Raw genomic sequence first — 114,043 nt, 5'->3', positions numbered from 1 at the left:
CCGGCGACGGTTACCGCCGCCACGGCCGACCTCATTTCTGCAGGGCTGATCAAAGAGATCGAAACCGAACAACAATCCAAGTCTGCCAAAAGGGGGCGGCCCAGAGTCCTGCTTCAGTTGGATGGCGGCTCATACCTTGTTGCGGGCCTTAAGGTGGCGCGCCACATGATCTCGGTCATTCTTGTGGATTTCGAAGGCAATGAGGTTACGTCATACAAACATCCGCTGGACGACGCCCGAATGACACCAACCGCTTTTGTGGCGACCATTCGCAAAGCCATGGATCAGGCTTGCGCTCAGATTAACGAAACCATCGACACCCTGTCCGGCGTGTCAATTGGGATTGCCGGTCTGGTGGATGCAGAAAGGAGCTTTGTCCACTGGTCCTCTTCCCTGACCGAAAGAAACGTCGATTTCAGTCAATTTCTGGAAACTGAATTGCCCTGCCCCGCCTTCATTGAAAACGACGCCAATCTGGTGGCAAAGGCGGAACAACTTTTTGGATTAGGTAAGGGGTTAAAGAACTTTCTTGTCGTCACGATCGAACACGGCGTTGGGCTTGGTATTGTGCTGGACGGCAAGCTGTATCGCGGGGAACGTGGCTGCGGAGCAGAGTTTGGCCATACAAAAGTTCAACTGGACGGCGCGCTTTGCCAATGCGGCCAGCGGGGCTGCCTTGAGGCGTATGTCGGTGACTATGCGCTCATCCGGGAAGCAACCGTTGCCGATCAAAGCACTGGAACGGAAACCGTAACGGAAATCCACAAAAACGCGCGTTCCGGAGACCAAAGGGCCAAGTCCGTTCTGGCCCGCGCGGGACAGATGTTTGGTCTGGGGATATCCAACCTGATTAACCTGTTTGACCCGGAACGCATTATATTGTCAGGCGCTCAGATGGACTTGGAACACCTGTATTCCGACGAGGTGATGACCCGAATTCGAAGTGGCGTAGTGAATGTCGATACTCCCTTGCCGGAAATCAAAGTCCATCACTGGGGCGACCTGATGTGGGCCAAGGGTGCTGCGGCTTACGGGATTGAGCAGGTCTCGATCTTGAAGGTGAAGGAACTGGCGACACATGCGTCCTGAGCTTTGTATCCTGTTCGCTTTTGCATCTGCGTCCACGGCTGAAGCCCAAGCTCCGCAATTCCAGAAGATTGACATAGGCGCCCATACCTATGATGGCGGATGGGAGCACTTTGTGGGCGGTGGGGTCGCCGTTTTCGATTGCGACGGGGACGGGCTGCCCGAGCTTTTCGCCGCGGGTGGGACCAATCCTGCCCAACTGTTCAGGAACACATCGCTCGACAGCGTTTCATTTCGTGCTGATACGCCCAAGCAATTGTCACTGACCAGCGTAACCGGGGCTTACCCAGTGGACGTCGACAATGATGGTGTTTTGGATCTGGCCGTTTTACGCGTTGGCCCTGATCTGCTTTTGAAGGGCGAATCTGATTGCAATTTCCGCCCTTTCGACACCCTTGGTTTCCAATCAGAGGACCATTGGACAACCGGGTTCTCTGCCACCTGGGAAGTTGATCAGACCCTGCCAACACTGGCCTTTGGCACCTATGTTGATCGCCGGAATCCCGATGGCCCGTTTGAGGCCTGCGGACCCACGGTCCTATACCGCCCTAACGGCCGCAGCTATCAGCCGCCGGAATATCTCGAGCCGGGTTTTTGCGCGCTGTCGGTCCTGTTTTCGGACTGGTCCCGCTCCGGACAAGCGGATTTGCGGGTCAGTAACGATCGCCATTACTATGTGCGCGGTGGGCAAGAGCAGTTATGGGCTATGGAGGCCACCCCACGCACCTATTCGCAAAAAGACGGATGGTTGCCATATTCGATCTGGGGAATGGGCATCGCTTCGCGAGATCTGACAGGCGATGGCTTTCCCGAAGTTTATCTGACTTCGATGGGCGATCAGAAATTGCAGATCTTCGACCCCAAAACTGGCGGCCCGACTTGGCGTGACGCCACCTACGACAAAGGCACAACCGCCCACAGGCCACATACTGGAGGCGACGGTCGCCCATCGACCGGATGGCATGCGCAGTTTGGCGACGTCAACAACGACGGTCTGGACGATATCTTCGTCACCAAAGGAAATGTCGAGCAGATGCCGGACGCGGCGCTGAATGACCCCAACAACCTGCTGTTGCAACAGCAGAATGGTCAATTCCACGAAGCTTCGGCCAAGGCTGGCATTGCTTCTATGGCCAAGTCGCGCGGTGCGGCATTGGCTGACTTCAACAATGACGGCTGGCTTGATCTGGTGGTGGTCAATAGGGGCTCGGAACTTGAGGTCTATCAAAACCACCCTCGCACTGGGAATTGGGTGATGATGGACATAGCGCAGGATCAGCCAAACCGTTTTGCCGTCGGCGGCTTTATCGAGATGAGGACTGCGGCGGGTATGCAGACCCGGGAAATCACCATCGGCGGAGGGCACGCCAGCGGCATCGTGGGGCTACATCATTTTGGGCTGACGGATGCGAAGACGATCGAAGTTCGGGTCATTTGGCCCGATGGCGAAGCGGGGGATTGGCAGGAATACCACCCCAATCAGATCATTCGAATTGAACGATGATCATTGGTCGACATGCAACCCACTTGGAACCTTTTCCGGAACACCAAGACGTTCTGTGGGGTCTTCCAGACTACCCAAAAAGCTCAGAAGGGCGCTGATCTCTTGATCCGTCAGACTTATCTTCGGCAGGTCGCTGCTTTTGGCAATCGCATCCATAATCTCGGGGTCGGAAAACGCCTGATGATCCTTTGCACCCGGAAAGTCAGGCAACACCGCCAGTTCCAAGGTATACGTGTGCAATGAGCCTTCCGGGTCGAGATGATGACGCACGACGTCTTCAAGCCGCGCATAGGCACCGCTATGCCCGTAGGGGGCCGTCAGCGTTACATTGCGCAACGAAGGCGTGCGAAACGCAAATGAATCCTCTGCGTCGCCAGTCACGCGCAGGCGCCCATCATCCCGGACATGGCTTTCAAACCTTGCTGCTTTGCCGGGCCCTATCTGCGGCATCGCGATAGAGTGAAACTTGTGGTCCGTTTGAAACCAGCCCGAATGACAGGTGCTGCACCCTGCCTTTCCATAGAACAGTTGCATTCCGCGCGCTGCCTCTTCCGGCAAGTCGGCTTCCCCCCGCATCGCAAGGTCAAACGGGCTGTTGTCGGCGCGCCATTCAAAGGCAATGAAATCGGCAATTACATTCGCAATAGCAGAAAAGGTGATCGCATCCCCCGGTGCGACCAAGGAAAATCGCTGTTCGTATTCCGGGATGGCCGCGACGCGAGCAGCAATCAGGTCCCACGCCCCGCCTTCCTGCGTTAGCAACCCAAGGCGCACGGCCTGGCTGACGTCATTCTCGGAGTAATGGCCTGCCATCTCATCAGGGGACAGCACCGGAAACATTGCCTGAGCGGCCAGAGCGGAATTGAAACCTGACCGCATATGCGTGCCCAGTGGCGTCCTGATACCGTTCTCGCGTGTCGGATCGGTTTCAAGGCGGCCATCGTGAAAGAAGGTTGTGAACTCGGTCGCGCCAAGATTCCAAAGACCCGGCGAATTGCGCGGGATTCGTTGCTCTGGCGGGTTTTCCGCATCGAGTTTCCGCTTCTCCCCCAAACCCGCGCCACCCTCACCGATCCCCAGCGAAAGCCCATCGGACGTGCCGAGTTTGGGGTGATGACACGTTGCGCAGCTTATGTTCTTGTTCCCCGACAAGATCGGATCGTAGAAAAGCAGCCGCCCAAGTTCGACCTTACCCAGATCAGGCTCAACAAACTCTGGTTTTGGCCCGAGGTCCTGAGCCGCTGCGGGCATAATGGACACGACCACCACGCCGAAAGCAACAATCGGTGCAACGAACCTCATGTCTCACCCTCGGAAATCTCAATTATCAATGTCTGCGCGTATGGCGCTTCAGGAGAGTATATGATCGACGGAAATTCAGGGATGTTAACCGCGTTGGGATAACCCGACGGCTCGATGCACACGCCAGCGTTTTTGTGGAAAGGTTCCGAAAGGTGAGCCCCCGAGTAAACCTGCGCCCCCGCCTGATCAGACCAAACAGATAGTTGCAAACCGTTAGGCGCGGTAAGGTCAGCGACCGGAAGCCCGTTCTCTCGTGCGGGGTCGAAAACGAAGTAGTTGTCCAAATCCGTCAAAGTAGCGCTGATCGCCTTGGGTTCGGAGAAATCCATCCCGCCTTTCCTCGCGTCGTTCAATATGCCCGAGGGAATCCCTTGATTGTCTAGTTCGAGAACGCGGTGTGAGGCCAGCCGCAGACTATGCCCGGAAATGCCCGTCGTGCTACCCAGGCAATAGTAATTGTGCTGCGCTATACTTATGGGGGTCGGTCGATCAGGCTGCGCTGAAATCGAATAGATCAGGCGCGGGTTCTCCAGCTTTACGCGTACTTCAAATCTAACTTCTCCCGGGAAACCACTGGCACCCTCTGGGGATGTGTGGCGCAACACAGCCTCGTTTGCCGCTATTTTCTCAAGGGCCCAATTCTGATGCGAGAGGCCAGCCCACCCACTATGCAAGGAATTCCGACCCTCGTTTGACTCCAGTTCATAACGAACATTTTCCATGTCAAAACGCGCGTTTCCGATCCGATTGGCGACACGACCGACGATTGCACCCATATAGCTTTTGTCGGTGACGTAGTCCTGCGGACTTTCGTATCCAAGGATCATTGGCAAGCCCTTGTACCACCACCCCTGCGTTATCGCCCCGTAGCTGAGCAACGACACCCGCATGTCACCATCACTCAGAACGGCCGTTTCGATCCGAGGAGGTATGTCCCGCCTTACGCTCATCTTTTTACGAAAGGTGCCAAGGCTGAATAGTATTGCCGGTACCGCTGGTATTCACTTTCGAACGCATCGACCAAATCTTCACGAGGTTCGATGACCCTGTCGATTTTGGGTGCCATCATCACCGTGTCCGGATCTGCGTCATTGACGGCGCATATTGCCAGACGAGCGGCACCGATAGCGGCTCCAAATTCACTGCCCTGCGGCAAGGTAAGAGGCGTATTGAGTACGGTGGCCAGTTTCTTCAACCAATAAAGGGAGCGCGCACCGCCGCCAACAGCCATAAGAGTCGTTGGTTTGGTTCCGGTTTTCTTGAGGGCCTCCAGACAATCCCGCATTGCAAAGGCGACGCCTTCCATGACGGCCCGCGTCAAGTCCGCAGTGCCTGAGGAAATATCGACACCCAGGAATGCCCCTCGGATCGCACTGTCATTATGCGGCGTCCGCTCACCTGAAAGATAGGGCAGAAACGTGATCTCTGATGGGCCATCCAGATCGTCCGGCAGCGAGGCGACCAAGTCCCCAACGGGCTGGCCAAGGTTACGGGAAAGCCAGTTCAAGCTGTTAGTCGCAGAAAGGATAACACCCATCTGAATCCACCTGTCCGGAACAGAATGACAAAAACAATGTACCGCCGTTTCCGGCGCTGGCGCGTACTCGTCCCTGGACACCAGCAGCACACCTGAAGTTCCAAGCGACAAGAAGCCAGCCCCATCGCTGATACTGCCTATCCCGCAGGCAGCAGCGGCGTTGTCCCCTGCTCCGCCCGCTACCACGACCGGCTCAGACACTCCCCACTCTCGCTGTAGTTCGGGTCGCAACTCACCGCCCGGTTCACTGCCTTCAACCAGTCGCGGCATTTGTTTGATGCTCATATGACCTTGTTCCAGAGCGATTTCCGACCATCGCCGCGCCCCAACGTCCAGCCATGACGTTCCCGCGCTGTCAGACATGTCGCTGACGTAATCCCCAGTCAGCCAAAGTCGCAAATAGTCTTTCGGCAGCAGTACCTTGGCAATCTTGGCAAACAGGTCAGGCTCATTTGCGCGGACCCATTCCAACTTGGGGGCTGTAAACCCCGGAAAAACGATGTTGCCAGAACTTGAACGCATGCCCGGCAGTTGATCAAGCCTCTGTGCTTCTTTCGAGGCCCGCGTGTCGTTCCACAGAATGCAAGGCCGCAGTACGTTGTCTTCGGCATCCAAAAGGGTCGCACCGTGCATGTGCCCGCTCAGACCAATGCCGCGTAGCGCGGAGAACGCAGTTCCGTGCGCAGTTCGAAGCTGACCGGCAACGTCCTTACACGCCTCCACCCAATCCAAAGGCGACTGTTCAGACCATCCCGGCTTTGGCGAAGACGTTGTGATATTGGATTCGGCACTGCCTGCGACGGACCCTGTGTCGTCGACAAGGATCCCTCTGAGACCGGATGTTCCCAAGTCCAATCCGAGATACATTTTTTGACCTCATCCATTTTATTTTAGCTGCTAAAATTAATATCCAAGCAGATTTTGTCAACAGAAGTTTAAGCCCAATTGGCCTCCCATAGCGACAACCCCACGCCAGATCAGCGAGTGGATAGTTTGCGGCAGGAAACGGTTTTGCCGAGTTGAACGGCCCTCATGTCCACCATCACAGACTGAAGCTTCCGTTGACTTGTCTACACGCAATAGTTGCGCTAGCCTGCATATCCCAAAACAGTTACTGGTCGAGGCCGGAGCAGGCCCATTGCACAGGGTTAAGTTGTAAACGATCACGCGGAGCAAGAGAGTGACCGATACTGAATGCAACTATCAACAAATCGCCTCAGTCGAAGAAGTCAAATCTGCCTTAGAAGAGGCGCAGTGCCAGCACTGTGGTATCACCACAAATGAGCTCATGTCACGCGGAGAGGTCCTTGAGATTTGCGGTGAGGAATATTGCTCTGACATCTCAACGGGACTGAAACTGTTCACCACATTTGCTGTGTGCCCAAGCTGTCATGAGCGGTTTCATCAGGACGCCGAAAACATGCACAACCCTTGCCAAATAAAGGCTCGGTGGAGTCGAGAGGGCCTGGCGTAGTAAGGTGCCGGGGGCGGCAGCCTCTCACTTTAACTTCTATTTCCCAGATCAGACGTTGGCATGGGGCTGATTGAATGATCGCTTCACCAATTGGAACGAGCTTGAAAACTTGCCCCGCTAGTGCGGATCAGACTAAGCTTGGGTTCCCTCACGCTGATCTGCTTTCATTTTCAACGACGGAACCAGAGTATTGACTGAATTCTTGCTTGATACCCTGCCCGCACCTCGGCAGCACATTTGAGCCAAATCTCTGATAGGGTGGAATGCAGATAAGGGAACCACTTTTCTGCACGCTTCGCCAAAGTAGGGAGTTTCATCGTGATCAAGACTTCCCCCGAATTGCTTGCCGTAACAGAGCGCTGGTTTGATGCAATCAGATACCGCAGAACGCACGTTTTGAAAGATTACCTTTCAGACTCGGCTGAGTTGCGGTTCATCGGAACCGGCGAAGATGAATTCTGGAGGGGGCAAGTCGTCCGCGATGGTGTCGGTGACTTCATCGGCGAAATGCCCGAGCCAGATGTTTGGGAAGTGCTGGAAGCCGAAGCCTTCGAGAATGGAGAAACGGGCTGGTCAGCCTTCCTCCACAAAGTCGGCTTTCCCGGTCTTGGGGATTCATTCATCGTCCGCACTGTACTTGTGTTCGTGTTGGAAGGGGCGTCCTGGAAGATCATAAATCGGCACGCGTCGCTTCCGTTTCCAAATGTGGAATTCGTAGGCAGCGAGCAGTTGGCGATCCAAAGCCTTGTAAATGCCGCGCTAAATGACGGCCCGGAATTGCTTCAGACTGAAGGTTTGGCCTCGGTGCTCTTTACCGATGTAGAAGGCAGTACGCCCCTTGCCGAAGCCATGGGCAACCAAAGCTGGTCCGCCTTGATAGACCAACATTTTCAGACTGTTGAGGGGATCGTTGCGGCACATCGCGGGCAGTTCGTAAAGTCGCTGGGGGATGGAACGCTATCCAGCTTTCAATCCGCAAACGAGGCGCTTCTCGCAGCAATCGACATGCAGGAGGCCGTTAACCTGACCGATATGGAACCGCGTCTGGGTTTGCGGGTTGGCATTCACACCGGCGAAGTCGTGTTGGCGCGCGGCGACTTTTTCGGCACTGTGGTTAACAAGGCAGCTCGTATTACGTCGTCGGCCAATGCTGGCGAAATCCTTGTTTCAGACGAAACACGAGCCATGGTCAGCGGACACCACGAGTTCAAATTTGTAGACGCCAAATCAGTAACCCTGAAAGGATTGCCAAAGGATCATACTGTTTACCGTTTGCAATGGTCGCAACAACTAGGTCTCTGAATGACCCTTTGAAAGCTGGCCTAGTAAGCGGGGTGCCTATTCAGCCACTTGTACTACTGTTCGGTATCGCCTTGCCGAACGGGCATATCATTCTCGTGATCTTCCGTCGTCTCGCCCTTCGGCAACTCTATTATCGTATCAATAACATAACTGGGACGCTGCTTGGTCTCTACGTTTATGCGGCCGATATATTCCCCGATCAGCCCCAACGCGATCAAATTACAGGCCCCTAACAGCAAAACAACTACCATCAACGATGCATAACCTGGAGCGTCAACGCCCCAGAAGACTGTTTTAGCAATGATGAATACGGCGTAGAATACGGCAAAAATCGCCGTCATTGTCCCCAAATAGGTCCACGCTCTGATCGGCAAGGTTGTCGAACCGGTGATACCATCCAAGGCAAAGTTCCAGAGCTTCCAAAAATTCCAATTAGTGTCCCCCGCCGATCGGGTTGGGCGTTCATACTCGATCGTAACAGGGTCGAAACCGACCCACGCGAATAGCCCTTTCATAAAGCGTACGCGTTCGGTCAGTTCGTTCAGACGTTCCACAACCTCGCGGTCGAGCAATCGGAAATCCCCAACGTTGGGTTCGATAGGATAGTCGGAAATGCGGTTTGTAGCCCAGTAAAATGCGTTGCTCAGTGTTCTCTTCCCGACACTGTCCCCTTTACGAGAAACGCGTTTTGCGTTGACCATTTTTGCCCCGGATTGCCACGCTTCAAGCATCTTGGGGATCAAGTCCGGCGGATCCTGCAAATCCACATCCATCGGAATGACAGCGTCGCCGCTCGCATGCCGAAGCCCAGCAGCCAAGGCGCTGTCTTTTTTGAAGTTGCGGGACAATTTAACAATGCAAATGCTAAATGGCGAATTTGCTACAGACTTTATGTAATCAACCGAACCATCCGTACTGCCGTCGTCAACGAATACGACTTCGAGCTGAGCACCCGGCCTAAGCACATCCTTAACCTGCTGGGCAACGGGTCCGATCGCGTCGAAAAACAGCGGCAGGGCATCCGCCTCGTTGAAGAATGGAACGACAAGCGAAACAGTTTTCCCACTGATCGATACGTCCTGATCGGTCTGCGATGGCAAGGTAAGAGCTGGCTCAGACATTTGTTTCACAGATTACCCAAGATCAATGTTCCGTGCATAGCATAGACCCTCAGGTGACAGGTTTGACGAGTTTCGCAACCACAGTCAGGCCCGCGAGGCGGTTTGCTTTCATTACGAAACGCTCTATTTTGCAGACACTCTTCAAGATACCGTTCAAGGCGTCAGGAAGAGGTTTCATATCCGATCTGTTCGCCTCGCGCCCACGGGTCGCCAAGCGCACCAGCGCAGCCGCCGGAAAGATTGCTCCATAATAATAATGTATTGCTTCGGGTTCAGCTTTTACGGCGCGAATAGTCTTCGTTAAGCTCTGGATCGTGTATCTGCGCCGATGCTCCAAAAATTCATCATGAGCGCTCCACAAGAATTCGAAAGCGGGTACGGTTATGATGAATACTGTGCCAGGACGGGCTTTCTGCCAATATTCACTCAGCAGAGCGACGTCGTCGTCGACGTGTTCCAGAACGTCCATCATCAGGACAAGATCTGCGCTCGAGTGGTCGAGGCTTCGAACAAACTGAATGGATGTGCCGTTCGGCAGCCGGTCTTCAGTTTCATCGTCGTATCCGGGGTCGACGCAAATTGCGCTATCCGCATAATTGTTGCTTAACAGCCACTTGCTGAACCAACCCAGCCCAGCGCCGACATCAAGTACCTCGTGAGGTCGGTTGCCAAAATGCTGTGTGATAACGTTCGCTTTGGCTGTATAGTACCAATGATCATCGGCACGATCGCCCAAGGCCTGATGTTCTTTTAAATCCAAGATTATATCTCGCAACAGTATGTTAAATATTGGAACATGCTACGGTCAGATGATATTTGTTTAAAGCGAATGATTTGATGAAATTTTTAAGTGTTGCTTGTGTATCCGTTATCGCGGTTTCAATATTTTGGGTATTTGTGGGGTTGGCCGAAAAATCGCTTTGGGTTGACGAGCTTTTTTCAGCGTATTTTTCTGATCCTGAGCTCCCCAGCTTGCGGGCATTTTTTGAAAGGGCAGCACAGGATGTGCACCCACCCGGATATTACCTGACATTGTGGTGGGTACTGAAGACATTCCCAGGTCAATTTGAATTGATAGCGCGGGGATACTCCGCTGTTCTCGGATGCATGGCACTGGCGGTAATTTACTTAGCGCCCGGTCCATCGGTCAGACCAATAGCTAAGCTTGTCGGTACGGCCGTCGCTGTAACATCTGGGGTTTGGTTCGCTTATTCTCAGGACGCCCGATCCTATTCCGCTCTATTTGTAATTACTAGTTTCGTTATGATGTCCGCGCTGCGGTGCCGAGAATGCCTAAGTGCTGGTCAACTACCCGTTCGCTGGATGGTCGCGTTGGTGGCGGCCTGCGGTGCTGCGAGCACCATCCACTATTATTCCATTTTGGTATCCGGGGCGATATTTGGACTACTGTTGTTGAGGTGCACGACGTGGCCTCACAGGATAATTGTCGCGGCCTCGGGCTTGTCCGTGTTGTTGCTTACTTTGCTACTATTGTCGTGGCATTTGCCTCAGATAGTAGTTGAAATAGACAATACCGGCTTCAAAACGACCTTTGATTTTATTGTGCGGCAGATATCGAGGGGGGTACGCATGTTGCTATCTGCGCCTGCTGCCGCAGCAATGCTGTGGGTATTTTGCGTTTCCGGTCTATTACTGTTGCGGCGACCAAAGACAGCAATAGCACACGCAACCCTCGGGCCCAATTCCACGGGCGATATGTTTTTTGTTCTATCGACAATTGTTCTAACAATTGGGCTAGGACTCATGGTTACTCTTTTTTTTGTGCCCATGTTGTCTTTCCGCTTGTTCATCGTGTTGGCACCCGTGTTTTGGATCGGTATCGCATACGTCGTCGAATACCTGTTCCGACTGACGGAGGGTTTTCCTGAGGCCGTCGATTTTCGGCCGCTTTCTACAGTATTGATTGCCCTGTCTCTGATTATGACTTTGATTGCTAGTATGATCTTCGTGAGCACAGCAAACAGCCGCTGGAAACAGACAAGCCACTTCATTGCGAATATTGATGGCTGTGCATCCAGCACTCTGCCGATAACTTGGTTCGAGATGCCTTACTTTATCGAAGACGACCCGGAAAGGTTTTATGGGTATTACCTGCCTCAGGCGGGCCATAGAAAATGGCTAAAAATGCCCAGGGATAGGTTTGAGGCTTCGGTTGCAAGCCCGCAGTTTCGATCGCATGTAATGGCGATGATGGATACACCTAACGGGTGCCCGGTCTTGTTTTGGTCAAATCACTTTCTAGTATCTGAGGACATTCAAACTGCAGCCCAATTGGTTCAGAATACCGTGGCCGAGATCGGGGGCGAAGGCTATGGCGTAGAAACTCTGCATTTTGAGCAAAATGGAGAGTTTACAATTCTATTGCTGCGCGAATTGGACCAAAGCGCGCAAAACGACTAACCACCTGTAGAAAACCCTCAGAAACTACTGTCGCGTCGTTGGTGGGTCTCAATAATAAATCCACAGCCGAGGGGTGGACCGAAATCCACACCTCGACTGCACAATTGGGTCAGGACCAGCCCGATACGACTTTCACCTCGAGAAAGTCCTCCATGCCGAATGTTCCGCCTTCGCGGCCATTGCCCGATTGCTTCATTCCGCCAAATGGGGCCCCTGCCCCACGGCGTACGCCGTTGGCCTCGACCATTCCAGAGCGCAGGCGGCGCGAGACGCGTTTCAGCTTTTCAGCATCCGAGGTCTGGACGTAATTTGCCAAACCGAACTCGGTATCATTGGCCATCTGCACCGCGTCTGCTTCGTCCGAGAACTTCATCATCGCAAGCACCGGTCCAAAGATCTCTTCCCGCGCGATCCGCATGTCAGGAGTGACATCGGCAAACACGGTCGGACGCACGAAGAACCCCCGGTTCATGCCTTCAGGACGCCCCGGGCCACCGGCAACAAGCCGCGCGCCCTCATCAATGCCAGACTGGATCAGGTCCTGAATCTTGTCGAATTGCGCCTTGTTGACCACGGGACCGATATGAGACCCGGGTTCATTCGCCGGACCGACCTTTATGGTCTCACAAACCTTCCCGGCTGTTTCAACCGCCGCATCATAAGCGCTTTCTTCGACGATCATCCGACTGGGTGCGATGCAGGACTGCCCCGAGTTGATCATCATGTAACGCACACCGCGTTCCACGGCCGCATCATCAGCATCGGCAAAAACCAAGTTGGCCCCCTTGCCACCCAATTCCAGATGCACACGCTTCAGGGTCTCGGCCGCATTGACGGACACCGCTTTGCCCGCCCGTCCTGATCCCGTCAGGCTGATCGCATCCACGTCGGGATGCGTCGCCAGCGCAGTCCCCACACTGGGGCCGTCACCATTGACAAGGTTGAACACGCCGGGCGGGAAGCCTGCCTCGTGGATCATCTCGGCCAATAGCATGGCGCTGACTGGGCTTTCTTCGGACGGCTTCAGGATCATCGTGTTGCCGGTCACAATCGCCGCCCCAACCTTGAGCGAGACCTGATTCATCGGCCAGTTCCAAGGCGTAATCAACGCGCAAACCCCAACAGGCTCGCGGATGATCCAACTGTCCGGCGCGTGATCGCCCAACGGTTCTTCGAACACGAACTCGCGAGCAACCTTGGCAAAGGTGCTCAAGTGCAAAGTGCCCATGGCTACATGCAAGTTCGTGGAAAAATCAATCGGAGCCCCCATTTCAAGGGTGATCACCTCGGCCATCTCGGCAGCGCGTCGATTGTAGATTTCGATCAATTTCTCCAGAAGAGCGACCCTGTCTTCCAGAGGTGTTTCCATCCACGCGGGAAAAGCTGCCCGAGCGGCAGCAACAGCGCGATCCACGTCCGCCTCGCTGCCAAGTGAGATCAGACTGCAAGGCTCTTCGTTTGTTGGATTGATGACGTGGTGATCTCTGGCGGTCAGTGGGGCCACCCATGTTCCGTCAATATAAAAATCACGCTTTTCGATCATGGGTCGCTCCTCCCGAGCCGCTTTGATTGCATATGATAGCTGGCTCAGATTTCGCATATTCTGTTCAACGCAGGTACGGCGGCGAAAGCATAGTTATCATTCACAAATGAATACGTCCGTCCCTACGTCAGAGTTGGTGCAGCGGCTTTGGCAGTCATTCTTTTTTGACAGGTTCCTCCCCCACCGATACGCTAATGTCATCAAAAATGAATAACTGGGCAGGTTTATGAGGATTGCTTCCGTTCCATGATCAAACGCGGTCGCGGCGGACGCATTTAGCCGGCGCATGCGCAGGGAGAACACCTCATGAATGAGCCGTTGGACTGGAACGGGGTCCGCGATTTTCTGGCAACGGTAAAAGTCGGCAGCCTGACACGCGCGGCGATCCATCTGCGCATCAGCCAGCCGACCCTCAGCAGGCGCATCGCAGCTCTGGAAGAGCAACTGGGCGTGCAATTGCTTGTCCGCGGGCCGCGTCACTTCAAAGTGACCGAAGCGGGCATACGACTTCAGACCATTGCGCAGCAAATGCAGTTGGCCTCGCGAAAGATCGAAAGCGACGCTTGGGAGAGTCGCGATCTTTTGGGTGGGACAGTGCGGGTCTCGGCGACCGAAGCGATTACCAATGCCTGGCTCATCGAACAATTGCCGGGCTTCATGGAAACTTACCCCGAAATCTCGGTCGAGATGGTCACGGACAACCGCCTGACCGATCTTCTCAACCGGAATTCGGATGTCGCCATCCGTCTTTTGCGACCGACGCAGAAAGAGTTGATTGCCAAGAAAGTCGGAGTCCTGAAGGTCGGCTATTATGCCTCGGTCACATATGTCGAAAAAAACGGCGCACCCAAAAGCGCGGACGACCTGAAAGGTCACAGAACCATTGCGATTGAAGGGTCGCGCAAGTTTGCCTCGGATGTGGATGAGGTGACGCGCAATGGAACAACCGCACTGCGATTGCGCAATGTGCTTGGGGTGATGCGGGCGATCAAAGCCGGCTTGGGCATTGGGCCTGTCTACTGCTTTCACGCCGAACGCCAACATGATCTGGTGCGCGTGCTAGAGAAGGAACCCCCAATCGAGATGGAGATTTGGTTAACGGCCCATCCGGAACTGCGGGAGAACCCCAGCATTCGGGCAGTTTACGACTTTTTGGATCAGTGTTTTGCCAAACAGAAAGGGCAATTCACCTGATCAGCCTCTGTCCAGTGATACATCTACGAATAATAAGAATTGGTTTTTGTAGGTTTGTGCATGGCAGTCTTCCAGATAGCCTTTTTACTAAGGCTCAACAGAATTGTGGCAGTGGATCGTCAGACTCGTTTGCCGAATGAGTAAAGCAAGACTGTGAGCGTATGTTTTATCGATACCTGCAAAGGGAGGTGCAGCTATCGATCAATGCGACAGGACCAAACCGTCTAGCATTGCGCGGCTTGCTATCTGCCGTGGAAGGCAAAGCATGATGGGAGCGGTTTCGTTGTCTTGATCAAGTTCCGTATCGGTTACACTGAAAGCGGGGCTTGTCGCTCACGACTTCATCAAAGCGCCCGCTTCCGAAAATTTCGGCACCAAAAAGCCTTGGAAACAGGCTGTGCAAGCAAATCAACGGAGGAGAGAAATGCTTACACGACACATGTTTGCCGCAACGGTTTGCGCGGTTACGGCATCATTTGCGACGGCCGAGGAGATCACGCTGCCCAATCAGATTGCGTGGACTGCTTACGGCACCGGTTCTGCCGGGTACAACCAGTCCATCGCGATCGGCGCGGCAATGCAAGAAAAGCTGGGTGTGAACCTCCGCGTGCTGCCGGGCAAAAATGACATTGCCCGCACAGAACCCCTGCGTCAGGGGAAGGTTCAGTTCTCTGCCAATGGGGTCGGCGGATCCTTTATGGCCCAAGAGGGTGTATTCCAGTTCGGCGCCGAGAACTGGGGGCCTCAGCCGGTTCGCATTCTGGCGGCCAATAACGGTGGAACCTTTGGCCTGTCGTTGGCTGTCGCAGAAGAAGCCTGCGAAAAAGCTGGAAAGCCGGGCTGCGAAGGATTCACCTATTCCGACCTCAAAGGCCTGCGCGTAGCCTGGATCAAGGGAGCACCGGCCCTGAACGTCAACAACGAGGCGTATCTGGCATATGGCGGATTGACTTGGGATGACGTCGAAATCGTGGAATTCGGCGGCTATGGCGATTCCTGGACAGGCATGATCGACGGCACCGTCGACGCGGCTTTCGCCGCAACCACGTCGGGCCGGGTTTACGAAGCGGCCTCGGCACCGCGCGGCGTGTTCTGGCCTCCGATTGACCCCGCGAATGCCGAAGGGCTTGCGCGGATGCAGTCGATCGCACCATTCTTTTCACCCATCACGGCGACCGTAGGCGGTAATATCGACGGCACCGACGGTATTCAGACCGCCGGCTATGCCTATCCAGTTCTGATGACATATTCCGAGCAGAACACCGACCTGACCTATAACATGACCAAGGCGCTGCACGAGCTGTATGACGAATACACCGGCAACGCCCCCAGTGTGGACGGTTGGTCCCTCGACAAGCAGAACTTCACGTGGGTTGCACCTTATCACGAAGGCGCCATTCGCTATTACCAGGAAGCAGGGTTGTGGTCCGACGAAGCACAAGCCCATAACGACAAACTTATTGAGCGTCAAAGTGCTCTGCAGAAAGCCTGGGAAGAACTGAAGGCCGAAGCGCCAGAAAACTGGCAGGAGGCCTGGGAGGCCAAACGCCGCGAAGCTCTGGCTGCTGGCGGCTTTGAGGTCGTCTTCTGAAGCTGACTGCATAAAAAATTGCGCGACGTGCAGGCCAATGGGCCTGCACGTTCTCCAACAAATAGTTCAACTGAATGTCAGAGACTCATGACGCAGCCCTCCGAAAGCTCGCGCGGCAGCGCCGCAATTGATGCAGAACGCGCCGTCGAGCGGCAGACCTTTTCCGGGCTGGCGCGATGGCTCATTATTGTTTTCACACTGACCGCAATCGGTTTGGCGGTGAACAAGCTGTTCAATCTTAGGCTGGGCGGCACATCCCTTCTGGAAGGAACGTATCTGTATACTTTGGCCGGGCTGTTTCTCAGCCTGACCTTCATCATCTTCCGCGCTGGGAAAACCCCTTCAGCCCGCGTGCCATGGTATGATTGGATTTTGGCCGCTCTTGCATTTGGCGTGTCGGGATATTTCGCGATGACCGCAAGCATCAGCCTGGACTCCGACTGGGAATATGCCGCGCCACAACAGGCAGTCTGGGCCTCGATCCTGATGTATGCACTGGTGCTGGAAGGCACGCGTCGCACCGGTGGGTTGGTGATCTTTGGTATTGTGTTGTTCTTCTCGCTCTATCCGACCTTCGCGGATCACGTGCCGGACCCGCTGAACGGGTTCTCTCAGCCCTTTAGGGACGTCATCCCCTATTTCATGATCTCGTCCGAAGCGTCCTTTGGCATTCCGATGCGCGCCTTCGGCAACCTTGTCATTGGCTTCATCCTGTTCGGCGCCGTTTTGCAATTCACCGGTGGCGGGAAATTCTTCAACAATCTCGCCCTGGCACTTGTCGGCGGCCATCGCGGCGGCGCGGCCAAAGTGTCGATCTTTGCCTCGGGTTTCATGGGGTCGATGTCCGGCTCGGTTATCTCGAACGTGCTGACCACCGGGGCAGTATCTATCCCGGCCATGAAGAAAACCGGGTTTGAACCCCGCTTTGCGGCCGCCACGGAAGCCTGCGCCTCGACCGGCGGTGTGGTAATGCCACCGATCATGGGGGCAACCGCATTTGTGATCGCCTCGTGGCTGGGTGTTCCTTACGTCGAGATCATGCTGGCCGCGGCCATCCCGTCGCTTTTGTATTTCTTCAGCCTGTTTGTTCAGATCGACGCCTATTCCGCCCGCCGCGGCCTGCGCGGGATGGATCAAAGCGAACGCCCGCGCATTGGACAAACCATGCGAGAAGGTTGGCTGTATATTTCGGTCTTCGCCCTGCTGATCTTTCTGATGGTGGCGTTCCGCTGGGAAACCACTGCGCCGTTCTTTGCCGTGGTTCTGCTGCTGGTGGTCAATCAACTGCGCAAGAACGATCGAGTGTCGATGAAGGGGTTTCTGGACATCATCATCTCGGTTGGCCGGACCCTGTCCGAACTGGTGGCGGTGCTGCTGGGGATCGGCATGATCGTCGGAGCGTTTCAGGCCACCGGCCTGACCGGTCCTTTGGCCAATGAACTAGTACACATGGCAGGCAGCTCGGTTGCGATGCTGCTGATCATGGGGGCGCTGACCAGCTTTGTATTCGGCATGGGAATGACAGTGACCGCCTGCTATATCTTTTTGGCCGTAGTGCTGGCCCCGGCGCTGGTGCAGGCTGGGCTGAACGAGCTCGCCGTGCATCTGTTCATTCTCTACTGGGGCATGGTCAGCTATATCACCCCACCTGTGGCACTGGGTGCTTTTGCGGCTGCTACGATGGCACATGCAAACGCGTTCCGCACCGGGATCGAAGCGATGAAACTGGGCGGAGTGATCTACTTTGTCCCCTTCTTCTTCGTGCTCAATCCCGCGCTTATCGGGCAGGGATCGGCAGGCGAAGTTGTAACCGTCCTGATCTGCGCCCTGATCGGGATCTGGTTTATCTCAGCCGCGCTTCAGGGGTACCTGGCTTTTGTCGGATCGCTCGGCAGTGGGACCGCCGGGATGTTGGCCCGTGTCACACTACTGATAGCGGGTTTCCTGATCGCGTCACCGACCGGGGGCATAGCCGGTGTCGGGCACCTGACATTGACGTTGATTGGCTTCGCGCTGTCCGCCCTGCCCATTCTGTTGATCGTGTCCCGGCAAAAGCAATTCGTGACCTGACGAAAAATGGCGCGCCCAGAATAGGGCGCGCCATTTGTGGATGATTTTCTGTGGTTTTACTGAACTTAGGAAATCGTCTGGCTGTCCCGCAGGGCGACGATGTCCTGCTCGCTCAACCCCAATTCAGCAAGAACGTCCAGAGTATGTTCCCCAAGCGCGGGGGCCTGTGACAACGGACCGGTGGCCGTGGCGCTGAACTTGGCAGCCGACTGCGCCTGTCTCGTTGGGCCAAGGCCCTGCTGATCAAGAACTGTAATGACGTCGTTGTGCAAGACCTGAGGATCATCAAGAACCTGCTGGCGCCGCAGAACCGGGGCACAGGGCACATCGTGACTTTCAAGCATGGTCAGCAGAGCCTCGGTCTTTCGGTCGGACACAGCGTATTCAAGTAACTCAAGCCGCTCCTGACGGTTGACCTCTCGTTGGCTTGGGGTGGCGAACCGCGGGTCATCAATCAGGTCGGGCCGCTCGATGGCTTGGCACAGGCCGATCCATTCCTTGTTCGAAATCGCCCCGATCGTGACAAACCCGTCCGCTGTGGGAAAGATCATGTCATGAGGGGTATTGCTGGGTTCTTCTTCCTGACCCACGACCGAGATCGTCGTCATTCCGTCGATCCAGTTATAGTTCAGCATCGCATCCAGCATCGAGACCTGAACATGCTGACCTTCCCCGGTCTGAGAGCGGCTGAACAGCGCGGCGGTCACCGCTTGCGCAGCATAAAGCGCCGTTGTCTTATCGGCGATAACACTGCGGATCATCTTGGGCCGTTTGGTCAACGGGTCCTGTTGAATATCAGCCAGTCCCGACAGCGATTGCACCACCGGATCGTAGACTCGCTTACCCACATAAGGCCCGCTGTCCCCGACGCCGCTGATCGACAGATAGACCAAGCGCGGGTTACGCCCAAGCGCCTCGTCCGCGCCGAAACCCAACCTGTCGGCCACACCGGGGCGGAAATTTTGCACGAAAACATCCGCGTCTTCGATCAGCTTCCAGAGGATCTCTTTCGCTTCGGGTTTCTTGAGGTCCAGAGTGACCGACCGCTTGCCGCGATTGCACGACACAAATGAGGGCGTAAAGCCTGAAACCTTACCACGGGCGCGCATGATATCGCCGCTTGGGGGTTCAACCTTAATCACCTGCGCCCCCTGATCGGCCAGCATCCCTGTTGCGCATGGGCCAGAGATCACGCTGGACACATCGACCACTTTCACACCTGAGAGCGGTCCCTTGCCATTTGCTTTTTCTGTCATGGGTAATTGGCCCTTTCTGCGACCTGAAACGCGGGCCGTTCCGCCAGCATATTGTAATAAGTGTCGAACTCTGCCGGGCGCTGCACGCCCATACGGTCGGCAAATCGCAGGCAGGTAAACAGCAGGATGTCCGGCAATGTGAACTGGTCACCCAGAAGGTAGCGTTGGCCGGAAACCAAGACGCGGGCCGGTTTCCGCACCATTCGCAAGAAATAGTCCCCGGCAGAGTCCACAGCGATAGGTGCGCTGCCATAGATATGCTCAAGATCCTGATGCTTGCGGATGGTATAAAGAGAGGCCGCATCCAGTTCGGTTGAGATGAACGACATCCATTCGAAAACCCGCGCCCTTTGTATTCTGTCTTGAGGGATCAAGCCCCGGCGCCCTGTCTGCATAAGTTTCCGCCAGGTAGATCATGATCGCGCTGCTTTCCACCAGCGTCAGGTCACCATGCTGCAGCACCGGAACTTTCTTGTCCGGATTAACGGCCAGAAAATCAGCCCTTTCCATCGTATCGGTGCGGGGTTTGACGGGCTGGGTTTCATAGTCAATGCCAAGCTCATTCAACACCCAATGCGCGCGCAGGGTGCGCACCGTGCCGACGCCCCACAAAAGCGGTTTGCTCAACATATCCCGCGCCATCGGCTCACCAGTTCTCCCCGTATGGACGCAGGTCCAACTCATGTGTCCATGCATCCTTGGGCTGCTTTACAAGTGTATGGAAAGCCTCGGCTACGCTGTCAGGTTTGACCAGAATATTCTCTTCATCCACGTGGTCGTCACCAAATTTCTTGCGACGGCGTTCGTGAATGGCAGGCATATCAACCCCTGCATCAATCACCAGATGCACCACGTGAACACCTTTGGGGCCAATCTCACGCGCTAGGCTTTGCGCAAGCGCGCGTAACCCATGCTTGGCACTGGCAAACGCACCAAACCCAGCCTTGCCACGCAAGCTGGCCGAGGCGCCGGTCACCAAAATCGTTCCTTTGCCGCGCGGCACCATGCGGGCTGCGGCTTCGCGCATGGTCAGGAAACCGCCGAAACAGGCCAACTCCCAGATTTTGCGAAAGATAACAGGGTCGGTTTCAATGAAGGGAAACGGAGAATTCGACCCTGCATTAAACAGGACCACCTCAATTTCCCCAACCTCTTGTTCAACCTTGTCAAAAAGCGCGGAAATTTGTTCTGGATCACGAGCATCAAGCGAAACCGCCTGCAGACTATGGCCCTCGGCCGCAAGTTTATTGATAAGGTCTTCGGATTTACCCGCGTCCCGACGCGCAACCACGACGCTATAACCGCTCCGGGCAAATTTTCTGGCAAAAGCCGCACCAATCCCGTCTCCGGCACCGACGGCCAAGGCTACCGGTTTGCGTTGCGTGTGTGAACTCATGATGGCCCGCCCTCCCAACGGAATGTGTCAGACCTTAGGGTATGGCAGGCAGGCTGATCATGAGAACCGCAAAGAACCAATACTTACGATGCAAAAATGCATGAATGGGGAACATTTTGCGACAGGTTGCTGAGTCAGGACCACCAACCCTATTGAACAATCTACAGAGCTGTTGACGGCGCGGACTGCATGGAAGCTGGGATCAGCCTTGTTCTTCGTCGTCCTCAAGCGTCAGCAAATAGGCCTTGGTTGCTTTGAGCATCTCAGAAGCTTTGGCATCGTCTGTCATGACCCGGGACAACGCAATCGAACCGACCATAGCCGCCACCGCCAAATTTGCCTTGCTGCGATCCCCGTCAAGATAATCGGCGACGGTGTTTATGAAACCATCAATATGAGATTGCATGATGTCCCGCGACGCCTTGGGCCTGCGTGAGACATCCGACACAAGCGCGGGGATCGCGCAGCCACTGCTTTTTAGGTCGCGATGTTTGGGGCTGACATAGCTACCAATATAGCGCGCAAAGGATGGCTTATTCGGGCTTGCATTAAGCTTTTGGGTCAAACGACCTTCTCGCAACGCGCGTTCAAGCGCCTGATCCAGCAGGTCTTCCTTGTTTTCAAAATGGCCGTAGAACCCGCCATGCGTCAATCCTACGGAATTCATCAAAGACACGACATTAATCGCTGAAAACCCACCGCTGCGCAGTTGTTCACCTGCGTTCGAAAGGATCTCCTCGCGATGACGTTCCTTTTGCGCTTGAGAGTACCCCATTGATGCTGGCCTTCGGAATCCATTGCCCCAGTTAGTGCGTCGACGACCACTAACAGGGTCAATCTGCATTGGAGTCATAATACAGAAATCCCCAGTGCGGTCCAGTTTTCACGCGATTTTCCAGCACCCATTGACTTGCATGATGTCTATCATACACAATCCGTTACAGACTAAGCGGCCCGGCGGCGATTTCAGATTGCCAAACGCCACGCGGCCTGACCCCGAGGATTCTAAAATCAGGACATGCCGTGATCACCGACACAACGACTAACGCCACACTTGACCCGTCCCTCGGGATCGAAACCCATGACGATCCGGTCTTTGGCCCCTTGACCTATTTTCCGGCAAAACCTGTCCTGCGGCGTGGTAACGACGCCATTTACCTTCGCCAAGATTACAAGCTGCCGGACTATCCAACCAGTGTCATCGACTACCTGTTTGCAGCCGCCAGCGCACACCCCGACCGCCTTTCGCTTGCTGAACGCGGGCCACAGGGGTGGGAAGGGCCAACTTTTCGGCAGCTAAAGGCGAATTGCGAGGCCATCGCGCAAGCTTTGCTCAACCGCGGTTTAAAGCAAGGAGATTGCATAGCCGTCCTGTCGCGCAACAGCATTATCCACGCTCAGATTCTGTTCGGGGCAATGATGGCCGGCATTACTGCCGCGTCGATCTCGCCTAGCTATGCAAAATTCTCAGAGGCTTTTCCCCGTCTGCAAAGCACATTTGCACAGTCCAAAGCGAAACTCTTTTTTGTTGATGACGCCCAAACGCTGTCCGCTGCATTGGACAAGCTTGATCTGAACGGATGCGAGCTGGTGTCCGAACATCCCAGACCCGGTGATACTAACGTCGCCGAGTTTCTGGGCACCAAGGTTACCGAAGCTGTTGCCGCTGCCCACGCAGCCGTGACCGAAGAAACCGTTGGCAAGATCCTTTTCACCTCTGGCTCGACAGGCAACCCCAAGGGTGTGATCAACACACAGCGCATGATGTGCGCAAATATCGCCATGTCGCAAAGGATTGGAATCCGCATTCCTCACGCCCAACGTCGACGGCTATGCTGGCTGCCGTGGCACCATACGTTCGGGGGTAATCACATCCTGCACGAAATGCTGTTTCACGCATCAGCGCTTTATATCGACTCGGGCCGTCCAGTCTCCGGGCCGGATTTTGAACGCAGCTTGACCGCTATCCGCGAGGTGAAACCAACCAATTTCTCGAACGTGCCCTTGGCATACGGCATGTTGTTGGACGCAATGGAACAGGATACCGAGCTGGCCGAAGCGTTCTTTTCGAACCTGACTTTCGTACATTACGGCGGAGCGGGATTCCCCGGCGAAACCTATGAACGGCTGCAAAAACTGGCCATGACGTATCGGGGCTGCCGAATTCCGCTATCGGGTGGATTTGCCATGACCGAAGCAGCGCCTTCTGTCACGACGGTCCATTGGCCATATGACGGGGTTGGGCGTATCGGAATGCCTGTGCCAGAAGTTGAAATCAAACTGATCTCACTCAGCGACGACCGTTACGAGCTGCGGATCAAGGGACCGAATGTCTTTCCCGGCTATGTAGATCAGCCCGAACTGAACAAACGACTTTTCGACGATGAGGGGTTCTTCATCACCGGCGACGCGATCCGCTTTGAAGACATCGACAAAATCGCAAATGACCTGCGTTATGCCGGACGGGTCAGCGAAGATTTCAAGCTCGACAGCGGTACATTTGTTCAGGTTGGCGCGATCCGAACGGGATTGAATTTAGAATGTGGTGGGCTGGTGCGCGACACGGTTGTTGTCGGCGAAGGCCGCGCGCATATCGTCGCGATGGTCTGGCTGAACGATGCGGCCCGCGCACGTGCAACACGGGTGGACGGTGCACTTATTGAACCTGCTCCTGAAGACCTTGAACAGGTGCAACAGGCCTTGGATCGGTGGAACCAGAACAATGGCGGCTCCAGCCGGCAAGTGCGCGCAATTGGCATCTTGGCCGAGCCACCGTCGCTGTCGGAAAACGAAATCAACGACAAAGGCTACGTCAACCAGCGCCAAGTTCTCAAACGCCGCGCAGACACTGTTGACGCCCTTTACAACGGAACCCGCAAGGACTTTCTGGTGGTGGCACAACAATGAAAGAGACATCTTTGGAAGTCAGCCTAGACGCCTATCGCGGCCGGGTCGGCAAAGAGCTTGGCGTGTCAGACTGGCTTACGGTGGATCAGGCGCGGATCGACAAGTTTGCAGATGCCACCGACGATCACCAATTCATTCACATAGACCCGGACCGGGCCGCAGAAACACCTTTTGGCGGCACGATTGCGCATGGGTTTCTGTCGCTGTCACTATTGGTGCCACTGGTGCAGAACGGCGTCCCAAAGATCGCTGGTCGCACGATGGGTGTGAATTACGGTTTCGATAAGATCCGATTTGTTTCGCCGGTGCCCGCAGGCGCACGTATTCGTGGACGTTTTCACCTTGCTGGGCTGACGGACAGGGACGATGGATCCATCCAAACCCGAATGAACGTCACGGTCGAAATCGAAGGTAAAGACTCGCCCGCGCTAGTCGCGGAGTGGCTAGGGCTATCCTATTTCTGATCCGCGCTTTTGCCACTTATCCCACCGGGGGCCGAAATGACGCAAATGCCTTCTCTGGCGGATATATTACAGCCAGAACAAGTTGGGCCTGACCTGTTTCGCGCGGCTGCCTTTTCCGGCGATGCCGTGCCGACGCGCCTATTTGGGGGTCAGGTCATTGCCCAATGCCTAGCCGCTGCACGCCATTCCGTGTCGGCAGAGCGTCGCTGCCATTCTATCCACTCGTATTTCCTGCGCGCGGGTGATCCGAACCAACCATTGATCTTCCGGGTTGAAAATGCGCGGGATGGTGGATCGTTCAGCACGCGACGGGTGATCGCCACGCAGGGCGACCAGCAAATCCTGAATTTCACAGGGTCTTTCCATGTGCCCGATGAGGGCTGGGACTATCAGCACGAAAAACCGGACGCTCCGGGGCCACAGGATTGCGCCCCGGACCAAAGCATCGCGACCGGCCTATCCGCAAACGGCTCGGCCGAAGCAGACAACAGGCGCATCCACCAGACACAGTTCGAGATTCGCGACGTCGATCCCAGGAATGAGGCAAATCCCGTACCTGTCAGCGATCAGCACGGGTTTTGGTTTCGGATACCCGCCGCCGAGAACAGCAATGCCAGCCTGCAGCAGCTTTATCTGACCTATGCGTCCGATATGGGTTTGATGAGCGTAGGTTTGCGCGCCCACGGGTTGAGCTGGTCGCAGAACACAGCGCAGGGCGCCAGTCTGGATCACGCGATTTGGCTTCACGCACCTGCCCGTTTACAGGATTGGCACTTTTACGCGATGGATGGCCCCTGGACGGGCAGCGGCCGTGGACTGGCCCGCGGCATGATCTTTTCCGAAGACGGCAAACTGGTCGCAAGTACAGCCCAGGAATCGCTATTGCGGCGTAAACGCAACTGAGCCGCGTCATTCTTGATCGAAGCCCCCTTTCTGCATCTTGTGCGGTTCACCGCCTTTGGCACAAGCCCGTTAACCACTGGGCTCCACTTGGGTTCTGCATGACATTGATAATCTTAAATCGCCAGTCCACATACGGCTTACCGGACAGTGGACTTGACATCTGCATGATGACCGTCATTCTAAAAAAGCTGAGACAAGGCCGATTGACAGCCTTGTTTGAACGGCAGGGGAGGATGACGAAATGCAGGATATTCAGGGCAAAGTCAGGCACGAGGTCCAAGGCCGTGTGCTAAAGATCACGATCGACAACCCGGCAAAGAAAAACGCCTTTCATCCGCAGATGATGGAACAATTGTCAGACGCCCTGACCCTGCTAGAGCAAACACCCGACCTATGGGCAGGGGTGATCTGCGCAGAAGGCGAAGATTTTACAGCAGGGCTGGATATGCCAAAGTTCTTCGGCCCCAACAGCACACCCCCAGATATTCCCGAGGGAAACGTTGATGCGTTTGGCCTGCAAAGACAGTGTAGCAAGCCGATTGTCACGGCCGTAAAAGGGATATGCTTCACAATCGGAATCGAAATGATGCTGGCCGGAGACATCGCCGTTGCCGCCGATGACACCCGGTTTTGCCAATTGGAATCAAAGCGCGGCATTGCTCCTTTCGGTGGCGCGCACTTCCGATACATCAGCCGCGCCGGTTGGGGAAACGCCATGTACCACCTGATGCTATGCGACGAGTTCAGCGCGGAAGAAGCCCATCGCATCGGGCTGGTCCAAGAGGTTGTAGCCAAGGGGCATGAAACCACGCGCGCAATGGAGATTGCGGAAACGATCTGCCGAAACGCTCCGCTTGGCATTCAGGCCATGAAAGTGGCTGGACGCAAATTTATTGAACACGGGGAACAGGCTGCGATTGCCTGCATTCCAGAGCTTCGCGACCGTATGCTTGCGACCGAGGATATGCGCGAAGGCATAGCGTCATTCGTGGAACGGCGCGAGGCCGTCTTTAAAGGCCGTTGAAACGAACGCCCCCGGCTGCCGGGGCAGCACCGGAACCGTAATGGCGCGCTTGATGCTAAGGATACGGGGCTGGCAGGGGTTTTCGTAAGGTAAAAACGAATTCCGGCCATTAGGGGTTCGACTGCGAGCTGACGAAGACCGGAATTCTAAACACCTCTACGCAAGGGGCCGATGAAACTGCCCGCCGATACAATCTGACGAAGAAGGAAACAAATATGACCAAGGCAAATGAGCTTTTCGACCTGAGTGGCAGGACAGCCGTGATAACGGGTGGTTCACGCGGGCTGGGTCTGCAGATCGCCGAAGTGCTGGGTGACAACGGCGCGCGATTGGTGATCTCGTCCCGCAAGGAAACGGATTTGCAGGATGCCAAGGCGCATCTCGAAGCGCGCGGGATCAGTGTGGACTACATCGTGGCGGATAATCGTAAGGACGATGACCTTGTGGCATTGTCAGATCAGTCCATAGCAAAGCTTGGTCGGGTCGATATCCTTGTCAACAATGCCGGGGCCACTTGGGGAAGCCCCGCAGTCGATCATGCGATGGAAGCCTGGGACAAGCTGATGGACCTTAACGTCCGCTCTGTGTTTCGCCTCAGCCAGCTAATCGCAAGGGACTCGATGATCCCGAATGGCAACGGCCGGATACTGAACCTGGCGTCGATTGCTGGGCTAAAGGGCAACAAGGGAATTGTGGCTTACAACACCTCGAAGGCGGCTGTTGTGAACCTGACCCGCGCATTGGCCCACGAATGGGGTGAGCATGGAATAACGGTGAATGCGCTGGCCCCGGGCATGTTCGAAAGCAAGATGACCGCGGGCACTCTGGATGCGCTGGGGCGCGAAAACGTCGCGGCGCAGAACCCGCTGGGGCGGATTGGCGGTAGCGAAGACCTTAAGGGGGCGGCGCTGCTTTATTGCTCGGACGCAGGCAGCATGATCACCGGGACCACTTTGGCCATTGATGGCGGGCTGACCGCGATCTGAAAGCGCCCGACCTATCCGTAGACCACTTTCAAAAGGAAAGATTGATGCAGAAGCACGTCGCCTTTCACTTCGATTTTGGCAGCCCGAACTCTTACCTAGCGCATCTCTTGATACCCGGTCTCGCGCAGACCTATGGCGCGACGTTCACCTATGTGCCGGTGCTACTGGGCGGCATCTTCCGCGCCACTGGCAACCGGGCACCGGGTGAAACCAACGCCGGGATCGAGAACAAGCTGCGGTACGAACGGCGCGACCTGTTGCGCTTTACCGAACGCAACGGAATCGTCGATGAGTTCTCATTCAACCCCTATTTCCCGATCAACACCCTGCAACTGATGCGCGGCTGCATTGCGGCGCAACGGTTGGGTGTTTTTGAGCTGTACATGGAACGCGTCTTTCGCGGCATGTGGCAGTTTGAACAGAATCTTGGCGACCCTGAGGTGCTGTCGCGCTGGCTGACAGATGGCGGGCTAGAAGCCGAACCCCTGTTCGCACTGATACAAGACCCCGAAGTCAAAACCCAACTGATCTCGAACACGGAAATGGCCGTTGCCGCTGGTGATTTTGGTGCACCGACCTTTCACTATGACGGGGAAATCTATTTCGGAAAGGATCGTATCCGCGATCTGGAACAGCATCTGGCCGGTCTGGATAACTGACACATGCATTTGGGTCAGCCGACCTACCCTAAAGAAGGACACTCCTTATGGAACAAAGAGCAGAAACTGTTGTCGTGGTAGGAGCCGGTGATTTCATCGGCGCGGCCATCTGCAAGGCCTTCGCCGCCGAAGGCTTTACTGTGATCGCCGGTCGGCGCAACGGGGATAAACTGCAACCGTTGGTGGATGAGGTCACAGCCGCCGGAGGCCGAATAATCGGCAAAAGTCTGGATGCCCGGGACGAAGATCAGGTCATCGACTTCATCAAGTCCGCCGAAGAGGTTGGCCCGATCGAAGTTTGCATCTTCAACGTCGGCGCGAATGTGAATTTCCCATTCACAGAAACCACGGAACGGGTTTTCCGCAAAGTTTGGGAAATGGCCTGCTACGCCGGTTTTCTAACCGGGCGCGAAGCCGCCAAAGCGATGCTGCCACGCGGAACCGGCAATATCTTTTTCACTGGTGCCACCGCCGGGCTGCGCGGCAATCCAGGCTTTGCCGCCTTTGCCAGCGCCAAGTTTGGCATCCGCGCCGTCGCTGAATGCGCCGCCCGTGAATTGATGCCCAAAGGCATCCATGTGGCGCATCTGGTCATTGATTCCGGCGTTGATACCCAATGGGTGCGCGAAATGATCACCGCCCGCGGAGGCAACCCGGAAGACCGGGTTCTGATGGATCCCGCGTCCGTGGCAAAGACCTATATCCAGCTTTGGAAACAGCCCAAAGACGCGTGGATGTTTGAGACGCAGATTCGACCAAGCGTGGAAACGTGGTAAAGCGGAAGTAGTCGTTTCGGTCGACTCTTGCATCGGCTGACTGTCGGGAATGACAAAAGCTACCCGCCCTCAGCCGCGCAATGCGGTCACAGGGGCATTCCCATGCCCCGTTGACCACTGCCCTAGCGGGGCTGCGCCCCGTCCCATTCGATCATGAGCGGGCGCAACGTTCCTGGAAGGTCCGACTTTGTCCCGTGCTGATCCAGAAAAACCAACACCGCCGAAGCGCTTGCAATCTGGCCATTCCCCCAGATCGCATACTCCATCGTGCAGCTAGAGCGGCCGACCTGCGCAGTGCGCCCCGTCACGATCACATCGTCATCCAGATGAACTGGCTTGAGGTAGTCGATCTGAAACCGTCGGATCACCATCAGATTGGCCCCCGGCGTCGCATATTCCGGCCAACCGTAGGCGCGCAGATAGGCCATGCGGAACGCCTCGATCCAACGCAGGTATTTCACGTTCGAGACATGGTTCTGCGCATCCAAATCCCCGAACGTCGCCCGAAAACCTACCCCGAAATTCCAAGGTTCCGGCACCCCGTACCCGCGCAGGTCGATGGCTTTTATCGGCTCATAATGCTTTGAGATTCTGAATTTTTGCTCGTTCATACTTTGACGTTTTTTGCCTGCTATCCGGCCAATATCATTCTGCTGGCTTTCTCTGCGATCATAATCGTCGGGGCATTGGTATTGCCCGAGGTCAGCTCGGGCATGATCGAACAATCGACAACCCGCAATCCTGCAATCCCGTGAAGCTTCAACTTGGCATCCACAACTGCATCCGGCCCCGGTCCCATTTTACAGGTCCCTGACGGATGGAAGATCGTCACAGCGTGACCGCGCGCCCAGTCCAGCATCGCGTCGTAATCGTCGCTTTCTATCGCGCTGCCCGGCAAAAACTCAGACGCGATATGGCTCGCCAAGGGTGACTGCGCCGCAATCGTGCGGGCGATGCGAATTCCATCGACCAACGTGCGGCAATCGGTTTCCGTAGACAGATAGTTGGGGTGAATTTTGGGATAAGTGGCAGGGTCAGGACCATTCAACAGAATCTGCCCACGACTTTCGGGACGCAACTGGCAGACGGTTGAAGTGAAGCCGAAAAAGTCATGCAGGTTCCCTTCCGCATCATAAGAAAAGGGCTGCACGTGAAACTGAATGTCTGGCGTTTCCAGATCAGGGTGCGTTTTCAGAAACGCAGTAGCATCCGCCGCTGGCATCGACAAAGGCCCGTTCCGGCCCACGAAATAGTATTGGGCGGCGATGGCCGCCTGACGCATCAGCGACTTACCTTCGCGGTTATATGTGGGCACCGACATCCGATGCACCATCTTGGCCTGTAGATGATCCTGCATCGCCTGCCCCACACCCGGAAGCTCGTGACGGGGCTGCACGCCGTTTTCAGACAAGTGATCGGGATTTCCAATCCCCGACAGCATAAGTATCTGAGGCGACCCGATCGACCCGGCCGACAAGATCACCTCGCGCCCGGCCCTAAGCGACACCAATCTACCCGAGCGATCCTTGTAGGTGATGCCTGTACAGCTTTTGCCATCCAGGTCCACGTGCTGCACATGGGCATGCGAGATCACACGCAAATTGGGGCGCGACCTGATCGGTTTCAGAAACGCATTCGCCGTCGAATGACGTTTGCCATAGGCGATGGTTGTCTGAAAAAAGCCGACCCCTTCCTGCCGCTCTGCATTGTGGTCAGGGTTATACGGGTAACCCGCTGCAATTGCAGATTCGACCCATTTCTCACTCAGCGGATGGCGCGAACGAGGGGTGCTGACCGTCATTTCGCCGTCGCTACCCCGCAGGTCAGAGTCGTATTGATCCTCAGCACCCTCCTCGCGCCCTTCGGTGGCTTTGAACAGCGGCAGGACATCCTCCCAGCCCCAGCCTTCGTTGCCCAATTGCCGCCAACGGTCATAATCGGACGGCTGCCCGCGCACGTATAGCAACCCGTTTATCGACGATGACCCTCCAAGCGTCTTGCCGCGCGGCCAGAAAAGCCGCCGCCCGTTTAAGCCGGGATCAGGTTCGGTTGAATAGCACCAGTTATACTTCTCATTTCGAAGCATTTTCACAAAGCCCGCAGGCGCATGAATGAAGGGGCTGTTATCTTTGCCCCCGGCCTCCAGCAATATGACCTTGTTTTTTGGGTCGGCAGTCAGCCGGTTGGCCAACACACAGCCCGCTGAACCTGCCCCAACAATGATGTAATCCGCGTCCACCTGCCCGGCACCTCCCAATACCTATCAATGAAATCCGGCTCCAAGGCCTGCTTTGCTTTCAAACTGCGGGTCGCGCTCAGACCGCTTTCATGGGGTCAGGACGACCCGACCGATAACCTTCCCGTCTTTCAGATCCATCAGCGCGTCGTTGGCGTCCTGTAATGGGCGGCGCGTCACAGGTGCCAAGCTCAACTTGCCTGATTTGGCCAACTCAAGCAGTTCGGACAGTTCGTTCAGATTGCCCACATATGAACCGATCACCGCCATGGCGCGTATTGGGAAATAGACGGTGGGGATTTTCAACTGACCGCCAAACAATCCCACCACAACGATCCGAACGCCCTTGCGCGCGGCGGCCAACCCCAGATTGATCGTGGCCTCGGCGCCCACCAAGTCCAAGACCAACAGGGCCCCTCCCCCGGTGGCGGCTTTGATCTGCTCGTCCGCATCGGGCGCATTGCCATCAATAGCCGCAAGCGCCCCGGCCTCAAGCACGGCGGTGCGCTTTGCCTCGTCAAGATCGACGAAAACGGCCCCCTTGCCACCAAGAGCACGGATCACCCGAAGCGCCATATGCCCAAGTCCACCCGCACCCAGGATCACCACCGGCGTGTCGCGGATATCGTCCCCGAATTTCTTAAGCGCGCTATAGGTGGTCACCCCGGAACAGGCCAAAGGCGCGGCCTCTGCCGGGTCCAGGTCGCCAAGCGTCAGACAATACTTGGCGCGCGGCACCACCACGTATTGCGCATAGCCGCCGGGGGTGAATATCCCAAGGGCCCGCGGTGCATTGGGGCACAAATTCTCTTGATCCTTTGCGCACGTATCGCAGGTGCCACACCCCAGCCAGGGATAGACCAGATAGCTTTCGCCCAGCGCCAAACCCTGCGCTTCGGGACCCAACGCGACCAGTTCACCGACAATCTCATGACCCATCGTCAGGGGAAGCTTTACGCCCCGATCGGACAAGTTCATCACTTGGTTGTCGCCCAGATCATAGCCACCTTCCCAGAAGTGCAGATCAGAGTGACACACGCCCGAGGCACGCACCTTCAACAACACCTCGTCCCCTTCCAGCTCGGGCAGGTCCTGCACGATTTTCTGCAGCGGCGCCTGGTGTTCGGTCACGCAATAACACTCATTTTTCATGGTCTGGCCTCTTGTTTTTCGTATCGCAATTGCTTGGAAATGTTGCCATTCAGCCGCATCTGCATGATGATCATCATCCCATCAAGCCTATCGTGATGTCAACAAAACTTGCTCCCTTTACCATCGACCCATTGCGACCTGCATGATGCATGTCATGCCCTTCGACAGGCAGATCGCCGCTGTGTGAAAAGGGGTCGACTAACTGCCCAGCGCAAAAAGTCAGCGTCACAATCGCAAAACCGGGAAATATCACTTTTGCGGAACATTGTTCCGTACAGCGGTCTTGGCACAGCTAAGAAACCGCTCTAACATCCTTGAGGGAGGAGTCGTGGTTCCACCCAATGGGATGCCACGCGCATGGGAGGATATCGCTTTGATTTTGACAGGCGCGGTTGATGCGTGGCTGAAAGACTATGCGCACGGCAGCAACGGAACCTCGGCTATGACGCCTGAACAGGCCGTGCACTACCTGATCGCAAATGAACCGATTTACGAGCTGTCCCAAGCCCGGATTCGCGGGGTCGAGACCCGCGTATTCAAGAACATCCCCGGTCACATCCGCGCCCTGATGCAACTCAGCCGGGCCGATCAAGGCGACGGTGCGGCGGATTATCTGGTGTTTGGCGAAGAACGCTGGACTTATGATGAGTTCTGCTCGGAAACAAACAGAATAGCGCACGCACTTACAACCGAACTTGGGGTGCGCAAGGGGCAGCCAGTCGCAATCGCAATGCGCAATTGCCCCGAGTTTCTGTTTCTGTTCACAGCGATCGCGTCAATCGGTGCGGTGACTGTCTTTTTGAATGGCTGGTGGACCACGGAAGAGTTGGACTATGCCCTGCAAGACAGCGGCGCAAAGATCGTTTTCGGCGATCGGATAAGGGTCGAACGTCTGCTACCATTGCAAGCCGAAAGGGATATTCAGGTGATCGGGGTGCGCGATGGCGGTGACCTGACACCGATCAACTATGCCTCGCTGCTGGACGCCAGTTCAGATGATAGCTGGCCGCAGGTCGAAATCGACACCGATGACGACATGGGGATCATGTATTCTTCGGGGACAACCGGCCACCCCAAGGGGGTTGTTCTGACCCATCGCGGCGCGATGAGCGCGGTGTTTTCCTGGTCGATGGTCATGACTGCGGCCCCGCTGGTTACCCCCCCTGCCGCAGATGACCCTGCACCGCTGCGCCCGGCCAAATTAGTGGTGACGCCGCTATTCCACGTCACTGCAACTCATCCTGTCTTTCTGTTTTCGATCCCGTCCGGCGCCAAGCTTGTGGTGATGGAGAAATGGGACACTGACCGCGCCGTTCAGTTAATACAGGAAGAACAGATCACCCGGTTTCTGGGTGTTCCGACCCAAACCCACGACCTGATGGAGGCCGCTGTGCGAATGGGTCAGCCCCTTGAAACGCTGGACTTCATTAACTCGGGTGGCGCAAAGCGGCCTCCGCCGCAGGTGGGGGAGCTGGCTCAGGTTTTTCCGGCTGCTCAAATCGCAACCGGATGGGGCATGACCGAGACTAACGCACTCGGCATGGGCACAGCTGGGGAAGACTATGTCGCCCGCCCCGGATCGGCGGGTCGGTTGTATCCGCCGGTGCAAGAACTGCGCTTCCTAGACGATGAAGGGCGGGACGTGCCGACGGGCGAGGTCGGAGAGATCACTATCAAAAGCCCCACGATCATGCGCTGCTATCTGAACAAGCCCGAGGCCACCGCCGAGGTTCTGAACGAAGGCTGGCTGCGCTCTGGCGATCTGGGGTTTATCGACGCAGACGGCTTTGTCACTATCGTGGATCGCAAAAAGAATATCATCATCCGCGGGGGCGAAAACATCGCCTGCCTGGATGTCGAAGGCGCGCTGCACAAACATCCTTCGGTGGCCGAAGCCTGCGCGTTTTCCATACCGCACAAAAGATTGGGCGAAGTCGTCGGGGCCGGTGTTCAGTTGCGCGACGGTCATCACGCAACCGCGCAGGAAATTCAGGATTATCTGGCGAAACACATCGCCAAATTCAAAATTCCGGAACACTTGTGGTTGCACTCAGACCCCCTGCCGCGGGGCGCCACAGACAAGCTCGACCGGCGCGCGTTGCGCGCTCAGTGTATAAAATCATTAAATGGAACAGATGCATGAACACCCAAGACACCCTCGTTGCGTATCACGCCTCGGCTGGTAAGGCTGCCTGGAACGTACCGGATATCGACACCGCAACCCCCAGACGCACGGTAAAGACCGTCGGCATCATAGGTGCAGGCACAATGGGCGGGGGCATCTCTATGAATTTTGCCACCGCAGGCTATGATGTAAAGATCGTCGACACCCAACAAGAGGCGCTGGACCGCGGCCTTTCCGTGGTGCGCAGCAACTATCAGCGCAGCGCCGACCGGGGCCGGTTCCCTCAGTCCGAGGTCGACATTCGCATGGCGCGATACGACGGCTGCCTCTCGCTGGAGGATCTGGCAGACTGCGATTTGGTGATCGAAGCCGTGTTCGAGGACATTGGGCTGAAGCGCAAAATCTTCACCGATCTGGACCGGATCATGAAACCGGGCGCGATTTTGGCCACCAACACCTCGGCGCTGGACATTGACGAGATTGCCTCGGTGACCAGCCGCCCCCAAGACGTTATCGGATTGCACTTTTTCTCGCCTGCCAATGTGATGAAGCTTCTGGAAATCGTCCGGGCGGAACACACAGCACAGGATGTTCTGGCCACCTGTCTGGATGTAGCGCTTGAGATCAACAAGATTGCTGTTGTCGTCGGGGTCTGCCCGGGGTTTGTCGGCAACCGGATGCTGTTCAAACGACAGGATCAGGCGATGAAGCTGGTCTATCGCGGCGTGATGCCATGGGATGTCGATGCGGCACTGAACGCTTTTGGCTTCAAGATGGGACCGTTTCAAATGGCGGACCTGGCCGGGCTGGACATCGGCTGGTCAAAGGGGGCCACAACCGACAATCCGATCCGTGACGCTCTGTGCGAACTGGACCGCCGGGGCCAAAAAACCAAGGCCGGGTACTATGACTACGACGAAAACCGCACGCCTGTTCCGTCGGAAGAAACCGCGAAAATCATCACTGACATTACCGGGGCAGAGCCTTTCCAAATGTCGCAGGACGACATAATCGACGTCTGCATCTGCCCGATGATCAATGAGGCGTTGAAGATCCTTGAGGAAAACAAGGCACAGCGCCCGTCGGATGTCGATGTGGTCTGGATCAACGGCTATGGCTGGCCTGCGGACAAGGGCGGCCCGATGTATTACGGCGACATGATCGGCGCGGCCAAAGTGCTGGAGGTCATGGAAAAACTGGGGGCTGAAGACCCTGACTTTGCGCCTGCCGAGATGCTGCGAAAGCTTGCTGCCGAAGGTGGGAAATTTACTGAAATTGACACCGGTGGTCTGAAAACCGCACGCGTCTGAAGGAGACATCATGTCATACGAATTCATCACCACCGAACAACGGGGCAATGTCCTGCTGGTCACCATGAACCGCCCCGAGGTTTACAATGCCGTCCATGCCCCGATGCATCACGAAATGGCCGATTGCTGGGACAAGTTTGCCGCCGCCGAGGATCAATGGGTCGCCGTTCTGACCGGCGCAGGGGATAAGGCGTTCACGGCAGGCAACGACCTGAAATTCACCGCCAAACATGGCCCGCAACCGATCCCCGAGACCGGGTTTGCCGGGCTGGCCATGCGCTATGATCTGGAAAAGCCGGTCATCGCAGCCGTTAACGGCTTTGCCATGGGCGGCGGGTTTGAAACCGCACTGAGCTGCGACATCATTCTGGCTTCGGACCGCGCAAAATTCGCCTTGCCCGAAGTGAAAGTCGGCTTTTTCGCCGCCGCGTCCGGCGTGCAGCGTCTGAGCCGCTATATCGGCCGCCTCGCGGCGCAAGAGATGATGATTACCGGCCGCACCGTTGACGCGGACGAAGCCTTGAAACTGGGTTGCGTGAACGAAGTTGTCCCGCATGACGATCTGATGACCCGCGCGATGGCACTGGCGGATGACATCTGCAGCGTGTCACCGTCGTCTGTAAAGGCCACCAAACGTGTGTTGAACCGAATGGCCCAGATCGAGGGTTTTGGCGAAAGCATGGAGCATTCGCGCGAGGTACTGAAAGATCTGGCCCAGACCGAGGATTTCAAAGAAGGCGTGCAAGCCTTTGCCGAGAAACGCAAGCCCAATTGGGTCAACCGCTAAACGAGCCGCGCTCGTCAAAACAGGAGACCTGACATGGTCCAAACCGTTGCAGATATGAATAATCTGGAAATGTCCGAAGGGGCCAAGCCGCTTTTGGAAAAGGTGATCAAGCACATCGCTGAAAACGTCGATCCTATTACCGAAGAATATCACCGGCTAGGCCATGGCCGGGCCGACCGCTGGTCCTATGCCCCCGGTCAGCTTGAACTGTTGGAAACCGCCAAGCAAAAGGCGCGCGATGCGGGGCTGTGGAATTTTTTCCTTCCCAATGCCGAAACCGGCGAGGGTCTGTCGAACCTCGACTATGCCTATATCGCCGCTGAACTGGGCAAAAACCCCTTGGCCTCGGAAACGCTGAACTGCTCGGCCCCCGATACCGGCAACATGGAAGTGCTGGAGCGGATCGGAACCGAAGAACAAAAGGAAAAATGGCTGAAACCTCTGCTGGCCGGTGAAATCCGGTCGGCTTTTGCTATGACGGAACCGGACAGGGCCTCATCTGACGCGCGCAATATCAGCACCCGCGCCGTGCTGGAAAACGGCGAGTGGGTCATCAATGGCGAGAAATATTACATCTCGGGCGCGGGCGATCCGCGCTGCAAGATCATGATCGTGATGGTGAAAACCTCGCCCGACGCAGAGACATTCCGTCAGCAAAGCCAGATCCTAGTGCCGATGGACACGCCGGGTGTCGAGATCGTAGGCCCTATGCATGTTTTCGGTCAGGATGACGCTCCGCATGGGCATATGCAGATCCGGTTCACCAATGTGCGCGTCCCCGAAAGCAACATCTTGTGGGGCGAAGGGCGCGGGTTCGAAATCTCGCAATTGCGGCTTGGGCCGGGGCGAATTCACCATTGCATGCGCTCAATCGGTCAAGCGGAAAGGGCACTAGACCTGATGATCGCGCGCGGTATCAGCCGCGAGGCGTTTGGCAGAAAACTTCTGGATCTGGGCAAGAACATGGAAACCCTGTCCCGCATGCGGATCGAGATCGAGGCGATGCGCCTGATGGTCCTCAAGGCCGCCAAGGCGATGGACACGATGGGCAACAAAGAGGCGCGCATCTGGGTGTCGATGATCAAGGCGATGGTGCCGGAAAAAGTCTGTCAAATCATTGATCAGGCCATGCAAATCCACGGCGCGACCGGTATTTCGCAATGGTCGCCGCTGTCCGAGATGTATACTGGCCAGCGCACCCTGCGTTTTGCTGATGGCCCGGATGAAGTCCACCACGCCGTCGTCGCGCGGGCAGAGGTCAAGGATTATTTGGCTTCTAACGAACGTCAGGCAGGTACATCAGCCGGAACAAAAGGCGGAAGGCAGTTCGACGGGCCGTAAGGAAAAACGATGAACAACATGTTTGATCTGACCGGGCGTAATGCCCTGCTGACCGGCGCGTCCCGCGGGATGGGGCTGGAAATGGCAAAAGGATTGGCACAGCAAGGGGCCAATGTGGTGATCTCGGCGCGAAAGATCGAAGCGCTTGAGGCCGCCACCGCCGAAATCAACGACGCCGTGGGTCGCAAGGCCGCAACACCATTGACCTGCAACATCGGCAACAGGCAAGAGGTTGAGGCACTGGCCAAAGCAGCCCGCGAAACGGTGGGGCCGATCTCGGTCCTGATCGGAAACGCTGGCGTGAACCCGTTCTACGGCTCAATGCGCGACATCACGGATGAAGCCTTTGAAAAGACCATGCAGGCCAACGTCCAGTCGAACCTGTGGCTGGCAAATGCTGTCTTCCCGGATATGGAGGGGCTGGGCGGCGGTTCGATGCTGTTCACCTCGTCCGTCGGTGCGTTCAAGCCATCTGACACGCTGGGCACATACAACATCTCGAAACTGGCGCTGATCGCGCTGGTGCGAAACCTGGCGATGGAAATGGGTCCGGCGGGGGTGCGGGTCAATGCGCTATGCCCCGGTGTGGTTAAGACCGAGTTCGCCCGCGCCCTGTGGGACAATCCAAAAATAGCGGGATCCTACCTGCGCCAGGTGCCCCTGCGCCGACTGGGAGAGCCAGAGGATTTCACCGGTATCGCAGCGTTCATGGCCTCTGACGCCAGCCGCTATATCACGGGTCAGGCGCTGACCGTGGATGGCGGCGCCGTGATGTGGACCTAAGGGGAAAGCCATGGAAATCGAAGGACAAATCGTTGTCGTAACCGGTGCCGCCAGTGGCATCGGTAAAGCTTTGGCTGCGGCCTTTGCTGCGGCGGGTGCCAAATCGGTTGTTTGCGCCGACCTGAACCTGCCCGGCGCGGAAGAGACCGCGAACCAGATCAGCGGCGTCGCCATCAAAGCAGATGTCTCGAAAGAGGATGACATTGCCGCGCTGATCGACAGAACCGAAACCGAGGTTGGGCCGATCGGTATCTTCTGCTCTAACGCGGGTATCCTCAGTATCGGTGGGCCTGAAACCGACAACGACATCTGGCAAGGTATGTGGGAGGTCAACGTGATGTCCCATATCTGGGCGGCGCGCCATGTGGTGCCACGGATGATAGAACGCGGGGGTGGTTATCTGCTGAACACCGCTTCGGCTGCTGGACTGCTCAATCAGGTTGGCTCGATGGCTTATGGGGTTACCAAACACGCCGCGGTCGGAGCTGCCGAATGGCTGGCCTTCACCTATCGCGATCAGGGCATCGGGGTGTCGCTGCTCTGCCCGCAGGCGGTTCGGTCCGAAATGACGCGCGGACACGAGGACGGAGTGGCCTCGCAAGACGGTATGTTAGAAGCCGAACCCGTGGCCGAAGCCTGCCTGCAGGCCATCCGAGACGAAACTTTCCTGATCCTGCCGCACCCCGAGGTGCTGGGTTATATGCGCAACAAGACCGATAACTACGACAGGTGGTTGGGGGGCATGCGCAAACTCAACCGGTTTTACGGCGCGGCCATGACCGGAACGCCGAAATAAAGCACCCCGTTTAGCCTCCGCAATCGACATAGAGGACGCTGGTCACAGGTCATAAACCCTGCGGGCCGTGCTGCTGAACAGCGCGGCCTTTTCTTTCTCGCTGTAATCGGCGGCGATCTTCTTCAGGCCGTTCCACAACACCGGATAGCTGATCGAGATACGGTCGACCGGAAAGTTGCTTTCGAACATGCAGCGCCGGGCCCCGAAACAGGCGATCATGTGGTGATACCAGGGGGCCATGACATCGACGAATTCATCCGAACCCGGTGGCTGGCTGCGATCATGCCAGCCCCACCCATTATCGGGCATGGCCATGCCGCCCAGCTTGGCAATCACATTGGGACATTCCGCAAGGGCTGCGATGTCATCTTTCCATTGGGCAAAGATGCTGTCGCGTTGTCCAGAAAACCGCCCCACGCCCAGAGGCGTAGACAGGTGATCCAGAACCAGTGTGGTACCCGGCACTGCTCGGGCCAGATCTGTAAAAGCGGGCAGTTGGTGATGATACTGCCACGTGTCATAAGTCAGCCCCCGCGCACCCAGGAGCGCCACGCCCCTGCGAAAATCCGGGTCCGAATATAGGTCTTTCGGCCCCCGACCCGGCAGGAACAATTGTTCAGGCTCGGCATCTCGGGCTCCGGCGTGGCGGATTCCCTTGAACAACCCCTGCCCCGCAGCGACATGAGCATCCAGAACGGCGTCCAAATCCGGGTTCCGCAGATCGGCAAAACCGACAATCCCAGTCAGACGCGCCGGGCCGGTATGGGCGCGGGCCAATGCCGCGACCTGCCGGGTTTCGCCTACCGGGGCAAGCGGGTCTGACGATGTTGGATCATAGTAAGAACGGCATTCCATATAGACCGTTTCAACCACGTTATGCCCGCTTGAAGTATCGGCCTGCAGCTCGGCCATCTCATAGACATACCCATGCCGCACCCACAAATGATGATGCGGATCGACGATCTCGCGCTCGGGGTCGATGATATTTTCGGTGGTTTGCGCCAGCCAGTCGTCACGCGCGGCCATGCGGGGAATCCAAGCTTTATCGACTTTCATCACGCCTCCTTAGTTGCGTAATATTCCCGTTCTTCATTTCAGAATGGTAAAGGTCCTTTTGGCGCTAAGTCGCAGGGGCTGGCCGCTAGGCAAAACCTATGTGCGCAAAATCACCCCCGCACCAGATCCTCCTCGCGCAATTTGGTGTAGTCGACAAAGAAGTCGAAACTGCCGGGGTTCGACATGGAATCCCGATTGACCACATGGGCAGGATCACCACCCAAAAGCAGCTTTTTCACCGGAACTTCCAACTTCTTGCCCGACAAGGTACGCGGCACCTCGGTGATTTGAATGATTTCGTTGGGGACAAAGCGCGCGGAAATGGCGCTGCGGATTGCACCATTGATCTTGTCCTTCATAGACTCGTCCAACGTCAGACCTTCGGCCAGCACCACGAAAAGCGGCATGAAACTGTCGCGGCCCAGAAACTCAAGATCAACCACCAGTGAATCCATCACTTCCGCCAACCCCTCAACGGCCTGATAAATCTCGGACGAGCCCAGCCGCAGCCCCTTGCGGTTAATGGTGGCGTCCGAACGGCCATAGATTACCGAGGCGCCCTCGGGCGTGATTTCGATCCAGTCGCCATGCCGCCAGATGCCGGGATAAGTGTCGAAATAACTGTCATGCAGGCGCGATCCATCCTCATCCCCCCAGAAATACAGGGGCATTGAAGGTAGCGGTTCAGTGCATACCAGTTCACCAACAGTGTCGAACACCTCATTTCCGGCCTCGTCGAAGGCGCGCACGGCATTGCCCAGCATTCGGCACTGCATTTCACCTGCGCGCACGGGCAGCATCGGGTTGCCGCCTACAAACGCGCTGGCAATGTCGGTCCCGCCCGAGATCGGGGCCAGCCAAAGATCGGACTTCACGTTGCCGTAAATCCAGTCATAGCCATCCGCACTCAGCGGTGATCCGGTCGATCCCAGACCCTTGAGCGCGGACAGGCCCAGATCGGCAGGACGTATGCCTGCCTTGAGGCAAGCCTCATAAAACGCGGCCCCCGCCCCCAGAAACGTCAGCCGGTTCCGGGCGGCAAAACGCCAAAAGGCCATCATGTCCGGATGATTGGGCGCAGCATCGAACAACGCGGCTGTCGCCCCTTGGCCCAGTGCCGATAGCTGTGTGTTCCACATGATCCAGCCAGATGACGTCATCCACGCATAGCTGTCGGTTTGCGTCAGGTTCTGGTGCAGGCTGCGCTTTGCGCTTTCAAGCAGCACGCCGCCATGACCATGCACGATGGGTTTGGGATTCCCCGTCGTGCCCGAGGAATAGACAATCCACAGCGGATGATCAAAGGGGACGGGCGTGCTTTGGTACGTCGCATCGCCCTGTGTCAGCGGGCCGAAAGCGTGCGCATCATCAGGAACCTCGCCCGCAACGGGCACCCAAAGTGTGTGCTGCACCGAAGGCAACCCAGAGCGGATTTCTTGCAGCAGGGACCGACGGTCAATTTCTTTCCCCGCATGGGTATAGCCGTCCTGCACGATCAACACCTTGGGTTCGATCTGTCGGAACCTGTCCAGAATGGCAACACGCCCCATGTCGGGCGCGCAAAGCGACCAGATCGCGCCCAGACTGGCCGCTGCAAGGCAGGCAATAAGCGCCGTTTCGGTGTTGGGAAGGACGGCGACCACGCGATCGCCCTGCCCCACCCCCATCTGTCGCAGGTTCGCGGCCAGATTCGCCACGCGATCACGCAGCTCGGTCCATGTCAGTGACGCCACCCCAAAGGTCTCGGATTCAATGATCAGCGCAGTCGCGTCGGGCTGGCCCTCTGCCCACCGCAATACCTGATCGCTGTAATTCAGCATCGTGCCGGGGCACCAGAGCGCGCCGGGCATCTTCCGTTCGGCCAAGAAAATCGTGGGTTCCACACTGGCACGAAGATCGAAGAATTCCCAAACGGCAGACCAGAACCCTTCAAGATCCGTGACACTCCAATTCCAGAGCGCGGGGTAATCGGCAAATTCCAAACCCCGTTCGGCCCCAAGCCAGCGAATGAACCCGGCCATGGGGGTAGCCTGCGCCTGTTCCAGCGTTGGTTGCCAAAGGATCGGACGGCCAGTGTTTTGCCCAGTCATGCGATCAAAGCTCCGTGGATCAGGGCGCGCAATTGCGCACGCGATGGATAGGATGAACTGGGCGAAAGTTGGGTAAAGAACACAACGCTCATCTGATGCACCGGGTCGACCCAGAACGCGGTCGAGGCCATGCCACCCCAGGCAAAATCCCCGACACTGCCGGGCACGCCCACCCGACCGGGGTTCAGCGTCACAGACCCGCCGATGCCGAAACCGGTGCCGACCATTGGCTGTTCGGCAAAACTGGGGATGCCCATCTCGGCAATATCGCCCTTCAGATGGTTCGTCATCATGAAGACCAGCGTCTTGGGCGACAGAATACGATGATCGCCTGCATCACCGCCACGCCGCAGCATCTCGGTAAATTTCATATAGTCGTCGATGGTGCCAACCAGCCCGCCGCCACCCGAGCGTTGCTTGGTGGTGTGATAGGGCGAGGTCTTGCGATCATCGGCCAAACGCAAAGTATCCCCTCCGTCTTTAGCCGCATTCAGCGCCATCGGATCATCGAGCGGCGTATAGAGATTGGCAAACCGGTCACCCGCATCCGCAGGCACATTGAAAGCGGTTTCCGTCATGCCAAGTGGCTGGAAAATCTCTTCATCAAAGAACTGGTCCAGTGTCTTGCCCGAAGCGACTTCGACCACCCGACCTGCGATGTCGATGCCAACCGAATACATCCAGCGGGCGCCGGGCTGAAACGCCAGTGGTAGTGCCGCGACCTTGTCAGCCACCTCGGCCAAAGTGCCGCGTTTGGGGGTGAAATCCAGCCTTTGATCCGCCATCGCCTCGGCCACCAGACCGGGGTTGAAGGAATAGCTGAGACCACTGGTGTGCGTCAGCAGTTGCTGCAAGGTCGGCGTAGCAGCCGGTTCCGTCTGATCCAAGCGAGTGGCGCCCGGGATCAGCGCCTGCATCCGGGCAAAACCCGGAATGAACTCGGATACTGGCGCGCCCAAATGGATCAGGCCCCGTTCCACCAGTGTCATCAGCGCCACAGACGTCACCGGTTTGGTCATGGAATAGATGCGCGCAATGGTATCGCGGGTGAAGGGCAGGTCCTCTTCGATGTTGCGCAGACCGCTATCGGCATAGAACACCTCGGTCCCGTTACGCTTGACCAGGACCGAGGCCCCGGGGTATTTGCGCGCCTCAACATAGCTTTGCATCCAGGGCCGGATACGCTCCAGCCGCGCCAAGTCGAACCCTTCGCTCATGCCAGCATCCTTTGCATAGCGTCGCGGGTTTCTTCGTTGAACCAAGACCGGTCCGTGTCACCCGCCAACCGTTTCATTTCAGCCTCGATCACTTCAATTGCCGGGGCGCGAAGCTGCCGCTTGACCCGGCCATAAGTCAGGGCGGGCAAGCTGGCCAGCTCTTGCGCTTTGCTTCGCGCGGCATCCAACAGGGTTTCAACCTCGACCAACTCATCCACCACACCTTGCGCCGCAGCATCTTCTGCGTGGATCGGCTGGCCGGTCAGAAGGAACCGCCGCAGCGTGTTGGGTTCAAGCGTTGCGCGCGCGATCTCAAGCGGGCCAATGGGCAGGTCAACGCCCACGCGGATTTCGGCCAGACCGAAACTGGCCTTCGGACCAGCCACACGCCAATCTGCTGCAAGTACAAAGAAAAACCCACCTGCGATGGCTGCCCCGTTCACGGCGGCAACAAGCGGTTTCGGAAAACAGAACTGGGTGAGGAATGCATGATTCAACGCATCCACCAGACCGTTTTGCGCCTCGCGATCCAAATCCATGGCGTCCTTTAGGTCCAGACCGGCGGAAAAAACCTTGCAGGCGCTTTCCAGAACCACCGCGCGCACATCGTCGCGCGCTGAAAAATTGTTTAGCGCGTCGACAAAGCCGTACAGAAAATCAGGGTCCAGAGCGTTCACCGGCCCCCGCGCCAACGTCAACGCCATCACGCCGTCACCCAAATCGCGACTTTTCAAAAATTCGGTCATCTTCCCCCCTTCAACGGGATCATCATCCCGATCATCCAACCGGCATAGGACCTCCGCCCCGTAACCAACGCACAAAAAGAGGGCTACAAACGCCCCCTTTTGCTGCCTTGCGACGTGGCGCGCTCAGACCTCCAGCCATTCCTTGCGGATATCGTCGCGCTGTTTCAACTCTTGCGGCGTCCCTTCGAACACCACGTGGCCATGACCCATAACATAGACCCGGTTGGCAATGTCCAAAGCGATGTTCAGCTTCTGTTCCACCAACAGGGTCGAGATGCCGCGCCCGGCGATTTCCTGCAACAGTTCGGCCACGCGTTTGACCATCTGCGGCGACAGCCCCTCGGTCGGTTCGTCGATCATCACCAGATCGGGATCGCCCATCAGGGTCCGGCACATGGTTAGCATCTGCTGCTCTCCGCCGGACAAAACGCTGGCCTCAACGTCGGCGCGGTTATCGAGGTTTTCGAACATGTCGAACATATTCTGCATCGACCAGCGGCCTTCGCCGTCTTTCTGGCCAGGTTTCAGCCCAAGGATCAGGTTTTGCCGCGTGGTAAGACCGGGAAAGATATCCCGGTTTTCAGGCACATAACCGATGCCCAGATTAGCGATCTCGTAGGCTTTTTTACCGGCGATCTCCTGCCCTTTGAACCGGACAGAACCATGTGGTTCGACATCGCCCATCACCGCCTTGCAGGTCGTGGACCGCCCGACCCCGTTGCGCCCCAGCAGGGCCACGATCTCACCCTCGGCGATGTTCAGATTCACACCCTGAAGGATGTGGCTTTTGCCATAGTAGGCGTGCATATCCCTGACTTCGAGCATCAGTGATCCTCCATCGCGGTGCCCAGATAGGCTTCTTGAACTCGGGGATTGCCGCGCACCTCTTCGGGGGTGCCGGTGGCGATGATCTCACCGTAAACCAGAACCGAGATACGGTCGGCCAGACCAAAGACCACACCCATGTCATGTTCCACCATCATCAGCGTCTTGTTTTCGGTCACCTGACGGATCAGTTCGACGATATAGTCGGTTTCCGAATGGCTCATGCCTGCGGTGGGTTCGTCCAGCATGATGACATCCGCCCCGCCCGCGATGGTGATCCCAATCTCAAGCGCGCGCTGCTCGGCATAAGACAGAACCCCTGCTGGCAAATCCCGGCGGGTGGTCAGGTTGATCTGTGCAAGGATTTCATCGGCCGCGTCGGTCAGATCCTGTTTGCGCGACACAAGCGTCCAGAAAGAATACTTGTACCCGCGCGTCCAAAGCAATGCGCAGCGGATATTCTCGAACACCGACATATTGGGAAAGATGTTGGTGATCTGGAACGACCGGCTGAGCCCAAGGCGGTTGATCTGGAACGGAGCCTTGCCCCGCAGATCCTGCCCATGCAATTGCACAGTGCCCGCAGTCTGGGCAAAGCGCCCGGTGATTAGGTTGTACAAGGTGGATTTTCCAGCCCCGTTCGGCCCGATCACCGCATGGCGTTCGCCCTTGCGCACGCTTAGGTCAACGCCCCGGATGATCTCGGTCTGACCAAAGCTTTTCCTCAGATTGGTGATTTCAAGAGCAGACGTCATGCGCCACCTCCATCCAGACTGGTTGCCACGTGATAGCTATTGGCCATCTCAGGCGCGAACCGTTTAGCCAGCCAACCGCCGCCAATCAGCAGAGCGGCTGAAAGCGTCCAGGGCAGGATCGTGTGGCTGTCAAAGCTGATCCAGAACAAGGTCATCTGATGATCCCCCGGCGGGGCATGGCGCAGGTGGAACACCATCTCGATCAGGCAGGCCGCTCCGATAATTGCAAACGCTCCGGGGACCAGCACCTTGGCATAGGGCACGACGAGCGACCTCAGCCGTTTCATTTTGACCGCCGGCGTATGCATCATCAACAGCCCGGCCAAACCGCCGGGGAAATACATCACGGTGACCAGAAACAGCAGGCCGACATACAGGGCCCAAAGCTCGGTTTCCAGCCCCAGCACCGTGCGCAGCAGCGTAAACACGATGGCCCCGATGATCGGACCGAAAAAGAAACCAACACCGCCCAGAAACGTCACAAGAAGGATCTCACCCGAGGTGGCAAGGTTCAGGTTCTCTTCCGTCAGGATTTCGTAGTTGATCGCAAACAGCGCTCCTGCAACCCCGGCAAAGAACCCCGAGGCGACAAAGCTGTGAAACCGCACCCAACGCTGGGAATAGCCCAGAAACTCGGCCCGTTCGGGGTTGTCACGCACCGCATTGGCAATCCGGCCAATGGGCGTGCGCGAGAATAGAAACATCAGCAGCGCCGACAACACAAGCCAAAAGGCCGTCAGATAGTAAACCTCGATCTGGCGCAGGAACTCGATGCCAAAGAAAGGCAGGCCATAGGTCCGGTCACCGCTGATCCCTTCTTCGCCGCCAAAAAACACGACGATGATGATGGAGCAAGCGGCAATCAACTCACCCACGCCAAGCGAGATCATGGCAAAAACCGTGCCCGAACTGCGGGTTGAGAAACTGCCTACGACAATAGCCAGCCCCATCCCGACAAGCCCGCCAAAGATCGGCAAAACCGGCAGCGGCAGCGCGGCGAAAAAGTCGGACATGTTAATGATGTGCATACAGGCAAACCCGCCTACACCCATATAAACCGCATGGCCGAAACTCAGCATACCACCCTGCCCCAGCAACATATTGTAAGCCAGCGCAAAGATGATGGTGATAGCCATCTGGTTCATGACGGTAATGGCAGAATTGGCTGTGAACACCATCGGCAACAGCACCAGCGCGGCAGCCGACAGAAGCCACGGCATGACGACGCCCAGCGAAAGGCCCGGTGCCTGTCTGCTGGCAGAGATTTGAGATGTCTGTGTCATGCCTGCCGCTTTCCGAATAGACCATAGGGCCGGAACACAAGGATCAGGACCATCAGGATATAAGGCAGAATGTCCGCGATCTGCGGCGAGGTCAGCGTCCAGAGATCGCGCCATGCGCTGTCCCAGATCGGGTCAGGCGTGGTAAATCCGATGCCGTTCAGGATGTCTTCCATACGCACGTTATATGCCTTGGAGAACGTGGTCAGCCAGCCGATGATCAGCGACGCGACAAGCGCACCACCAAGGCTGCCCAATCCGCCGATAACGATGGTGACAAACACGATCGAGCCCAGCACGAAAGCCATGCCCGGAAAGGTCGATAGGACCGGCCCCGCGATCACACCGGCGACACCGGCCAAAGCCGTGCCGACGCCGAACACCCCCATGAAGACCAGCGGCACGTTGTGTCCCAGCGCCTCAACTGTCTTAGGGTAACTCAGGGCCGCCTGAATGATCAGTCCTACCCGCGTTCTGGTCAGTATGTAGAGCAGCACGAGGAAGATCGCGACCGAGGTGAAGATCATGAAAATCTTGTAGGCCGGGATAGCATTGCCCGCGATCGAAAAGGCGGTGAATTGCAAAATCTCGGGAATTTCATAGGGCATCGCGCTTTTGCCCCAGATGAACTGCACCAGCTCTTCTATCAGCAAAGCCAGACCGAAGGTGAAGATTAGCTCGGGCACATGACCGTATTGGTGGACTCGGCGCAAACCATAACGCTCGACCAGCGCGCCCAGAACACCGACAATGACCGGCGCGATCAGTAGCCCCATCCAGAACCCCAGAAAGACACTGATTTGAAAAGCAAAATACGCCCCCAGCATATAGAAACTGGCATGGGCAAAGTTCAGAACACCCATCATGGAAAAGATGAGTGTAAGACCCGCGGACAGCATGAACAGAAGCAACCCTGTCACCAGCCCGTCGATCAGGTTGACGGCAATCAATTCCATGCCTGCCCCCTTTCACGAAGAATTTGACAACATCAGACAAGACCAGCCTGCCGCATCGCACGCGGCAGGCTACAAGCGCTCATAGGCGTTAGGGGCGCTTCATCTTGCAGGTGGTTGCCGCATCGGCAGCCGCCATTGTGACCGTGTCCTCAGCCTTCAATCCGAAGCCCGAGTTGTCATAGTCGAACTGCACGTCGTCAGTATGGGCCTGAATGTGCACGTCCTGAATGATCTGATGGTCAATCTCGCGCATTTTCAGCTTGGTGCCCCAGATGCTGTCATGCTCCATACCTTCCAGAGCATAGGCAACCTGAGCCATATCTGTCGCGGTGCCCGCCTCGTTGATGGCTTTGGCCAGCATCTCAACCACGTTGGCAATCCGCGGCTGTGCCGGGTCGGTGTCGGGATAGGCTTCCTTGAAGCCCGTCACAAACGCGGCAGCACGGTCCGAGACCGGCGGGTTGATCTGGCCTTCGCCCACCACCCGCAGCGATCCGACACCGGATTCCCCGAACGCAGCGGTAATGCCGTCAGCCGCGCCGTAATAGGTGTAGATCGGCCCCTCAAAACCGTTCTCAAGCACCGACTTACCCAGATTCAGCATGTCCGCGCCCCAGTTGCCGGTGATCACAAGATCTGCCTCTGACGCCATGATCTTACGGGCATAGGGGGTGAAATCCTTGACCTTGCCGATCGGATGCAACTCGTTTCCGACGATCTCGACATCGGGGCGCTTTTCGCCAAGGAATTTCACGGCAGCGGCGGCCACAGCTTTACCAAAAGAGTAATCCTGCCCGATGATATACACTTTTTCGACGCCATCATCTGCTGCAATCACATCGGTCAGCGCGTCCATCTTGATGTCTGCATTCGCATCAAAGCGGAAATGCCAGAAATTACATTTATCGTTGGTCAGGGCCGGATCAACGGCCGCGTAATTCAGAAAGATAACCTGATTGTCGGGATTGCGGCGGTTGTGCTTGTCGATAGCGTCGGTCAGGGCGTTGGCCACGCCCGAACTGTTGCCCTGCGCAATGAAACGGATGCCCTGATCGATTGCCACCTGCAACTGAATGAGCGATTCCTTGGGGCTGATCTTGTTGTCGAATGCGACGATTTCAAAGTTCTGACCGTCCAGAACACCGCCTTCTTTGTTGACCAGTTCATCGGCGGCAAACTTAAACGTCGCAAGACCCTGATTGCCCGTCGCCGCAAAAGGGCCAGACAATGGGTCGATAAAGGCAATCTTGATATTCTCGGCATATACGGCAGTTGCACTAATCGCCACTGCCAGCGCAGCACTCAAGCCGCGCATTGTTGTATTTTTCATATCATTGTTCCTCCCTGTTATTGTCCGACACACGCCTCCTCCGCAGTGCCGGAAAACACAGGCTCACAGTGACACACCCCCGAAAAGAGTCAACAGTTCCTTTGATTTTTATAGCCTACAATCAATTAGTTAAGAGACCCAAAGGCGCCACCCAAATCTTGAGCAGCGTTCTGATCACCGGTGCAAAATTTTTGTTCAATAGCTAAAAAAACGAACAAACCGGACTAAAGAAATTTCCAAGACTTGCCGCAGAGCCGGTCCAATCGAAATACAGACCCCGGGCAACTTCGGTCCCTAGGCCAGACTAAGATTTTTCCCGGCCTCAACCAGCATCGGGCCATAGACTGTTTCCAGCTCTTTGGGGGTTAGGTGAAAAGACGGACCTCCTACGTTCAGACCAAACACCCGGTTGTCGATGACCGATCTGAAGGCAACCGAGATTCCGTTTACGTCCGGTCGCCAATCTCCATAGCCGGTACAAAAACCCAGCCGGTCCATCTCTTCCTGTGCTGTGTTGAAGCTGCTTTGCCGAAACTCTTCGGTATCGCTGTCCTGCGTCCGCGCGATCTCAAATGCCTGGGCGCGTTCATCTTCGTCCATCGCGGTCAATATCGCCCGCCCCATGGCCGAGCGGAACAAAGGCAGACCCGTCCCAACACGGGCCACCAAGGAAACTTGTTCACGCGAGGTTTCGGTCGCCAGATAAACTGCATTCATTCCATGCCGTTCGCCCAAAGCCACAACAACATACGAGTTGGGACCATTGCGCAACTTCAGCATTTCGCGCCGTGCGCGTTCGGCAATGTCCAGACTTGCCAATACGCCAAACCCCAAAAGCATAACGCCCGCGCTTAGTCGATAGGTGCCAGTGCGATTGTCGACCTCAAGATAATCCAGCTTGCACAATGTGTGGGTCAGGCGCGAAACGGTTGCCTTCGGCAGTCCGGTTCGTTTGGACAGATCGGTGTTGCTAAGTGCGGTATCTCCTTCGCGAAAGCACCGTAGAACGTCCAGCCCCCGCGCCAAAGCGGTGATGAAGTTACGGTCTTTCAGTTCCTCACTGGTGCCCTCGACCATCGTTTACCCCTTAATTCCAACCACTATCCAGCGCACGCAGCCCATGTTCGGCAAAGATCGGAACGAACTGCCCCGACTGTCGCGCACGCTCGGGGTTGGATGCATTACCATCCAAAGCTCGTTTATAAACGCCCTGAATAATTGCGGCCATACGAAAGAAACAAAAAGCCAGGCAGTAGCCGAAATGGTCAATTCCATCCAACCCCCGGTAGGTGCAATAGGCGGCGACAAATTCTTCGTCGGTCATCAAACCTTCTGCGGCACGGTCCACGCTTGCCAGCCCGCGGCCCATACCACCCGGCGGCATCTGCCATTGCATGATCACGGCGGCCAAATCTGCACAGGGATGGCCAATGGTGGATAATTCCCAATCCAAAACAGCCAGCACATCCGGGCTGCTCTTGCAGAAAAGCATATTGTCGATGCGGTAATCGCCATGCACCAGCGTCCGTTGTCCGTCATCCTCGGGGGCCTCATCCACCAGACGCGCCATCAGCCGGTTCATCGCCGCGATGGTCTCGGTTTCCGAAGCGCGGTACTGCTTTGACCAGCGGCCGATCTGACGTTCAAAATAATTCCCCGGCGGCCCGTAATCCGACAGGCCCACCTTGCCGATATCGACGCTGTGCAAGTCTGCCAGTGTTTTGTTCATCGCCTTCTGAATACCGCCCCGCTCGTGCCGGGGTACATCGGGCAATTCGGGAAAGTTGAAGTGCCGCCCGTCCATGAAGTCCATTACATAGAACATCGAGCCGATGACGCTTTCATCTTCGCAAAGAAGATGCATCTTTGACACGGGCACGTCCGTCTCGGCCAACGCCTTTTGCACCCGGTATTCTCGGTCAACCGCATGAGCCGATTTCAACAACTGTCCCGGCGGCTTGCGACGCAGGACATATTTATGCGAAGGCGTGCTTAGCAAGAAGGTTGGATTGGATTGACCGACCTCAAACTTCGTGAACTCGACCGGTCCCTCGAAGCCTTCAATCCTGTCAGACAGATAGTCAGCCACGGCCTTTGCATCTAGGGTCTGGGTCGATTGGGACATCGTAATTCCTCAGCTATGAGTGATCATCTCGGCCTGCGCTACAGGGTGCAGGTGAGGGATTGCGTTAAATTCGGTCAACCCGACACCCCGCGATGAGAACAGGAACCGAGACTGAGAGGTGTTGCGAAGTTGCAGGTTCAATTCCATCATTTGCGGATTGGGCGCATTCAATACAGACGACGTGATCTGGCCAATGGGTCCACCGGACGAAACCACAAGAACCCGCCGGGCCTCGGTTTGTGTGACAAAACGCAAGGCAGCGGCGACGCGCGCCGAAAACTCGGCCCAGCTTTCCGACGCGTCGGGCAAGCCACCTTCCTGCCAGTGCAGGATGGTTTCCCTTAGCGCACGGAAATGGGTTTTGCGATCCCCCTGTACCCTCTGGGGAACGTCGCCGCCGAAACGTGCGTTTAGCAGGTCCTTGAAATCATACTCGTTCAAACCCGCATGTCGTTCGGGCGCCGCACTAAACCCCATCGAGGCCAGCGTTTCGGCATGGCGCGCCAATGTACCAGTTATCAGTCGGTCCGGAACCCAACCCGTGCCCTGCAACCAGTCGCCCAATTGAGCAGACTGCCGGTGCCCCAGATCCGAGAGTTTGTCGTAATTGTCCGCCCCGAACGAGGCCTGTGCGTGGCGGACAAGAAGAAGCTCTGCCATATTCAGCCCGGGAACTGCCGCGCAAGACTGGCGCCAGCAGCCAGATACTCATCTGCAATTCGGTCAACCAGCGCCCGGGCAGGCCCGATGCTTTTGACCGCGCCAATGCCTTGGCCAGAACCCCAGATCGTTTTCCACGCTTTGGGCTTTTCGCGGTCAGTCGAAAAATTCATCGAGGTCGGGTCCGCTGTGGGCAGGTTTTCAGGATCCATTCCTGCATTCACAATCGACCCACGCAGGTAATTGCCCCAGACGCCGGTGAACAGCGAAGAATAGACGATGTCATCCCCGGCGCTGTCCACGATCATCTGTTTGTAGCCGGGATCGGCATTGGCCTCATCCGTGGCAATAAAGGGTGACCCAACATAGCCGAAATCAGCCCCCATCGCCAAAGCTCCCAGCAGCGAGTTGCCCGAGGCAATCGCCCCAGACAGCGCCAGCGGCCCATCGAACCATTCGCGAATTTCACGGATCAGGGCGAAAGGCGACAGCGATCCGGCGTGCCCCCCTGCTCCGGCGGCTACGGCCACCAGACCATCGGCCCCTTTCTCGATCGCTTTTTTTGCGAACTTGTTGTTGATGATGTCGTGAAACACGACGCCACCATAGGAATGCGCGGCCTCGTTCACTTCGACCCGTGCGCCCAAAGAGGTGATCCAGACCGGGACCTCGTGCTTCACGCAGATGTCGATGTCCCGCTGCAACCGTCCGTTTGACCGGTGCACAATCTGGTTCACCGCATAAGGCGCAGCCGGGTTGTCGGGGTTTTCCTGATTATGCCTGTCCAACTCTTCTTTGATGCGGGTTAACCAGGCGTCCAGCAGGGGCGGCTCGCCTTCGGCCTCTCGCGCGTTGAGCGCAGGGAAAGAGCCGATGATGCCTGCCTTACATTGCTCAATCACCAGGTCAGGGTTCGAGATGATGAACAGCGGTGAGCCGATCATCGGAATGCGCAGACCCCGCAGAACCTTCGGCAGATGTGAATCGTCGCGGTTCCAAGCGGTCATTTATAGAACCTCGAACAGGCCAGCGCCGCCCATGCCACCACCGATGCACATGGTGCAGACCACATATTTGGCGCCGCGCCGCTTGCCTTCGATCAGGGCATGACCCACCATCCGCGCGCCGGACATGCCATACGGGTGGCCGACAGAAATCGCGCCACCATCGACGTTCATAATCTCGTTGGGAATGCCCAGACGGTCGCGGGAATACAGAACCTGCACTGCGAAGGCCTCGTTGAATTCCCACAGGTCGATGTCGTCCATGGTCAAGCCATGCGCCTTTAGCAGCTTGGGTACGGCAAAGACGGGACCGATGCCCATCTCATCCGGCTCACACCCAGCAGCCATCACACCGACGTAGCGGCCCAGAGGTTCCAGTCCTTTTTGTTCTGCAACCTTGGCCTCCATGATCACCGAGGCCGATGCCCCATCCGACAACTGCGAGGCATTGCCCGCCGTGATGCATTTGCCTTCCTTGATGTGGATGCCATCCTTGAACACCGGCTGCAGACCGGCCAGAGACTCGACCGTGGTCGAGGGGCGATTGCCCTCATCCTTGTCCAGCGTCACCTCATGTTCTGATATCTCGCCGGTTTCGCGGTTCTGCATTTTCATCACCGTAGTCATCGGAACGATCTCGGCGTCAAACCTGCCTGCCTGCTGCGCGGCATGGGTGCGCGCCTGAGACTGCGCGGCGTATTCATCCTGATATTCACGGCTCAAACCATAGCGTTCGCCAACGGTTTCGGCGGTTTCAAGCATGGTCATGTAAAGCTCGGGCTTGTGTTCAACGATCCACGGGTCGCGCCCCACGCGCATCTCAGGCGTCTGCACCGTCGAAATACTCTCAACGCCGCCGCCGATCACTACATCCATGCCATCGTGCACCACTTGCTTGGCTGCCGTGGCAATCGCCATCATCCCCGAGGCGCACTGACGGTCTAACGTCATACCGCCCACTGTTACCGGCAAACCGGCCCTGATAGCGGCTTGGCGGCCAATGTTGCCCGCCTGATAGCCCTGTTGCAGGGCGGCACCCACGACGCAGTCCTCGATCTCGGCCGGATCAACGCCAGAGCGTTGCACCGCGTGTTCAATGGCATGGCTCATCAGAGCTTGCGGGGTGGTAGCATTGAAAGCGCCGCGATAGGCTTTGCCAATCGGGGTACGTGCTGTTGAGACGATCACTGCGTCGCGCATTTCGTTTGTCCTTTCGACGGATTATGCTGTCTGTTTCGAAAACTTCACATTTAACCAAAGGGGCGAACGGGCCCCGGTGCGATTAGAACCCCCGCAATCCGGCCACGATTTCGGCGTGATAACTATAATCCCCAAGCCATTCCGCCGAGACCCGCGCCCGTTTCATGTAGAACCCCATGTCAAACGCATCGGTCATGCCGATGCCGCCATGCATCTGGACCCCCTCCATCACCGCCAGCTTTGCGGTCTTGGTCGCTCGGGCCTTGGCCAGCGACACGGCAAGGGTGGCGTCCTTAGGATTTTCATCCAGCATCCGCCCGGCGTGCAGAATGGCGGAACTGGTCACTTCGGTCTCGCACCAAAGATGCGCCGCGCGGTGTTGCAGGGCCTGAAACGCGCCGATTGGAACGCCGAATTGCTTACGCTCTTTCAGATATTCAACCGTCATGCCAAAGGCCCCGGCGGCCAAACCTGCGGCCTCGGCCGCCAAGGCGGCCTGACCAGCCTCCAGCGTCGGCCGCAAGATTTCCATGGCATCGCCAACCGTGCCCAGAACATCCTCGCCCGTGGCCTCGACATCCACAAACCTGATCCGCGCTGATGAGCGCGCGTCGATCATATCCGAAACTGACCGTTCCACGCCGTCACGGTCGGCGGGGATATCAAACAGGGTCAAACCTTCGTCCGCTTGGGCCAGAACAAGCAATCGGTCGGCAAAGCCGCCGTCCACCACAAAGCTCTTGTCGCCGTTCAGACGGAAACCGTTGCCGTCCTTGGTGGCGGCCAATGTCGTCTTATCCGGTGCGTGTTTACGGCCTTCGTCGATGGCCAGCGCATAGGTTCGTTCACCCGCCGCGATCGCCTGCAGCGCGGCATAAGCCCTATCATCCGCCACCTGCCGCAACGCAGTTGCCGCCATTACCGCTGTCGAGATAAATGGCGTCACAGCAAGTGTTTTGCCCATTTCACCGGCCAGAACCCCGGCGGCGGCATGGCCCATATCCGACCCGCCTTGCGCCTCGGGAACCAGAATACCGGCCCAACCCATCTGCGCCATCTCAGCCCAAAGCGCGGGATCATGCGCTTCGCCCACATCCCGCATGGCGCGCAGCTTACCAACCGGGGCAGCCTGATCCAAAAAACCGCGCGCAGCATCGGCCAGCATCAACTCTTCTTCGGTTTTCACCAATTTGGTCATGCGTGACCCTTTCTGCCCATGATCAGTAACCGCTTGCGCCCAAAGTCACGACGGCAATCCCAAGACTCGCTTGGCTACAATGCCCAACATCACCTCGGACGTGCCACCTTCGATGGAATTCGCCTTGGTGCGCAGCCAATCGGACGGGCGTGTGCCCATAGACCCATCCCACTCCAGTGCGTCCGACCCGCCCGAGTCCATCAACACCTCAAACACGCGCTTGTTCAGCTCGGTGCCCATGTATTTCAACATCGCCGAGGCATCACCCGCGCCGTGACCTGCTTCGGCCTGATCCTTGTAGCGTTCCAGCGTCAGCCCAATGGCCAACGCATCAACCTCGGTCTGAATTGCTTCGGCGCGCAGACTAGCGCTGAGGGCACCGTCACTTTCGTCGGTCAGCACCGCACCAAGAGACCGGCCCGACCCCATCAACCCACCGGCCCCGCCCGAGATCATCTCGCGTTCATGGGTCAGCAGGTATTTCGCCACGTCCCACCCTTTGTTGACCTCGTGCACAACCTGTTCCTTGGGCACTTTGACATCATCAAAGAAGGTCTCGCAAAAAGGCGACTCACTCGAGATCAGGCGAATGGGGCTGGTCGAAATGCCGGGCGTTTCCATATCGACCAGAATGAAGGAAATCCCCTTGTGCTTGGGCGCGTCGCGGTCAGTGCGCACCAACACGAAAATCCAATCCGCCTTGTCGGCATATGACGTCCAGACTTTCTGGCCATTGACCAGCCAGTGATCCCCCTTGTCCTCGCACTTGGTCTGCAAGGACGCCAGGTCAGAACCCGCGCCGGGTTCTGAATAACCCTGACACCAGCGTATTTCGCCGCGCGCGATTGGCGGCAGATAGTGCAATTTCTGCTCTTCGGTTCCAAATTGCAGCAGCGCAGGCCCCAGCATCCAGATACCAAAGCTTTCAAGCGGGGAACGCGCCCTGATACGGCGCATTTCTTCGTGGAACACCTTTTCCCGCGCCCGATCCAGACCGGCCCCGCCATAGGCGCGCGGCCATGTGGGAACTGTCAGCCCCTGTGCCGCACACCGCTCTAGCCAGTCTTTCTGCGCCTGCGATTCAAACTCCCAGCGCTTGCCGCCCCAACAGATTGTTGCTTCGCTTGAACTACGATCGCGCATCTCGGCCGGGCAGTTTTCCTCTAGCCACGCACGCAAAGCGGCCCGGAAAAGATTCGGCTCGGTAATATTGTGCATCGCGTCCTCCCACGCCTCACAGAACCCAAGCTCTGCGACGCCGTTCCGCTGTGCAGAATTGCATTTCAATTTCGTGTTGACAACCCCTCTCTACGCCCGATGATGCTTGCCAAGAGCGCTCAGGCGTCGCGAGGAGGACCCCATGAAAGCCATGCTAAGCACCGCCACGGGCGGCCCCGAAACACTGGAACTGACTGAACTGCCAGACCCGACGCCAGGCAAGGGACAGGTTGTGATACGTGTCCACGCGGCAGCGCTGAATTTCCCTGACACTTTGATGATTCGGGATCTTTATCAGATTAAGCCACCCCGCCCGTTTGCCCCCGGCGGCGAAATCGCGGGCGAAGTTGTTGCCTTGGGTGAAGGCGTAAGCGATCTGGCGGTGGGCGATCGGATACTCGCGCTGACCTCATATGGCGGATTTGCCACCCATGTCGCGATTGACGCGTGGCGCGCGGCGAAAATCCCCGATGCCATGCCCTATGAAGATGCAGCCTGCTTTGTTTTCACCTACGGCACGTCCTATCACGCGCTGAAGGACCGCGGCTATCTGGCTAATGGGGATACCCTGTTGATCCTTGGCGCTGCCGGTGGCGTAGGGGCTGCGGCGATCGAGCTGGGCAAGGCCATGGGTGCGCGCGTAATTGCGGCCGTCTCGTCCGAGGAAAAGGCCGATTTCTGCCGCCGGATTGGCGCAGATGAAACGCTCATCTATGCACGTGAAATGGACAGCCGCGACGCACAAAAAGAACTGTCGGCGCAGGTCAAGGCGCTGGCCGGGCCGAATGGGGTTAACGTGGCCTATGACGCAGTCGGCGGCGGATATGCCGAGCCGGTCATCCGCGCCATGGCCTGGGACGGGCGGTTTCTGGTTGTTGGCTTCCCTGCGGGCATTCCAAAGATACCGGCCAATCTTGCGCTGCTGAAAAGCTGCCAGATTGTTGGTGTGTTCTGGGGTGCGTCAGTGATGCGCGATCCTGCGGCACATGCCGCGAATATGGAGGACCTGTTCACACTGTACACGGAGGGCAAGATCAAACCCCAGATCTCAGCCAGCTTTCCCCTGGAACAGGCTGCCGAGGCCCTCAAGCTGATGGATAATAGAAAAGCGATGGGGAAAGTTGTTCTGACAATGAGCTAAAGCACGGCGCAGTCTTTCCTGCGGGCGCTATTCCAGATGCGCCATGTCATTGTACCCGCGCACCACCATCTTATCGCCATGGATCACCAACCGGGTGAAAGAGCCATTGGCCGCGCCCAGAAAAGTCATGGCAGGCACGCCTGTGGCAATCGACATGGCGGCGGCGATCACCCCGCCATGGACAAACGCGGCCACGCGCTGATCGGGATGCGCCGCTGCGATCCGCAACAACCCGGCGCGAACACGCCCGGTGAACTGAGCTGTGGTTTCCGCCCCCGGAATCTCACCCCATTCATGGCTGGCCTCAGCGCGTTGAAAAGCCGGATGCCGCTCGGCCGCGCGAATGCGGTACTCTCCGCCATCCCAGTCGCCCAGAAAAACTTCGCGCAGATCGCGTTCTTCGATCGGCTCCAAGGCCAGATGCTCCAGCAGCGGTGCCGCTGTTTGGCGGGTGCGTCGCAATGTAGTGACGTAGACGGCAGAAAAGGGAACCGACTTCAGCCGCGCTGCAACGGCCTCGGCCTGACTTTCGCCATTCGGATGCAAGGCCGGATCGCCATGCCCGTCTTTCAGCGGGAAGGGTTTGCCCGGTATCGCCGGCTCGGATTCACCGTGTCGGACCAGCAAAATATCCGCTGCACCTGCAGGCGGAACAAAAACATGCTGGCGAAACTCTTTGGTCATGGCGCGCGTCCTTTTCAGCATTCCACACGACACAACACCACCCCCGCGCCAAGCGCAACGTCCTGATGCCGATTGACGATAAATAGGTCGCGAACCCAGAAGGTCGCCCATCTCTAAACGGTAGTGAATAGTGTTATAGGGCTGAAAACTGCGCAGACCGGCAAAAACAAGGGCGCGCGCATGATGTTAAGATGTCTTTTGAACGGCTCGGTCCATTCGGAGCCTCTCACCCTATGTTGGGGTGAGCCTGCCTCGCTTACATCAGAAGCGCGGCGTAGCTTTCGGCGGATGCGTTGTGCAGGAAATAGGCCAACAGCAACGCGCATACGGAAATAGGAGCTATCAACTCCATCGCATCCCTAATGAACTTTGAGGAGCCATTCCCGCGCAGGCCCGAGTCCGCTGTCTTGGACTTCCGCGCTGCTGGGAACAGCTCCTTTGAGATATATTTAACCATGTTCAACTCGTTACTAACTACTTTGGACAACCTATTCCCCTCTAATTTAACCCAATATTAACGCTGTGATAATTCAGCTATTGCCGGGGACTTTGCCACCAAATCCGGGGATATTAATCCGCAGGATCGCCCATTGTTGAAATACCCAGAACGGTGACAGCGATCGTACCCTTCGTGAGCTAGCGAAAGAAGAACAGACAAGTGTGGACCCTTATCTGGGTCGTAGCCTTGCTTTAGTCCCTTAACGTCTGGTTCCGGTCTTGGGACGGCGGCTTTGGAAGCAGCACGCAGTATCTCCTTCCTCTTTCCCCGGTTCTCATGGCTTTGGCGGCCAAGATTTTTGTAGACCTTGGCCGTAGCGCCGACAAACCTGCGCTGTTCATTTTTTCGGCGCTTGTTTTGTGTTTCTACTGGTGGCTCGCTTGGGCACCAGCCGATACCAGCGGTAAGCCGCACAAGTGTGCCGGACCTTCCGCACACTCAGCGTCTTATTGGTTCAGTGATATTGGTTCACCTGACGCTGCATCTTGGAACACAGACGCAGAATTCGAAGGATGGGATACACGATTCCGTTTGAATTCGAGGGGTCAACAAAGGGTTCGTTTTTGGTCGGGTGGGACATGACTGCCTCCTAAGCTTACCTAAGGTTAACTCAGACCCGGAACATGTTCTGTGAACAAGGGCACACAAGACCAAACCATGTCCCGTATTGGCGTATAAAATGGCGCCGCACATAATGGGTCGAGATCACCCTTAAATGGGTATTATCAGTGCAAAGCCTGTGAAGATGGGAACGCAGCAACAGCCTTTACCGGAATTTTCATCCAAAAATCTGCTTATTCAAGAATTTAGGGAGCCATCTCCCTAACTGGCGGAAACGGCTCCCACAAATTTGGTCATTCAACATTTAACTCGTTACTCAACGTGTCATACAATTATCATTCACAGCCTCGCTTGGAAAATTATCGACGCATTTTTTGCGACTTGAGAGGTTTTTCGATCAATACTCAGAACAGTGACAAAGCACATCGGCACACTGTTTACTGATTAGAGACTTTAGCGGGCGAAAATTCCCGCCAAGCGACCAATTTGAGCCAAAAGTTTGAGAATCTTCTGTGGGCTTAATCAGGTCGTCGATTCATTACGTTCCAAGGCCATAGAAACGGCAATCTTGGTGCCTCGCAGGGCGCAAGGCTTGTCAGAATTACATAGTAATGTTTCTATGTGATCAGCGCTTTAGCGACAAAACAGGACTTTAGCACGCACAATTGGGAGGATTTCTATGAAACTGCATTGCTTGGTCGCATTGTCGGCGAGCCTTAATTGTTCGCAGACCTTCGCACAAGATGCGCCGATCCAGCACGATGCAGAGTTCTATGTCCTCCAGGCGCAATACGCCCAGAAATGGGCCCAGGATGAAGCTGCCGTGGACGAGGCGCGTGGGGCGGGGCCGAGTTCGTTCGGATACTGGGCCGGCACATGGCCCGCAAAGAGAAATTCCCGGACACTCAACCTGCGATTGGTGTTCCCTATGAAGGGATCGAAAACATCCGACCGGAAACCCAGCGGGCGGTCGAGGCATTTCTCGCAAAACAAGGCTCGTCCATGCAGTAATCAGAACCCCCTTTGCCGCAACCCTGCCAAAGGCCCAAGCATTATAGACATCAAGGAACACAAATGGCTGCAAATCTAATTTTCGCTTTTGGCTTGGTCATCTCGCTTGGCATCGGATTTCTGTACTTTCGCGATCTTGGGGACGTTTCGCAGATGCTGCTGAAGGTCAAGCGCGAAAACATGGTGCGCTTTATCCGGCATGAATACACCCTGATCGCCGTTGGGCTGGGAAGCTTCGTGGTCGCTACGCTGGTGCATTTCATTTTTGGCAGCGGGCTGTTCTGGCTATGGATCATTTCAGCTTTGCTTGTGATCTTCCTTTATGGATTTCCCTATGTCTGGGTCCACTTGGGACTTAGAAACCAACTGAACGATGCCGCCTTTTTCCCGATTTCAGAAGCCCGGAAATACGTCGGCCCGTCAGCGCCCGTTATCGTAATTGAAAACAAGGGACACGCCCGCGCGCATCCCGATGCACAGATCATGAGGCCTCATCTGGCTGGCGATGTGAACGGGTTGGGCGGAGAGGACATCGTGATGACCTATTGCGCGATGGCAAATCTTGGACAGGGCTATGCCCCCCGGATCGAGGGCAAGCGTCTTGATCTGGAAGTTCTGGCACAGCACGGCAACAACCTGATCCTGCGCGACAATGAAACCGGTGAGCCAATCCAACACATCTATGGGTTCCGCGAAGCCGACCGGGACCCAGAGGCCGATGGCCTTGCCTGCCCCCTGCGGCCCGAAGCGCAAATGACGCCTTGGCCGACCTACCGGATGACGTTTCGCGGCTTTCAGAAAGCCTTTCCCGAGGGCGAAGTCTTTCTGAACCCACCCTCGCCAAATCTGGCTTTGCGTCTGCTGGACATGATCACTGAGATCACGTTCGGCTGGGGCATCGGGCGTCAGCATCAAGAGGACGCCCCTGTCATGGACAACATGGATCGGACCGACAATCGCTTGCCCAACAAAACCTATGTTTGGGGGATCACTATTGGCAATGACGCCGCTTGTTGGACGGATGACTTCGTGGTCGACAACAATTGGATCGTCAACGCCAATGTCGGCGGGCGCGATGTAGTCGTCAGCCTGGACCCCAAATACGAAAGCCTTGGCGTATGGTACAATGACAGCGGCCAGCCTGTGACGCGCTGTGACTTTTGGGGGATGTCGGATCAGGGCCGGTTGAAACGTGTCGAAACGCTGCGCGCGGGCGTGTTCTGGCATGTCTGGTCCGAGTTCTTTCCGGAAACCGACATCAATCGCGTTTCACGAGGGGAGACCAAAAGCGAAGCGGTCGCCTGACACACAATTTCACGCTTAACGATCTTGGGAGGGATCAATGGCTATTACGAAAAGACTTAGAGATACCGCACTGAAACTGGCATTCGCCGCGACGCTGCCCACTTCAGTTTACGCGCAACAGTCTGATTGGTCTTATCAGGCCACGATTTACCTGTTTACGCCCGAAACAGAAGTGTCCCAGGAAACGCCCAATGGAACAGTAGAGGGAACTCTGGCCTTTTCAGACGCGCTGGAAAACCTCGATCTGGCGTTCATGGGTACCTTTGCGGCAACCAACGGGCGGTGGTCCATTTTGGCCGACTATAACTATACCGACCTTTCGTTCAGCAACGACACGCCCGGTCCGGCCAGTTCCGGCGTCGAAACATCACTGACCACGCAGTTCCTGAGCGGCTATCTGGGGTACAGGGTGTTGACCTCAGACACCTCGACCGTCGATTTGGCCGGAGGGTTCCGGTGGTTCCGAACCCAAACAGATTTTACCGTTTTACCGGGAGCCGCGCCGGGACGGATGGTAAATGTCGACGAAAGTTGGACCGACCCTGTAATCGGCGTCCGAGCGCGCATGAGGTTCAATGAACGATGGTCCGGAACCGGGTTTTTCGACTATGGCGGATTCACAAGCGACAGCGAAACCTGGCAAGTTCTGCTGACGGCAGACTATGCAATCAACGACCGATGGTTGCTAAGAGGGGGGTACCGCTATATCTCGTTCGATCACGAAATAAACGGCGGCGACTTCAAGTTTGATCAATCCGGCCCGCTATTTGGGGCAACCTATCGGTTCTAGCCGGTTGCTTTGCACACAAACGGGAAATGCGTCTGGGATCGCCGCAATTCCCGCTGCTAGGCGTATCAGGTCACAGGTACTTTGATACGCTGCGGCGATGCGTCAAAAGCGAAAGCAGGTGACATCGTTTCAAGCACATTCTGATGCGCCACCTGAACCCACGAACGAACCTGCAGCAGGATCGCTGCCCCGCCGACAACGATTGTCGCGCCTATCATGGGAGAGGCCGCAAGTTCATAGTTTTGGGTGCTGGCGATCCACAATGCGAACCCAAGGCGGGTCACGGCCACCGCGTCCGTTACGCGGGTCAGCTTAGGCAGGAAATAAGACGTGATCGCAGACGCGCACACGATCAACCCCATGTAGATAAACCCCGCCAGAACCGGCAGCGGCAATCCCAACCGTGTAGCATCGACATGCGAGTACAGAACACAACCCGCCGAGAACGCGAGGAAGGCAATGGAATAAAGTCTGCGCTTTTCCCGGTTTAGATGTTCGACAATCCGTTTCACGGCAAAGCCCCTGAGCCAACTGACCAGACCTTTCTGAAGCCGGAATTTGTGGTTGATCTGACGAAATCTGGGCGGAAATGAGACTTTGCCACCGAAGGACCAAGACTGCGTGGTCACCTTAGTGCGGCGTTTCAAATTTTCCTTCGGCTTGGAAATGGCCAGTCGGAGGCGTCGGAAAAAAGATCAGGCTTTGGTAGCACCGGAAAAGTTTAATAAATCAACGGCCAGCCGGGTTATTCCTCGACAAATATCACCAGCAGCAAGCGGCGGATCTCCAATACAAAGTCTTCCTTCGACTGGGAAATGACCAACGCGCCGCGCGCGGCGGTTATGACCAGATAAGAAAGGTCTTGCGCGCGTTCCGAAGTGGACGCCAGACCTTGCCGCAACAGAAATTCACCCAGTTTTGCAACATAGGCCCCTGGCCAGTTTTCCGGCTGCGCCGCCGCAATCTCCAACGCATCTTCCAGCAGCTTTGCACCATGGTCCGTTTTGGATATTTCCAACGAGTCGCTCACGACATGAAGCAGGACTTCTTCCAAAACTTGAAGCGGAGCGCCGTCACCTTTCTCCAAAAGCTCAAATACATTCCGGTACAGGGTTTCGGTATAAGTTCTCAGCGCCCACGTATAGCAGGACTCTTTCGAGCCGAATTTCTTGTAGATCGACTGACGGGACAGCCTGACCGCCTTCGCGATGTCTTCCATGGATGTCTTACGGAACCCGTATTGCGCAAACGTGTTCATCACATCACGGGGATCAACACCCGAAATCGTTGGCGCCGTTACCATGTCTTACCTCTCATCAACCCGGTGCATGACGGATACCTACCCTTAGGCAGGTGCAAGTCCGCTCATCTTCAGGTTGCCTCTTCCTGTCGCGTCACGTTTTGCCTGCACGAATTCATCAGCCGCTACTCCCCGTTTGAATCAAATTAGGCTTCAAACCTGAGGCAGGGCCGAACGTCGCGACTTTTTTGGGGACTTGGTTTACACAACCAGTATAACTTGCCAACGGCTCTTGGCGTCGCAGTTGCGTTGCAACTGACGAAACTAGCCAAAAAAACCGTCGCCTGCGGAACGCAAGCGACGACTCGACTAATTTGACAGCATCAGGATTGCACGGCTTTCATGAACCGGTCTCGGATCACGACGGGGTCCATCGTAATCGGTGGCATTTTCGCGTTACCGCTTTCGCACTTACTGACGATGATCGTCATTTTCTTGGCGTCCAGCGCCTCCTGCAGCACGCGGCCTGTATCCTCGGCCTGACATTCGATCACCCGATCGCAGCCCGCCGCCTCGGCCATTTTGGCAAGCGAGGTTTTTTGCCCGGCATAGGTGGGTTGATCGCCCGTCGACCCATATGACCCGTTGTCGACAATCAGCAGGATGTAATTGTCAGCCACGTTATTGGCGATAGTGGGCAAAGTGCCAAGATTGGTCAAAACAGACCCATCGCCGTCGATGACGATAACCGGCTTAGGTTGGGCAAGCGCCAAACCCAAACCGATGGAAGAGGCCAGACCCATCGTGCCCAACATATAGAAATTGGTCGGCTGATCGTCGATTGCGTGAAGCTCCTGACTGGGGATACCAATGTTGCAGACCACCAGTTGATCCCGCAAGATCGGAGCGATTTCTTTAAGGATTTCTGAACGGATCATTGGTCGCCGTAGCCTCCCCAAAAGTTGGCATCGGTCAGAATGGCGACCGGTTTGTTGCACATGAAAGTGTATTTCAGGATTGCGTCCAATTCCTCGACATCCGCTTGATGGTGAAAGTGGTAGGTCGGGATGTTCAACTGGGCAAGCAGGGCCTTCGTGTGCACCGCCATTTCAACCTGACAGGCGATGGGTTCACGCAGTTCTCCGCGATACGAAATCAGCATGGGCAGCGGCATCCGGTAGTACTGAATCAACGTCGCAAGCGTGTTGATCGTTACACCAATTGCCGTGTTCTGCATGATGATGGCCGGGCGCTTTCCGCCCATCCATGCACCTGCACACAGGCCCATGCCCTCATCCTCTTTGTTGGAAGGGATGTGGTAGATGCCATCACGCTCATCAATCTCGGCGATGACGCCCGCCAGTTGCTTGCACGGGACGGTGGTGACGAACGAGATATCGTTGGCCATCAGATCATCCGTGATCTTTTTGTCTATGTTCATGTCCAGTTTGTCAGTCCTGATTGGGGCGCAAAAGCGCGATTGACGGGTTACGGCCTGCGGTGCACATGCACGGCACAGGCCGCATGACGGACGACGCGCGAGGCGGTCGACCCCAGAAAATAGTCGCTGAGGCCAGGCTTGTGCGACCCTATGACGATGCATTCAACGTCGTTGTCACTGGCATAGTCGATAATGGTCCGTGCGGTGTGGCCCTTGATGATATCGCACTTGATCCCTTCAATATCCGACACTTTTTCGCGCAGAAGGTTGCGCGCAGCGCGGAACCCTTCGGCGACTACGTCCTTATCCAGATATGCGCTGACCGACCCTTGCGGCATTTCATAGACATGCAGGGCTATGATCTCGGTATCTTCGGCGGACAAGGCACGTGCAACCTGCAATGTGTGCTGTGACAACCCATGATCCAGCGCCATCGGCACGAGAATTTTCTTGTACATAAAAGCCTCCTACTCCCATGGCGCGAGGATGATCTTGGGCGCGGAAACCGCACCCCTCCGCAGATCCTGGAATGCGCGCGCGCCGTCAGACAACGCGCGTGCCTCGACCCAGTCAAGCGCACCCAGACGGCCATCAAAAATGGCCTGTGCGGTTTCTCGGAAATCCTCAGCCGTATATGTATAGGTGCCGAAAAACGTGATTTCCTGCAAGGTCATACGGCGCACATCCAGCCCGCCGCTATCCTCACCCAAACCCGCATGAGCGATCACCCCGCCCGGCTGTGCCAGAGCGGAGGCCGTCGCGCGGGTCGCGGCAAACCCGACCGCATCAATGATCAGCGGAAACGTATCGGTGGTTTCAGCGACTAGCTCAAAAGGGATCGCATTTTGCAGATATGCGCGTCGCAATGTGTTTGGCTCAACAATCTGAACGTTTTCGACCCCCATTGCGGACAGGGCCAGCGCAGCGGCAACCCCGATGGCGCCGCCGCCCAACACCAGCGCGCGACGCTCCATGGATGAATGCAACGCCTCAAGCCCAAGGCGCGCCGCATGCCACCCCACGGCCAGCGGTTCCGCCAAAACAGCCTGTGAAAGGCTGACATGCTGCGGCACCTCGATCAAATTTCGTTCTGGCATGGCAACAAACTGTGCAAAAGCACCTTCACGGGGCGGCATTGAGATGATCTGACGGTCCGGGCACAGGTTTTCGCGCCCAGCAGAACAAGCACTACAACGTCCACAGGAAACCAGCGGGTTAATGGTAACCCGCGCGCCGTCACGAGGGCCGCCTACAATAACGCCAGCCGCCTCATGTCCAAGGATCAACGGTGCCGGTCGACGCGCATCATGGCCCAGATAGGCGTGCATGTCCGACCCGCAGATCCCGACCGCTTGGATCCGGATGAGGTGCTCGCCCGGATTGGGCTTGGCATCCGGGACATCCCGATAGGCCACGTGTTCGACACCTTCATAGACCAAAGCCTTCATTTTGCGGTGAACCCCCCATCAACCATCAGCACCTGCCCGGTGACATAGTCCGACGCGCGCGAGCACAAAAACAAGATCGGGCCGTTGATGTCCGCCAATTCGCCATTGCGGCGAATACAGGTCTGGGCCGCATTACGTTCCGCGCGGTCAGGATCATCAAAAACGGCGCGCGTCAGATCGGTTGGGAAGAACCCCGGCCCTATTGCATTGGCCGTGATGCCGAAGGGCGACCATGCCTCGGCCATTGCACGGGTCAATTGGCCTATCCCCGCCTTCGTGGCACCATAGGAAACACCACCCGGAAAGGCGCGCGTCGTCTGTAGCGAGGCGAAATTCACGATACGGCCCCACCCCTTTTTTTTCATCTCAGGAACCATCGACTGGCTTATAAAAAATGGTGCGCTGAGATTCACAGCCAATGTCTGATCCCACCCCTCGGGGGTCACGTCATCGGCTGTCTCACGGGTGTTCAACCCAGCCGCGTGGACGAGGATATCCGGCGCACCAAACTTGGCCGAGACTTCCCGCGTCAGTGCATCCACACGCGATCTGTCTGAAATGTCGGCGACGACCGCATCGGCATTTTCGTCGATCTCTTCGATCAGCCCGACCAAAGCCTCGGATCGGCGCGCAACGCCCACAACCTGCGCCCCCGCAGCCGCCAGAACCTTGGCCACCTGTCGCCCTAGGCCCGAGCTTGCACCGGTTACACAGGCAACTCTGCCTCTCAGGTCAAAAAGCGCGCGCGGGTCATCCATCTGCGGTCAGGTCAAATTGTTCGTCGGGGAAATACTTGGCCAAACGCACGTCTGCGGCACGTGCATGGCCTTCCATCCCTTCCAGCCGAGAAATGCGGGCGGTTGCGACGGCAATAGGCTTGGACCCTTCCCTTGTTGCACGCTGCCACGTGACGATCTTCATGTATTTGTGAACGCTCAAGCCACCAGTATAGCTGGCCGCGCCCGATGTCGGCAGAACATGGTTCGTCCCCGTTGCCTTATCGCCATAGGAAACCGTGGTTTCTTCACCCAAAAACAAGGAGCCATAGCAGGTCAGCCGATCCAGCCACCAATCCAGATCCTCGGCCTGAACGGTCAGATGTTCGGGCGCGTAGGCGTCGGAACAGGCGGCCATTTCCTCGCGATCCGAGCAGACAATCACTTCGGCATAATCCCGCCACGCGGCAGAGGCGTTTTCGCGGTTCAATTCGGGCAGGTCTGCGATCAAGGTGGGAACCAGCTCCATCACTTTTTGCGCCAAAGCCCGATCATCCGTCACCAGCCAGACGGGTGAGTTATACCCATGTTCGGCCTGACTGACCAAATCGGTTGCCACCACATGCGCGTCGGCGGATTTATCCGCAAGGATCAAGCTGTCGGTCGGTCCTGCGATCATGTCGATGCCGACCTTGCCATAGAGGATACGCTTGGCCTCGGCCACGAACTGATTGCCGGGGCCCACAAGGATATTCGCGCGCGGCAGTCCGAACAGGCCATAGGTCATCGCAGCCACGCCCTGCACCCCACCCATGGCCAGAATGCTATCGGCCCCGCAGATATGTGCGGCATAGACAATGGCCGGGGCAACCCCTTCTCCGGGTTTTGGAGGAGAACACGCGGTGATATGGCGGCACCCGGCCACCTTTGCCGTCGTCACCGTCATGATCGCGCTGGCGATGTGGCTATACCGTCCGCCGGGCACATAACAACCCGCCGCATCCACCGGGATCGCCTTTTGCCCTGCGACGAAACCGGGCACGATCTCCATCTCAACGTCGGAAACGGTTGCTTTTTGCGTTTCGGCAAAGCGACGCACGTTGTCATGGGCAAACCGGATGTCGGCCTTCAGCTTTTCGGGCACCCGCGCGATGGCCGCGTCAATCTCGGCCTGAGTCATCAGCACGTTGCCCTCGAACTTGTCGAACTTCGCCGCGTATTCCATGGCCTTGGCGTCGCCACCCGTTTCGATATCGGCAAGGATTGTCTTCACCGTGTCATGCACCTCGGTTGCATGAGACAGCGGGGTTAGCGTCGCTTTTTTCAAATACTCGCGCGGCATGGTTGGAAAACCCTATTGGTAGATTTCAGGAAGCAGCGTGGTCGACACAGCCGGAACATAGGCGATCAGAATAACCACGATCAGCATTGTCAAAACAAAAGGAACGGCACGGGCTGCAATCTTGAGGATCGACTCGCCGGTAATCCCCGAGACCACGAACAGGTTCAGCCCTAATGGGGGCGTAATGAACCCGACGCCCAGCGCAGTGATCATCATGATGCAGAACTGGATCTCATTCATGCCGATGTTATCCGCCAGCGGTTTCAGGATCGGTGCAAGGATCACGATATTCGGCGTCGTTTCCATCACACATCCGGCCGCGATCAGGATGCCGATCATCAGCAGGATCAGCAGATATGGATCGTCAGTCAACGAGGTCACGGCGGTCACAAAGCCCTGCGGCACACCCATGATCGCCAACGCCTCGGCCAAGGGCGCGGAAAAGGCGATGATCGGCAGGATCACCCCGTTTACCTTGGCCGAACTGACCAACATTGACGGAAAGTCGGCCAGCGTCAGGGTGCGCAGGATGAAGCCCATGATAATGGTGACAACCACGGCGGTCGCGCCCGCCTCGGTCGGGGTCAGGCGGCCCGAGAAGATGCCGTAGAAGATTATCCCCGGCACGATGAAAGCGTACCAGCCGGATTTCAGCGCCTTGCCCAGATTGGCCAACCACTCGCCCATGGTCATCATTCCGCCGCCCTCATAGGCGTAGATGCGGTTCATGATGATGTTGGTCACAAGGATCGAGACCAAAATGGCCAGTCCGGGGATCAACGCCGCCAGAAACAGGGTCGATGCGGAAATCCCCAGCACCAGACCAATGATGATATAAGCGATCGATGGCGGGATCAGGATGCCGGTACAGGCCCCGGCAGCCACCAGCGCACAGGCATAGGGGCGGGGATAGCCGCTTTCGACCAGTCGGTTGATCGTCATTCGGCCCACAGCAGCAGCACCCGCCGCGTCCGAGCCCGAGATGGCGGCGAACATGCCGCAGACCAGAACGGTAGCCGAGCCAAACCCGCCCTTGGCAAAACACGTCAGCGCCTCGGCCACATCCAGGAATTTGCGCGACAGCCCCGTTCGGACCAGCACGTCGCCCGTCAGGATGAACAGCGGCACGGCAGTCAGGGCAAAGGCGTCGATGCCGGTGAACAGACTTTCACCCACAAGGCTGAGCGGCAGATCGCCCGACATAATTAGCATCACGATGGCCGCCGTACCGATGGCCGCCCAGACGGGTACGGCCAGTGCAATCAGGCCAACGAACAGGATCACCGGCAGGTAAAAATCCCATCCCAGTTCAACGGTTTGATTAAGGGAACCCCAAAGCATCGCGTGTCCCCTCAGTCAAACAGCTTATCGCCTTCGAAGACGGGCTTGCCGTCCCTCAGGCATTTCAGATCGCGCATCAGCGACTGGATCAGCCGCCAGATCATCAGCGCAAAACCGGTGGGCACGGCCATCAGGAACCAGACCTTTGACACGCGCAGCCCATCCGTGACCGAGCCGAACTTGGCCGAAACATGCACAGCCTCGTACGACCAATAAAGCGCGATGACGGCCACGCCGAACATCACCAGATCGCCAAAGATATACAGCAGCGCCTTGGGACGCGGCCCGAGATAATGCATGATCACGTCGATGCGGATATGGGCACGTTCCTTGACCGCCGCCGCTGCACCAATCCAAGCAAGGTAGATAAAGGAATAGCGAACGATCTCTTCGCCCCAGATCGACGAATACGCGAAAATTTCGCGCCGCAGGACCTCGATGGCCATGGTGATGACCAGCATCACGTAGAACACCAGCAGCAGCCAGCGTTCGGCGTTGCGGTCTATGTTTTGAAGTAAGGTCATCTGTTCCCTCGGCGTGCAGGCAGTCAGACGCGCGCCTTCTGGTCCGGGCGTTTACCGGCCTGACTGCATGAGGTTGTGACGGTCGATCAGGCGTCGTGGACGAAATACTTGCCTTGGGTCCCTGCGGCCTCGACCAATTTCTCGAACGCATCCATCGATCCGGCCAGTTCCGTCTTGAACGGATCCCAATCGGCGTTCTGATATCCACCGACGCTTTCCCACTCGGCCAGTTGGTCAGAGCTGAGCGAGTGGAACTCGACACCCGCCTTGTTCAGTTCAGCCATTGCATAGGCGCGGGCCGAGGGCACTTTGGCAAGGTTCTGGTGGCTCGTCATTTCGGACGCCCACATGATGCCTTCCTGTACGTCCGCCGGCATCGAATTGAACCACTCCAGATTGCAGGAATAGACCTGACTGTCCGGCACGGCCTGCGTAAAGGTCACGTGGCTGAGGATGTCCTTGAAACCAAAGACGAACAGCGCGCCCACAGATGGATCAAGCGCATCCGCGACGCCCTGCTTGATGGCCGAGGGGGTCTCACCCCAAGCGACGGGCGTCGGGTTTGCGCCGACCATGCGATAATACTGCTGCAACATCTTGGATCCCGGCACGCGAAACTTAATGCCGCTCATGTCACCCGGAGTGATAATAGCATTACCGCCCTGCCGCACGGCAACAACGCGGGGGTCGATTACGACGTAGAACAACGCCTTGAACCCGGCAGCTTCGACCTTGGGATGGACTTCGTTTTTCCACGTGTCCGAATTCACAAGATTGGTGAATTTCTGGTTCGAACCGCACAGATATGGCATGTTGATCAGGTCAACGGTCGACGCAAACGGCGCGAAATTCGACAGCGAGTGTTGCGCGGCCTGAATAGTGCCGCCCTGAACCTTTTGCACCAAAGATCCGCCTGCACCCAACTGTCCACCGGGGGCCAGCTTGACATAGACCTTGCCATTAGTGGCGTTCTGGATGTTTTCCTTCAGATCCAACTGCATGATCGGATAACTGCGTGATGCACCCAGCACATAGGCTGTAGCGATGGTCATCACGTGATCCGCCGCCTTTTCGCGTTCGCTCTCTTCTTTGGCGGTTTGCGCTGCGGCCTCGGATGACCACAGCACGCCCCCCGCCCCGGCAACCAGCGCCGCCGTGAACGCCCCCGTGGCGCTGAGCTTCAGGAAATTGCGGCGCTCGGCCGACGCCAGTTCAGTTTTTTCGTTGTTCATTGATTGCCCTCCCAAGCAAAAAAGTCAGCCGTCGCTTTCTGCGTCGCGGTCAGCCTCCTTTTTCAGAATTGCGACAACGAACAGGATCGACGCCGCGAACAGGACCAACATCTCACCCACGTCCCCAAGAAAGGCACTGCCTGCAAAAGCACCCAAAGCCACGTTCGCGAAGTAGATGACAAACACGATGATGGATGCGGTCAGAAACACTTTTCCGGACTCCCTTCGGATTCGGCCCAAAGTCATTTGTAAGCGCTTACATCAAAAATGCAAGCGCTTACATATCTGCTTTCCTTGGGGGCCCGTTGAGATTAGACTTATTGGCAAAAGTGAATTGCGGGTTTGATAATGTCGAAATTGGGGGCGGCACCAACGCTGGACGATGTGGCCAAGATGGCGGGCGTTTCGACGGCGACTGTCTCGCGCTGCCTCAACAGCCCCAACCGTGTCGTCAAGGCGACGCGGGAACGCGTTCAATCGGCTGTTGATGCCTTGGGCTATACACCGAATTTTGCTGCACAGGTGATGGCCGCCAAACGTACATTCACCATTGGTGCGATCATCCCGACAATGGAGAACGCAATATTCGCGCGCGGGCTGCAAGCCTTTCAGGAAGAGTTGCACCAGCACGGATATACCCTTTTGGTTTCAAGCTCGGCCTACAAGCCAGACATCGAGGAAGAACAAATCAGGACGCTCGCGGCGCGGGGCGCGGATGGGCTTTTGCTGATTGGCCATGACCGCGACCCAAAGATTTATGAGTTTCTGGACCGTCGAAATATCCCTACCCTGGTCGCGTGGTCTTTTGCGCCAGATGCGCCGGTCCCCTCGATCGGGTTCGACAACCGCGCGGCGATGTGCGCATTGGCAAACCGTGTCATTGCCATGGGCCACACGCATCTTGGCGTGATTTCCGGCGTCAGCGCAGGCAACGATCGCGCGCGCCTGCGGATCGAAGGCGTAAAAGACGCCACGCGGCAGAACGGATTAGACGTTTCGGATCTGACAATCATCGAAACGCCTTACGAAATTGAATGCGGGGCCCAGGCGTTTTCCCAGTTGATAGGCCAAGCTTCGCGCCCGACAGCCATCCTTTGCGGTAACGACGTCTTAGCCGTTGGCGCGCTGCGGCGGGCTCAAGAAATCGGGCTGCGCGTTCCCAAGGATGTTTCAATCACCGGATTTGACGACATCGAATTGGCCCGAATTGTTAGCCCGGCCCTGACAACTGTACACGTTCCACATCGCGAGATGGGGCGCAAGGCCGCCCTGCAACTGGTCGAGATGGTCGAAAAACAGGTCACGGATCAGGGCGAACAGCTCGACACCAGTATCATCGAAGGTCAATCGCTTGGGCCGCCGGGCAAAACTTAAGCTGCCTCGGCCTCCATCGTCCTGAATTCATTTTTGAGCCAGATATGTTTTTTGCACATAGGTTCGGTAAAGTGCTGGCGTATCAGCTTTTCCATCGCCTTCTGGATCAAAGCCGATGTCGTTTCGGGATAGACCTCGGTGGTAAACAAAGACACGGTCCGCACAAAGTTCCGGCCCGGAAAAGGCATTGCTTTGACGCTGTCATGAAATCGCTGAGCGCGGTGGAAACACGCGGCAGTGGTAATCGCCCATCCCGCGCCCTCGGCAACCAGCCCAATGATCGACTGATTGCATTCCAGTTCGAACCGGTTCGGCAAATTGTACTTGCTACGGGTCAACTGAATTTCGATCTGTTTACCGATCATATAATCCCGCGAATATCTCAACAGCGGAAGGTTTGCATCCGGCTCAAACAGTTCTTCGGGCTGAACTTCAATGCTACTAGGTAAAATGACGATAAAAGGGTCGCGCATCAGCGGGTATTCGATCAACCCCTCTGTGCGTTCTGATGGCCGCGTGGCGACCCCAGCGTCCAGCTTATGCTCTTGAAGTTTGGCGATGATCTCATGGCTGGGGCGGGTGTAGTGTCGAAAGTTACAGCGCGGCAACGCCTGAGCCAGAAACCGGAACAGATCAGGCGCGATCTGGTTGTCGAAATCGTCGATCAGGGCCAGCCTCAGATCGGTCGCGTGGCGCCAGTTTCCGGTTCGGATTTCAGCCTCACCCCGTTTCAATACCGTCAGGCCATCTCGGACATAACGCGCGAAAACCTCTCCGGCCGGGGTCAGCCCCATTGGGCGGCGACCATGGTCTACCAGTTCGATGCCAAGCGCACGTTCAAGACTGCGCAGGTGGTTTGAGACAGTACTGATGGACAAGCCCGTTTCCGACGCGACCTGTTGGATCGACCCTGACTTGGCGATCAGTTGAAACACTTCCAGCCAGCGGAGGCTTAGAGATTTAGACACAGCAACCGTCCATTGTTTCGATTACCTCGAAACAAGCCAAGCAGAGAAATGTCCGTTCGGCAATGGTGATGTTGTTTATTCGGCCCTAACCTAAGACCGAGCCCGTTCAAGATTTGGGTCGTAGGGCGAGGCCGGGACGACGGTGACCGCCACATGCTCGCCACAACGGTCCAACACCATTTCGCTGCCGATTTCGGCCAGATCCGGCTCAACAAATCCATGCGCCAGGTTAAGGCCGACTCGATGCCCCCATTCGCCAGACGTGACCGTACCAACCACCCTATCCCCCTGCATGAGCGACGCTCCGGGATGCGCGGGGCCTTGCGATGTGAGCACCTGCAAGACAACCAGCTTTTTGCGAGGTCCGTCCGTTTGCCGCGCCTCCAATGCCTTGCGCCCAGTAAAGTTGCCTTTGTCCAGCTTCACGAACCGATCCAAGCCGGTTTCAAAAGGATCAAACTCTGTAATTAAGTCGGATTTCCAATGCAGGAAGCTTTTCTCCATACGCATCGAGTCGACAGCGCGTGCGCCAAACAACTTCATGCCCATGGGTTCACCGGCCTGACGTAAAGCCAAGTACGCAGCATAGAGCGATGCGTTGGGCACATGAATTTCATAGGCCAGTTCGCCCGAGAAACTAACACCCATAACGGTGGCTGGGGCGATCCCGACAAAACACTCGCGAACGCTGAGCCATGGGAACGCCTGGGCCGACCAGTCGCCGCGGGCGCAGGCGGACAGGACATCGCGCGCCTTGGGGCCAGCAAGGATCAGGATGGTCTGATCGTTTGTCAGGCTACGCAGGTGGACGTCTTCGTCAGCCCGCAAATGGCTGGTCAGCCAGTCCATGTCGTGAAATTCGCTGGCCGCTGCCGATCCGTACCAGATACGTTCAAGGCCCCGGTCACTGGCGGGCAGATTGGCCACCGTCGCCTCGGCTTTGATCATACCGTGATGGTTCAGAAGATAACCCAGCCCTACACGCCCGTCGCGGCGGGTAACCGCGCCACAGAACATCCGATCCAGAAATGCGTGACGATCTGCACCCGTTATCTCGATCCGATTGAAACCGTTCACCTCGGCCAGCCCCACATTGGTCTGGACATTGGCAACCTCGGCGGCCACCAGATCGAAGGTTTCGTCAAAATCGAAACTGTGGCTGGGCGCGAAATCGGGCGATGGCTTGATGTAATCCACCCTCTCCCACCCGTTGACCACGGTGAACTCGGCCCCCTCAGCCGCCAGAACCGGGGTCAGAGGGGTCGTCTTAGCGGGTCGCCCGGCGGGGCGGTGTTCATGCGGAAAGTGAAAGCGGAACTCGTTTTGGTAATCCTCGATGGCTTTTAGCGCCGTCAGTTCGACATTCGCGTGCCCCGTAAACCGGCGGGGATCAAGGCACCACGTGTCGTAACACGCCTCGCCATGCACGATCTGTTGCGCCAATAGCCAGCCGTGGCCGCCGCCCTCGCCCAGACCGGCGCGCAGGCCGATGATACAGAACGCATTGCGCTTGCCCGGGATCGGCCCGACCAAAGGCGCACCGTCGATCGTATAGGTGATCGGGCCGTTGACCACCGTATGCACGCCCACCTCCATCAGCGCGGGCATCCGGGCAAAAGCGCCCTCCAGCACATCCGTCACGCGGTCCAAATCGTCGGGGCACAGCGCATTGACGAAGTTGGGGTCGATCCCGTCCATACCCCATGTCTTGCAATCCTGTTCGTAGAACCCCAGCAACAACCCGTTCTTTTCCTGCCGACAGTAGTAATCGCTGATCGGGCATCGCAGCAGAGGCATCCTGTGGCTGGCATCGCGAATGGCCGGAATCTCTTCGGTCAGGAAATACTGATGCTCCATCGAGGCGACGGGATGATGCACCCCCATCATCGCGCCCACCTCGTTCACGCGATAGCCACCCGCGTTGACGACGATATCGCAGTCGATATCGCCCTTTTCGGTCTTCACCGTCCATGTGTCATCGGCGTGCTGTTTCAGCCCGATAACCGGCGTGTTGCGATACACCTCGGCCCCTGCCTTGCGGGCCCGGCGCGCCAACGCCTGACACAGCTGGGCGGGGTCGATATCGCCGTCCATCGGATCCCACAGCCCGCCAATCAGATTCTCGGTCGAGATCAGAGGGTGGCGGCGCGCACATTCCTTGGCATCAATCACCTCGAACTGCACGTCCATCCCACGCGCTATTGATGCGAAATGGCGATAGCCCTGCATCTGCGCTTCGGTATTGGCCAGCCGGATGCCGCCGTCGCCATGGTGATAATTGATCGGATAATCCGGGTCTTCGGCCAGTTCCTTATACAGCCGGATCGAGTGCGATTTCAGCCCGACCATCGTCTGGTTCATTCCAAAGTTCGTCACCTGCGCCGCCGAATGCCATGTGGTGCCCGAGGTCAGCTCGTTCCGCTCGACCAGAACCACATCGCTCCACCCCTCCTGCGTCAGATGATAAAGGGTCGAACAGCCTGCAATCCCGCCTCCGATGACAACGACTTTGGTGCGTGATTTCATGGACGTGGCTCCTGCTTTGCTGCGCACAAGTCTTGCGGAACAATGCGCGCCCGCGACAAGCCACCCAGTGCTTGTATTGAAAAATCGAAACCGCGATTGCGGATTCTGCAAATTGCACTTGGCCTTTGCCAAGCGCGTGAACCCGCGCTTAGGGTTCAGGGAACAGGGCAAGAAAGGAACCGGATGAGCACGGGCAGCAAACGAAGCGGTAGACGCGCCCGGCACGCGAAGCGCGCGGCGGCCCCTGTGATTGATCCCTGCCCGCCCGGTCAGATCGGTGGCGCCTTTAAGCCGCTGACCGACCTTGAGATCACGCAGATTTACGATTCCGCCCTGCGCCTGCTGGAAACCCTCGGGATGGGAGAGGTACCTGATCGGCTGGCCCGCGACCTGCGCGCAGCAGGGGCGAGACCCGGACCTGACGACCGATTGCTGTTCCCGCGCGCCATGGTCGAACAGGCCATTCAATCCGCCCCCAAACAATTCACCTTTCACGGCCGCGATCCCTCGCGTTCGATCGAGGTGGGCGGAGACCGGGTGTATTTCGGCACCGGCGGCGCGGCGGTTCAGACGCTGGATATCGACACGGGGCTATATCGCCCCTCAACCCTGACCGATTTGCATGATTTCACCCGGCTACAGGACACGCTGCCCAATGTCAGCTGGTTCACCCGGTGCTGCGTGGCGACCGACGTGCCCAACAATTTCGATCTGGACGTCAACACCGTTTATGCGCTGATCCGCAACACCACCAAACCAATTGCCACGTCCTTTACGCTGGCTGAACATGTCGCGCCCATCGTCAAGATGCTGGATATCGTCGCCGGAGGCCCCGGCGCGTTCGCCGCGCGCCCGTTCCTGAAGGCGCATATCAGCCCGGTCATCTCGCCCCTGCGCTATGGCGAGGATGCGGTGGACGTGGTCTATGAATGCGTCACCCATAACATCCCCATGTCCTGCATCACTGCGGCACAAGCCGGTGCGACGGCCCCGGCCACGCTGGCCGGGTTTCTGGCGCAATCGCTGGCCGAAACACTGGCCAGCCTTGTCATGGTCAACACGATCAAACCGGGCTTTCCGATGGTGTTTTCCAACTGGCCCTTCATCGTGGACCTGCGCACCGGGTCTTTTGCGGGCGGCAGTGGCGAGACGGCGATTCTGAACGCAGCCTCGGCGCAGATTTCCAATTGGTTGGGGCTGCCGTCAGGTGTGGCGGCCTCGATGACCGATGCCAAGGCGATTGATGCGCAATACGGGGCGGAGAAAGGCATCACCTCTTTGGCGGCGGCGCTGGCGGGCGGGAACCTGATCTATGAAAGCTCGGGCATGACCGCATCGCTGCTGGGGGCCAGTTTCGAGGGCTTCGTGCTGGACAATGAAATGCATGCCCACACCTATCGCGCCCTGCGCGGAATCGAAGTGACCGAGGAAAACCTTGGGCTCGAGGCGATTTGCCAGTCGGTTCTGGGCGACGGGCACTTTCTGGGCAGCACTCACACCTATGACGCGATGGAGCGCGATTATTACTACCCCGAACTCGCCGACCGGACCGAGCCGCGCACTTGGGCGGATGAAGGCGCAACTGACGCATGGACCACCGCCCGCGCCCACGCGAAAGAGATCTTGGCCACGCACCACCCCCAGTATTTGACACCTGAACAAGATGCGAACATCCGCGCCCGGTTCCGTATCCTTGATTGATCTTCCCCAACTGACACCCGGCGGCTAGGGTCGGCGGGATTGATGACGAATGAGGCCCCGATGACCGACCCCTTCTTTCAGCCCGTCTCATCCATGGAACTGGCGCGTTTCGCGGGCGTGCCGACCTTCATGCGCTTGCCAGGCATGACGCTGGATCACGCGCGGATCGCCGAGGTTGATATCGGGCTGGTCGGCATTCCATGGGACGGCGGCACCACAAACCGTCCCGGTGCGCGCCACGGGCCGCGCCAGTTGCGGGATTACTCGACCATGATCCGCGCAATGAACCCTGTAACCGGGGTTGCGCCCTTTGCGATGATGAACTGCGCCGATCTGGGCGACGTGGCCCCGAACCCGGTGGATATCGAGGATACGCTGGACCGCGTGGCATCGTTCTACACCGACCTAACCGCTCGCGGCATCACCCCCCTGACCGCCGGAGGGGATCACCTGACCACCTTGCCCGTTCTGCGCGCGCTGGCCAAATCCGGCCCGCTGGGGCTGATCCAGTTCGACAGCCATACCGACCTTTTTGACAGCTATTTTGGCGGGCATAAGTTCACCCATGGCACCCCGTTCCGCCGGGCCGTTGAAGAGGGCTTAGTCGATCCCGAACGCTTTGTTCAGGTGGGCATTCGCGGCACCGCCTATAACACCGAGGATATCGAATGGGGCGAGGCGCAGGGCATCCGTATCATCCGAATCGAAGAACTGTTCGACCGCGGCATCGGCGATGTCATGGCCGAAGTGCGCGGTATTGTGGGTGATGCGCCGACCTATTGCACCTATGACATCGACTTCGTTGACCCCACCTTTGCGCCCGGCACCGGCACCCCCGAGATCGGCGGCCCGAACAGTTTTCAGGCCCAGCAGGTGATCCGCCAGATGGCCGGAGTGAACCTTGTGGGGGCCGATTTGGTCGAGGTCTCACCCCCCTTCGACGCCTCGGGCGGCACCGCGTGGCTGGGGATTTCGCTGATGTTCGAACTGCTCTGTGTTCTGGCGCAGGCCGTCGAGGCGCGGCGCTAGCTGACGTTTTCGGCGATCATCGAGATCATCTCGAACATCACCGCCGCTGCCGTCAGGGCGGTGATATTGTTGGGGCTGTCCTTGGTGGGCATCATGCAAACCACGTCTCCGCCCACGATATTCAGCCCGCGCGCGGCCCGCAAAATACCCACGGCTTCGTCAATATCAAACCCCTTCTCGCCCGGCTCCAGATTGGACACCGCGGGCGCGACAGTGGGGTCGAGGCAATCCAGATCAAAGGTGATATAGACCGGGCGATCGCCCAACACTTCACGCGTCTGCGCCACTACATCCGCAAGCCCGCGCTGTCGGAACTCGCGCATGGTGACGATGTTGTAGCCATAGTCATAGGACGGTTGCAGCCAGTCCAGACTGCGCGGGTGACCTCGCAGGCCGATCTGCATGGACCGCGTTGGATCAACTTGCCCCTGATCGGCCAGATAGGCGCCCCAATGGGCGGCGGATTTCTTGGCCCCCAGAAAGTGATCGACCTTGGTGAACACATCCGTATGCGCATCCAGATGCAGGAAGCTGATCGGCTCACCTTTAGCCAGTTGACCACGCCCCAGCGCCTGCACGATACCGCCGGTGATCGAGTGATCTCCGCCCACCGACACAGGCCGCGCCCCCGCTGCGTCGATGTCCTTGTAAAAACCCGTGATGCGTTCGATACAGTCCTCGTTGTCATTAGCGCGCGGAAAGGGCACGTCGCCTACATCGGCAATCTTGGCGCGGGCCCAAGGGTCGATTTCGAACACCGAATGCACCCGTCGCTGCACGGCCGAGACATGGCGCAGCGCGCGGGGGCCAAGGTGCTGATCCCGCTCGGTCGTGCCGTTGCCGGTGGAATGGGGCACGCCGACCAAGGCGATATCCTGCCCCTCGGGGCCGGTATTGGGACAGCGGAACAGGGTCGGCACGCCCCACCAATACAGGTTATCCATCATCGACTGTTCATAGCGGTCGGTCATCTACATCCCCTTCAAGAAAAACGCCCCCGGCAGGCGGGGGCGCATATTCTCAGATTTTCTCGTCTTCTCGCCGGAAAGCCCCCTGCACGATCCGGTCGATGACCATGGCGCAGAACAGGATGGCGAAGCCGCCCAGCAGACCCGGACCCTTGGCCGCGTATTGCAGCGCCTCAAGGATTTCCTTGCCCAAACCACCACCGCCGATCAGCGAGATGATCACCACCATCGACAAGCACATAAGGATCGTCTGGTTCACCCCGGTCATGATTGAGGGCAGGGCCAGCGGAATCTCGACATCCTTCAGCAACTGCCATTTCGAGGCCCCAAAGGCGACCGCAGCCTCTTTGATGCTTTCCGGCACGCCGCGCATCCCCAAAGCCGTTAGGCGGATCACCGGCGGCATGCCAAAGATGATCGTGGCCAGAATGCCAGGCGGGTTGCCGGTGCCAAAGAAGGCGATGATCGGGATCAGGTAGACGAAGGCGGGCAGCGTCTGCATCAAATCCAGCACCGGTTCTGCCGCACGATAGGCGCGCTGGGACTTCCCGAACCAGATGCCCAGCGGGATGCCGAAGATCACGCACAGGATCACGGCAGCGCCGACAAGCGCCACTGTCTCCATTGCGACGTCCCAGTACCCAAGAAGCGCGATATAGGCCAGCGACGCTGCGGTGAAGATCGCAACCCGAGGGCCTGCTGCACGCCATGCGGTGACACAAATGACCAGCATGACAACGGGCCAAGGCGACCCGATCAACGCAATCGTCAACGCATCCAAAACCGAGCGGACGCCAGCCACGATCCCGTCAAAGACGTCTCCACCCGCCGCTGCAGCAGCATCAATCTTGGCTTCCATCCAACTGGCGAGGGCAGAAAACAGTGTTCCGTTGCCTTCGCCAAGAAAGATCGCGGAAACCTCTTGTTCCGGGAATGCATCCAGCAAGGGCAGCGATGCGTTGACCGTGAATTTGTACACGATCAACGGGCCGATCGCGGCGATGAGAACCGCGCCCAGCACGGTGTTCCTTCTGGACTGTCCGCTTTCCGTGCTGCCCGGATCAATCCGCCATTTCGAATATTGCTTTTCGTAGACCCGATCTGCGTAGAAACCCTGCACCAGTTTGAAAACCAGCAACATCAACAGGCCAGTGATCAGGATACCCGCCGCTTCGGATTGCGCGGCGGCAGCCCTTTCAAGGCTGGTGTCCGCTGCTTTTTGGATGTTCTCGGCCAGCTTGGTAAAGCGGTCGATATCGGCCTTTTCAGTGGCATCCGCCGCACGTGCCATCAACTCGGCCGCCCGTTCCTGTTGGCGCGCGGCCCGTTCCGCAAAATCAGCGCCGGGATTGCCCCAGGCGCCCCGGCCAATCTGAACCCACGCGATGATCTCAAGGATCAGGAAGGTCCAGAACATCCCCCAGATCGCGCGCGAGGCCGACCAGAATGGCCCCAGCACGGCGGCCCACAAGTTGAAGGTATTGGGTACAGGGCTAGTTGCGTCATGGATCTTGTGAAACGCGTTGACGTAATAGTCGCCATTCGGTCCGACGAATTCCTTGATCGAACGGTCCAGCGCCTCGCGGTCGACTTCGATATCAGAGGCGGCTGTAACTTTCAGCTCGGTGGTTGCGTCAGTCATTTTTGCCCCCTTGAATACCACGCAGCAGGCGCGGCTTGGTCACGATCCCCACGTCATTACCTGCATCCGTTATGACCACTGGCATCTCGGTATTCACCGCTAGGTCGATCAACTGGTCCAGATCCGCGCCCTCATCCGCGCGCGGCGCGCCGTTGAGTGACCCGGAATAGCTGCCCATCGGCTCCATGATCGAGTGCGCTTTGACGAGTTTGAGTTTCGAGATGCCCTGCACAAATTCGCGCACGTAATCGTCTGCAGGGTTCATGACGATATCTTCGGGAGTGCCGATCTGAACGATCACACCGTCTTTCATGATTGCGATGCGATGTCCGATCCGGATCGCCTCGTCCAAGTCGTGCGTGATGAACAAGGTCGTCTTCTTGAGCTGCGCCACCAGCGCCTTGAACTGATCCTGCAACTGCAACCGGATCAATGGGTCAAGCGCCGAGAACGGCTCGTCCATCAACAAGATTTCCGGGTCCGAGGCCAATGCGCGGGCAATACCGACGCGCTGCTGCATCCCGCCAGAAAGCTCTTTGGGCAGGCGATCTTCGTAACCGGTCAGGTTCACGAGGCTGAGAGCATGGTCAGACACCGCCCATCGCTTGGATTTCGGCACTTTGCGGATTTCCAGAGGATACGCCACGTTGTCGCGCACCGAACGGTGCGGCATCAGCGCCATGTGCTGAAAGACCATCCCGATCTGCTGCGCCCGGATGCGGCGCAATTCAGACTCGGATATCTTTGAGACATCCCGCCCCAAAATTTCGATCTTACCTGCGGTCGGCTCAATCAGGCGATTGACGTGACGCACCAGCGTCGACTTGCCAGACCCCGACAGGCCCATGATACAGAAAATCTCGCCGCGCGGCACTTCGAAGGTTGCGCCCTGCACGCCGACAACGCAGTTGAAACGCTCCAGAACTTCAGGTTTTCCAATGCCTTCGCTGCGAACGGCGGCCATGGCCTCTTCTGCCCGTGCGCCAAAGATCTTCCAGACATTTTCCAGTTTTACGACAGGTTCGTCCATTTGCCCCTCATGTGCAGGGCTTTGCCCCGGCATATAAGCAAAGGGCCGCCGCGAACTGTCGCGACGGCCCCCCGATTTTGGATGTTAGTTGGTGAGCCAACCGATGACTGTGTCCTCGTTATCCGCCACCCACTGCCGGGCGAAATCCGCCGCTTCGACATTGTCGACAGCCAGCGCCTTACCCATCGCGCTTAGGTCGTCGCCCTCCATCTGGTAGTTGCGGAACAGGGCCGCCACTTCGGGATAGTTTTCCTCCAGCTCCTTGGCGTAATGCAGATGGAGTGTCGCGCCATTCCATGCCGAAGATGCCTCAGACTTGGCCAGCCAATCCGGATCATCGGTCGGCTGAACGATGGTCCACGTGGCCGGATCATGCGCGGGCTCTTCCAGAACTGTCAGGTCCTGCGTCACAAAGATGTAGTGGGGGCTATAGCAGAACCCGATCCACGGATCGCCTGCCTTGGTCGCGTTGGCGAGGTTGGCATAGGCAATTGTCTCTTCATACTCGGTCAGGTCGAAAACCTGGTCATAACCGTAAGACTTGGCCCGAATTTTCTCAACCACGGTCGAGGCCCAGCCCGGCGCGCCGATCCAAACTTCTGGCGTGCCGTTACCGTCCGTGTCAAAAATCGCTATCTTGTCGGGGTCGCTCAGATCATCAATAGATTTGATGTCGTGCTGTTCGGCGATATAGGTCGGAACACACATACCCTGTTCGGCTTGCACAGGGTTTTCGTTCATAACGACTGTGCCGTTATCCTTGACGTATGTGTCATGCAGGTTTTGCTGGTTCGGCATCCAGACCTCGGGGTGCACGTGCATCGACCCGCTGTCCATAGCCTCAAATACAATTGGGTTGGTTCCGTTCTGCAATTCCACATCAAGGCCTAGGTTTTCCTCGATAACGACTTCTAGGATATGCGCGGTGGCATTCACCGATGCCCAGTTCGGCACACCGATCACGATGTCCGCAGCAATGGCAGGACCGGCTGCGACAACTGTTGCGCTTCCCAATAGCGTGGCTAGTTTTTTCATCAGGTTTCTCCATGTTGGGCGTTCACGGTGCTGTTTTTTGTCCGATCTGGGTCGGTGTCGCACTTTGCAAACAGTATCAAAAAGCAATAGCTTTCCGGTTTTTTTGACCAACGGCTTGAGGTGCCGGAATGGTAGGAAAATTCAAGCACGCATGCGCGCCGCCCATCAAGCGTTACGTAAACCAAAACAGCGTATGCGAAATTATCATATATTTGTTTCGGTTTATTGCGATTTGACAACTTCGGATTCTGTGTAAGCCTCGGGCAAAGCTTCGCTGCGCCGATACAGGCCATCGAAAAAAGCACGCGCAAACTCAATATTCAAATAGCTCACAACCGAATGAATTCGCCACTGGAAACTGAGTGCCAGCCCGACCAAGTGGGCGGTAAACACGTTGAAAATTCCGAAGATCGAGACAGATTAGTTATGGTTTGAAGCCCATTTTGCCCATTTATTCGCAGAGGTAGACGATGTCGCAGCCTGATATTCATCTTTACACCGCTGGAACGATGAACGGATACAAGCCCGTCATCTTCTTGGAAGAAGCGGGCGTTCCCTACGACCTGACGCATATCAACTTCTCAAGACAGGAACAAAAGGCCCCGGACTATCTGGCGCTGAATCCCAACGGCAAGATCCCTACGATCTTTGATCGGTCAGAGGGGCGTGCGATCTTTGAAAGCGGCGCAATCTTGTGGCATTTAGCCGAAAAGTACGGAAAGTTCCTGCCAACCGATCCGGTCAAACGGTCCGAGGTTATGCAGTGGGTCTTTTTTCAGGTGGGCCATATTGGTCCGATGATGGGTCAGGCCATGTATTTCCAGCATATCGCGGCCCCGAACGGCCACGAAGAGCCGTTTTCGATCCGCCGCTACGTCGACGAAAGCCGCAGGTTGCTAGAAGTCATGAACACCCGGCTGGAAGGGCGCGACTGGATCGCCGCAGATGAGTACACAATCGCTGATATGATGCTTTACCCGTGGGCGCGCGCCTATGTCTGGGCCCGGGTCGAGGTCGATGGCTTGCCGTATCTGAATGCCTGGTTCGAACGCATGGACGCACGCCCCGCTGTTCAAAAGGCGCTGACAATACCCAAGGCAAATCCTCAGTTCTGGGACGCGGCGGCGGACGCATCGGCCTTTGCAAAAGAAAACGCAGCGCGTTTTGCCGGAGATGTAAAGTCAGGCTCGGACTAGGTGCCGTGCGACAGAATAAATTCGATTGTCGCATTGGTCAGATCAGGAAAGCGAGACCGTTCGCTTACATACAAATAGACCTGCCGTTGTTCCGGCAGATCTTTGATCGGACGGAACGCCGTTGCTTCAGGAATGTAATCGGCGACGGTCTGCGGCAGAACCGTCACCCAATTCCCTGTCCGGACCATAGTGATCAAGGAATGTGTGTTGTGAATGGTGATTTCGGCCTGTCCGATCGCCTCATGAAGACGCGGCGACTGGATCAAGTCACACAGCGCATTCCGAATGAACGGCACCGATAGAATATCGTCAATCACCAGCGGGCTAGTTTGTGTCATCAAGGGGTGGTCCACGGCACAGACAAGGCCAAACCTGTCTTCAAACAGCGGCAGAGCCGTCACACCGTTCAACGCATGGTGCCCCGAAGCAATGCCTATATCAGCCTTTCCTTCGGTCAACGCGTCCAGCACTTGCGCGGTATCCGTATCCCGCAGTTCGACCTTCACGCCCGGAAAATTCTGCGTCATGTGCTGCAAAACTTTGGGAAATACGATTGCCGCCACCGATGGCACGGATACGATCCGCAACAATCCGTGTTCAGCGTTCACAGCGGCTTCGATATCCAGAACCGCCTGATCGAACTGACGCAGTTGCTTCAGGCTCAAGTCAAACACCTGCTTACCCAGCGGGGACAGGCGGTTTTTGCGCTCACCTTCGAAGAGCTTCTTACCAAGGTGATCTTCAAACTGCTTCAGCGTCATTGAAATGGCGGACTGAGTTCTGCCCAGCCGATCGGCGGCCTCCATCAGGTTGCCGGTTTGCGCCACGGTGCAAAAGCACCGCAATGTCTCAATCTTGATAGGCATACTTCAGTTTTTCTGAACTTTAATCAATTTATTTGAATTTGACTGATACCTCAAGGCCCCCGCACTCTAAGCGCGACCAAAATACGACTCTGGGGCGCATTGTGACCAAATTGAACCTGATTGCCGGCGAATGGCTGGCAGGTGAATCCGAAATCGAGAACCGCAACCCATCGGACTTGAGCGATCTGGTTGGCACTTTCGCGCAGGCCAGTGCAGATCAGTTGGACGCCACGCTGGACCAAGCGCGTGCCGCGCAAGTTGAGTGGGCTGCCTACCTTCCCGAGCGCAAGCTAGCGGTTCTGAACACCATTGGCACCGAACTTATGGACCGGGCCGAGGAACTGGGCACGCTACTGTCACGCGAAGAGGGTAAGCCACTGGCCGAAGGCAAGGGCGAGGTTTATCGCGCCGGTCAGTTCTTTACCTATTACGCCGCTGAATGCCTGCGCCAAATCGGTGAGAACGCCGACTCTGTCCGCCCCGGCGTTGAGATTGACGTGCGGCGTGAACCCGTGGGCGTTGTCGCCATTATCAGCCCGTGGAACTTCCCCACCGCGACTGCTTCGTGGAAGATCGCACCGGCGCTGTGCTACGGCAATGCGGTGGTATGGAAACCCGCGAATATCACCCCGGCTTCGGCGGTGGCGCTGACCGAGATCATCGAACGTCAGGACATCCCCAAAGGTCTGTTCAGCCTTGTGATGGGATCGGGACGCAACATCGGTCAGCGGCTGGTGGAAAGCCCCAAGGTCAATGCCATTTCCTTTACCGGTTCGGTCCCCGTGGGCAAGGGCATTGCGGCTGCCGCGATCCAGAACCTGACCAAAGTGCAGATGGAGATGGGGTCGAAGAACGCGCTGGCCGTGATGGATGATGCCGATCTGGATTTGGCGGTAACGCTGGCGCTGGGTGGTGCGTTTGGGGGCACCGGCCAGAAATGCACAGCCTCTTCCCGTCTGGTGGTTCATGCCGGGATACATGACGCCTTTGTGGAAAAACTGGTGGCCGGGGCGCAGGCGATGAAGGTTGGGCACGCGCTGGAGAGCGACACCCAAATGGGGCCGGTCGTCAGCGAGCAGCAGTTGCAAGAGAACCTCGCCTATGTCGAGCTTGGCAAATCCGAAGGCGCAGAACTTGCCTGTGGCGGCGCGCGGCTGGAGATGCCTCATAACGGGTTCTACATGTCGCCGGGTGTGTTTCTGAACTCCACCAACGACATGCGCATCAACCGCGAAGAAATGTTCGCGCCGCTGACTAGCGTCATCAAGGTCGGCAGCTATGATGAGGGGCTGAGCGTCGTTAATGACACCAATTTCGGCCTGACCTCGGGCATCGTCACCCAAAGCCTTGCCCGCGCTACCCATTTCCGCCGCAACGCGCGCACCGGGGTTGTCACCGTGAACCTGCCCACCGCCGGAACCGACTATCACGTGCCCTTCGGCGGGCGCGGAGACAGCTCTTACGGCCCGCGCGAACAGGGCAAGGCGGCAGCGGAATTCTACACCACAGTCAAAACCGCATACATCAGCACCGGGACGCCGGCCTGATGCGCATCGACGGGCTGCAATACGCCAACTGGTCGGAAAAAATATTCCGGCAAATGCGCGAAGGCGGTGTGGACGCGATCCACGTCACCATCGCCTATCATGAAAACTTCCGCGAAACGGTTCTGAACTTTGAAAAGTGGAACCGCTGGTTCGAGCAATTCCCCGACCTGATCATGAAAGGCCGCTGGGCCAGCGATATCGACACGGCGCGGAAAACCGGGCGGACGGCGGTATTCTTCGGCTTTCAAAACCCCTCGCCCATCGAAGACGATATCGGTCTGGTCGAAATCCTGCACGATCTGGGCGCGCGGTTCATGCAGCTAACCTATAACAACCAGTCCCTGCTGGCGACCGGGTGTTACGAGGCAGAAGACACCGGCATCACCCGCATGGGCAAGCAGGTGATCAAAGAAATGAACCGCGTGGGCCTTGTGGTCGACATGAGCCATTCCGCAGACCGTTCGACCATCGAGGCCGCCGAGATATCGGATCGTCCCATCGCCATCACTCATGCCAACCCACATGACTGGGCCCCCGCGCTGCGCAACAAGCGCGATGCGGTGATCCGGGCCGTGACGGAAAACGGTGGGATGCTGGGCTTTTCGGTCTACCCTCATCACCTGAAAGACAAGTCTGCCTGCACAGTAGAGAGCTTTTGCGAGATGATCGCCCGCACTGCCGACAAATTCGGCGTTCAGCATCTGGGGATTGGCACCGATCTGTGTCAGGACCAGCCGGACAGCGTGGTCGAATGGATGCGTGTGGGGCGTTGGACCAAAGAGATCGACTATGGCGAAGGCTCGGCCTCGGCCCCCGGTTTTCCGCCGATGCCCGGCTGGTTTAAGGACAACCGCGATTTCGGAAATATCGAGGCAGGGCTGCGCGCGGTTGGTATGAACGAAGATGAGGTTTCGGGTATTATGGGCGGTAATTGGTACCGCTTCTTCAATGAAAATTTCGGACCGCAGGGGAAATGAACGAATCCGGCCAGCATATTGCCCGCAGAGACCCCGCTCAGGTCATGCGCCTGTCGCGGCTGGGGTCGCTGCACCAATGCCGCCTCAGCTTTATGCGGCAGTTGACGCGACGCATGGCGCGCGAAGAATGGACCTTTACCCGACCTGCTTTTGACATCGACGCAAACGGGGTCGGCCACGCCGTCTATACCGCACAAGGCCCGGACCATGCCTATTCGCTGGTCGCCTTCGCACATGACCTGCCCCCCGAAAAACGCTCTGACCGGGTGATTGCCGAAGCTTGGGATGCCACTTTCACTCTGTTCGACGGCGTTCCGACCGCGCAGGATATTGAACGCCTTTCCCAAAATGTTCCCTTGCAGGAGGCTGGCCGCGTCAGTGAGCACGAGCTGTCACTGTCGCGCGCAAACCGTTCTGTGCGCCTATGGGCACATGTCGTCGACAGGCTGGCCGGTGGTCAGCAACCGGACCTCGATCAAATTTACGACGTCGGCTACCTGATGCGCACGACGGCCGTGTACGGCTCTGGCAAATTCGGCGCGGCGGACCGGGAAAAAACCGCTGGCCGCCCGGAATTTAACGCCCCGTTCCAGACCGAAATGCTATCGGTCTATCTGACTCGCACATTTGTCCGCGATCTGGTTCAGCACATGGCCCGTGTCAAAGGCGGCAAGAATACAGCCGATCTGGACGCCGACATCGCCCGCTGGCTGGGCATTGGCAATTCGACAGGGCTGGGTATGGCGCCGTTTATCGTTAACCATCCGATCCTGTTCAACAACTGGATCATGGTGCGCGAAGAGGCGATCTCGCGCGTGCGGTCCTTGCCCAGCGCCTCTGACGCGGAAATTGCGCAGTTCCTGAACATTTTTGACCGCAGCACATTGTCGATGTCGTGGTGGCGATCCGAGCATCCTGTCCAAATCAGGAAACTGGCGGCGTTGACCTCAGACATTCAGGCAATCTCGAAACATCTGGACGGGGATGTCCTGACGCAGGACGCCCCGTGGGACCGGCTAATCACATGGGCTGAGGACGCGCTCAGCGAGGAAGGTCAGGAACTTCTCGCGTCGCTGATGCTGGAGCCCTATGGCGATCTGGTGGACGGGTTGGCAAGTTGCATGGCCGACAGCAACCTGAATGCGCAAATCATCGACGGTGCGATGCCGGTGTCCGAGGTCCGCGAACTGATCCTAAGCAACTTTGAATGGGCGCTTGAACTGGATTGGACGGCCGAGCCGAATTGCGCCCGCGCCTGGTATGTGTCCGAGGAAAAGCTGGAACCCAGATTGGGTGAACGGTTTGAGGAACCCATCGCCGAATACGAGCAACCCTTGGCCCCCGCGCGGGACGCTGCCCTGGCGTATAAGGAGCTTGCTGACTGGGACGGCGAGACCCCGATCCGCGACTTCTTGTTGCAGCACCCGGAACATCGGCACAACATCCGGCGCGTACAGATCGGGCGTGTCGCCCCCTACGGAGAAATCCGCGACAATACGATCAGCGCCGATGTCATGCCCATAGACATGTTGCGTGCCAAGCTTTCGTTCTTTGGCGCGACGCATTTCGATCCGCGTTCCGATCGCTGGGTTCGGATCTGCATGTATGCGGGCGCGCCCTATCCCGAAGAATTGTCTGATGACACGGCGGATACTTGGGTCTACCCGGAGCCTGCTGCATGAGTTTTTCGCTAAACGAGATTGAGGCGACCTCCAAACGTGCCGCCCGTGGCGCTGGTTACACTTGGGGGCATGCGGAAGAGGCGGGAAAGGCGACCCGCTGGCTTTGCGCACAAGGGTTGGACGGCGTGGCGGCGCTTGCATCTTTGCTGCAGCAAGATCTGTCGCGCTCGCCCGAAATGCACGTGCCCTGTATTTCTGGCGAAGGCTGGGCCGGAACGGACGTACTGTGTCCGCTTGCTGCAGGGAGCGCGCTTTCAGACAGCGCGTTGGTATTAGAGGCCGCACCGGTCACGTTGACCAATGTTACGACGCCGACCCTATTGCTGCCGTTCGTATCCAACGTAGCACGCATATTGAACAAAAGCGTCGCGATCACGATCGACGGCGCGGAGGCACAAACTGATGGGATTGCCCTGCACCTGACCGGGCCGATGCCGGATCAAGCCCAATCCGTTACTGTGCGGTTAGAACAGGTTGCGCCCCCGACCCAACGGCAGCACTCACGCGCAACACCTGATCCTGCGGCTTGGTCCGCTCTGACGGGCTTTGCCCATCGCACCTATGCCCCCGCGACCGAGGAATCCCGCCTACGCGGTGCCGGAGCGGGCCTGTCCGACAACGATTGATGAGGTTGAAATGGTTGAAACTCGCACCCTAACCCTGACCGAAATCGAAGACCTCGCCTTTCGCGCACTTGTTGCAGCCGGTACCAGCGAGGCCAATGCGCGCCCTCTGGCCATTGCCACAGCCGCAACCGAGGCAGACGGCGTCGCCAGCCACGGCCTCGCCTACATCCCGATCTATTGCGAGCATGTTCAGTGCGGCAAGGTCGATGGAAAGGCCGAACCGGTTCTGTCGCGGCCCCGACCCGGCGTGGTGGCGGTGGACGCTGCCACAGGATTTGCGCATCCGGCGATTGACGCCGGGTTTGATGCGCTGATCCCTGCCGCGCGCGAACAGGGCATCGCGGCGCTTGCCATCCGCAACAGCTATAACTGCGGTGTCCTTGGGTATCATACCTATCGCCTGGCTCAAGCCGGTTTGGTCGGATTGGGCTTTACCAATGCACCGGCATCCATCGCGCCATCGGGCGGCTCCAAGCCCGTGGTTGGAACCAATCCTTTCTCGATCGCCGCTCCCGGCACGGACGGCCAACCTGCCCTTTTGATCGACCAGAGCGCCAGCACCATCGCCAAAAGCGAAGTCATGAAACATGCCCGTGAAGGAAAGCCCATTCCCGTTGGCTGGGCGCTGGACGCTGACGGCAACCCCACGACCGACCCGAATGTCGGCCTCAAAGGCTCCATGGCGCCTTCGGGGGGCTACAAGGGTGTGGGCGTCGCGTTACTTACCGAAATTATGGCGGCCGCTTTGACAGGAGCGACCTTGGGCCTGAACGCGTCACCCTTTTCCGGAACGGCCGGAGGGCCGCCCAAAACCGGGCAATTCTTTATTGCCGTCGACCCGTCGGCCACGTCCGTCGGCGCATTTGCATCAAGTATCGCCGAGCTTGTCTCGGATATTCGTTCACAAGACGGGGCGCACCTGCCCGGGGACGGGAGGTGCGCCAAACGCATTGCTGCGCAGGAAACCGGAGTAGCTGTCAACGTCACCACACTGGGCAAGATCGAAGCAATTCTCCAGTAACCGACCTTTACTCTGACCTCACTGGATGAGTCTCAGTTTCTGGATCGAACCTGCGATGGATACGAACGAGTCGATGATCTCATCACCCGTTACTTCGTAGTAATGGGACGGCGATGAGGCGCACGCTTTGATTTCGGCGGCTGCCTGATCGGACGTTTCAAAAGCAACGGCATAGATAATCACGTTATTCGCTTTGGCCAATTCGCACTGCTGCTTGAACAGTTGCAGGTTCGTCGTCTGCGAAGACGTAATGGTCGTGTCTTCCGACGGGCGGGATATCAGTTCCGTCAGACCGTTTTCCTCTTCCATCTGGTCGGTGGGGCGAACCTGCGGGCTTGTGCGGCCGTCCGTCATGATCACGATGTATTTCGAGGTGTCCTCATGATCCCAGTTCAGCGGGCGGTTCGCGAACTCTGCCGGAATTTCACCTGCTGCGCTGAGATGCGCGAAGGCGTCACGTGACGACGGGTCCAGCAATGCCAGCGCGTATTTCAGGCTGTAGTTGGTTCCGGTACCGTCAAACAGGCGCAGATTGTCGATGAAGTTGTTCAGCAGAAGCTCATCGTTCTGGGCGTACTTGATGCTCATCTCATCATCAGGGCACCAACCCCAGTTCTGAGTGGTCTCATCATAGTCCCAGTTCACGAAATATGGCACCTGAACATTCGACGCCGACGGAAGCTCAGAGGTCATGAAGTCCGAGTATTCCATCTCAAGACAGGACGACACATTGTTTGGAATGGTCGAAACGTAGGAGTAGAACTCGTCGAATTGATACTCCAAATCCACCTGATTGAATTTGGTAGACCCGTCAGTCGTAACCGTATGATCAAGGCTGAAGTACTGCGTAGTCTGTTTACCGCCTTTGATGGATGCCCCGAGCATCGTAGCAGTTTCCGGCAGGGCCGCAGTTTTGGTGATGATGAAATCCTTCACGTAGTGATGGTAGGTATCCACGTCATCTTTGTTGAAAAGTTCAACATCGTTACCCGGATACCCTTCAATTTTCGCTGAAAAATCCGCTACACCATCACTCGGACTATCTGTGTCGAACCAGAAGACGACGTTCGACACGTCCTGCTCCCATTCCTGGAAGTGGTCTTCTTCGGTCGTTGTCCCAAAACGCTCGCCACCCAAGTATTCAAACATTGTGGCGCCCGGGTTGGTTTGACCTGCGAACGGAACCACATTGATCGAAGTTTGTTTATCAGATTTTTGACCAGTGCTTGGGTCCTCGTTCCTGCTCAGGCTTTTTGTGATGAAAGCCTTGGCCGCTGCCTGCATCAACTCCATGCGGTTGTTGCTTCCCATACTGCCCGAAATGTCGATAACCAGCGAAATTTCGGTATGCGGGGCAGCTTCATTAGCCGCAGATGATACGTTCATCGGCAGCGAATCCACACCGCTGAATTGCATGAAATTCGTAGAGAACCTTTTCGACAAACTGGCGGTAACAGTACGATCCAGATAGTCATCCTGAACACTGATGCTGTTTTGGTACTCTCCCAACCCGCGCACGTCCAAATGGGCTTGCACAACTTCTGCCGGGTCCAGCTTTTGCTCAAGGCTGGCGGCCGACAGCACGGCATTATCAAGTGTCCACTGAAGATTGGCGCGGTCGCGCTCATAATTCATGACGTCCACTGCAATGCCCGTCAAAGCAAAGATGGCGAGAAACAGGAACACTGCAAAAATAGTTAACCCACCATCTTCTTGGGTCGCAAAAGATTTTGCTTGTTCCTTAGGCAACAAAAAACGTTGCGATTTCGAAGACCCCCAGACACGTCCTGACGACATTTCGCTCTCCACTACATCAAGATATTTTTGACAAGATGCGGGATGAATTTGCCGTCAAGAAGTCGCCCAATTGGCATTTAGGCTACCCGAAATTAACCGCTCATTAATCAAAGATGAACGGATTTTTTACCTTAAATGAACACACTGAATTGCAAAACTCGCTCTGTAATCGTGAAAAATATCTGAGAAATTCAATTTCTCTCGCCATTCGAAATGCAGCACCAAGACATTTCTGTTTCCAGCACATTTTAGCCGGACTAATCATTATTGACGATAAATAGATGTCAGCCAGTCAGAGCAAAACCCACTGGCTTTCCTGAACAAATTCGTTGCCAGCCAAGTGCAATAGATTTTATCTTGTTACTGTAATTCCAGGCTATTTATCGAAATGAAAATTCATTCAGAACACGGCCTTTCCGCTTCCGGAATAAACGATCACGCGGCACTCCAACCCTCCAAGCTTCTTGGATCTTCCCAAGTCCAGCTTCGCGCCATAAGCATTAAGCAAATCGACCGCGATCGCCAGTCCTAAGCCACTGCCTGTCACCGAAGTATCCAACCGCCCCCCGGATCGCAAAGCTTCGCGCCGATCTTCTTCGGTTATTCCCGGTCCGTCGTCTTCTATGCAGATTTCGATGGTCTTAGATTTTGATTTCGCCGACACGCGCACCGTGGACTGGCACCACTTCAGGGCGTTATCCATGAGATTGCCCAAGACCTCTTCAATATCCTGCGGGTCCATACGCACCCACAGCCCCGAAGGGCGGGTAACCTCGAATGTTTTGCCTTCTCTTTCCGCCATAGACGAAAACAAACGCGCAAGCCGGTCGATCGAGTTCGACAGGTCCGTCTGCAAATGACTCAGTTCCGCCGTGTTCATGGCCCGCATTCTTGCCAGTGAGCGGCTGAGTTGCGCGTCAATTCTATCCAAGGCTTCTTCGGCAATTTCAGTTTCGGACCCACTTTCGGAAATGTTAATCAATTCGTTGCGCAAAATGGCCGTGGGTGTTTTCAAAGCATGGGCAAGATCCGCAGACTGTCTCCTGGAACCCGCGACAATATCGCGATTTCGGCGCGACAACTGTTTGAGTTCCTCAACAAGCGGCGACACTTCCTCGGGATAGTCTTCCGGCTTCAATCCTTCATCAGTGTCCCAACGATGGGCCACGTCGTTCCTTAGCTTTTGCAAAGGACCCATAATGACCGACACCAGCAGCAGTGAACCCGCAACGCCAATCAGCCCAAGCAGCGCAAAGGCTGGCAACAGGCTGCGCTGTGCTGCGCGCCTTTCTTCAAAAAGTTGCGCGCGGCTTTCAGCGACGCTGACCCCCCAGACTGTTCCGTCTTCGTATGAGATTTCCTGATAAATACTCCGAACGGCCTCACCGTCCGGACCTGCCGTATTCCACAGGGCTGGTTCCTCTGACGCGGCCTCGGGTTCGGCCAATGTTTCGTCAAACAAAGAAGACGAGGTATAGATTTCACCGCCGCTTCCTGTCACTTGCCAGTAGCGCCCTGAATAGGGCGCACCATAGGCCGGATCAAACATCAAACCGCGCAGGGCATCGGGATTTTCAGTCGTCACGCTCAGACCAACCACAAGTTGAGTATGGCGGTCGCGAAGTGCGGTATCAAACTGGTCCGACACTCTTGCGTTGATATAGGAAAACACGGCCAGAGTGCTCACTCCGACGGACACGGCACCGGATAGAACCCCCCCCAACAATGCCCGCTCACGAAGTGAAAACATCATTCGCTGTCGATCATGTAACCTCGGCCCCGGACCGTTTTGATCAGGTCGGACCCCAGCTTTTTGCGCAAGCGCGTAATGAAAACGGCAATCGTGTTTGAATCCCGATCCCCGTCATATTCATAGATATGTTCCGAGAGCTCCATTCTGGAAATCAGGCGACCACGGTTGTGACAAAGATAGCCAAGGACCGCAATTTCCTGAGCGGTCAATTCAACAGGGACCCCTTTGACGGTCACGCGACCGTTCTTTGGATCCAGAACCACATCACCCATTTCGATCAGGGGATTAAGTTGCCCACTTTGGCGACGCAGAATTGCACGTATTCGCGCGGCCAATTCCGGCATGTGGAACGGTTTGACCATATAGTCATCCGCGCCGGCGTCCAAACCATCAACGCGATCACTCCAGCCGTCTCGGGCGGTCAGGATCAAAACGGGGGTCTTAACGCCTTCGCCGCGCCATTCGCGCAGAACCGAAATACCGTCCCGCTCTGGAAGGCCAACGTCCAGGATGATGACGTCGTAAGGTTCAGTTGACCCCAAGTGAAGGGCTTCCATTCCGGTGCGGGCTATGTCAACCACGCGCCCTTCAGCATTCAGGAGCTTCTTTATCTGAGCGCACAGGTGCGGCTCATCTTCTGCCAGTAATACTCTCATGCGAAAAAGTTACAGGTATAGTCGCAATTGTTCATCAATTATCTTCTTCCGCCACCACTGTTTCCGTTTCCGCCACCATTACCGCCGCCGCCGTTACCACCACCGTTGCCACCGCTGTTTCCACCACCGTTGCCACCGCTGTTGTCACCGCCACTGTTTCCGTTTCCGCCACCACCGCTGTTGCCACTATTCCCGCCGCTATTGCCGTTGCCGTTCCCGCCGCTATTTCCGTTTCCACCACGGTTGCCAACACCGCGATTTCCTGAAAATCCATTCAGGTTGGCCTGGGCTTTCGCGGTTGCCGAGTTACCAAGATTGGATCGCGCCGCTTCTTTTATTTGTTGGCCCACGCGGGACTTGTTCGGCACCACTACCCCGGTCTTTGCATCCACTATCACACTGATAATGCTACCATTCGGCTTTTTGACCAAAATACGGTAATAGACCTCGTCGGCTTGGAATGCCCGAGCATCAACCGGGGTTCCGCCGAATATTTTCTCGACACCTTTGATTACGTTTTTCAGACGAATTGCACCACCTGATCTTGTGACTTTACGCAGTTCAGAATGCTTAAGCTCGCGTGGCGCAGCATCCCCCTCTCCTACAAGGAGAAGAGAAGCACAGACCACTATCGCAATATGCTTCATCATCGACGTCACTCAAAATCGCGCTCGAGAGCGTAAAGCCTAAAAAAAACAAAGTGAACCGCTGATTAACAATCGGTTTCGCCTGTGTTCAGCCTACATCAGTTCAAATGAGAGCATCAGGTGATTCTGTTACGATTGACTACGTTTTTGAAAAGAGATTTGCACGAGAGCTCAAAATGAGAACCAAAACCGCCCGCCTTCTGAAAGCCACATCAATCGCAATTGCCCTTATGGGGTCTGTTGCAATCGTGGGGGTGGTTTCCGTTCCAGATGCCGCCATCGCTAAAGAGGGCAAGGGCAATGGTGGCGGCAACGGTAACGGCGGCGGTAATGGTAACGGCGGCGGTAATGGGGGCGACAAAGGGAAAAGCGGCAGTAAAGGCGGCAGCTCCGAGAATGGTCGCAAGGGCCAAGGTGCAGCCGGGGCGAATAAGGGCAAGGGGTTTGGCCTTTCCGGCCGAGGTTTCGCCAAGACGAATGGCTCCGGCTCGAAGTCAGGAACGGGCAAAGGCTTTTCCCTAAAGAGCTTCTTTGAAGGCAACAAAACAACGAAAGCTGGCCGCAAAACCACTTCGACACAGTCTAAACCTGCCAAAAATGTAGAAGTAACCCATTCTATTCGCCCGACCGCCCGCACGACTGGGAATAAGGCCGCAGCCTTGTTGGCAGCCCATCCATCAGAACTGGGTGCCCTAAACGCCGCAAATGCAAGCGAAACCGCATTGTTGAACGCCTCACCAAACTCGCGCGTGGGACGGATAGCTGCGTATCGTGACACAGTTCTTGCAGGGGAAGAACTGCGCGACGACCTGCAGGAAGCCCAAGATTTTCTGGACGGCCTCGAGGCTCCGGATCGCCCCATCGACGAGATCGAAGATGAACTGGAAACCGCTCTTTCCGAGGTAATGGAAAATCAGGACATCGTTGATGATCTTCGGGAACAAGTGGACGAAACCGACGATCCAAGCGACGAGTTGCTGGAGCAGTTGGAGACCGCTCAAGGTGAATTGGACGAGTCAATTGAGGGCGCTCAGGACCTGAACGATGAGCTTCAGGCGGCCAATGAATACGAGGACGCGGTAGAAGAGGTCGATGATTTGACTGAGCAAGTTGAAGCACAACCTGAGCTAGAACGTGAAGCATTAGAGAACGCTGCTAACAAGCCTGTAACCGACGAAGTGGAGGCAACGGTCAAGGCCATGCTTGGCCTCGAATAAATTCTGAACTCCTTGCCCAAATACTCACGGAGGCAACGAGTGCCGGGCCAGCCTATACATCCACCTACATGAACTCAGGCTGGCCCGGATACCCGAACAAGAATTTTTACTGGAAGCGACTTCATTTTATCGAAGCGCGCATATTACTTACTCTAGAAGCGAAGAAAGCCCGCCCAAAATAGGGGCGGGCTTTCACTTTGCCGACCAAGTCTGCATTAGAGCATTGCGACGATCTGCGTTTGTACACGCAAAAATTACTCAATGGCCACTCGCGAGGTTCTAACGGAACTGAGGGCAATCAATGGGTTCTCATGAGAACGTGGTACCCGGGGGCTGCTTTGTCTCCCCGTTCTGCTCCCGGGCACCATTCCCTACAGGTAAGCCACTGTTTCCCTTCAGCTTTAACTGGGGCTGACCAAGGGCGTAGTACATGCTGGAGCTATGCAGTTATGAGGCATTCGCTCTTTTCAGCAAATTAGGTTCCACCATTGTTACGGATGAACCGTGGCTCCATCAACGGCGATGCCAGATGGATTACTTCTCTGTATCAAAAGGACCAAATTATGACCGCTCTAAGTATCGAAACCGACATCGACCAACTCCGTATTGACCTGATGTCTTTGTCCCTGCAGACATCCAAGACATAACCACATGACCGCTCAGCAGCCCTGTGGAAAGTGACTGGACGTCCTTGCCCCTTAAGCTGCAGATAGACTGACACGGCTTCTGAGAGCTTTACAGCGTCGACGCTGGCTTGATCGGTGCATGGCGTCGAAGACCCAAACTCAACCGCAGCTCCCATTCTCAGAAGATGCTTGCCCGGTAGGTCTACGTCTTGGATGCGTAGGTGATACCAGTGTTCATCCAGTTGCTGAGCAGCTCTTTGCGCTCGGGACTTTGCGACCGCCGCTGATCTTGTCCGCAGCGAGAAGGATATTTTTCCGGTGGTATAGTGGTGATCGAGGTCCTTCGGGACCCGTCGTGTGAAATAGAAGACCCCTGCTTTCACAAATGAGAAGGGAACGGTTTTGTTCTCCAGCATGTACTACGCCCTTGGTCAGCTCCAGTTAAAGCTGAAGGGAAACAGAGGCTTACCTGTTGGGAATGGTGCCCGGGGGCGGAATCGAACCACCGACACGAGGATTTTCAATCCACTGCTCTACCCCTGAGCTACCCGGGCACGGGAACGGCGACTGCCGTTGGGTGGAGGCGTTCTATGACTTGCCACTGGCAGTGTCCAGAGCCTTTTTCACATTTTTTCAATGTGGGCGGTGCGGCCCTTCATCTTCCGGCGATAAGTCTGTTTCGACATCCTCTTCACGCTGGGACGGAACGGAATATGACCCATTCAGCCACTTGGCCAAGTCGATGTCGGCGCAGCGTTTTGAACAGAAGGGGCGAAACTTCGTAACGGTGTCATCTCCGCAGATGGGACAGCTCATTTCAGAACCTCCGAAAGCGGGATTCGGGCTCGTTTGCGCTGTAGCTCAAAATGCCCAAGAGGTGTCCAGCCGGCCATTGTTGTCTCGATCGGGTCAGCCTTCAAAGCAGCGCGCAAGGCGGATTCAAAGCCACGGCGATCTTTCTTTGGCATAGGGGCCAGATCCACGGTGATTTGCCCGCCCAGGCCGCGCACGCGCAATGCGCGGGCCAACGCCTTGGCGCAAGCGAAGTTGGCTTTAGTTCCCGCCGCCAGCGACGTGTCGGCACCAGTATTCACATCTACAGCGATCAAGGCGCGGGTGGGCTGGATATAGAGATGACCGCCCCCCGGCAATGGCTCAGATACCCCGCAAGCAACATCCAAAGCGTCAAGCACCCCGTGCGTATCGAAGCCACCGGCCTGCGTTACAACCTCGGCTGGATCAGTCCAGTCGCGCCACGCAAGAACATGCGGCCCATCGCCTTCCAACAGAAGTTCAGGCTCGGTCCCCGGATCATTGATAACCTGATCCGCATGAGCCAACATCGCGTTGATGTCCTCGGCGATCTCACCCGCGTCTTCCCCGGCGCAGCACGACCGCAGAATCAATCCGTAGGAACTTCCATCCATACACTCATGCGCAATTTCCAGGAGACGGTCACGCTCATCCTCGTCCCGGATGGAACGCGAGATGTTCAGACCCGGCGCGTCGGGCGTCACGATCGCATAACGGCTTTTGAACAGCACCCGATCAGTGACCGGCAACGCCTTGCCCGGCTCGGCATAGCCGCTTACCTGAACCAGCATCAGGGCACCGGGCGACAAGCCTTTAACCTGACGCAGAAAAGCAGGCCCATCCGGCGTTGTCAGGAACATGCCACCCTGCCCCTTGACCGGACGGTCTGCGCGGGCGCGATAGATTGTTCCGGGCGCGGGCGCATCCCCAGCAATCAGGAAATCGTCAAGTTTTCCGTCAACCATAAATGCCGCAGCTTCGCGGTCGTCTATGTGGTCCAGTACAATGGTGCGGCCTTTCATGATGCCTCACGATATAGCGGGTATCCGATGCCTTGCAGCAGAGCAGCGGTTTCAGACAGGGGCAAGCCGACGATACCGGTGAAGGAACCGGAAATCCACGGGATGAATGCGCCAGCGGGGCCTTGGATTGCGTAGGCACCTGCCTTGCCCTGCCAATCGCTAGTCGCCAGATAGGCGTTGATCTCAACGTCAGAAAGGCGTTTGACCTTGACCTGAGACACCACATCGCGCTGCAGCACACGCTCGCCACGCCGAACCGCGACCGAGGTAATGACACGATGGCGTCTGCCGGACAAAGCGTGAAGAAACTCGGCCGCCTGCCCAGCGTCCTCGGGCTTGCCCAATATCCGGCGACCCAGTGCGACCGTGGTATCGGCGCAAAGGGTGATATCATCGCTATCGGCCTGAACCGCCTGCACTTTTGCCCGCGTGATGCGGTTGCAATATGGGACGGGCAATTCGCCCTTCAGGGGCGCTTCGTCGATATCGGGGGCGCAAATGGCATCGGGCTGCACGCCAAGCTGGGCCAGCAGGTCCAGCCGCCTTGGGCTGCCCGATCCTAAGATAAACGCCATTGGGTTGGGCGTTACTTGAAGCGGTAGTTGATCCGACCCTTGGTCAGATCATAGGGGGTCATCTCGACCTGAACCTTGTCGCCGGCCAGAACACGGATGCGGTTCTTGCGCATCTTGCCTGCCGTATGTGCGATGATCTCATGGCCGTTTTCCAGCTCGACCCGAAACGTCGCATTAGGCAGGAGTTCCTTCACGACACCGGGAAATTCGAGCGTATCTTCCTTGGCCATGTTGTCTCCACATTTACGTTGCACTCGCAGAATCTACGAGGATGTGCGCCTAAATGAGCCTATTTTGGGCTTATTTCAAGGCCGGAATCGCTAAAGTCGGGATAATGTGACGGATTCGACTCGGGTGGTCTGTTCGTCCCAATGGCTGCGGTTCAGCACGCGACCGTCCGCACGAACCGCCGCGATCGCGCCAAGGTCGATCTCCGCGAAGGTCCAGCCGGGCTGATTAAGCGCGCCTTCCGCCAGCACGCCAGTTGCGGGGAATCCCTTGTCAGGCGGCCCGAAAATACCGCCGGTGCCGGTGTTCATATCCACAGCCTCGGACCAGTCATTGCTTCCCACCAGGGAGGCCATCACTGTAACGCATTGATTTTCCAAAGCTCTGGACATCGCGCCAATCCGCACGCGCCAATAGCCGGACAATGCCTCGGTGCAGGACGGTACAAGGATCAAGTCTGCCTCGCTCAGCGCGCGGCCCAGCAAAGGGAACTCGCTGTCGTAACAGATCAGCACGCCTATCTTGCCCAGCGCAGTGTCGAACAGTTTCAGTGGACCGCCGGGGGCTATGTCCCACTGCTCGCGCTCGAATCGGGTCATGATCTGTTTGTCCTGATGATCCTGCCCGCCATCCGGCGCATAAAGCTCAGCCCGGTTCACTGGACGGCCCAGTCCGTCCACAACCGGGGCCGATGCCCCCAGAATATAAACCTTGTACTCACGGGCCAGTCGCTGATGCAGGGTGTGCACGTCTTCCATCCGGTCGGAAACTGCGTGGATCGACCGCTCCAAATTGCCGGCTACCTCTGCCCCGTCCAGCGTCGACAATTCCATCGCGCCGTATTCGGGAAAGACCAGCAGTTCGGCCCCTTGCCTAACCGCATCGCTGACCCAGCGATCCAACTTGTCCTCATACTGTGCCCAACTGTCGAGCCAGTCGAGGTCAAAGGCGGCGGTTGCGACTTTCATCTGAGGTATCCTTCGGTTCTGGATTGGTGCAACACTAAGTCAGGAGCGCGCGATCTGTATACACCCCGACGCGACCCGACAGGAAAGTGAATTGGCATAAAGGCCGCGACTTGGTTCAATAGGGAAAGGAGGACGCCCATGCAAAACCCTGAAAGCTTCGAAAAGTTCTACTTCGCCAAAGTTGGCATGGGCGAGGTCTGTGGCTGCGCCGAACGCGTCATCGACGTATTCGAGTTCAATCGAAAAGGCGGGGCGCAAACTAAGTCCGAAGTTCAACAGGAAAAGCCCAGACGCCGGTCTTTTCGAGGGTGGGCGGTGAAATATGGTCTTCTCAGCCGCAGACAGACCCGTTGATACCTGACAGCGCAGCTACGCGTTCAGATTCCTGATCCAGAATTGCAACGGTTTCTTTGTCTCGGCCTCTTCGCCGATATCCTTCCACGAAAACTGCGCAACTACACCGGGCATAGGCTCATACCCGCGCGCGCGCCAGAACGCGTCCAGCAGGCGGTAATTATCGGGCCGCATCGGATGATCCACCGGGCGTTGGACCGCGCAGAAGGCACATTTCTTGAAGCCCAGTTCACGGGCATGCGACTCGCGTAGATCGAAGAACTTGTGGCCAACACCCTGCCCCCGATAGTCCGACAGCAAAACGGATTCCGCACAGTAGAAGATTTGCGACAGGTCAAGACCTGCGCCCTCAAAAGCCGCTGCGAAATCGTCGGAATGGTCGGTCAGAGGGGCACCAGTGGATGCGCCGATCAGCCGATTACTATCAAAGGCACCTACAACGATGGACTTGTCGCTATCACGGTAGGATTGCAGGTATTTCCGTTCGTAATCCAGATCGCCATCATAAAGGTAAGGCCACGCCCGAAACACTTCGATCCGCAAGCGCGCGACATCGTCCAGAGCGGCCTCCAACGCCGCTCCGGTTAGGGGGCGGACGGCTGTAACCTCAGCCATTCGAGACCTGTTTGGTCCAGTCAGCGAGGTTGTAGAAGGTCGTAACGCGGGTAATTTTTCCGTTCTTTAGGTCAAAGAACGAGCCCGCAGGAAGGCGATAGGTCTGTCCATGCGCTTCGGGCAAGCCTTCATCAGTTTCCAGATAGGTGCCGTTCACGGTGAATTCGGCCGCCGCGCGGGTGCCACCTTCGGCGTCGAACACCACGATGTCGGTCAGGTTCTCGCGGTAGCAGCGATTCATATGGGCGCAAAAGGCTGCGAACTGTTCTTTGCCAACCCGTATTTGACCTTCGTTCACATGGTGGGCCACATCGTCGGACAGGCACGCCAACATGCCCTCCACATCACCTGCGTTGAAGGCGTCGAAATAGATTTTGACGGTCTCGTTCATGATCACTCCGTAGGCTCGCCCCAGCGGTCTTTCAGATGCTTGATGATCTGATCGCGGGTCTGTCGGTAGTGATGTAGCTTTTCTTCGCGGTTCTCGCCCAGTCCAGTAGGGTCCATAATTGGCCAATAATCGACATCCAGATGAAAAATCCGGGTTAAGTCCAGCGCCCGGCGCTGGCTGGCGGGCGACAACGCGACGATCAGGTCAAACGAGCTGAGGTCGTCGCCCCATTCCTGCATCTCATCAAACGAGCGTGAACGATGGCGGGACAGTTCGACACCAATTTCCTGGCACACTGCAATGCAGAACCCGTCGATTTCCAAGTCATTGTGAACACCGGCGGACTGGACATATGTGCCGGTGCCATAGAATTTTTTCATGATGCCTTCGGCCATGGGTGACCGAACCGAATTATGGTCGCAACAGAACAGGATGGACTGCGGCAGAGGCGTCACCCGTCACCCCCCGAAATGCAGCACGCAGATCAGCGTGAACAAGCGGCGGGCGGTGTCGGTATCGACTTCGGCTTTACCTTCCAGCCGCTCCTGCAGGACCCGGCTGCCCTCGTTATGGATGCCGCGCCGGGCCATGTCGATGGTTTCGATTTGGCTGGGCGGCAGAGACTTCACCGCATCAAAATAACTTTCGCAAATCTGGAAGTAATCCTTCACCACCTGCTTGAACGGCCCCAGCGAAAGATGGAATTCGGCCGCTTTCTCCTCGGCCTCGGTCGCGATGTCGAACACCAGCCGTTTGTCGCGGATCGACAACTGCACATGGTAGGGACCGTCTGGCACCACTCTGTCCCCGCGTTTGGGCAGGACAAACGAGTTGTCTTCCAACAGATCATAGATCGCGACCTTGCGCTCCTGCTCGATCTCAGGGGTCGGCGGAGGCAGATTGCGGTCATCCAGTTCGATATGCGAAATGCGGGTCATGTGTGTGCAGTCCGTTCAGGTCGGATCAGGCTTATCGCAACAGAAATAATTGGACAACGCGGGAATGGATCAAATCGACGGCTCCGCTGGGTCAATTTGCTCTTTTGTAGCAATGGGTCGGCGAACATACCGGGATGCCAGTGGGTCAGATGCGTGTCGGGTTCCAACTTTGGGCCGCCAAGCTTTCACTCGTTCAGCCGTTTGAGCCGTGCCGTGACGGACAGACCATGTGCCTCAAGGCTTTCTGACTGGGCCAGTTGCTCGGCCGCGGGGCCAATTTCGCGCAATGCCTCAGGCGTCATCTGGCTAAGGGTGGTCCGCTTGAGGAATTCCATAACGCTAAGGCCCGACGAAAAGCGCGCTGACCGCGCCGTGGGCAGCACGTGGTTGGGGCCGCCGACATAATCTCCGATCGCTTCGGGGGTGTATTGCCCAAGAAAGATAGCACCTGCATGGACCGTTTTTTCACTAAGCGCGACTGGATCAGACACGCACAGCTCTAGATGCTCGGGTGCGATTCGGTTGGACAACTCCGCCGCCTCATCCAGATCGCGCACTGTTATGATCGCCCCGAAATCACGCCAACTGGCACCGGCGATCGCGCTCCGCTGCAGCGTTTCAAGCCGTTTCGCCACGGCCTTTGCTACGTCCTGCCCAAACGAAGCATCGTTCGTGATCAGGATCGACTGCGCGCTTTCGTCGTGCTCGGCCTGACTCAGCAAGTCCAGTGCAATCCAATCCGGGTCGTTATCCTTGTCGGCAATCACCAAAACCTCAGAGGGCCCAGCGATCATGTCGATGCCGACCTTGCCGAAGACACGACGCTTTGCGGCGGCGACAAAAGCGTTGCCCGGTCCGGTAATCTTGTCGACCGGAGCAATCGTGCCCGTGCCATAGGCCAACGCCGCGATCGCCTGTGCTCCGCCAATGCGGTAAATCTCATCCACACCCGAAAGTTGCGCCGCCAGCAAAACCAGCGGGTTCACTTGACCGTCCGGCGTCGGCACGGCAATCGCCAGCCGCTCAACTCCTGCCACCTTTGCCGGAATGGCATTCATCAACACAGAGGACGGGTACGAGGCCAAACCACCCGGCACATACAAGCCAGCCGCCGATACGGCAGACCAGCGCCAGCCCAATGTCGCACCGGTTTCATCAACCCATTGATCATCAGACGGCATCTGCCGTTCATGATATGCCCGAATTCGGCTCGCGGCCAATTCCAAGGCGGCGCGATCATCGGGCGTGACCTGTGCCACGGCTTCGGAGATTTCAGCCGCTGAAAAAGCCAATGTGTCAGGCGTCAGGCCAAGTCGGTCAAATTTTGCGGTCAGTTCTATGACTGCCGCGTCACCACGGGTGCGCACATCTTCAATAATCTGTGCCACAACGGCGTCAACGTCGGGGCTATCCTCGCGCTTGGCGGACAACAGCGCCTTGAACGCTGGTTCGAATTCGCGCGAGGTCGTATCTAGAAAGACGGGCATATTGTGCTCTCCGGGGCGTTTCACCGGGACATATCGCCCGGATGGGCTGGCCTCAACCCTTCAGCAGCAGGGTGCAGCGATTTGCGCATCGGATAATGCGGCATACCAAGCCAGTTTGTCGGCGCGCCTACATCTAACCACCCATAGCGACGATAGAACGCGCGGGCAGTTGTCGTGGCATTCAGATGCGCCGTCGTGCATCCCTGCCCGGCTAACTCATGCTCCAATCGGACCAGCAATGCCAACCCGATCCCGCGCCGCACATAGGCGGGGTCGACGTAAAGCAGCGAGAGTTCCGCCCCGTGGCGCACCCCACCGACACCAGCGACGACGCCATCTACCTCGGCCAGCCATAAGGTCGCCCCCGACTGTATCCATCGCCTTATGGTCTGAGGATCCTTGTTACCCGTCCACGCCGCCAGCAGAGCGGCGTCTTTATGGTGGTCACCAGCGCAAAGATAGGTGATCGACCGGGTCAGAACCCGGCTAATCTGAAACACGTCAAACACGGTCGCGCGACGCAGCTCCAGACCCGTGGATGGCCCAGAGAACGCCTGCGCTATGCCGCGCTTATTCCGGATGGTGCGGGGCCTGCCCGGATGGAGCCTGATACGGTCGGGTGACGTCCTTCAGGGTGGCGTCCAGCGCTTCGACCGTCAGGCGAATTGCGCCATCTCCGGCCAAGGTTAGCAAGACCTGACCTGCACCATCCTCTGCGGCCTCGAAATCGACCGACAACAGGGACATGACCATGTCCTTGTCGCTGCGGTCGATACCCTGGCTGGCAACCGAAAGGACCGAGTCAAAGACCAACACCGACTGCACACGCTCGAATGGCCGATCGCGAAGGGCAGCAGCCTCCTTGTCTTCCCACCGAAAACGATTGAGCAGCAGGCCAAAACGACGTTGCGACGGGCGCCACGTCATCTCGGTGATCGGAAACACCGCGTCCTGAGTGAGTGTCGAGATCACCCGTAGGTCGTCAGGGTCCTGCGCGCCCAGGTTCAGAGGGGCCTCGCGACCGTCGTGGAAACTTGCATCAGTCATTGGTTCTTGATCCGTTCAATCTTGGCACCCACGCCTTCGAGCTTGCGCACCACATGTTCATATCCGCGATCCAGATGATAGACCCGGCTGACCGTCGTTTCACCTACTGCCGCCAATCCCGCCAAAATCAGCGATACCGACGCACGCAAATCCGTCGCCATGACGGGCGCGCCTTTTAACCGCTCGACCCCTGTCACGGTGGCCGTGCCGCCATGCACTTCGATGTCGGCCCCCATACGCACCAGTTCGGGTGCGTGCATGAACCGGTTTTCAAAGATACGCTCTTCTAGAACAGATGTCCCCTCGGCCGTACACATCAATGCCATCATCTGCGCCTGCAGGTCCGTCGGGAAACCCGGGAATGGTTCGGTGACCACATCAACTGCGCTGACGCGACCGTTCTTGCGCGCGACTTTCAGACCCTCATCGGTTTCGGTGACTTTCACACCTGCGGCATCCAGTTTCGCCGCGAAGCTTTCGACCAGAGACATACGGCCACCCAGCAATTCGACCTCACCTCCGCACATGGCCGGAGCCAGCATATAGGTGCCCAGTTCAATCCGGTCGGTCACAACCTGATGGGTCGCGCCGTGCAAACGGTCGACGCCCTGAATTTCGATGGTCGACGTGCCCTCACCGGCGATCTGCGCGCCCATCTTGCGCAGGCATTCCACCAGATCGACAATCTCGGGTTCGCGCGCTGCGTTTTTAAGAACCGTGGTGCCCTTGGCCAATGTCGCTGCCATCACGATGTTTTCGGTCGCACCGACGGATGCAAAACGCATCTCATGCACAGCGCCCTTCAGCCCACCTGAAGCCTTGGCATGTAGATAACCGTCTTTCAACTCGATCTCGGCGCCCAGCGCCTCAAGCCCTTCGACGTGCAAGTCCATTGGTCGCGCACCGATCGCGCAACCGCCGGGAAGCGAGACCACAGCCTCACCAAACCGCGCCAGCAGCGGGCCTAGCACCAGATTCGAAGCCCGCATCTTGCGCACGATCTCATAATCGGCCGTATGGCTCGTCAGGTCATGGCTGGACATTGCAAGCACTTGCCCGTCCTGCAGCGCCGACACCTCGGCGCCCAGCGATTGCAACAGGGCGGTCATGGTCTTGATGTCACTCAGCCGCGGCGCATTGGTAAGCGTCAGCGGTTCATCGCTTAGCAACGTGGCGGGCATCAGGGTCAGGCACGCATTCTTGGCCCCCGCAATCGGTATCTGACCGTTCAGCGGCCCGTTGCCCGTCACCAGAATCGAATCCATCTGCTCTTATCCCTCGTCCTTGCCGGCCTTGTCCCCAGATGTCGCACGCGCCTTGGCCTGCGCCTTGCGCCGCGCCATATTCGCCTTAAGCGCGGCCTTCAGCCGTTCCTCGCGTGCGTCACCGGGTTTACCGTGTTTTTTAGGTGTATTTCTATCTGCCATAGTCTTTCTCTACAGGAGGCAAAAAAAACCGTCCAGACACCCTTGCGCACCGTTTCGTTTGAGTCTAATCACCCGCCCACAGCGCTGCTGTAGCTCAGAGGTAGAGCACTCCCTTGGTAAGGGAGAGGTCGAGAGTTCAATTCTCTCCAGCAGCACCATATCACCAAAAAATTCATCTAATTATCAATGTGTTGTGTTTTTGATTCTATTTACAGCCCACCCCTGGGCCCACCTTTTGAAAATACCATTCTCAACTTCCTTGTTTGCTATCCGAAAAATCGGCGCGAGTGCCAACTGTGGTATACGAAATTGGTTTTCTCGAAGCCTTGCGACACTTCTACCTCTAAATTGGCAGGCCTTAACTGATAGAAAAGTAAGCTGATTCTCGGGGTTCGATACCACAAGCTAAAGGACTTTTCTTTAATTCTCACTTTCGTCCGAAACCTAAGCATTCTGAAAAAATGTAGGTGGTGCTATATTGAGCATCCAAAATCAGAGCTTCACTTTAACCGCTACAATTTCTCCCACACCGATTAATCACTTGAGTCGCTACAGTGATCGAGTTGCACAACAAAGGGGTCGGGTTGCGGGCATAAGGAGCGTTGGCTGCAGCAAAAAAGTAGGCAGCTGGCACATTACAGCTAAAGGTCACAATAAGGAGATGAGGTTTTTCGGTGAATACCCAATTCCCAGGGAAATCGCTGGTCGCTACAACCCAATCCATGCAATACTATTCAGGTGAAAAACCCAGCTAATACAAACGTTCAGGTGCTAAAATGTTGAAGCGGATGTGGGCGATGATCACCCGGAAACCATCGCGTAAGCATCCGCAAGATTTCTATTGCCTGACACCCTATCTGAACAGCCTAGACCCGATTGAAAATCCCCGCACCCGGATCCGCGACGGACAAAAGGAACGCGAAGCTGGGCGAGACAGAAGGACCGGCAAAACAATCTGGTTGCCGCTTTCTGATTAAGCGTCCTTCGTGCGTCAGCGATAGATCTGCCCCGACCATCGTCAGGTTCGCTAACCCGCGCCTTCGTTTTTCGGCATTGTGCAGCAAACACAGCGACCGTGATTTGCGTAACACAAGCGGATGGGGTGCTCTTTATCAATTTCTTTTTCTTGTTCTTTGTCTATGTCTTGATGGAAGTAGGTTCGCGTCGCGTTCGTAGAAACCGCACATTGATTTCATTACAAAAACTCAAATCATTTCGGTTTTAACGATCACTGATTGCTACTGAAACCGGTGCGTTTTTTCCAACCTTGTATTCATCCGGAAGTTCCAATGGCCCTAACCTGCCATTGACCGTCGGCAACTGGTGCTGTTACGCGGCCCGCCGAACCTGCCGTTCGCTGCAAGCGCAAATTCATCGGCTGGCTGAACTCACACAATGCGGACAAAACGGATGTACAGCATCACCGAAAGGTGGATGATCTCGAGATTGGTTTTAAGAATTTGAAAGAGGCAGGTCTAGGCATAGGCAAAAGCAAGCAAAACTCCTGCCCCGCCCAAGCAAAGTTCTTCTGACAAGACGCTTGAAAGATCTGCGTTTGTAGCGCCGTATCGCTATTCAGCTCCCCGCCCGCCCAGAACTGATCTCTTCAGATGATCGCCAGCAGAATCTTAGTAAAGACCCGCGACCTTTGCCCTAAGTTTTGTCAGTGATGCAACAGTGTCGATTGTGGGTGTTGCGATCCCGGTCAGTTGCCCCAATTCCTGTACTGAAGTGACCAAGGCATCAATTTCCATAGGTCGGTTCAGCTCCAAATCCTGCCACATCGAGGTCTTGTGTGCTCCGACAGCCGCTCCTCCGTCAATGCGCTTTTCGACATCAATCGGGAACCTAACCCCCAGTTTTTCACCGATTTCCTGAGCCTCTAGCATCATTCCACGTGCCACGGAGCGTGAACCTTCATCAGTGCACAAGACATCAAGTGTTGAGTGGGTAAGTGCGGAAATCGGGTTGAACGACAAGTTGCCCCATAGCTTCAGCCAAATTTCGTCCCGTATTCTTGGTCTTACGGGCGCGCGTAACCCGGCGGTAGACAATGCAGCCGAAAGATTGGAGGCACGGTCTGATTTAGTGCCATCGGGCTCACCCAAAGAAAAACGATTGCCTTCGACATGCTTGATCGATCCCGGAGCAATGACTTCCGCGGCCGGATAAACAACACACCCAAGCACACGATCCGGTCCGAAACCGTTCCATTGCGCGTCTCCCGGGTCTACAGATGACAATCTCGTCCCCTCGAAGGGACCGCCCAGCTTGTGGAAATACCACCAGGGTACCCCGTTCACTCCGCTCACTATTGTCGTTTCATCCCCAATCAGTGGCTGGATCGAGTCCACAACTGCTGGAACGGAATGCGCTTTCAGTGTCACAAAGACATAGTCTTGGGGGCCGAGATCGGCGGCATTGTCCGAGGCGCGTATTGGCACGTTGATCGGGTCCTGCCCATCCTCATGGAGAGTAAGCCCTTTTTCTTGCATTGCAGCCAGATGTGGGCCACGTGCAACGACACTGACGTCGATGTCAGTCTGCGCGAGCTTCGCAGCAACGTAACCTCCGATAGCTCCGGCACCAAAGATGCAAACTTTCATGTGTCTAAGCCTTTGCCAGTCCCAATTTAGCGGCCAGCCCAATCCTTTGTATCTTACCAGTCGCACCTTTTGGTATCTCTTCGAGAATAACCACTGAAGTCGGCACCTTGAATTTTGCGAGCCGTGCGCCAACAAAATCCCGGACGTCCTGACCTGCAATCGTCGCTCCTTCTGAGAGCACCACCGCCGCCGCTATGTCTTCGCCCAGTTTCTCGTGGGGAACGGCAAAACAAACTGCCTGAGCAACGTCCGGATGGCTTAGAAGCACGGCGTCAACTTCAAGTGGACTGATTTTTTCTCCACCGCGATTGATAAGCTCCTTAAGGCGTCCAGTCAGTCGCAGATAATCCTCTTCGTCGAACGACCCTTGATCACCGGTGCGAAACCAGAGTTTTCCATCCGCTTCAAAGAAATTGTCTGCATTTGCCTGCGGGTTGCTCTCATACCCAGGGGTCACGTTCGGACCGCTGATAACGATTTCTCCGACATCCCGCGAAGCGATCAATACATTTTCCGTTTCGTCTGCAATTCTGACTTCAGGGCCCGCTGCTACTCCGACGTATCCGGGCTTTTGCTTTTGTGGAGGAAGCGGGTTGCAACACATTTGATGCGTGGCCTCAGTCATACCGTAGGCCTCGATGACAGGCGCATTGAATGTCGCCACCAACTCTTCCATGACCGGCGCGGGTAACGACGCGGAAGACGACCGCAAGAAACGCAAGCGCGATTGCTCAATGACTGATTGGTTTCGGGCGGCTCGGGCGAGAATAGCTTGGTGCATTGTCGGAACCGCCGTGTACCATGTCGGATCAACCTCAGCGACCTGTGAAAAAAAACTAAGAGCGTTGAACCCAGGGGCGCAGCTAATTTGCGATCCGGCGCCTAAAGAAGCCGCGACTGCTGCGATCAACCCATGGATATGGAACAGCGGCATGATACTTAGACAACGATCATCGATTGTCAGCTTCAAAGACGAAGCCACGTTCCGTGCCGACGAGTAGATATTGGCCTGCGTCAAAGGAACGATCTTGGGGCGCGACGTTGTTCCTGATGTATGGAGTATCAGGGCGACGTCATCTTCACCCGGCGCTGATGTATCAGCCACTCCAATTGGGTCACAGGCCAAAACGGAAAACTGTCCAGCTGGACGAGAACTATCGCTAGAAATCCGCAAGACGGCCACACCCAGTTCAGTCGCCGCTTGCACGGCTGGGCCACTTTCGTTTTCGCTTACTACAAGAGCCTTGGCTTTCAAGTCTTTGAGATAGAATACATATTCTTCGATAGTATAAGAAGGGTTTAAAGGCGCCGTCGTCGCCACTTGGGCGACGGATATGAATGCCGTCGCCATCTCTGGTCCGTTAGGCAACACAATTGCCACCCTGTCGCCGCGCCCTATTCCGATCTGATGCAGATCCTCTTTGACCTTCGCGCAATGCTCGCGCAAACCAAGGTAGCTTAACCAAGGCTGGCCAGGGGCGCCAATGGCATTTGCCGTGTCTGCATGGTGTGCAATCATTTCAGCGACTAAATGGGGCATCTGTTATCCGTTTACACAAGCATCGGTTTCTTTCGCAATGTTAGGTCGTCGCAGCAGGTTCTAAGTCACGCGTACGTTCAGGCTGCCCAGCTTGTCGACGGCCAAGACCATAACATCCCCTCGGTTGACGGGACCAACACCAGAAGGTGTCCCTGAAAGGATAACGTCCCCGGCCGCAAGCTCGAAGTAGTCGCTCAGATACGAGATCATCTCGGGGACTTTCCAAATCATCTGGTTCAAGTCGCCTTCTTGCCGAACTTCACCATTCACCGTCAGAGTAATCTGACCTCTGTCGAGATGCCCGACCTCTGATGCCTTGTGAATTGGTCCGCATGGCGCCGAGCGCTCAAACGCTTTCCCAATTTCCCACGGGCGGCCCATCTTTTTCATCTGCCCTTGCAGGTCGCGACGGGTCATATCAAGCGAAAGGCCGTACCCAAAGACATGATCCAATGCATCGTCCACCGAGATATTCGTGCCGCCGGACTTGAGCGCAACAAGCATTTCTGCTTCGTGGTGCACGTCGGAACTGTGCGGAGGGTACGGGAATTCCCCTGAAGGGTCCAAATTGTTTGGGTTCTTTTGAAAGAAAAATGGAGGTTCCCGGTTCGGGTCATGGCCCATTTCAATTGCATGCGCCGCGTAGTTTCGCCCAATGCAGTAGACACGCCGGACCGGGAACGTGCCGCCCCCCGATACGGGTATGACATGCACCTGCGGCGCGGGAATTACATGATCGGACATCGCTTTCCTCCTGAACGCTTGACTGCCAAAGATCGGATTTCCGAACGGTCAGATACCTTCCGATCGATGCCACGCCACATTCAAACGGGCGCGGCGGCTTACCAAGTCATCGCCAAAATTCAGGCTGTTTTGCAAGACCAACGGCTACAATCTGCCCCGACCATTTCCCGAATTGGTTGGGCGCCAGCGCTACTTCAGCTGTCGGACTGGATGCTCGTAGGCAGCACCCGCGAATAAACCGATTTCAGGTGATCCACCATGGCACTGGCCGCAAGCTCACAGTCGCCCTTTGCTATGGCAGACACGATCACATCATGTTCGCTAAAGCTGGAATAGTTTTCTGCGGGCTTTAAAGTTTCGCGTGGCTGCCCCCAAACAATCGATCTTCGAACCGAATTCAAAGTCTCAAAGAAGTATAAAAAG

General features: G+C 56.8%; 110 protein-coding genes and 2 tRNA genes (2 of these 112 cut by a window edge). 36 read left to right on the top strand and 76 right to left on the bottom strand.

Annotated elements, in window-relative coordinates; translation table 11 throughout:
* Together GOX73_RS10725 and GOX73_RS10720 are read left to right on the top strand one after the other, a co-directional pair.
* Positions 1–1,089 carry the 3' portion of an ROK family transcriptional regulator gene (locus GOX73_RS10725; RefSeq protein ID WP_171126037.1) on the top strand. It extends 129 nt beyond the left edge of the window, so the window shows 1,089 of its 1,218 coding nt (coding positions 130–1,218); its start codon lies beyond the left edge, outside the window; the stop codon is at positions 1,087–1,089.
* Entirely contained in the window at positions 1,079–2,590 is a 1,512-nt protein-coding gene (locus GOX73_RS10720; protein WP_171126039.1) for a CRTAC1 family protein, read from the top strand. Before GOX73_RS10725 ends, GOX73_RS10720 begins: the two co-directional genes overlap by 11 nt.
* On the opposite strand, the gene GOX73_RS10715 is transcribed toward GOX73_RS10720, so the two are convergent.
* The 3 genes from GOX73_RS10715 to xylB are packed head-to-tail and all read right to left on the bottom strand — an operon-like array spanning position 2,591 to position 6,296.
* Positions 2,591–3,892, bottom strand: coding sequence for a cytochrome-c peroxidase (locus GOX73_RS10715; protein ID WP_171126041.1), 1,302 nt, complete (start codon positions 3,890–3,892; stop codon positions 2,591–2,593). It abuts the gene before it with no gap.
* Positions 3,889–4,842, bottom strand: coding sequence for an aldose epimerase family protein (locus GOX73_RS10710; RefSeq protein ID WP_171126043.1), 954 nt, complete (start codon positions 4,840–4,842; stop codon positions 3,889–3,891). Before GOX73_RS10710 ends, GOX73_RS10715 begins: the two co-directional genes overlap by 4 nt.
* A complete protein-coding gene (xylB, locus tag GOX73_RS10705; RefSeq protein ID WP_171134888.1) occupies positions 4,839–6,296 on the bottom strand; it encodes a xylulokinase in 1,458 nt (485 codons plus the stop codon). The genes GOX73_RS10710 and xylB overlap by 4 nt, the downstream gene beginning before the upstream one ends.
* Before the next feature lie 925 nt (positions 6,297–7,221).
* Here xylB and GOX73_RS10700 point away from each other — a divergent pair.
* Positions 7,222–8,205, top strand: coding sequence for an adenylate/guanylate cyclase domain-containing protein (locus GOX73_RS10700; RefSeq protein ID WP_171126047.1), 984 nt, complete (start codon positions 7,222–7,224; stop codon positions 8,203–8,205).
* Positions 8,206–8,258: 53 nt separating this feature from the next.
* Here the strand turns inward: GOX73_RS10700 and GOX73_RS10695 are convergent, their stop codons facing one another.
* Together GOX73_RS10695 and GOX73_RS10690 are read right to left on the bottom strand one after the other, a co-directional pair.
* The gene (locus GOX73_RS10695) at positions 8,259–9,326 is read right to left on the bottom strand and encodes a glycosyltransferase family 2 protein (RefSeq protein WP_171126049.1); all 1,068 of its coding nucleotides are present in this window, start codon (positions 9,324–9,326) and stop codon (positions 8,259–8,261) included.
* A 49-nt stretch (positions 9,327–9,375) separates the two neighbouring features.
* A complete protein-coding gene (locus GOX73_RS10690; protein ID WP_171126051.1) occupies positions 9,376–10,086 on the bottom strand; it encodes a methyltransferase domain-containing protein in 711 nt (236 codons plus the stop codon).
* A 77-nt stretch (positions 10,087–10,163) separates the two neighbouring features.
* On the opposite strand from GOX73_RS10690, the gene GOX73_RS10685 reads away from it, so the two are divergent.
* Positions 10,164–11,747, top strand: coding sequence for a hypothetical protein (locus GOX73_RS10685; RefSeq protein WP_171134887.1), 1,584 nt, complete (start codon positions 10,164–10,166; stop codon positions 11,745–11,747).
* Between the two features lie 109 nt (positions 11,748–11,856).
* Here the strand turns inward: GOX73_RS10685 and GOX73_RS10680 are convergent, their stop codons facing one another.
* On the bottom strand, positions 11,857–13,290 hold the full coding sequence (locus tag GOX73_RS10680; protein WP_171126055.1) for an aldehyde dehydrogenase family protein: 1,434 nt from the start codon (positions 13,288–13,290) through the stop codon (positions 11,857–11,859).
* A 306-nt stretch (positions 13,291–13,596) separates the two neighbouring features.
* Here GOX73_RS10680 and GOX73_RS10675 point away from each other — a divergent pair, with 306 nt between their 5' ends.
* The 3 genes from GOX73_RS10675 (at position 13,597) to GOX73_RS10665 (ending at position 18,145) form a co-directional block, all read left to right on the top strand.
* Positions 13,597–14,484, top strand: coding sequence for a LysR family transcriptional regulator (locus GOX73_RS10675; protein ID WP_171126057.1), 888 nt, complete (start codon positions 13,597–13,599; stop codon positions 14,482–14,484).
* Positions 14,485–14,908: 424 nt separating this feature from the next.
* Positions 14,909–16,075 (top strand): TAXI family TRAP transporter solute-binding subunit, encoded by a 1,167-nt coding sequence (locus tag GOX73_RS10670; RefSeq protein WP_254429166.1) that lies wholly within the window; start codon positions 14,909–14,911, stop codon positions 16,073–16,075.
* Positions 16,076–16,162: 87 nt separating this feature from the next.
* Positions 16,163–18,145, top strand: coding sequence for a TRAP transporter fused permease subunit (locus GOX73_RS10665; RefSeq protein ID WP_171134886.1), 1,983 nt, complete (start codon positions 16,163–16,165; stop codon positions 18,143–18,145).
* 65 nt (positions 18,146–18,210) lie between these two features.
* On the opposite strand, the gene GOX73_RS10660 is transcribed toward GOX73_RS10665, so the two are convergent.
* The 5 genes from GOX73_RS10660 to GOX73_RS10640 all read right to left on the bottom strand — a co-directional run bounded on the left by GOX73_RS10660 (position 18,211) and on the right by GOX73_RS10640 (position 21,572).
* Positions 18,211–19,401: a CaiB/BaiF CoA-transferase family protein gene (locus tag GOX73_RS10660; protein WP_171126061.1), complete on the bottom strand. Its 1,191-nt coding sequence runs from the start codon at positions 19,399–19,401 to the stop codon at positions 18,211–18,213.
* Complete coding sequence (locus tag GOX73_RS20745; protein WP_254429165.1) at positions 19,398–19,604, bottom strand: glutathione binding-like protein; 207 nt, start codon at positions 19,602–19,604, stop codon at positions 19,398–19,400. The genes GOX73_RS10660 and GOX73_RS20745 overlap by 4 nt, the downstream gene beginning before the upstream one ends.
* 58 nt (positions 19,605–19,662) lie before the next feature.
* Positions 19,663–20,043: a glutathione S-transferase N-terminal domain-containing protein gene (locus GOX73_RS10650; protein ID WP_171134885.1), complete on the bottom strand. Its 381-nt coding sequence runs from the start codon at positions 20,041–20,043 to the stop codon at positions 19,663–19,665.
* A gap of 4 nt (positions 20,044–20,047) precedes the next feature.
* Entirely contained in the window at positions 20,048–20,797 is a 750-nt protein-coding gene (locus GOX73_RS10645; protein ID WP_171134884.1) for an SDR family NAD(P)-dependent oxidoreductase, read from the bottom strand.
* Positions 20,798–20,999: 202 nt separating this feature from the next.
* Positions 21,000–21,572, bottom strand: coding sequence for a TetR/AcrR family transcriptional regulator (locus tag GOX73_RS10640; protein ID WP_171134883.1), 573 nt, complete (start codon positions 21,570–21,572; stop codon positions 21,000–21,002).
* A 248-nt stretch (positions 21,573–21,820) separates the two neighbouring features.
* Between GOX73_RS10640 and GOX73_RS10635 the strand changes: the two genes are divergently transcribed.
* The 7 genes from GOX73_RS10635 to GOX73_RS10605 all read left to right on the top strand — a co-directional run bounded on the left by GOX73_RS10635 (position 21,821) and on the right by GOX73_RS10605 (position 28,516).
* Positions 21,821–23,704 (top strand): AMP-binding protein, encoded by a 1,884-nt coding sequence (locus tag GOX73_RS10635; protein WP_171126073.1) that lies wholly within the window; start codon positions 21,821–21,823, stop codon positions 23,702–23,704.
* On the top strand, positions 23,701–24,168 hold the full coding sequence (locus GOX73_RS10630; protein ID WP_171123374.1) for a MaoC family dehydratase: 468 nt from the start codon (positions 23,701–23,703) through the stop codon (positions 24,166–24,168). Before GOX73_RS10635 ends, GOX73_RS10630 begins: the two co-directional genes overlap by 4 nt.
* Before the next feature lie 36 nt (positions 24,169–24,204).
* Positions 24,205–25,071: an acyl-CoA thioesterase II gene (locus GOX73_RS10625; protein ID WP_171126076.1), complete on the top strand. Its 867-nt coding sequence runs from the start codon at positions 24,205–24,207 to the stop codon at positions 25,069–25,071.
* Positions 25,072–25,312: 241 nt separating this feature from the next.
* On the top strand, positions 25,313–26,095 hold the full coding sequence (locus GOX73_RS10620; RefSeq protein ID WP_171123377.1) for a crotonase/enoyl-CoA hydratase family protein: 783 nt from the start codon (positions 25,313–25,315) through the stop codon (positions 26,093–26,095).
* 215 nt (positions 26,096–26,310) lie between these two features.
* Complete coding sequence (locus GOX73_RS10615; protein ID WP_171126078.1) at positions 26,311–27,081, top strand: SDR family oxidoreductase; 771 nt, start codon at positions 26,311–26,313, stop codon at positions 27,079–27,081.
* A gap of 44 nt (positions 27,082–27,125) precedes the next feature.
* A complete protein-coding gene (locus GOX73_RS10610; protein WP_171126080.1) occupies positions 27,126–27,740 on the top strand; it encodes a 2-hydroxychromene-2-carboxylate isomerase in 615 nt (204 codons plus the stop codon).
* A gap of 47 nt (positions 27,741–27,787) precedes the next feature.
* Positions 27,788–28,516, top strand: coding sequence for an SDR family NAD(P)-dependent oxidoreductase (locus GOX73_RS10605; protein WP_171126082.1), 729 nt, complete (start codon positions 27,788–27,790; stop codon positions 28,514–28,516).
* Between the two features lie 122 nt (positions 28,517–28,638).
* On the opposite strand, the gene GOX73_RS10600 is transcribed toward GOX73_RS10605, so the two are convergent.
* The 3 genes from GOX73_RS10600 to GOX73_RS10590 form a co-directional block, all read right to left on the bottom strand.
* The gene (locus GOX73_RS10600; RefSeq protein ID WP_171134882.1) at positions 28,639–29,127 is read right to left on the bottom strand and encodes an acyl-CoA thioesterase; all 489 of its coding nucleotides are present in this window, start codon (positions 29,125–29,127) and stop codon (positions 28,639–28,641) included.
* 20 nt (positions 29,128–29,147) lie between these two features.
* Positions 29,148–30,755 (bottom strand): GMC family oxidoreductase N-terminal domain-containing protein, encoded by a 1,608-nt coding sequence (locus tag GOX73_RS10595; RefSeq protein ID WP_171126086.1) that lies wholly within the window; start codon positions 30,753–30,755, stop codon positions 29,148–29,150.
* 87 nt (positions 30,756–30,842) lie between these two features.
* On the bottom strand, positions 30,843–31,883 hold the full coding sequence (locus GOX73_RS10590) for an alcohol dehydrogenase (RefSeq protein ID WP_217351003.1): 1,041 nt from the start codon (positions 31,881–31,883) through the stop codon (positions 30,843–30,845).
* A 349-nt stretch (positions 31,884–32,232) separates the two neighbouring features.
* Between GOX73_RS10590 and GOX73_RS10585 the strand changes: the two genes are divergently transcribed.
* From GOX73_RS10585 to GOX73_RS10560, 6 genes are read left to right on the top strand one after another with little or no spacing between them, the layout of a single operon-like run.
* The gene (locus GOX73_RS10585) at positions 32,233–34,047 is read left to right on the top strand and encodes a class I adenylate-forming enzyme family protein (protein WP_371808587.1); all 1,815 of its coding nucleotides are present in this window, start codon (positions 32,233–32,235) and stop codon (positions 34,045–34,047) included.
* Entirely contained in the window at positions 34,044–35,339 is a 1,296-nt protein-coding gene (locus tag GOX73_RS10580) for a 3-hydroxyacyl-CoA dehydrogenase (RefSeq protein ID WP_171126090.1), read from the top strand. Before GOX73_RS10585 ends, GOX73_RS10580 begins: the two co-directional genes overlap by 4 nt.
* A 10-nt stretch (positions 35,340–35,349) precedes the next feature.
* A complete protein-coding gene (locus GOX73_RS10575) occupies positions 35,350–36,126 on the top strand; it encodes an enoyl-CoA hydratase-related protein (protein ID WP_171123389.1) in 777 nt (258 codons plus the stop codon).
* A gap of 54 nt (positions 36,127–36,180) precedes the next feature.
* Positions 36,181–37,467 carry an acyl-CoA dehydrogenase family protein gene (locus GOX73_RS10570; protein WP_171123901.1) on the top strand — a complete coding sequence of 429 codons (1,287 nt, stop codon included), beginning with the start codon at positions 36,181–36,183 and terminating at the stop codon, positions 37,465–37,467.
* Between the two features lie 9 nt (positions 37,468–37,476).
* On the top strand, positions 37,477–38,250 hold the full coding sequence (locus GOX73_RS10565; protein WP_171126093.1) for an SDR family NAD(P)-dependent oxidoreductase: 774 nt from the start codon (positions 37,477–37,479) through the stop codon (positions 38,248–38,250).
* Between the two features lie 10 nt (positions 38,251–38,260).
* Positions 38,261–39,046 carry an SDR family oxidoreductase gene (locus tag GOX73_RS10560; protein WP_171126095.1) on the top strand — a complete coding sequence of 262 codons (786 nt, stop codon included), beginning with the start codon at positions 38,261–38,263 and terminating at the stop codon, positions 39,044–39,046.
* 42 nt (positions 39,047–39,088) lie between these two features.
* On the opposite strand, the gene GOX73_RS10555 is transcribed toward GOX73_RS10560, so the two are convergent.
* From GOX73_RS10555 to GOX73_RS10480, 16 genes are all read right to left on the bottom strand, one after another.
* Positions 39,089–40,102, bottom strand: coding sequence for an amidohydrolase (locus tag GOX73_RS10555; RefSeq protein ID WP_217351002.1), 1,014 nt, complete (start codon positions 40,100–40,102; stop codon positions 39,089–39,091).
* A gap of 110 nt (positions 40,103–40,212) precedes the next feature.
* Positions 40,213–42,192: an acetoacetate--CoA ligase gene (locus GOX73_RS10550; RefSeq protein WP_171126098.1), complete on the bottom strand. Its 1,980-nt coding sequence runs from the start codon at positions 42,190–42,192 to the stop codon at positions 40,213–40,215.
* Complete coding sequence (locus tag GOX73_RS10545; protein WP_171126100.1) at positions 42,189–43,409, bottom strand: serine hydrolase; 1,221 nt, start codon at positions 43,407–43,409, stop codon at positions 42,189–42,191. Before GOX73_RS10545 ends, GOX73_RS10550 begins: the two co-directional genes overlap by 4 nt.
* Positions 43,406–44,155: an enoyl-CoA hydratase/isomerase family protein gene (locus GOX73_RS10540; RefSeq protein WP_171126102.1), complete on the bottom strand. Its 750-nt coding sequence runs from the start codon at positions 44,153–44,155 to the stop codon at positions 43,406–43,408. The genes GOX73_RS10545 and GOX73_RS10540 overlap by 4 nt, the downstream gene beginning before the upstream one ends.
* Positions 44,156–44,278: 123 nt before the next feature.
* The gene (locus GOX73_RS10535) at positions 44,279–44,983 is read right to left on the bottom strand and encodes an ABC transporter ATP-binding protein (protein ID WP_217351006.1); all 705 of its coding nucleotides are present in this window, start codon (positions 44,981–44,983) and stop codon (positions 44,279–44,281) included.
* Positions 44,980–45,735, bottom strand: a complete 756-nt coding sequence (locus GOX73_RS10530) for an ABC transporter ATP-binding protein (protein ID WP_171123402.1) — start codon at positions 45,733–45,735, stop codon at positions 44,980–44,982. The genes GOX73_RS10535 and GOX73_RS10530 overlap by 4 nt, the downstream gene beginning before the upstream one ends.
* The gene (locus GOX73_RS10525; RefSeq protein WP_171126106.1) at positions 45,732–47,018 is read right to left on the bottom strand and encodes a branched-chain amino acid ABC transporter permease; all 1,287 of its coding nucleotides are present in this window, start codon (positions 47,016–47,018) and stop codon (positions 45,732–45,734) included. Before GOX73_RS10525 ends, GOX73_RS10530 begins: the two co-directional genes overlap by 4 nt.
* On the bottom strand, positions 47,015–47,971 hold the full coding sequence (locus GOX73_RS10520) for a branched-chain amino acid ABC transporter permease (protein ID WP_171123406.1): 957 nt from the start codon (positions 47,969–47,971) through the stop codon (positions 47,015–47,017). Before GOX73_RS10520 ends, GOX73_RS10525 begins: the two co-directional genes overlap by 4 nt.
* Before the next feature lie 88 nt (positions 47,972–48,059).
* The gene (locus GOX73_RS10515; protein WP_254428784.1) at positions 48,060–49,301 is read right to left on the bottom strand and encodes a branched-chain amino acid ABC transporter substrate-binding protein; all 1,242 of its coding nucleotides are present in this window, start codon (positions 49,299–49,301) and stop codon (positions 48,060–48,062) included.
* 294 nt (positions 49,302–49,595) lie between these two features.
* Positions 49,596–50,378, bottom strand: a complete 783-nt coding sequence (locus GOX73_RS10510) for an IclR family transcriptional regulator (protein WP_171126108.1) — start codon at positions 50,376–50,378, stop codon at positions 49,596–49,598.
* 10 nt (positions 50,379–50,388) lie between these two features.
* On the bottom strand, positions 50,389–51,426 hold the full coding sequence (locus GOX73_RS10505) for a phosphotransferase family protein (RefSeq protein ID WP_171126109.1): 1,038 nt from the start codon (positions 51,424–51,426) through the stop codon (positions 50,389–50,391).
* 9 nt (positions 51,427–51,435) lie between these two features.
* Positions 51,436–52,086 carry a histidine phosphatase family protein gene (locus tag GOX73_RS10500; protein WP_171126110.1) on the bottom strand — a complete coding sequence of 217 codons (651 nt, stop codon included), beginning with the start codon at positions 52,084–52,086 and terminating at the stop codon, positions 51,436–51,438.
* A gap of 2 nt (positions 52,087–52,088) precedes the next feature.
* Complete coding sequence (locus tag GOX73_RS10495) at positions 52,089–53,093, bottom strand: nitronate monooxygenase family protein (protein ID WP_171126113.1); 1,005 nt, start codon at positions 53,091–53,093, stop codon at positions 52,089–52,091.
* On the bottom strand, positions 53,094–54,290 hold the full coding sequence (locus GOX73_RS10490; protein ID WP_171123418.1) for an acetyl-CoA C-acyltransferase: 1,197 nt from the start codon (positions 54,288–54,290) through the stop codon (positions 53,094–53,096).
* A gap of 82 nt (positions 54,291–54,372) precedes the next feature.
* Positions 54,373–55,488, bottom strand: coding sequence for an acyl-CoA dehydrogenase family protein (locus GOX73_RS10485; RefSeq protein WP_171126115.1), 1,116 nt, complete (start codon positions 55,486–55,488; stop codon positions 54,373–54,375).
* A gap of 45 nt (positions 55,489–55,533) precedes the next feature.
* Positions 55,534–56,706, bottom strand: a complete 1,173-nt coding sequence (locus GOX73_RS10480; protein WP_171126117.1) for an acyl-CoA dehydrogenase family protein — start codon at positions 56,704–56,706, stop codon at positions 55,534–55,536.
* 142 nt (positions 56,707–56,848) lie between these two features.
* On the opposite strand from GOX73_RS10480, the gene GOX73_RS10475 reads away from it, so the two are divergent.
* The gene (locus GOX73_RS10475; protein WP_171126119.1) at positions 56,849–57,847 is read left to right on the top strand and encodes an NADPH:quinone oxidoreductase family protein; all 999 of its coding nucleotides are present in this window, start codon (positions 56,849–56,851) and stop codon (positions 57,845–57,847) included.
* A 27-nt stretch (positions 57,848–57,874) separates the two neighbouring features.
* On the opposite strand, the gene GOX73_RS10470 is transcribed toward GOX73_RS10475, so the two are convergent.
* From GOX73_RS10470 to GOX73_RS20930, 3 genes are all read right to left on the bottom strand, one after another.
* Positions 57,875–58,531: a histidine phosphatase family protein gene (locus GOX73_RS10470; RefSeq protein WP_171126121.1), complete on the bottom strand. Its 657-nt coding sequence runs from the start codon at positions 58,529–58,531 to the stop codon at positions 57,875–57,877.
* A 256-nt stretch (positions 58,532–58,787) separates the two neighbouring features.
* The gene (locus GOX73_RS10465; protein ID WP_171126123.1) at positions 58,788–58,988 is read right to left on the bottom strand and encodes a hypothetical protein; all 201 of its coding nucleotides are present in this window, start codon (positions 58,986–58,988) and stop codon (positions 58,788–58,790) included.
* Between the two features lie 496 nt (positions 58,989–59,484).
* Positions 59,485–59,610 (bottom strand): hypothetical protein, encoded by a 126-nt coding sequence (locus GOX73_RS20930; RefSeq protein WP_256367694.1) that lies wholly within the window; start codon positions 59,608–59,610, stop codon positions 59,485–59,487.
* A gap of 857 nt (positions 59,611–60,467) precedes the next feature.
* On the opposite strand from GOX73_RS20930, the gene GOX73_RS20925 reads away from it, so the two are divergent.
* The 3 genes from GOX73_RS20925 to GOX73_RS10450 all read left to right on the top strand — a co-directional run bounded on the left by GOX73_RS20925 (position 60,468) and on the right by GOX73_RS10450 (position 62,697).
* Positions 60,468–60,602, top strand: a complete 135-nt coding sequence (locus GOX73_RS20925; RefSeq protein ID WP_256367695.1) for a hypothetical protein — start codon at positions 60,468–60,470, stop codon at positions 60,600–60,602.
* Between the two features lie 63 nt (positions 60,603–60,665).
* The gene (locus GOX73_RS10455; protein WP_171126125.1) at positions 60,666–61,907 is read left to right on the top strand and encodes a DUF3179 domain-containing (seleno)protein; all 1,242 of its coding nucleotides are present in this window, start codon (positions 60,666–60,668) and stop codon (positions 61,905–61,907) included.
* Between the two features lie 37 nt (positions 61,908–61,944).
* The gene (locus tag GOX73_RS10450) at positions 61,945–62,697 is read left to right on the top strand and encodes an outer membrane protein (protein WP_254429164.1); all 753 of its coding nucleotides are present in this window, start codon (positions 61,945–61,947) and stop codon (positions 62,695–62,697) included.
* 65 nt (positions 62,698–62,762) lie between these two features.
* Here GOX73_RS10450 and GOX73_RS10445 read toward each other — a convergent pair whose 3' ends face one another.
* From GOX73_RS10445 to GOX73_RS10390, 12 genes are all read right to left on the bottom strand, one after another.
* Positions 62,763–63,209 (bottom strand): hypothetical protein, encoded by a 447-nt coding sequence (locus GOX73_RS10445; RefSeq protein ID WP_171126127.1) that lies wholly within the window; start codon positions 63,207–63,209, stop codon positions 62,763–62,765.
* 233 nt (positions 63,210–63,442) lie between these two features.
* Positions 63,443–64,000 carry a TetR/AcrR family transcriptional regulator gene (locus GOX73_RS10440; RefSeq protein WP_171123438.1) on the bottom strand — a complete coding sequence of 186 codons (558 nt, stop codon included), beginning with the start codon at positions 63,998–64,000 and terminating at the stop codon, positions 63,443–63,445.
* 320 nt (positions 64,001–64,320) lie between these two features.
* Positions 64,321–64,875 (bottom strand): sulfopyruvate decarboxylase subunit beta, encoded by a 555-nt coding sequence (gene comE, locus GOX73_RS10435; protein ID WP_171123440.1) that lies wholly within the window; start codon positions 64,873–64,875, stop codon positions 64,321–64,323.
* The gene (gene comD / locus GOX73_RS10430; RefSeq protein WP_170698774.1) at positions 64,872–65,378 is read right to left on the bottom strand and encodes a sulfopyruvate decarboxylase subunit alpha; all 507 of its coding nucleotides are present in this window, start codon (positions 65,376–65,378) and stop codon (positions 64,872–64,874) included. Before comD ends, comE begins: the two co-directional genes overlap by 4 nt.
* Positions 65,379–65,425: 47 nt before the next feature.
* Complete coding sequence (locus GOX73_RS10425; RefSeq protein WP_171126130.1) at positions 65,426–65,836, bottom strand: universal stress protein; 411 nt, start codon at positions 65,834–65,836, stop codon at positions 65,426–65,428.
* A gap of 9 nt (positions 65,837–65,845) precedes the next feature.
* Entirely contained in the window at positions 65,846–66,826 is a 981-nt protein-coding gene (locus tag GOX73_RS10420; protein ID WP_171126132.1) for an alcohol dehydrogenase catalytic domain-containing protein, read from the bottom strand.
* On the bottom strand, positions 66,823–67,584 hold the full coding sequence (locus GOX73_RS10415) for an SDR family NAD(P)-dependent oxidoreductase (protein WP_171126134.1): 762 nt from the start codon (positions 67,582–67,584) through the stop codon (positions 66,823–66,825). The genes GOX73_RS10420 and GOX73_RS10415 overlap by 4 nt, the downstream gene beginning before the upstream one ends.
* Positions 67,577–68,884, bottom strand: a complete 1,308-nt coding sequence (gene hisD / locus GOX73_RS10410; RefSeq protein WP_171126136.1) for a histidinol dehydrogenase — start codon at positions 68,882–68,884, stop codon at positions 67,577–67,579. The genes GOX73_RS10415 and hisD (GOX73_RS10410) overlap by 8 nt, the downstream gene beginning before the upstream one ends.
* 12 nt (positions 68,885–68,896) lie before the next feature.
* Complete coding sequence (locus tag GOX73_RS10405) at positions 68,897–70,225, bottom strand: TRAP transporter large permease (protein ID WP_171123450.1); 1,329 nt, start codon at positions 70,223–70,225, stop codon at positions 68,897–68,899.
* Positions 70,226–70,236: 11 nt separating this feature from the next.
* Positions 70,237–70,749 (bottom strand): TRAP transporter small permease, encoded by a 513-nt coding sequence (locus tag GOX73_RS10400; RefSeq protein ID WP_171123452.1) that lies wholly within the window; start codon positions 70,747–70,749, stop codon positions 70,237–70,239.
* 86 nt (positions 70,750–70,835) lie between these two features.
* The gene (locus tag GOX73_RS10395) at positions 70,836–71,981 is read right to left on the bottom strand and encodes a TRAP transporter substrate-binding protein (RefSeq protein ID WP_171123454.1); all 1,146 of its coding nucleotides are present in this window, start codon (positions 71,979–71,981) and stop codon (positions 70,836–70,838) included.
* A gap of 24 nt (positions 71,982–72,005) precedes the next feature.
* Complete coding sequence (locus GOX73_RS10390; protein WP_171126139.1) at positions 72,006–72,191, bottom strand: hypothetical protein; 186 nt, start codon at positions 72,189–72,191, stop codon at positions 72,006–72,008.
* A gap of 138 nt (positions 72,192–72,329) precedes the next feature.
* On the opposite strand from GOX73_RS10390, the gene GOX73_RS10385 reads away from it, so the two are divergent.
* Positions 72,330–73,355 carry a LacI family DNA-binding transcriptional regulator gene (locus tag GOX73_RS10385; RefSeq protein WP_171126141.1) on the top strand — a complete coding sequence of 342 codons (1,026 nt, stop codon included), beginning with the start codon at positions 72,330–72,332 and terminating at the stop codon, positions 73,353–73,355.
* On the opposite strand, the gene GOX73_RS10380 is transcribed toward GOX73_RS10385, so the two are convergent.
* The gene (locus GOX73_RS10380; RefSeq protein WP_171123460.1) at positions 73,352–74,323 is read right to left on the bottom strand and encodes a LysR family transcriptional regulator; all 972 of its coding nucleotides are present in this window, start codon (positions 74,321–74,323) and stop codon (positions 73,352–73,354) included. The two genes, GOX73_RS10385 and GOX73_RS10380, sit on opposite strands and share 4 nt — an antisense overlap.
* A gap of 90 nt (positions 74,324–74,413) precedes the next feature.
* The gene (locus GOX73_RS10375) at positions 74,414–76,849 is read right to left on the bottom strand and encodes an FAD-dependent oxidoreductase (RefSeq protein ID WP_171126143.1); all 2,436 of its coding nucleotides are present in this window, start codon (positions 76,847–76,849) and stop codon (positions 74,414–74,416) included.
* Positions 76,850–77,032: 183 nt separating this feature from the next.
* Between GOX73_RS10375 and GOX73_RS10370 the strand changes: the two genes are divergently transcribed.
* Together GOX73_RS10370 and GOX73_RS10365 are read left to right on the top strand one after the other, a co-directional pair.
* Positions 77,033–78,550: a trimethylamine methyltransferase family protein gene (locus tag GOX73_RS10370; RefSeq protein ID WP_171126145.1), complete on the top strand. Its 1,518-nt coding sequence runs from the start codon at positions 77,033–77,035 to the stop codon at positions 78,548–78,550.
* A 60-nt stretch (positions 78,551–78,610) separates the two neighbouring features.
* Positions 78,611–79,579: an agmatinase gene (locus tag GOX73_RS10365; RefSeq protein ID WP_171126147.1), complete on the top strand. Its 969-nt coding sequence runs from the start codon at positions 78,611–78,613 to the stop codon at positions 79,577–79,579.
* Here the strand turns inward: GOX73_RS10365 and GOX73_RS10360 are convergent.
* The 4 genes from GOX73_RS10360 to GOX73_RS10345 all read right to left on the bottom strand — a co-directional run bounded on the left by GOX73_RS10360 (position 79,576) and on the right by GOX73_RS10345 (position 84,254).
* Positions 79,576–80,550, bottom strand: coding sequence for an arginase family protein (locus GOX73_RS10360; protein WP_171126149.1), 975 nt, complete (start codon positions 80,548–80,550; stop codon positions 79,576–79,578). The two genes, GOX73_RS10365 and GOX73_RS10360, sit on opposite strands and share 4 nt — an antisense overlap.
* 49 nt (positions 80,551–80,599) lie before the next feature.
* Entirely contained in the window at positions 80,600–82,189 is a 1,590-nt protein-coding gene (locus GOX73_RS10355; protein WP_171126152.1) for a proline/glycine betaine ABC transporter permease, read from the bottom strand.
* A complete protein-coding gene (locus tag GOX73_RS10350; RefSeq protein ID WP_171126154.1) occupies positions 82,182–83,219 on the bottom strand; it encodes a glycine betaine/L-proline ABC transporter ATP-binding protein in 1,038 nt (345 codons plus the stop codon). Before GOX73_RS10350 ends, GOX73_RS10355 begins: the two co-directional genes overlap by 8 nt.
* Before the next feature lie 84 nt (positions 83,220–83,303).
* Entirely contained in the window at positions 83,304–84,254 is a 951-nt protein-coding gene (locus GOX73_RS10345) for a glycine betaine ABC transporter substrate-binding protein (protein ID WP_171126155.1), read from the bottom strand.
* 470 nt (positions 84,255–84,724) lie between these two features.
* On the opposite strand from GOX73_RS10345, the gene GOX73_RS10340 reads away from it, so the two are divergent.
* Positions 84,725–85,450: a glutathione S-transferase family protein gene (locus GOX73_RS10340; protein ID WP_171126156.1), complete on the top strand. Its 726-nt coding sequence runs from the start codon at positions 84,725–84,727 to the stop codon at positions 85,448–85,450.
* Here the strand turns inward: GOX73_RS10340 and GOX73_RS10335 are convergent.
* Positions 85,447–86,316 carry a LysR family transcriptional regulator gene (locus GOX73_RS10335; RefSeq protein ID WP_171126157.1) on the bottom strand — a complete coding sequence of 290 codons (870 nt, stop codon included), beginning with the start codon at positions 86,314–86,316 and terminating at the stop codon, positions 85,447–85,449. The two genes, GOX73_RS10340 and GOX73_RS10335, sit on opposite strands and share 4 nt — an antisense overlap.
* Positions 86,317–86,417: 101 nt before the next feature.
* On the opposite strand from GOX73_RS10335, the gene GOX73_RS10330 reads away from it, so the two are divergent.
* From GOX73_RS10330 to GOX73_RS10310, 5 genes are read left to right on the top strand one after another with little or no spacing between them, the layout of a single operon-like run.
* Positions 86,418–87,863 carry an aldehyde dehydrogenase family protein gene (locus GOX73_RS10330; RefSeq protein ID WP_171126158.1) on the top strand — a complete coding sequence of 482 codons (1,446 nt, stop codon included), beginning with the start codon at positions 86,418–86,420 and terminating at the stop codon, positions 87,861–87,863.
* Positions 87,863–88,840, top strand: a complete 978-nt coding sequence (locus GOX73_RS10325; RefSeq protein ID WP_171126159.1) for a membrane dipeptidase — start codon at positions 87,863–87,865, stop codon at positions 88,838–88,840. Before GOX73_RS10330 ends, GOX73_RS10325 begins: the two co-directional genes overlap by 1 nt.
* On the top strand, positions 88,837–90,522 hold the full coding sequence (locus GOX73_RS10320; RefSeq protein ID WP_171126160.1) for a hypothetical protein: 1,686 nt from the start codon (positions 88,837–88,839) through the stop codon (positions 90,520–90,522). Before GOX73_RS10325 ends, GOX73_RS10320 begins: the two co-directional genes overlap by 4 nt.
* Entirely contained in the window at positions 90,519–91,148 is a 630-nt protein-coding gene (locus tag GOX73_RS10315; protein ID WP_171126161.1) for a DUF3726 domain-containing protein, read from the top strand. The genes GOX73_RS10320 and GOX73_RS10315 overlap by 4 nt, the downstream gene beginning before the upstream one ends.
* A 10-nt stretch (positions 91,149–91,158) precedes the next feature.
* Positions 91,159–92,169 carry an Ldh family oxidoreductase gene (locus GOX73_RS10310; RefSeq protein WP_171126162.1) on the top strand — a complete coding sequence of 337 codons (1,011 nt, stop codon included), beginning with the start codon at positions 91,159–91,161 and terminating at the stop codon, positions 92,167–92,169.
* A gap of 18 nt (positions 92,170–92,187) precedes the next feature.
* On the opposite strand, the gene GOX73_RS10305 is transcribed toward GOX73_RS10310, so the two are convergent.
* From GOX73_RS10305 to GOX73_RS10290, 4 genes are all read right to left on the bottom strand, one after another.
* Positions 92,188–93,966 (bottom strand): Tad domain-containing protein, encoded by a 1,779-nt coding sequence (locus GOX73_RS10305; protein ID WP_171126163.1) that lies wholly within the window; start codon positions 93,964–93,966, stop codon positions 92,188–92,190.
* A gap of 400 nt (positions 93,967–94,366) precedes the next feature.
* A complete protein-coding gene (locus GOX73_RS10300) occupies positions 94,367–95,719 on the bottom strand; it encodes a HAMP domain-containing sensor histidine kinase (RefSeq protein ID WP_171126164.1) in 1,353 nt (450 codons plus the stop codon).
* Positions 95,716–96,375 carry a response regulator transcription factor gene (locus GOX73_RS10295; RefSeq protein ID WP_171126165.1) on the bottom strand — a complete coding sequence of 220 codons (660 nt, stop codon included), beginning with the start codon at positions 96,373–96,375 and terminating at the stop codon, positions 95,716–95,718. Before GOX73_RS10295 ends, GOX73_RS10300 begins: the two co-directional genes overlap by 4 nt.
* Positions 96,376–96,413: 38 nt before the next feature.
* Positions 96,414–97,025 (bottom strand): hypothetical protein, encoded by a 612-nt coding sequence (locus GOX73_RS10290; RefSeq protein ID WP_171126166.1) that lies wholly within the window; start codon positions 97,023–97,025, stop codon positions 96,414–96,416.
* A 104-nt stretch (positions 97,026–97,129) separates the two neighbouring features.
* Between GOX73_RS10290 and GOX73_RS10285 the strand changes: the two genes are divergently transcribed.
* Positions 97,130–98,239, top strand: coding sequence for a hypothetical protein (locus GOX73_RS10285; RefSeq protein ID WP_171126167.1), 1,110 nt, complete (start codon positions 97,130–97,132; stop codon positions 98,237–98,239).
* A 547-nt stretch (positions 98,240–98,786) separates the two neighbouring features.
* On the opposite strand, the gene GOX73_RS21030 is transcribed toward GOX73_RS10285, so the two are convergent.
* From GOX73_RS21030 to GOX73_RS10255, 7 genes are all read right to left on the bottom strand, one after another.
* Positions 98,787–99,281 carry a DUF6538 domain-containing protein gene (locus GOX73_RS21030; protein ID WP_371808586.1) on the bottom strand — a complete coding sequence of 165 codons (495 nt, stop codon included), beginning with the start codon at positions 99,279–99,281 and terminating at the stop codon, positions 98,787–98,789.
* 63 nt (positions 99,282–99,344) lie between these two features.
* A tRNA-Phe gene (locus GOX73_RS10280) sits at positions 99,345–99,419 on the bottom strand.
* A 79-nt stretch (positions 99,420–99,498) separates the two neighbouring features.
* Positions 99,499–99,681, bottom strand: coding sequence for a DNA gyrase inhibitor YacG (locus GOX73_RS10275; protein ID WP_171123563.1), 183 nt, complete (start codon positions 99,679–99,681; stop codon positions 99,499–99,501).
* The gene (locus GOX73_RS10270; protein WP_171126168.1) at positions 99,678–100,700 is read right to left on the bottom strand and encodes a ribonuclease E/G; all 1,023 of its coding nucleotides are present in this window, start codon (positions 100,698–100,700) and stop codon (positions 99,678–99,680) included. Before GOX73_RS10270 ends, GOX73_RS10275 begins: the two co-directional genes overlap by 4 nt.
* Entirely contained in the window at positions 100,697–101,275 is a 579-nt protein-coding gene (locus tag GOX73_RS10265; RefSeq protein ID WP_171126169.1) for a nucleoside triphosphate pyrophosphatase, read from the bottom strand. Before GOX73_RS10265 ends, GOX73_RS10270 begins: the two co-directional genes overlap by 4 nt.
* Positions 101,276–101,286: 11 nt before the next feature.
* Positions 101,287–101,505, bottom strand: coding sequence for a translation initiation factor IF-1 (gene infA, locus GOX73_RS10260; protein WP_005978431.1), 219 nt, complete (start codon positions 101,503–101,505; stop codon positions 101,287–101,289).
* Positions 101,506–101,595: 90 nt separating this feature from the next.
* Positions 101,596–102,471: a carbon-nitrogen hydrolase family protein gene (locus GOX73_RS10255; protein ID WP_171126170.1), complete on the bottom strand. Its 876-nt coding sequence runs from the start codon at positions 102,469–102,471 to the stop codon at positions 101,596–101,598.
* Positions 102,472–102,609: 138 nt separating this feature from the next.
* Here GOX73_RS10255 and GOX73_RS10250 point away from each other — a divergent pair, with 138 nt between their 5' ends.
* On the top strand, positions 102,610–102,825 hold the full coding sequence (locus tag GOX73_RS10250; RefSeq protein WP_171123570.1) for a hypothetical protein: 216 nt from the start codon (positions 102,610–102,612) through the stop codon (positions 102,823–102,825).
* A gap of 15 nt (positions 102,826–102,840) precedes the next feature.
* Here the strand turns inward: GOX73_RS10250 and GOX73_RS10245 are convergent, their stop codons facing one another.
* The 9 genes from GOX73_RS10245 to GOX73_RS10205 all read right to left on the bottom strand — a co-directional run bounded on the left by GOX73_RS10245 (position 102,841) and on the right by GOX73_RS10205 (position 108,730).
* Positions 102,841–103,440, bottom strand: coding sequence for a GNAT family N-acetyltransferase (locus tag GOX73_RS10245; protein ID WP_171126171.1), 600 nt, complete (start codon positions 103,438–103,440; stop codon positions 102,841–102,843).
* Entirely contained in the window at positions 103,433–103,831 is a 399-nt protein-coding gene (locus GOX73_RS10240) for a ketosteroid isomerase-related protein (protein WP_171126172.1), read from the bottom strand. Before GOX73_RS10240 ends, GOX73_RS10245 begins: the two co-directional genes overlap by 8 nt.
* A 2-nt stretch (positions 103,832–103,833) precedes the next feature.
* On the bottom strand, positions 103,834–104,286 hold the full coding sequence (locus tag GOX73_RS10235; RefSeq protein WP_171123576.1) for a low molecular weight phosphatase family protein: 453 nt from the start codon (positions 104,284–104,286) through the stop codon (positions 103,834–103,836).
* A 3-nt stretch (positions 104,287–104,289) separates the two neighbouring features.
* Positions 104,290–104,769 (bottom strand): UPF0262 family protein, encoded by a 480-nt coding sequence (locus tag GOX73_RS10230; RefSeq protein WP_171123578.1) that lies wholly within the window; start codon positions 104,767–104,769, stop codon positions 104,290–104,292.
* A gap of 185 nt (positions 104,770–104,954) precedes the next feature.
* A complete protein-coding gene (gene hisD, locus GOX73_RS10225) occupies positions 104,955–106,256 on the bottom strand; it encodes a histidinol dehydrogenase (RefSeq protein ID WP_171126173.1) in 1,302 nt (433 codons plus the stop codon).
* Between the two features lie 20 nt (positions 106,257–106,276).
* Positions 106,277–106,765, bottom strand: a complete 489-nt coding sequence (locus tag GOX73_RS10220) for a GNAT family N-acetyltransferase (protein WP_371808585.1) — start codon at positions 106,763–106,765, stop codon at positions 106,277–106,279.
* Between the two features lie 61 nt (positions 106,766–106,826).
* Complete coding sequence (locus GOX73_RS10215; protein WP_171126174.1) at positions 106,827–107,303, bottom strand: DUF2948 family protein; 477 nt, start codon at positions 107,301–107,303, stop codon at positions 106,827–106,829.
* Positions 107,300–108,568 (bottom strand): UDP-N-acetylglucosamine 1-carboxyvinyltransferase, encoded by a 1,269-nt coding sequence (murA, locus tag GOX73_RS10210; RefSeq protein WP_171126175.1) that lies wholly within the window; start codon positions 108,566–108,568, stop codon positions 107,300–107,302. Before murA ends, GOX73_RS10215 begins: the two co-directional genes overlap by 4 nt.
* A 6-nt stretch (positions 108,569–108,574) precedes the next feature.
* Positions 108,575–108,730 (bottom strand): hypothetical protein, encoded by a 156-nt coding sequence (locus tag GOX73_RS10205; protein ID WP_171123585.1) that lies wholly within the window; start codon positions 108,728–108,730, stop codon positions 108,575–108,577.
* 83 nt (positions 108,731–108,813) lie between these two features.
* Between GOX73_RS10205 and GOX73_RS10200 the strand changes: the two genes are divergently transcribed.
* Positions 108,814–108,888: transfer RNA gene (locus GOX73_RS10200), tRNA-Thr, on the top strand.
* A gap of 1,470 nt (positions 108,889–110,358) precedes the next feature.
* On the opposite strand, the gene GOX73_RS10195 is transcribed toward GOX73_RS10200, so the two are convergent.
* The 4 genes from GOX73_RS10195 to GOX73_RS10180 all read right to left on the bottom strand — a co-directional run.
* The gene (locus tag GOX73_RS10195) at positions 110,359–111,336 is read right to left on the bottom strand and encodes a 2-dehydropantoate 2-reductase (protein WP_171126176.1); all 978 of its coding nucleotides are present in this window, start codon (positions 111,334–111,336) and stop codon (positions 110,359–110,361) included.
* A gap of 4 nt (positions 111,337–111,340) precedes the next feature.
* Positions 111,341–112,876, bottom strand: a complete 1,536-nt coding sequence (locus GOX73_RS10190; protein WP_171126177.1) for an acyl--CoA ligase — start codon at positions 112,874–112,876, stop codon at positions 111,341–111,343.
* A gap of 60 nt (positions 112,877–112,936) precedes the next feature.
* Complete coding sequence (locus tag GOX73_RS10185) at positions 112,937–113,620, bottom strand: fumarylacetoacetate hydrolase family protein (RefSeq protein ID WP_171126178.1); 684 nt, start codon at positions 113,618–113,620, stop codon at positions 112,937–112,939.
* A gap of 194 nt (positions 113,621–113,814) precedes the next feature.
* Positions 113,815–114,043: the final stretch of a FadR/GntR family transcriptional regulator gene (locus GOX73_RS10180; protein ID WP_171126179.1), read on the bottom strand. The gene runs 452 nt beyond the window's last position; the window shows 229 of its 681 coding nt (coding positions 453–681); its start codon lies beyond the right edge, outside the window; it ends in the stop codon at positions 113,815–113,817.

The organism is Ruegeria sp. HKCCD7221 (assembly GCF_013031225.1).
Lineage (GTDB): Bacteria > Pseudomonadota > Alphaproteobacteria > Rhodobacterales > Rhodobacteraceae > Ruegeria.
The sequence above is the reverse complement of the archived record's forward strand: the minus strand, read 5'-3'. Positions and strand labels throughout refer to the sequence as shown.

What these genes read in the sequence shown, in the direction of transcription:
- GOX73_RS10720 (WP_171126039.1), top strand. Translation starts at nt 1,079, where the DNA reads ATGCGTCCTGAGCTTTGTATCCTGTTCGCTTTTGCATCTGCGTCCACG.
- GOX73_RS10715 (WP_171126041.1), bottom strand. Translation starts at nt 3,892, where the DNA reads ATGAGGTTCGTTGCACCGATTGTTGCTTTCGGCGTGGTGGTCGTGTCC.
- GOX73_RS10710 (WP_171126043.1), bottom strand. Translation starts at nt 4,842, where the DNA reads ATGAGCGTAAGGCGGGACATACCTCCTCGGATCGAAACGGCCGTTCTG.
- xylB (WP_171134888.1), bottom strand. Translation starts at nt 6,296, where the DNA reads ATGTATCTCGGATTGGACTTGGGAACATCCGGTCTCAGAGGGATCCTT.
- GOX73_RS10695 (WP_171126049.1), bottom strand. Translation starts at nt 9,326, where the DNA reads ATGTCTGAGCCAGCTCTTACCTTGCCATCGCAGACCGATCAGGACGTA.
- GOX73_RS10685 (WP_171134887.1), top strand. Translation starts at nt 10,164, where the DNA reads ATGAAATTTTTAAGTGTTGCTTGTGTATCCGTTATCGCGGTTTCAATA.
- GOX73_RS10680 (WP_171126055.1), bottom strand. Translation starts at nt 13,290, where the DNA reads ATGATCGAAAAGCGTGATTTTTATATTGACGGAACATGGGTGGCCCCA.
- GOX73_RS10675 (WP_171126057.1), top strand. Translation starts at nt 13,597, where the DNA reads ATGAATGAGCCGTTGGACTGGAACGGGGTCCGCGATTTTCTGGCAACG.
- GOX73_RS10670 (WP_254429166.1), top strand. Translation starts at nt 14,909, where the DNA reads ATGCTTACACGACACATGTTTGCCGCAACGGTTTGCGCGGTTACGGCA.
- GOX73_RS10665 (WP_171134886.1), top strand. Translation starts at nt 16,163, where the DNA reads ATGACGCAGCCCTCCGAAAGCTCGCGCGGCAGCGCCGCAATTGATGCA.
- GOX73_RS10660 (WP_171126061.1), bottom strand. Translation starts at nt 19,401, where the DNA reads ATGACAGAAAAAGCAAATGGCAAGGGACCGCTCTCAGGTGTGAAAGTG.
- GOX73_RS20745 (WP_254429165.1), bottom strand. Translation starts at nt 19,604, where the DNA reads ATGGTGCGGAAACCGGCCCGCGTCTTGGTTTCCGGCCAACGCTACCTT.
- GOX73_RS10650 (WP_171134885.1), bottom strand. Translation starts at nt 20,043, where the DNA reads ATGGCGCGGGATATGTTGAGCAAACCGCTTTTGTGGGGCGTCGGCACG.
- GOX73_RS10645 (WP_171134884.1), bottom strand. Translation starts at nt 20,797, where the DNA reads ATGAGTTCACACACGCAACGCAAACCGGTAGCCTTGGCCGTCGGTGCC.
- GOX73_RS10640 (WP_171134883.1), bottom strand. Translation starts at nt 21,572, where the DNA reads ATGGGGTACTCTCAAGCGCAAAAGGAACGTCATCGCGAGGAGATCCTT.
- GOX73_RS10630 (WP_171123374.1), top strand. Translation starts at nt 23,701, where the DNA reads ATGAAAGAGACATCTTTGGAAGTCAGCCTAGACGCCTATCGCGGCCGG.
- GOX73_RS10625 (WP_171126076.1), top strand. Translation starts at nt 24,205, where the DNA reads ATGACGCAAATGCCTTCTCTGGCGGATATATTACAGCCAGAACAAGTT.
- GOX73_RS10620 (WP_171123377.1), top strand. Translation starts at nt 25,313, where the DNA reads ATGCAGGATATTCAGGGCAAAGTCAGGCACGAGGTCCAAGGCCGTGTG.
- GOX73_RS10615 (WP_171126078.1), top strand. Translation starts at nt 26,311, where the DNA reads ATGACCAAGGCAAATGAGCTTTTCGACCTGAGTGGCAGGACAGCCGTG.
- GOX73_RS10610 (WP_171126080.1), top strand. Translation starts at nt 27,126, where the DNA reads ATGCAGAAGCACGTCGCCTTTCACTTCGATTTTGGCAGCCCGAACTCT.
- GOX73_RS10605 (WP_171126082.1), top strand. Translation starts at nt 27,788, where the DNA reads ATGGAACAAAGAGCAGAAACTGTTGTCGTGGTAGGAGCCGGTGATTTC.
- GOX73_RS10600 (WP_171134882.1), bottom strand. Translation starts at nt 29,127, where the DNA reads ATGAACGAGCAAAAATTCAGAATCTCAAAGCATTATGAGCCGATAAAA.
- GOX73_RS10580 (WP_171126090.1), top strand. Translation starts at nt 34,044, where the DNA reads ATGAACACCCAAGACACCCTCGTTGCGTATCACGCCTCGGCTGGTAAG.
- GOX73_RS10575 (WP_171123389.1), top strand. Translation starts at nt 35,350, where the DNA reads ATGTCATACGAATTCATCACCACCGAACAACGGGGCAATGTCCTGCTG.
- GOX73_RS10570 (WP_171123901.1), top strand. Translation starts at nt 36,181, where the DNA reads ATGAATAATCTGGAAATGTCCGAAGGGGCCAAGCCGCTTTTGGAAAAG.
- GOX73_RS10565 (WP_171126093.1), top strand. Translation starts at nt 37,477, where the DNA reads ATGAACAACATGTTTGATCTGACCGGGCGTAATGCCCTGCTGACCGGC.
- GOX73_RS10560 (WP_171126095.1), top strand. Translation starts at nt 38,261, where the DNA reads ATGGAAATCGAAGGACAAATCGTTGTCGTAACCGGTGCCGCCAGTGGC.
- GOX73_RS10555 (WP_217351002.1), bottom strand. Translation starts at nt 40,102, where the DNA reads ATGAAAGTCGATAAAGCTTGGATTCCCCGCATGGCCGCGCGTGACGAC.
- GOX73_RS10550 (WP_171126098.1), bottom strand. Translation starts at nt 42,192, where the DNA reads ATGACTGGGCAAAACACTGGCCGTCCGATCCTTTGGCAACCAACGCTG.
- GOX73_RS10545 (WP_171126100.1), bottom strand. Translation starts at nt 43,409, where the DNA reads ATGAGCGAAGGGTTCGACTTGGCGCGGCTGGAGCGTATCCGGCCCTGG.
- GOX73_RS10540 (WP_171126102.1), bottom strand. Translation starts at nt 44,155, where the DNA reads ATGACCGAATTTTTGAAAAGTCGCGATTTGGGTGACGGCGTGATGGCG.
- GOX73_RS10530 (WP_171123402.1), bottom strand. Translation starts at nt 45,735, where the DNA reads ATGACGTCTGCTCTTGAAATCACCAATCTGAGGAAAAGCTTTGGTCAG.
- GOX73_RS10525 (WP_171126106.1), bottom strand. Translation starts at nt 47,018, where the DNA reads ATGACACAGACATCTCAAATCTCTGCCAGCAGACAGGCACCGGGCCTT.
- GOX73_RS10520 (WP_171123406.1), bottom strand. Translation starts at nt 47,971, where the DNA reads ATGGAATTGATTGCCGTCAACCTGATCGACGGGCTGGTGACAGGGTTG.
- GOX73_RS10515 (WP_254428784.1), bottom strand. Translation starts at nt 49,301, where the DNA reads ATGAAAAATACAACAATGCGCGGCTTGAGTGCTGCGCTGGCAGTGGCG.
- GOX73_RS10510 (WP_171126108.1), bottom strand. Translation starts at nt 50,378, where the DNA reads ATGGTCGAGGGCACCAGTGAGGAACTGAAAGACCGTAACTTCATCACC.
- GOX73_RS10505 (WP_171126109.1), bottom strand. Translation starts at nt 51,426, where the DNA reads ATGTCCCAATCGACCCAGACCCTAGATGCAAAGGCCGTGGCTGACTAT.
- GOX73_RS10500 (WP_171126110.1), bottom strand. Translation starts at nt 52,086, where the DNA reads ATGGCAGAGCTTCTTCTTGTCCGCCACGCACAGGCCTCGTTCGGGGCG.
- GOX73_RS10495 (WP_171126113.1), bottom strand. Translation starts at nt 53,093, where the DNA reads ATGACCGCTTGGAACCGCGACGATTCACATCTGCCGAAGGTTCTGCGG.
- GOX73_RS10490 (WP_171123418.1), bottom strand. Translation starts at nt 54,290, where the DNA reads ATGCGCGACGCAGTGATCGTCTCAACAGCACGTACCCCGATTGGCAAA.
- GOX73_RS10485 (WP_171126115.1), bottom strand. Translation starts at nt 55,488, where the DNA reads ATGACCAAATTGGTGAAAACCGAAGAAGAGTTGATGCTGGCCGATGCT.
- GOX73_RS10480 (WP_171126117.1), bottom strand. Translation starts at nt 56,706, where the DNA reads ATGCACAATATTACCGAGCCGAATCTTTTCCGGGCCGCTTTGCGTGCG.
- GOX73_RS10475 (WP_171126119.1), top strand. Translation starts at nt 56,849, where the DNA reads ATGAAAGCCATGCTAAGCACCGCCACGGGCGGCCCCGAAACACTGGAA.
- GOX73_RS10470 (WP_171126121.1), bottom strand. Translation starts at nt 58,531, where the DNA reads ATGACCAAAGAGTTTCGCCAGCATGTTTTTGTTCCGCCTGCAGGTGCA.
- GOX73_RS10465 (WP_171126123.1), bottom strand. Translation starts at nt 58,988, where the DNA reads ATGGTTAAATATATCTCAAAGGAGCTGTTCCCAGCAGCGCGGAAGTCC.
- GOX73_RS20930 (WP_256367694.1), bottom strand. Translation starts at nt 59,610, where the DNA reads ATGTCCCACCCGACCAAAAACGAACCCTTTGTTGACCCCTCGAATTCA.
- GOX73_RS20925 (WP_256367695.1), top strand. Translation starts at nt 60,468, where the DNA reads ATGGCCCGCAAAGAGAAATTCCCGGACACTCAACCTGCGATTGGTGTT.
- GOX73_RS10455 (WP_171126125.1), top strand. Translation starts at nt 60,666, where the DNA reads ATGGCTGCAAATCTAATTTTCGCTTTTGGCTTGGTCATCTCGCTTGGC.
- GOX73_RS10450 (WP_254429164.1), top strand. Translation starts at nt 61,945, where the DNA reads ATGGCTATTACGAAAAGACTTAGAGATACCGCACTGAAACTGGCATTC.
- GOX73_RS10440 (WP_171123438.1), bottom strand. Translation starts at nt 64,000, where the DNA reads ATGGTAACGGCGCCAACGATTTCGGGTGTTGATCCCCGTGATGTGATG.
- comE (WP_171123440.1), bottom strand. Translation starts at nt 64,875, where the DNA reads ATGATCCGTTCAGAAATCCTTAAAGAAATCGCTCCGATCTTGCGGGAT.
- comD (WP_170698774.1), bottom strand. Translation starts at nt 65,378, where the DNA reads ATGAACATAGACAAAAAGATCACGGATGATCTGATGGCCAACGATATC.
- GOX73_RS10425 (WP_171126130.1), bottom strand. Translation starts at nt 65,836, where the DNA reads ATGTACAAGAAAATTCTCGTGCCGATGGCGCTGGATCATGGGTTGTCA.
- GOX73_RS10420 (WP_171126132.1), bottom strand. Translation starts at nt 66,826, where the DNA reads ATGAAGGCTTTGGTCTATGAAGGTGTCGAACACGTGGCCTATCGGGAT.
- GOX73_RS10415 (WP_171126134.1), bottom strand. Translation starts at nt 67,584, where the DNA reads ATGGATGACCCGCGCGCGCTTTTTGACCTGAGAGGCAGAGTTGCCTGT.
- hisD (WP_171126136.1), bottom strand. Translation starts at nt 68,884, where the DNA reads ATGCCGCGCGAGTATTTGAAAAAAGCGACGCTAACCCCGCTGTCTCAT.
- GOX73_RS10405 (WP_171123450.1), bottom strand. Translation starts at nt 70,225, where the DNA reads ATGCTTTGGGGTTCCCTTAATCAAACCGTTGAACTGGGATGGGATTTT.
- GOX73_RS10400 (WP_171123452.1), bottom strand. Translation starts at nt 70,749, where the DNA reads ATGACCTTACTTCAAAACATAGACCGCAACGCCGAACGCTGGCTGCTG.
- GOX73_RS10395 (WP_171123454.1), bottom strand. Translation starts at nt 71,981, where the DNA reads ATGAACAACGAAAAAACTGAACTGGCGTCGGCCGAGCGCCGCAATTTC.
- GOX73_RS10385 (WP_171126141.1), top strand. Translation starts at nt 72,330, where the DNA reads ATGTCGAAATTGGGGGCGGCACCAACGCTGGACGATGTGGCCAAGATG.
- GOX73_RS10375 (WP_171126143.1), bottom strand. Translation starts at nt 76,849, where the DNA reads ATGAAATCACGCACCAAAGTCGTTGTCATCGGAGGCGGGATTGCAGGC.
- GOX73_RS10370 (WP_171126145.1), top strand. Translation starts at nt 77,033, where the DNA reads ATGAGCACGGGCAGCAAACGAAGCGGTAGACGCGCCCGGCACGCGAAG.
- GOX73_RS10365 (WP_171126147.1), top strand. Translation starts at nt 78,611, where the DNA reads ATGACCGACCCCTTCTTTCAGCCCGTCTCATCCATGGAACTGGCGCGT.
- GOX73_RS10360 (WP_171126149.1), bottom strand. Translation starts at nt 80,550, where the DNA reads ATGACCGACCGCTATGAACAGTCGATGATGGATAACCTGTATTGGTGG.
- GOX73_RS10355 (WP_171126152.1), bottom strand. Translation starts at nt 82,189, where the DNA reads ATGACTGACGCAACCACCGAGCTGAAAGTTACAGCCGCCTCTGATATC.
- GOX73_RS10350 (WP_171126154.1), bottom strand. Translation starts at nt 83,219, where the DNA reads ATGGACGAACCTGTCGTAAAACTGGAAAATGTCTGGAAGATCTTTGGC.
- GOX73_RS10345 (WP_171126155.1), bottom strand. Translation starts at nt 84,254, where the DNA reads ATGAAAAAACTAGCCACGCTATTGGGAAGCGCAACAGTTGTCGCAGCC.
- GOX73_RS10340 (WP_171126156.1), top strand. Translation starts at nt 84,725, where the DNA reads ATGTCGCAGCCTGATATTCATCTTTACACCGCTGGAACGATGAACGGA.
- GOX73_RS10335 (WP_171126157.1), bottom strand. Translation starts at nt 86,316, where the DNA reads ATGCCTATCAAGATTGAGACATTGCGGTGCTTTTGCACCGTGGCGCAA.
- GOX73_RS10325 (WP_171126159.1), top strand. Translation starts at nt 87,863, where the DNA reads ATGCGCATCGACGGGCTGCAATACGCCAACTGGTCGGAAAAAATATTC.
- GOX73_RS10320 (WP_171126160.1), top strand. Translation starts at nt 88,837, where the DNA reads ATGAACGAATCCGGCCAGCATATTGCCCGCAGAGACCCCGCTCAGGTC.
- GOX73_RS10315 (WP_171126161.1), top strand. Translation starts at nt 90,519, where the DNA reads ATGAGTTTTTCGCTAAACGAGATTGAGGCGACCTCCAAACGTGCCGCC.
- GOX73_RS10310 (WP_171126162.1), top strand. Translation starts at nt 91,159, where the DNA reads ATGGTTGAAACTCGCACCCTAACCCTGACCGAAATCGAAGACCTCGCC.
- GOX73_RS10305 (WP_171126163.1), bottom strand. Translation starts at nt 93,966, where the DNA reads ATGTCGTCAGGACGTGTCTGGGGGTCTTCGAAATCGCAACGTTTTTTG.
- GOX73_RS10300 (WP_171126164.1), bottom strand. Translation starts at nt 95,719, where the DNA reads ATGATGTTTTCACTTCGTGAGCGGGCATTGTTGGGGGGGGTTCTATCC.
- GOX73_RS10295 (WP_171126165.1), bottom strand. Translation starts at nt 96,375, where the DNA reads ATGAGAGTATTACTGGCAGAAGATGAGCCGCACCTGTGCGCTCAGATA.
- GOX73_RS10290 (WP_171126166.1), bottom strand. Translation starts at nt 97,025, where the DNA reads ATGATGAAGCATATTGCGATAGTGGTCTGTGCTTCTCTTCTCCTTGTA.
- GOX73_RS10285 (WP_171126167.1), top strand. Translation starts at nt 97,130, where the DNA reads ATGAGAGCATCAGGTGATTCTGTTACGATTGACTACGTTTTTGAAAAG.
- GOX73_RS21030 (WP_371808586.1), bottom strand. Translation starts at nt 99,281, where the DNA reads ATGCTGGAGAACAAAACCGTTCCCTTCTCATTTGTGAAAGCAGGGGTC.
- GOX73_RS10275 (WP_171123563.1), bottom strand. Translation starts at nt 99,681, where the DNA reads ATGAGCTGTCCCATCTGCGGAGATGACACCGTTACGAAGTTTCGCCCC.
- GOX73_RS10270 (WP_171126168.1), bottom strand. Translation starts at nt 100,700, where the DNA reads ATGAAAGGCCGCACCATTGTACTGGACCACATAGACGACCGCGAAGCT.
- GOX73_RS10265 (WP_171126169.1), bottom strand. Translation starts at nt 101,275, where the DNA reads ATGGCGTTTATCTTAGGATCGGGCAGCCCAAGGCGGCTGGACCTGCTG.
- infA (WP_005978431.1), bottom strand. Translation starts at nt 101,505, where the DNA reads ATGGCCAAGGAAGATACGCTCGAATTTCCCGGTGTCGTGAAGGAACTC.
- GOX73_RS10255 (WP_171126170.1), bottom strand. Translation starts at nt 102,471, where the DNA reads ATGAAAGTCGCAACCGCCGCCTTTGACCTCGACTGGCTCGACAGTTGG.
- GOX73_RS10250 (WP_171123570.1), top strand. Translation starts at nt 102,610, where the DNA reads ATGCAAAACCCTGAAAGCTTCGAAAAGTTCTACTTCGCCAAAGTTGGC.
- GOX73_RS10245 (WP_171126171.1), bottom strand. Translation starts at nt 103,440, where the DNA reads ATGGCTGAGGTTACAGCCGTCCGCCCCCTAACCGGAGCGGCGTTGGAG.
- GOX73_RS10240 (WP_171126172.1), bottom strand. Translation starts at nt 103,831, where the DNA reads ATGAACGAGACCGTCAAAATCTATTTCGACGCCTTCAACGCAGGTGAT.
- GOX73_RS10230 (WP_171123578.1), bottom strand. Translation starts at nt 104,769, where the DNA reads ATGACCCGCATTTCGCATATCGAACTGGATGACCGCAATCTGCCTCCG.
- hisD (WP_171126173.1), bottom strand. Translation starts at nt 106,256, where the DNA reads ATGCCCGTCTTTCTAGATACGACCTCGCGCGAATTCGAACCAGCGTTC.
- GOX73_RS10215 (WP_171126174.1), bottom strand. Translation starts at nt 107,303, where the DNA reads ATGACTGATGCAAGTTTCCACGACGGTCGCGAGGCCCCTCTGAACCTG.
- murA (WP_171126175.1), bottom strand. Translation starts at nt 108,568, where the DNA reads ATGGATTCGATTCTGGTGACGGGCAACGGGCCGCTGAACGGTCAGATA.
- GOX73_RS10205 (WP_171123585.1), bottom strand. Translation starts at nt 108,730, where the DNA reads ATGGCAGATAGAAATACACCTAAAAAACACGGTAAACCCGGTGACGCA.
- GOX73_RS10195 (WP_171126176.1), bottom strand. Translation starts at nt 111,336, where the DNA reads ATGAAAGTTTGCATCTTTGGTGCCGGAGCTATCGGAGGTTACGTTGCT.
- GOX73_RS10190 (WP_171126177.1), bottom strand. Translation starts at nt 112,876, where the DNA reads ATGCCCCATTTAGTCGCTGAAATGATTGCACACCATGCAGACACGGCA.
- GOX73_RS10185 (WP_171126178.1), bottom strand. Translation starts at nt 113,620, where the DNA reads ATGTCCGATCATGTAATTCCCGCGCCGCAGGTGCATGTCATACCCGTA.